Origin of the sequence: Streptomyces sp. YIM 121038 (genome assembly GCF_006088715.1) — a bacterium.
GTDB lineage: Bacteria > Actinomycetota > Actinomycetes > Streptomycetales > Streptomycetaceae > Streptomyces.
Map to the genome: position 1 here is coordinate 8,833,563 of NZ_CP030771.1, position 113,680 is coordinate 8,947,242.

The 113,680-nt window shown below is 74.2% G+C and carries 96 protein-coding genes and 2 riboswitches (2 of these 98 only partly in view); of the genes, 48 read left to right on the top strand and 48 right to left on the bottom strand.

What is annotated here, in order from left to right:
- On the bottom strand, positions 1–19 hold the 5' portion of the coding sequence (locus tag C9F11_RS36795; RefSeq protein ID WP_138963912.1) for an ABC transporter ATP-binding protein. Its footprint begins 2,081 nt before the window's first position; 19 of the gene's 2,100 nt are visible here — the first part of the coding sequence; it begins with the start codon at positions 17–19; the stop codon falls past the left edge of the window.
- Positions 20–267: 248 nt separating this feature from the next.
- Between C9F11_RS36795 and C9F11_RS36800 the strand changes: the two genes are divergently transcribed.
- Positions 268–1,002, top strand: a complete 735-nt coding sequence (locus C9F11_RS36800) for a L,D-transpeptidase family protein (protein ID WP_138963914.1) — start codon at positions 268–270, stop codon at positions 1,000–1,002.
- Positions 1,003–1,039: 37 nt separating this feature from the next.
- Here the strand turns inward: C9F11_RS36800 and C9F11_RS36805 are convergent, their stop codons facing one another.
- From C9F11_RS36805 to C9F11_RS36815, 3 genes are all read right to left on the bottom strand, one after another.
- A complete protein-coding gene (locus C9F11_RS36805; protein WP_138963916.1) occupies positions 1,040–2,494 on the bottom strand; it encodes a Gfo/Idh/MocA family oxidoreductase in 1,455 nt (484 codons plus the stop codon).
- 171 nt (positions 2,495–2,665) lie between these two features.
- Positions 2,666–5,608, bottom strand: coding sequence for an FAD-binding and (Fe-S)-binding domain-containing protein (locus C9F11_RS36810; RefSeq protein WP_138963918.1), 2,943 nt, complete (start codon positions 5,606–5,608; stop codon positions 2,666–2,668).
- Positions 5,609–5,679: 71 nt separating this feature from the next.
- Positions 5,680–6,123 (bottom strand): MarR family transcriptional regulator, encoded by a 444-nt coding sequence (locus tag C9F11_RS36815; RefSeq protein WP_138963920.1) that lies wholly within the window; start codon positions 6,121–6,123, stop codon positions 5,680–5,682.
- Positions 6,124–6,556: 433 nt separating this feature from the next.
- Between C9F11_RS36815 and C9F11_RS36820 the strand changes: the two genes are divergently transcribed.
- From C9F11_RS36820 to C9F11_RS36840, 5 genes are all read left to right on the top strand, one after another.
- Positions 6,557–8,356 (top strand): ABC transporter ATP-binding protein, encoded by a 1,800-nt coding sequence (locus C9F11_RS36820; RefSeq protein WP_138963922.1) that lies wholly within the window; start codon positions 6,557–6,559, stop codon positions 8,354–8,356.
- A 43-nt stretch (positions 8,357–8,399) separates the two neighbouring features.
- Positions 8,400–9,230, top strand: coding sequence for an endolytic transglycosylase MltG (mltG, locus tag C9F11_RS36825; protein WP_138963924.1), 831 nt, complete (start codon positions 8,400–8,402; stop codon positions 9,228–9,230).
- 362 nt (positions 9,231–9,592) lie between these two features.
- The gene (locus C9F11_RS36830; RefSeq protein WP_249402039.1) at positions 9,593–12,253 is read left to right on the top strand and encodes a M4 family metallopeptidase; all 2,661 of its coding nucleotides are present in this window, start codon (positions 9,593–9,595) and stop codon (positions 12,251–12,253) included.
- 109 nt (positions 12,254–12,362) lie between these two features.
- A complete protein-coding gene (locus C9F11_RS36835) occupies positions 12,363–13,607 on the top strand; it encodes a S8 family peptidase (protein ID WP_138963928.1) in 1,245 nt (414 codons plus the stop codon).
- A gap of 156 nt (positions 13,608–13,763) precedes the next feature.
- Positions 13,764–14,720 (top strand): serine hydrolase, encoded by a 957-nt coding sequence (locus C9F11_RS36840; RefSeq protein WP_138963930.1) that lies wholly within the window; start codon positions 13,764–13,766, stop codon positions 14,718–14,720.
- Here the strand turns inward: C9F11_RS36840 and C9F11_RS36845 are convergent.
- The gene (locus tag C9F11_RS36845; RefSeq protein WP_138963932.1) at positions 14,707–15,900 is read right to left on the bottom strand and encodes an FAD-dependent monooxygenase; all 1,194 of its coding nucleotides are present in this window, start codon (positions 15,898–15,900) and stop codon (positions 14,707–14,709) included. The two genes, C9F11_RS36840 and C9F11_RS36845, sit on opposite strands and share 14 nt — an antisense overlap.
- 315 nt (positions 15,901–16,215) lie before the next feature.
- Between C9F11_RS36845 and C9F11_RS36850 the strand changes: the two genes are divergently transcribed.
- Together C9F11_RS36850 and C9F11_RS36855 are read left to right on the top strand one after the other, a co-directional pair.
- Complete coding sequence (locus C9F11_RS36850; protein WP_249402040.1) at positions 16,216–17,745, top strand: MFS transporter; 1,530 nt, start codon at positions 16,216–16,218, stop codon at positions 17,743–17,745.
- A gap of 335 nt (positions 17,746–18,080) precedes the next feature.
- On the top strand, positions 18,081–18,479 hold the full coding sequence (locus C9F11_RS36855) for an STAS domain-containing protein (protein WP_171075960.1): 399 nt from the start codon (positions 18,081–18,083) through the stop codon (positions 18,477–18,479).
- Between the two features lie 39 nt (positions 18,480–18,518).
- On the opposite strand, the gene C9F11_RS36860 is transcribed toward C9F11_RS36855, so the two are convergent.
- Entirely contained in the window at positions 18,519–19,622 is a 1,104-nt protein-coding gene (locus C9F11_RS36860; RefSeq protein WP_171075961.1) for an NAD(P)-binding domain-containing protein, read from the bottom strand.
- A gap of 58 nt (positions 19,623–19,680) precedes the next feature.
- Positions 19,681–20,373 carry an FCD domain-containing protein gene (locus C9F11_RS36865; protein ID WP_138963938.1) on the bottom strand — a complete coding sequence of 231 codons (693 nt, stop codon included), beginning with the start codon at positions 20,371–20,373 and terminating at the stop codon, positions 19,681–19,683.
- Between the two features lie 248 nt (positions 20,374–20,621).
- On the opposite strand from C9F11_RS36865, the gene C9F11_RS36870 reads away from it, so the two are divergent.
- From C9F11_RS36870 to C9F11_RS36880, 3 genes are read left to right on the top strand one after another with little or no spacing between them, the layout of a single operon-like run.
- Complete coding sequence (locus C9F11_RS36870) at positions 20,622–21,779, top strand: mandelate racemase/muconate lactonizing enzyme family protein (protein WP_212767863.1); 1,158 nt, start codon at positions 20,622–20,624, stop codon at positions 21,777–21,779.
- 29 nt (positions 21,780–21,808) lie between these two features.
- A complete protein-coding gene (locus tag C9F11_RS36875; RefSeq protein WP_138963942.1) occupies positions 21,809–23,161 on the top strand; it encodes a cation:dicarboxylase symporter family transporter in 1,353 nt (450 codons plus the stop codon).
- 33 nt (positions 23,162–23,194) lie between these two features.
- On the top strand, positions 23,195–24,367 hold the full coding sequence (locus tag C9F11_RS36880; protein ID WP_275940279.1) for an enolase C-terminal domain-like protein: 1,173 nt from the start codon (positions 23,195–23,197) through the stop codon (positions 24,365–24,367).
- Between the two features lie 13 nt (positions 24,368–24,380).
- Here the strand turns inward: C9F11_RS36880 and C9F11_RS36885 are convergent, their stop codons facing one another.
- Both C9F11_RS36885 and C9F11_RS36890 read right to left on the bottom strand, forming a co-directional pair.
- Positions 24,381–25,589, bottom strand: a complete 1,209-nt coding sequence (locus C9F11_RS36885; RefSeq protein ID WP_138963944.1) for an LLM class flavin-dependent oxidoreductase — start codon at positions 25,587–25,589, stop codon at positions 24,381–24,383.
- A 2-nt stretch (positions 25,590–25,591) separates the two neighbouring features.
- Positions 25,592–26,635 carry an ABC transporter substrate-binding protein gene (locus tag C9F11_RS36890; protein ID WP_138963946.1) on the bottom strand — a complete coding sequence of 348 codons (1,044 nt, stop codon included), beginning with the start codon at positions 26,633–26,635 and terminating at the stop codon, positions 25,592–25,594.
- On the opposite strand from C9F11_RS36890, the gene C9F11_RS49735 reads away from it, so the two are divergent.
- A complete protein-coding gene (locus C9F11_RS49735; protein ID WP_269078110.1) occupies positions 26,634–26,762 on the top strand; it encodes a hypothetical protein in 129 nt (42 codons plus the stop codon). The genes C9F11_RS36890 and C9F11_RS49735 overlap by 2 nt on opposite strands.
- Positions 26,763–26,768: 6 nt before the next feature.
- Here the strand turns inward: C9F11_RS49735 and C9F11_RS36895 are convergent, their stop codons facing one another.
- From C9F11_RS36895 to C9F11_RS49995, 3 genes are all read right to left on the bottom strand, one after another.
- On the bottom strand, positions 26,769–27,521 hold the full coding sequence (locus tag C9F11_RS36895) for an ABC transporter ATP-binding protein (protein ID WP_138963948.1): 753 nt from the start codon (positions 27,519–27,521) through the stop codon (positions 26,769–26,771).
- Positions 27,494–28,387 carry an ABC transporter permease gene (locus C9F11_RS36900; protein WP_138963950.1) on the bottom strand — a complete coding sequence of 298 codons (894 nt, stop codon included), beginning with the start codon at positions 28,385–28,387 and terminating at the stop codon, positions 27,494–27,496. The genes C9F11_RS36895 and C9F11_RS36900 overlap by 28 nt, the downstream gene beginning before the upstream one ends.
- A 197-nt stretch (positions 28,388–28,584) precedes the next feature.
- On the bottom strand, positions 28,585–28,668 hold the full coding sequence (locus C9F11_RS49995) for a putative leader peptide (RefSeq protein ID WP_346347462.1): 84 nt from the start codon (positions 28,666–28,668) through the stop codon (positions 28,585–28,587).
- Positions 28,669–28,801: 133 nt separating this feature from the next.
- On the opposite strand from C9F11_RS49995, the gene C9F11_RS36905 reads away from it, so the two are divergent.
- The gene (locus C9F11_RS36905; protein WP_138963952.1) at positions 28,802–29,224 is read left to right on the top strand and encodes a secondary thiamine-phosphate synthase enzyme YjbQ; all 423 of its coding nucleotides are present in this window, start codon (positions 28,802–28,804) and stop codon (positions 29,222–29,224) included.
- A gap of 19 nt (positions 29,225–29,243) precedes the next feature.
- Here the strand turns inward: C9F11_RS36905 and C9F11_RS36910 are convergent, their stop codons facing one another.
- A complete protein-coding gene (locus C9F11_RS36910; RefSeq protein ID WP_171075962.1) occupies positions 29,244–29,819 on the bottom strand; it encodes a TetR/AcrR family transcriptional regulator in 576 nt (191 codons plus the stop codon).
- A gap of 317 nt (positions 29,820–30,136) precedes the next feature.
- Here C9F11_RS36910 and C9F11_RS36915 point away from each other — a divergent pair, with 317 nt between their 5' ends.
- Genes C9F11_RS36915 through C9F11_RS36930 form a run of 4 tightly spaced genes read left to right on the top strand, consistent with a single transcriptional unit; the run spans position 30,137 to position 35,055 of the window.
- Positions 30,137–30,736, top strand: coding sequence for a 2Fe-2S iron-sulfur cluster-binding protein (locus C9F11_RS36915; RefSeq protein ID WP_138963956.1), 600 nt, complete (start codon positions 30,137–30,139; stop codon positions 30,734–30,736).
- Positions 30,733–31,725 (top strand): xanthine dehydrogenase family protein subunit M, encoded by a 993-nt coding sequence (locus tag C9F11_RS36920; protein WP_138963958.1) that lies wholly within the window; start codon positions 30,733–30,735, stop codon positions 31,723–31,725. Before C9F11_RS36915 ends, C9F11_RS36920 begins: the two co-directional genes overlap by 4 nt.
- Positions 31,722–33,920 (top strand): xanthine dehydrogenase family protein molybdopterin-binding subunit, encoded by a 2,199-nt coding sequence (locus C9F11_RS36925; protein ID WP_138963960.1) that lies wholly within the window; start codon positions 31,722–31,724, stop codon positions 33,918–33,920. Before C9F11_RS36920 ends, C9F11_RS36925 begins: the two co-directional genes overlap by 4 nt.
- The gene (locus C9F11_RS36930; RefSeq protein WP_138963962.1) at positions 33,913–35,055 is read left to right on the top strand and encodes an XdhC/CoxI family protein; all 1,143 of its coding nucleotides are present in this window, start codon (positions 33,913–33,915) and stop codon (positions 35,053–35,055) included. Before C9F11_RS36925 ends, C9F11_RS36930 begins: the two co-directional genes overlap by 8 nt.
- A gap of 48 nt (positions 35,056–35,103) precedes the next feature.
- Here C9F11_RS36930 and C9F11_RS36935 read toward each other — a convergent pair whose 3' ends face one another.
- From C9F11_RS36935 to C9F11_RS36950, 4 genes are all read right to left on the bottom strand, one after another.
- Positions 35,104–36,273 (bottom strand): MFS transporter, encoded by a 1,170-nt coding sequence (locus C9F11_RS36935; RefSeq protein ID WP_212767929.1) that lies wholly within the window; start codon positions 36,271–36,273, stop codon positions 35,104–35,106.
- Positions 36,274–36,459: 186 nt separating this feature from the next.
- Positions 36,460–38,982 (bottom strand): polysaccharide lyase family 8 super-sandwich domain-containing protein, encoded by a 2,523-nt coding sequence (locus C9F11_RS36940; RefSeq protein ID WP_138963966.1) that lies wholly within the window; start codon positions 38,980–38,982, stop codon positions 36,460–36,462.
- 182 nt (positions 38,983–39,164) lie between these two features.
- The gene (locus C9F11_RS36945; RefSeq protein ID WP_138963968.1) at positions 39,165–40,226 is read right to left on the bottom strand and encodes a chitinase; all 1,062 of its coding nucleotides are present in this window, start codon (positions 40,224–40,226) and stop codon (positions 39,165–39,167) included.
- 111 nt (positions 40,227–40,337) lie between these two features.
- The gene (locus C9F11_RS36950; protein ID WP_138963970.1) at positions 40,338–41,216 is read right to left on the bottom strand and encodes an MBL fold metallo-hydrolase; all 879 of its coding nucleotides are present in this window, start codon (positions 41,214–41,216) and stop codon (positions 40,338–40,340) included.
- Positions 41,217–41,429: 213 nt separating this feature from the next.
- Between C9F11_RS36950 and C9F11_RS36955 the strand changes: the two genes are divergently transcribed.
- The 3 genes from C9F11_RS36955 (at position 41,430) to C9F11_RS36965 (ending at position 43,621) form a co-directional block, all read left to right on the top strand.
- Complete coding sequence (locus tag C9F11_RS36955; protein ID WP_138967464.1) at positions 41,430–41,630, top strand: DUF4089 domain-containing protein; 201 nt, start codon at positions 41,430–41,432, stop codon at positions 41,628–41,630.
- Positions 41,617–42,987: an amidase family protein gene (locus tag C9F11_RS36960; RefSeq protein WP_138963972.1), complete on the top strand. Its 1,371-nt coding sequence runs from the start codon at positions 41,617–41,619 to the stop codon at positions 42,985–42,987. Before C9F11_RS36955 ends, C9F11_RS36960 begins: the two co-directional genes overlap by 14 nt.
- Positions 42,988–43,051: 64 nt before the next feature.
- Positions 43,052–43,621, top strand: a complete 570-nt coding sequence (locus C9F11_RS36965; RefSeq protein WP_138963974.1) for a TetR/AcrR family transcriptional regulator — start codon at positions 43,052–43,054, stop codon at positions 43,619–43,621.
- A gap of 46 nt (positions 43,622–43,667) precedes the next feature.
- On the opposite strand, the gene metE is transcribed toward C9F11_RS36965, so the two are convergent.
- Positions 43,668–45,992: a 5-methyltetrahydropteroyltriglutamate--homocysteine S-methyltransferase gene (metE, locus tag C9F11_RS36970; protein WP_138963976.1), complete on the bottom strand. Its 2,325-nt coding sequence runs from the start codon at positions 45,990–45,992 to the stop codon at positions 43,668–43,670.
- A 161-nt stretch (positions 45,993–46,153) separates the two neighbouring features.
- Positions 46,154–46,371, bottom strand: a riboswitch (cobalamin riboswitch).
- Between the two features lie 126 nt (positions 46,372–46,497).
- Between metE and tsaD the strand changes: the two genes are divergently transcribed.
- The 8 genes from tsaD to C9F11_RS37010 all read left to right on the top strand — a co-directional run bounded on the left by tsaD (position 46,498) and on the right by C9F11_RS37010 (position 56,788).
- The gene (gene tsaD, locus C9F11_RS36975; protein ID WP_138963978.1) at positions 46,498–47,562 is read left to right on the top strand and encodes a tRNA (adenosine(37)-N6)-threonylcarbamoyltransferase complex transferase subunit TsaD; all 1,065 of its coding nucleotides are present in this window, start codon (positions 46,498–46,500) and stop codon (positions 47,560–47,562) included.
- On the top strand, positions 47,562–48,134 hold the full coding sequence (locus tag C9F11_RS36980) for a GNAT family N-acetyltransferase (protein WP_138963980.1): 573 nt from the start codon (positions 47,562–47,564) through the stop codon (positions 48,132–48,134). Before tsaD ends, C9F11_RS36980 begins: the two co-directional genes overlap by 1 nt.
- 27 nt (positions 48,135–48,161) lie before the next feature.
- Entirely contained in the window at positions 48,162–50,822 is a 2,661-nt protein-coding gene (gene alaS / locus C9F11_RS36985) for an alanine--tRNA ligase (RefSeq protein ID WP_138963982.1), read from the top strand.
- A 135-nt stretch (positions 50,823–50,957) separates the two neighbouring features.
- Positions 50,958–51,145: riboswitch (cobalamin riboswitch) on the top strand.
- Between the two features lie 173 nt (positions 51,146–51,318).
- Positions 51,319–52,818: a CoA-acylating methylmalonate-semialdehyde dehydrogenase gene (locus C9F11_RS36990; protein WP_138963984.1), complete on the top strand. Its 1,500-nt coding sequence runs from the start codon at positions 51,319–51,321 to the stop codon at positions 52,816–52,818.
- Positions 52,819–52,826: 8 nt separating this feature from the next.
- Positions 52,827–53,984 (top strand): acyl-CoA dehydrogenase family protein, encoded by a 1,158-nt coding sequence (locus C9F11_RS36995; protein WP_138963986.1) that lies wholly within the window; start codon positions 52,827–52,829, stop codon positions 53,982–53,984.
- Complete coding sequence (locus C9F11_RS37000; RefSeq protein WP_138963988.1) at positions 53,981–55,048, top strand: enoyl-CoA hydratase/isomerase family protein; 1,068 nt, start codon at positions 53,981–53,983, stop codon at positions 55,046–55,048. The genes C9F11_RS36995 and C9F11_RS37000 overlap by 4 nt, the downstream gene beginning before the upstream one ends.
- Entirely contained in the window at positions 55,045–55,974 is a 930-nt protein-coding gene (mmsB, locus tag C9F11_RS37005) for a 3-hydroxyisobutyrate dehydrogenase (protein ID WP_269078111.1), read from the top strand. The genes C9F11_RS37000 and mmsB overlap by 4 nt, the downstream gene beginning before the upstream one ends.
- Complete coding sequence (locus C9F11_RS37010; RefSeq protein ID WP_138963990.1) at positions 55,967–56,788, top strand: enoyl-CoA hydratase; 822 nt, start codon at positions 55,967–55,969, stop codon at positions 56,786–56,788. The genes mmsB and C9F11_RS37010 overlap by 8 nt, the downstream gene beginning before the upstream one ends.
- A gap of 117 nt (positions 56,789–56,905) precedes the next feature.
- Here the strand turns inward: C9F11_RS37010 and C9F11_RS37015 are convergent, their stop codons facing one another.
- Together C9F11_RS37015 and C9F11_RS37020 are read right to left on the bottom strand one after the other, a co-directional pair.
- A complete protein-coding gene (locus C9F11_RS37015) occupies positions 56,906–57,589 on the bottom strand; it encodes an HAD family phosphatase (protein WP_138963992.1) in 684 nt (227 codons plus the stop codon).
- A gap of 44 nt (positions 57,590–57,633) precedes the next feature.
- Positions 57,634–58,143, bottom strand: coding sequence for an Lrp/AsnC family transcriptional regulator (locus C9F11_RS37020; protein WP_138963994.1), 510 nt, complete (start codon positions 58,141–58,143; stop codon positions 57,634–57,636).
- Positions 58,144–58,322: 179 nt separating this feature from the next.
- On the opposite strand from C9F11_RS37020, the gene C9F11_RS37025 reads away from it, so the two are divergent.
- Together C9F11_RS37025 and C9F11_RS37030 are read left to right on the top strand one after the other, a co-directional pair.
- Complete coding sequence (locus C9F11_RS37025) at positions 58,323–60,278, top strand: APC family permease (RefSeq protein ID WP_138963996.1); 1,956 nt, start codon at positions 58,323–58,325, stop codon at positions 60,276–60,278.
- 212 nt (positions 60,279–60,490) lie between these two features.
- On the top strand, positions 60,491–61,999 hold the full coding sequence (locus C9F11_RS37030; RefSeq protein ID WP_138963998.1) for an FUSC family protein: 1,509 nt from the start codon (positions 60,491–60,493) through the stop codon (positions 61,997–61,999).
- Positions 62,000–62,034: 35 nt separating this feature from the next.
- Here the strand turns inward: C9F11_RS37030 and C9F11_RS37035 are convergent, their stop codons facing one another.
- Positions 62,035–63,270: a phytase gene (locus C9F11_RS37035; RefSeq protein WP_249402269.1), complete on the bottom strand. Its 1,236-nt coding sequence runs from the start codon at positions 63,268–63,270 to the stop codon at positions 62,035–62,037.
- Positions 63,271–63,397: 127 nt separating this feature from the next.
- The gene (locus C9F11_RS37040; RefSeq protein ID WP_138964000.1) at positions 63,398–64,036 is read right to left on the bottom strand and encodes an HAD family acid phosphatase; all 639 of its coding nucleotides are present in this window, start codon (positions 64,034–64,036) and stop codon (positions 63,398–63,400) included.
- Between the two features lie 284 nt (positions 64,037–64,320).
- On the opposite strand from C9F11_RS37040, the gene C9F11_RS37045 reads away from it, so the two are divergent.
- The gene (locus tag C9F11_RS37045) at positions 64,321–65,403 is read left to right on the top strand and encodes a lactonase family protein (protein ID WP_249402041.1); all 1,083 of its coding nucleotides are present in this window, start codon (positions 64,321–64,323) and stop codon (positions 65,401–65,403) included.
- A gap of 124 nt (positions 65,404–65,527) precedes the next feature.
- Here the strand turns inward: C9F11_RS37045 and C9F11_RS37050 are convergent, their stop codons facing one another.
- The 10 genes from C9F11_RS37050 to C9F11_RS37095 form a co-directional block, all read right to left on the bottom strand.
- Complete coding sequence (locus C9F11_RS37050; protein ID WP_138964002.1) at positions 65,528–66,457, bottom strand: hypothetical protein; 930 nt, start codon at positions 66,455–66,457, stop codon at positions 65,528–65,530.
- Positions 66,458–66,729: 272 nt separating this feature from the next.
- Positions 66,730–67,704 carry a BadF/BadG/BcrA/BcrD ATPase family protein gene (locus C9F11_RS37055; protein WP_249402042.1) on the bottom strand — a complete coding sequence of 325 codons (975 nt, stop codon included), beginning with the start codon at positions 67,702–67,704 and terminating at the stop codon, positions 66,730–66,732.
- On the bottom strand, positions 67,701–68,378 hold the full coding sequence (locus C9F11_RS37060; RefSeq protein WP_138964004.1) for a uracil-DNA glycosylase: 678 nt from the start codon (positions 68,376–68,378) through the stop codon (positions 67,701–67,703). The genes C9F11_RS37055 and C9F11_RS37060 overlap by 4 nt, the downstream gene beginning before the upstream one ends.
- A 104-nt stretch (positions 68,379–68,482) precedes the next feature.
- Positions 68,483–68,974, bottom strand: a complete 492-nt coding sequence (locus C9F11_RS37065) for an isoprenylcysteine carboxylmethyltransferase family protein (protein WP_138964006.1) — start codon at positions 68,972–68,974, stop codon at positions 68,483–68,485.
- A 41-nt stretch (positions 68,975–69,015) separates the two neighbouring features.
- On the bottom strand, positions 69,016–70,101 hold the full coding sequence (locus C9F11_RS37070; RefSeq protein ID WP_138964007.1) for an exo-alpha-sialidase: 1,086 nt from the start codon (positions 70,099–70,101) through the stop codon (positions 69,016–69,018).
- A 137-nt stretch (positions 70,102–70,238) separates the two neighbouring features.
- Positions 70,239–71,201 (bottom strand): homocysteine S-methyltransferase, encoded by a 963-nt coding sequence (mmuM, locus tag C9F11_RS37075; protein ID WP_138964009.1) that lies wholly within the window; start codon positions 71,199–71,201, stop codon positions 70,239–70,241.
- Positions 71,198–73,270, bottom strand: coding sequence for an ABC transporter ATP-binding protein (locus tag C9F11_RS37080; protein ID WP_138964011.1), 2,073 nt, complete (start codon positions 73,268–73,270; stop codon positions 71,198–71,200). The genes mmuM and C9F11_RS37080 overlap by 4 nt, the downstream gene beginning before the upstream one ends.
- 12 nt (positions 73,271–73,282) lie before the next feature.
- Positions 73,283–74,200 carry an ABC transporter permease gene (locus C9F11_RS37085; protein ID WP_138964013.1) on the bottom strand — a complete coding sequence of 306 codons (918 nt, stop codon included), beginning with the start codon at positions 74,198–74,200 and terminating at the stop codon, positions 73,283–73,285.
- Positions 74,197–75,147: an ABC transporter permease gene (locus C9F11_RS37090; protein WP_138964015.1), complete on the bottom strand. Its 951-nt coding sequence runs from the start codon at positions 75,145–75,147 to the stop codon at positions 74,197–74,199. The genes C9F11_RS37085 and C9F11_RS37090 overlap by 4 nt, the downstream gene beginning before the upstream one ends.
- Positions 75,144–76,982, bottom strand: coding sequence for a peptide ABC transporter substrate-binding protein (locus C9F11_RS37095; protein WP_138964017.1), 1,839 nt, complete (start codon positions 76,980–76,982; stop codon positions 75,144–75,146). Before C9F11_RS37095 ends, C9F11_RS37090 begins: the two co-directional genes overlap by 4 nt.
- A 225-nt stretch (positions 76,983–77,207) precedes the next feature.
- Between C9F11_RS37095 and C9F11_RS37100 the strand changes: the two genes are divergently transcribed.
- From C9F11_RS37100 to C9F11_RS37130, 7 genes are all read left to right on the top strand, one after another.
- The gene (locus tag C9F11_RS37100; protein WP_138964019.1) at positions 77,208–78,428 is read left to right on the top strand and encodes an ROK family protein; all 1,221 of its coding nucleotides are present in this window, start codon (positions 77,208–77,210) and stop codon (positions 78,426–78,428) included.
- Positions 78,425–80,017, top strand: coding sequence for a M81 family metallopeptidase (locus C9F11_RS37105; protein ID WP_138964021.1), 1,593 nt, complete (start codon positions 78,425–78,427; stop codon positions 80,015–80,017). The genes C9F11_RS37100 and C9F11_RS37105 overlap by 4 nt, the downstream gene beginning before the upstream one ends.
- A 62-nt stretch (positions 80,018–80,079) precedes the next feature.
- Positions 80,080–80,907: a transporter substrate-binding domain-containing protein gene (locus tag C9F11_RS37110; RefSeq protein WP_138964023.1), complete on the top strand. Its 828-nt coding sequence runs from the start codon at positions 80,080–80,082 to the stop codon at positions 80,905–80,907.
- Positions 80,908–80,971: 64 nt separating this feature from the next.
- Positions 80,972–82,000 (top strand): hypothetical protein, encoded by a 1,029-nt coding sequence (locus C9F11_RS37115; RefSeq protein WP_138964025.1) that lies wholly within the window; start codon positions 80,972–80,974, stop codon positions 81,998–82,000.
- Between the two features lie 157 nt (positions 82,001–82,157).
- Complete coding sequence (locus C9F11_RS37120; protein WP_138964027.1) at positions 82,158–83,675, top strand: hypothetical protein; 1,518 nt, start codon at positions 82,158–82,160, stop codon at positions 83,673–83,675.
- A gap of 37 nt (positions 83,676–83,712) precedes the next feature.
- Positions 83,713–84,780, top strand: coding sequence for a caspase family protein (locus tag C9F11_RS37125; RefSeq protein ID WP_138964029.1), 1,068 nt, complete (start codon positions 83,713–83,715; stop codon positions 84,778–84,780).
- Positions 84,767–86,119, top strand: a complete 1,353-nt coding sequence (locus tag C9F11_RS37130; protein ID WP_138964031.1) for a hypothetical protein — start codon at positions 84,767–84,769, stop codon at positions 86,117–86,119. Before C9F11_RS37125 ends, C9F11_RS37130 begins: the two co-directional genes overlap by 14 nt.
- A 365-nt stretch (positions 86,120–86,484) precedes the next feature.
- Here C9F11_RS37130 and C9F11_RS37135 read toward each other — a convergent pair whose 3' ends face one another.
- From C9F11_RS37135 to C9F11_RS37150, 4 genes are all read right to left on the bottom strand, one after another.
- A complete protein-coding gene (locus tag C9F11_RS37135) occupies positions 86,485–87,279 on the bottom strand; it encodes a BTAD domain-containing putative transcriptional regulator (protein ID WP_138964033.1) in 795 nt (264 codons plus the stop codon).
- A 132-nt stretch (positions 87,280–87,411) separates the two neighbouring features.
- On the bottom strand, positions 87,412–90,264 hold the full coding sequence (locus C9F11_RS37140; RefSeq protein WP_138964035.1) for a LuxR family transcriptional regulator: 2,853 nt from the start codon (positions 90,262–90,264) through the stop codon (positions 87,412–87,414).
- Positions 90,265–90,425: 161 nt separating this feature from the next.
- Positions 90,426–90,623, bottom strand: coding sequence for a hypothetical protein (locus C9F11_RS37145; protein ID WP_138964037.1), 198 nt, complete (start codon positions 90,621–90,623; stop codon positions 90,426–90,428).
- 214 nt (positions 90,624–90,837) lie between these two features.
- Entirely contained in the window at positions 90,838–91,695 is an 858-nt protein-coding gene (locus tag C9F11_RS37150; RefSeq protein ID WP_249402043.1) for an aminoglycoside phosphotransferase family protein, read from the bottom strand.
- Between the two features lie 430 nt (positions 91,696–92,125).
- On the opposite strand from C9F11_RS37150, the gene C9F11_RS37155 reads away from it, so the two are divergent.
- Together C9F11_RS37155 and C9F11_RS37160 are read left to right on the top strand one after the other, a co-directional pair.
- Positions 92,126–95,326: an amidohydrolase family protein gene (locus C9F11_RS37155; RefSeq protein ID WP_249402044.1), complete on the top strand. Its 3,201-nt coding sequence runs from the start codon at positions 92,126–92,128 to the stop codon at positions 95,324–95,326.
- A 151-nt stretch (positions 95,327–95,477) separates the two neighbouring features.
- On the top strand, positions 95,478–96,173 hold the full coding sequence (locus C9F11_RS37160; RefSeq protein WP_138964043.1) for a L,D-transpeptidase: 696 nt from the start codon (positions 95,478–95,480) through the stop codon (positions 96,171–96,173).
- Positions 96,174–96,232: 59 nt separating this feature from the next.
- On the opposite strand, the gene C9F11_RS37165 is transcribed toward C9F11_RS37160, so the two are convergent.
- Positions 96,233–97,318, bottom strand: a complete 1,086-nt coding sequence (locus C9F11_RS37165; RefSeq protein WP_138964045.1) for an NADH:flavin oxidoreductase/NADH oxidase — start codon at positions 97,316–97,318, stop codon at positions 96,233–96,235.
- A gap of 189 nt (positions 97,319–97,507) precedes the next feature.
- Between C9F11_RS37165 and C9F11_RS37170 the strand changes: the two genes are divergently transcribed.
- Positions 97,508–97,864, top strand: a complete 357-nt coding sequence (locus C9F11_RS37170; RefSeq protein ID WP_138964047.1) for a helix-turn-helix transcriptional regulator — start codon at positions 97,508–97,510, stop codon at positions 97,862–97,864.
- Positions 97,865–97,940: 76 nt separating this feature from the next.
- On the opposite strand, the gene C9F11_RS37175 is transcribed toward C9F11_RS37170, so the two are convergent.
- The gene (locus C9F11_RS37175) at positions 97,941–99,386 is read right to left on the bottom strand and encodes an FAD-dependent oxidoreductase (RefSeq protein ID WP_138964049.1); all 1,446 of its coding nucleotides are present in this window, start codon (positions 99,384–99,386) and stop codon (positions 97,941–97,943) included.
- A gap of 172 nt (positions 99,387–99,558) precedes the next feature.
- On the opposite strand from C9F11_RS37175, the gene C9F11_RS37180 reads away from it, so the two are divergent.
- Complete coding sequence (locus C9F11_RS37180; protein WP_346347420.1) at positions 99,559–100,242, top strand: DUF6214 family protein; 684 nt, start codon at positions 99,559–99,561, stop codon at positions 100,240–100,242.
- A gap of 19 nt (positions 100,243–100,261) precedes the next feature.
- On the opposite strand, the gene C9F11_RS37185 is transcribed toward C9F11_RS37180, so the two are convergent.
- Positions 100,262–100,957 carry a DUF305 domain-containing protein gene (locus C9F11_RS37185; protein WP_138964051.1) on the bottom strand — a complete coding sequence of 232 codons (696 nt, stop codon included), beginning with the start codon at positions 100,955–100,957 and terminating at the stop codon, positions 100,262–100,264.
- Between the two features lie 175 nt (positions 100,958–101,132).
- Here C9F11_RS37185 and C9F11_RS37190 point away from each other — a divergent pair, with 175 nt between their 5' ends.
- Positions 101,133–102,641: a hypothetical protein gene (locus C9F11_RS37190; protein ID WP_138964053.1), complete on the top strand. Its 1,509-nt coding sequence runs from the start codon at positions 101,133–101,135 to the stop codon at positions 102,639–102,641.
- A gap of 19 nt (positions 102,642–102,660) precedes the next feature.
- Here the strand turns inward: C9F11_RS37190 and C9F11_RS37195 are convergent, their stop codons facing one another.
- Entirely contained in the window at positions 102,661–103,278 is a 618-nt protein-coding gene (locus C9F11_RS37195; protein WP_138964055.1) for a TetR/AcrR family transcriptional regulator, read from the bottom strand.
- Positions 103,279–103,565: 287 nt separating this feature from the next.
- Between C9F11_RS37195 and C9F11_RS37200 the strand changes: the two genes are divergently transcribed.
- The gene (locus tag C9F11_RS37200; RefSeq protein ID WP_138964057.1) at positions 103,566–103,811 is read left to right on the top strand and encodes a DUF2630 family protein; all 246 of its coding nucleotides are present in this window, start codon (positions 103,566–103,568) and stop codon (positions 103,809–103,811) included.
- 22 nt (positions 103,812–103,833) lie between these two features.
- Here the strand turns inward: C9F11_RS37200 and C9F11_RS37205 are convergent, their stop codons facing one another.
- The 4 genes from C9F11_RS37205 to C9F11_RS37220 form a co-directional block, all read right to left on the bottom strand.
- Positions 103,834–104,538, bottom strand: coding sequence for an HAD family hydrolase (locus C9F11_RS37205; RefSeq protein WP_138964059.1), 705 nt, complete (start codon positions 104,536–104,538; stop codon positions 103,834–103,836).
- A gap of 67 nt (positions 104,539–104,605) precedes the next feature.
- Entirely contained in the window at positions 104,606–105,307 is a 702-nt protein-coding gene (locus tag C9F11_RS37210) for a phosphatase PAP2 family protein (RefSeq protein WP_138964061.1), read from the bottom strand.
- 33 nt (positions 105,308–105,340) lie between these two features.
- Positions 105,341–106,273, bottom strand: coding sequence for a M56 family metallopeptidase (locus tag C9F11_RS37215; protein ID WP_138964063.1), 933 nt, complete (start codon positions 106,271–106,273; stop codon positions 105,341–105,343).
- 130 nt (positions 106,274–106,403) lie between these two features.
- Entirely contained in the window at positions 106,404–106,949 is a 546-nt protein-coding gene (locus tag C9F11_RS37220) for a DUF5134 domain-containing protein (RefSeq protein ID WP_138964065.1), read from the bottom strand.
- A 432-nt stretch (positions 106,950–107,381) separates the two neighbouring features.
- Between C9F11_RS37220 and C9F11_RS37225 the strand changes: the two genes are divergently transcribed.
- Both C9F11_RS37225 and C9F11_RS37230 read left to right on the top strand, forming a co-directional pair.
- Positions 107,382–109,061, top strand: coding sequence for an FUSC family protein (locus tag C9F11_RS37225; protein WP_138964067.1), 1,680 nt, complete (start codon positions 107,382–107,384; stop codon positions 109,059–109,061).
- Positions 109,062–109,097: 36 nt separating this feature from the next.
- Positions 109,098–109,628, top strand: a complete 531-nt coding sequence (locus C9F11_RS37230) for a MarR family winged helix-turn-helix transcriptional regulator (protein ID WP_138964069.1) — start codon at positions 109,098–109,100, stop codon at positions 109,626–109,628.
- Between the two features lie 47 nt (positions 109,629–109,675).
- Here C9F11_RS37230 and C9F11_RS37235 read toward each other — a convergent pair whose 3' ends face one another.
- Positions 109,676–110,062: a VOC family protein gene (locus tag C9F11_RS37235; RefSeq protein WP_138964071.1), complete on the bottom strand. Its 387-nt coding sequence runs from the start codon at positions 110,060–110,062 to the stop codon at positions 109,676–109,678.
- 105 nt (positions 110,063–110,167) lie between these two features.
- Between C9F11_RS37235 and C9F11_RS37240 the strand changes: the two genes are divergently transcribed.
- Entirely contained in the window at positions 110,168–110,722 is a 555-nt protein-coding gene (locus C9F11_RS37240) for a GNAT family N-acetyltransferase (RefSeq protein WP_138964073.1), read from the top strand.
- Positions 110,723–110,795: 73 nt separating this feature from the next.
- Here the strand turns inward: C9F11_RS37240 and C9F11_RS37245 are convergent, their stop codons facing one another.
- The 3 genes from C9F11_RS37245 to C9F11_RS37250 form a co-directional block, all read right to left on the bottom strand.
- Positions 110,796–111,479 carry a glycerophosphodiester phosphodiesterase family protein gene (locus C9F11_RS37245; protein ID WP_138967476.1) on the bottom strand — a complete coding sequence of 228 codons (684 nt, stop codon included), beginning with the start codon at positions 111,477–111,479 and terminating at the stop codon, positions 110,796–110,798.
- A 75-nt stretch (positions 111,480–111,554) separates the two neighbouring features.
- Positions 111,555–111,680 (bottom strand): hypothetical protein, encoded by a 126-nt coding sequence (locus C9F11_RS49740; protein WP_269078112.1) that lies wholly within the window; start codon positions 111,678–111,680, stop codon positions 111,555–111,557.
- 77 nt (positions 111,681–111,757) lie between these two features.
- Positions 111,758–112,504, bottom strand: a complete 747-nt coding sequence (locus C9F11_RS37250; RefSeq protein ID WP_138964075.1) for a lysophospholipid acyltransferase family protein — start codon at positions 112,502–112,504, stop codon at positions 111,758–111,760.
- Between the two features lie 624 nt (positions 112,505–113,128).
- On the opposite strand from C9F11_RS37250, the gene C9F11_RS37255 reads away from it, so the two are divergent.
- On the top strand, positions 113,129–113,680 hold the start of the coding sequence (locus tag C9F11_RS37255) for a DUF6421 family protein (protein ID WP_138964077.1). 852 nt of this gene lie beyond the right edge of the window; only the first 552 of its 1,404 coding nucleotides appear in the window; it begins with the start codon at positions 113,129–113,131; the stop codon falls past the right edge of the window.

A 113,680-nucleotide genomic window follows, 5' to 3' on the forward strand; every position in this document is an offset into this window, starting at 1 on the left:
GAAGATCACGAATGTGCATGGGATCCCAGCTTCGGTGCGATACGCGTGGTGGTGCCGGACGGCGACGCGAGGGACACGGCGGTGAACGGCGTGGCGAACGCGGAATCGAAGGGCGTGACGGACGCGGTAACAAACCGTGCAAGGTTCGCGCCGCACGGTGGCCCGAAGCAAACGATTTTCCGGCGTCCGGCAAAGAGTCGGCCATGCCTGCCGGTGGGACGGGGGCGTCGGCGAGGGGCGGGGGAAGCCGGTGCGAGCATGGAGCGCATGCGTATAGCCGGTGTGGTGCGAACGGCGGCCGCGGCCGCCGCCTGCTCAGTCGTCCTGACCTCCTGCGGCGGCTCGGGCGGCGACGACGGAGGCGGCGCGGCGCACTCCGCGCAGGGCGGCGACCGCGGCGCGGCGCGGACCGACGCCGGCCTCAAGCGCATCCCCGACGTCGGCGACCGGCTCCAGGCCCGCATTCCCAAGAGCGCACGCCAGGTCGTCGCCGTCTACGGAGAGGGCGAGGACTCGGCGAAGGCCACGGTCGTCCTCTACACGAAGGCGGGAGCCGCCTGGAAGAAGACGCGCAGCTGGCCGGCCCACAACGGCAAGAAGGGCTGGACCCCGGACCACCGCGAGGGCGACAAGCGCAGCCCGGTGGGCGTGTTCACGCTCAGCGACGCGGGCGGCGTCCTCGCCGACCCCGGGGCGCGGCTCCCGTACACGCGGACCGCGGCCCTCCAGGCCCCGCACTACTGGCCGAAGACGCACTGGCACGACTTCGACTACGTCGTCGCGATCGACTACAACCGCGTCAAGGGCACCCCGCCGAACGACCCGACGCGCCCGCAGGGCCAGTCCAAGGGCGGCAGCATCTGGCTGCACATGGACCACGGCAGCGGCACCTCGGGCTGTGTGAGCCTGCCGAAGTCCGGCATGGCGTACCTGCTGCGCACGCTCGACCCGAAGCTGCGGCCGGTGGTGGTGATGGGGGACAGGGCGGCCCTCAAGTCCTGAGAGCCGCCCCTGAGGCATCGCCGCGCGGGGACCCCGCTCAGCTCGCCTTCGGCTTCTCCGAGTCCATGCCCGGCCGCGCCTTCCGCCACAGGCCCCGAGTGAAGTCGGGGATCTCCTGCGGCGCGCCCTTCGCCTTGATGGAGGCGTGGCTCAGCGGCACCGGCGCGGTCCACGTCGCCCCGTCGTACACGTCGAAGTCGGGGACGAGTCCGAGCCGTATGCACTGCATCAGGCGGAACACCAGGAGGTAGTCCATGCCGCCGTGCCCGCCCGGCGGATTGGCGTGTTCCTTCCACAGCCAGTGGTCGAACTCCGCCGCGTACTTGGAGAAGTCGCCCCACTGGTCGTCGGTGTGGTCCGGCTCGATGTAGATGCGGGCGGGGTAGTCCTCGAAGAGGCCCTTGGTGCCGCCGAGGCTGTTGACGCGGCTGTAGGGGTGCGGGGTCGACACGTCGTGCTCCAGGCGGATGACCCGCCCCTTGGCGGTCTGCACCAGGCTGACGGTCCGGTCGCTCTCGATGTACGTCTCCTTCCAGCTCGGGTCGCCCGGCGGCATGTGCGCCTTGCGGTACTCGGCGAGGCCGAGGGCGGGCGTGCCGAAGCTGGAGATGTGCGTGGCGCGGTCGCCGCGGTTGACGTCCATGTAGTTGGCGACGGGGCCGAAGCCGTGGTTGGGGTACAGGTCGCCGCGCAGCCGCGTGTGCCACAGGCGGCGCCACGGGGTCGCGTAGTACGTGGGGTCGAACATCAGCTGGCGCAGGTCGTGGTTGTAGGCGCCCGCGCCGTGCAGCAGGTCGCCGAACTTGCCCGCGTGCGCCATGCGCAGCACGCGCATCTCGTTCTTGCCGTAGCAGCAGTTCTCCAGCTGCATGCAGTGTCTGCGGGTGCGTTCGGACAGGTCGACGAGTTCCCACAGGTGGTCGAGGCGGAGGGCGAGCGGACACTCCACGCCGACGTGCTTGCCGTTCAGCATGGCCGTCTTGGCCATCTCGAAGTGCCAGTCCCAGGGCGTCGCCACGTACACGAAGTCGATGTCGCCGCGCGCGCAGAGCTTCTCGAAGTCGTTGTCCCCGTTGGTGTACGTCGCGGGGGCGGGCTGGCCCGCGGCGACGACCTTCTTCGCGGCCGCCGCGGTCTTGTCCTTGGCCGGGTCGCACAGCGCGACGACCCGCACGCCCGACTGCGCGAGGAACAGGTCGATCATGCCGCCGCCGCGGTTGCCGAGGCCGATCATGCCGACGCGGACGGTGGAGCGCGCCTCGAAGGGCACGCCGATCATGGTCTTGCCCTTGCGCGCGGGTGCCGCGCCCGCCGGGCCTTCGGCCGCCCCGGCCGTCCTGGCCGGGTCGGGGGTGTCGGCGCGGGCGGTGCCGCCCGCGAACGTGCCGAGCCCGAGCCCGGCCCCGGCGATTCCGGCCGTGCGCAGGACCGCGCGCCGGGAGTGACCGTCGGTGGATTCGTCAGGGACCGGTGTCGCGTTCTCGTCGTGCATCGGACCTCCGTCGTCACAGTGCCATGTCACTGGGCGGGGCCCACCCTGATGGCGGTGCGCACGGGACGCAAGAGACCGCGGTGGCCGAGGGCTTGGACTTTTCTCTTCCCCGGTGCGGGCGGCCCTCCCCTCCTGCGGGAGGCCCGCCCGCCCGCTCGGGGAGGGCGGTGGTCAGGGCCGCGTGGCCCGTTCGAGGGCGAGCAGCACCGAGCGGTACTCCCGGCCCGTGGCCTGTTCCATGCCCACCTCGCACATGCGGTTGGCCGAGAGGTACGCGTCGTAGGGCCGGGCCGTGACCTCCGCGGCCTCCGCGCGGGTCGCGGCCTCGCTCAGCTCGGGGTGCAGCATCCCCCGGTCCCCGGCGAAGGCGCAGCAGCCCGCGTCGTCCGGTACGACCACCTCGTCCGCGCAGGCCTCGGCGACGGCCCGCAGCTGCGGCTCGTCGCCCAAGTGCCGCATGGAGCAGGTGGGGTGGAGCACGGCGGAGCCCACGGTCCGGCGGACGGTCAGGCGGGGCAGGAGCTCCTCGGCGGCCCACACGACGGAGTCGACGACGGTCAGCTCCTCGTGCAGGGCGCGGTTGTCGGCCGTCAGATACGGCACCACCTCGTGCGCGATGCCGAGCGCGCAGGACGAGGCGTCCACGACGAGCGGCAGCGCGCCGCCCGCCGTCCAGCCCCAGGCGGCCTCGACGACGCGGTTGGCCATCACGCGGTTCCCGGCCTCGTACCCCTTGGAGTGCCAGATCGTCGCGCAGCACGTCCCGGCCACGTCGTCCGGAATCCACACGGGCCTGCCCGCGCGCGCCGACACGGCCACGACGGCCCGCGCCAGGGGCACCTCGCCCGGCCCGGCGAAGATGCGGTTCACACACGCCGGGTAGTACACGGCGGCGGCGCCCACGCGCGTGGTGCGCGGGAGGCGCCGGGCGGCGGCGCCGGGCAGCCGGGGCAGCCACTCGGGCACCAGGTCCGGGCGCACGGCCTTGCGGGCGGCGCGGGTCACGGCGGTCAGGAGCCGGTCGCCGGTCCGCTCCCCGGTCACCGCGCGGAGCGTCGCGGCGGCACCCAGCGCCAGCCGGGCGGAGGCCTCGACCTCCTTGAACCGGCGTGCGGCGAGCGCCGCCACGCGCTCCTCGCGGGGCGAGTGCCGGGCGTGCCGGAAGGACTTCATCAGGGCGCCGGTGTCGATGCCGACGGGGCAGGCCAGCTTGCACGTCGAGTCGCCCGCGCAGGTGTCGACCGCGTCGTAGCCGTACGCCGCGACGAGGCCGTCCTCGACGCCGGAGCCCGGGGCCTGGCGCATCATCTCCCGGCGCAGCACGATGCGTTGGCGCGGCGTGGTCGTCAGGTCCTCGCTCGGGCAGGTCGGTTCGCAGAAGCCGCACTCGATGCACGGGTCGGCGATCGCCTCCACCTTGGGGATCGTCTTCAGGCCCCGCAGATGCGCCTTGGGGTCGCGGTCCAGGACGACGCGCGGCGCGAGCACGCCGTCCGGGTCGATGACCTGCTTGGTGCGCCACATCAGCTCCGTGGCCTTCGGGCCCCATTCGAGCTCCAGGAACGGCGCGATGTTGCGGCCCGTGGCGTGCTCGGCCTTCAGGGAGCCGTCGAAGCGCTCCACGGTGAGGCGGCAGAAGTCGTCCATGAACGCGGCGTACCGCTCCACGTCCGCGGGCTCGGCAGCGTCGAAGGCGAGCAGGAAGTGCAGGTTGCCGTGCGCGGCGTGCCCCGCGACGGCAGCGTCGAAGCCGTGCCGCGTCTGGAGGGCGAGCAGCGCCTCACAGGCCTCCGCGAGCCGGGCGGGCGGGACCGCGAAGTCCTCGGTGATCAGCGTGGTCCCGGCGGGCCGTGAGCCGCCGACGGCCGTCACGAACGCCTTGCGGGCCGTCCAGTAGCCGGCGATCACCCCCGGGTCCCGCGTGAAGGCGTTCGTCACGGACGCGACCGGGGCGACGAGGTCGAGCCCCGCCGTCACCTCGGCGGCCGCCGCCTCGTACGCCTCCTGCCGCGCCTCGTCCGGAGCGCGGAACTCCACCAGGAGCGCCGCCGTGTCCTTGGCCAGACCGGCCCAGTCGGCCGGGACACCGGGCACGCGCACGGACGCGCGCAGGGTGTTGCCGTCCATCAGCTCCACGGCACGGGCCCCGGCGTCGTTGAACAGCGGCACGGCGGCGGCAGCGGCGGGCAGCGTGGGGAAGAACAGCAGCGCGCTCGACACGCACCGGTCGAGGGGCAGCACGTCGAAGACGACCTCGGAGATGAACCCGAAGGTGCCTTCGGAGCCGACCATGAGGCCGCGCAGGATCCGCACGGGCGTCGCGCCGTCGAGGAACGCGTCCAGGCGGTAGCCGTTGGTGTTCTTGATCTCGTACTTGGCCCGGATGCGGGCCGTGAGCTCGGGGTCCGCCTCGATCTCGCGCTTGATGTCGAGCAGGCCCGCGCACAGGGCGGGTTCGGCGTGCGCGAGCAGCGTGTCGGCGTCCGGATCGGCCGTGTCGACGACCGTGCCGGACGGCAGTACGAACGTCAGGGAGGCCACCGTGCGGTACGAGTTGCGGGTGGTGCCCGCCGTCATGCCGGAGGCGTTGTTCGCGACCACGCCGCCGATGGTGCAGGCGATCGCGCTCGCCGGGTCCGGGCCGAGGACGCGCCCGTGGCGCGCGAGCGCGGCGTTCGCGCGCACCACCGTCGTACCGGGGCCGATCCGCGCCCGCTCCCCGCCGCCGAGCACCTCGACGCCGGACCAGTGCCTGCGCACGTCGACGAGGATGTCCTCGCCCTGCGCCTGCCCGTTGAGCGAGGTGCCCGCCGCGCGGAAGACGACCTCGCGGCCCTTGCCGTGGGCGTACGACAGGACGGTCGACACGTCGTCGATGTCCTCGGCGACGACCACGACGCGCGGCACGAAGCGATACGGGCTCGCGTCCGACGCGTACCGGACGAGGTCGGATACGTGCGTGAGGACCTTGTCGGCACCCAGCAGCGCGACGAGGTCGCCGCGCAGCGGCTCGGGGGTGCCGCCCGCCCGCTCCCGCGGGAGCCGGTCGGGCGACGGCGTACGGCCGTCGGGGGCGGGGCGCAGCGCTTCGGGATCGGGCTCCAGCAGGGGCATGGCCTCTCCTCGGCGTCGTCGGCGGCTGCCCACCGCCACGGCGTCTCAGCGGCGGCACACCGTCCCGGTGGTCAGCAGTGGCGGCTCTCCGGCGCCTCGAACAGCGCGTCGAGCAGCCCGCCCAGCTGGGTGCGCTGGGTGGTGTCCAGTGGAGCCAGGATGTCCTCGGCGGCGGCCCGGCGCGCGCCGTGCAGCTCCCGCAGGGCCTCGTGTCCGCCGTCGGTGAGCTCGATGCGGACGACCCGGCGGTTGGTCGGGTCCGGGGCGCGGCGCACGCGGCCGCTCGCCTCCAGGGCGTCGACCAGGCTGGTGACGGCGCGCGGCACGACTTCCAGGCGCTGGGCGAGGTCGGCCATGCGCGGCGGCGTCTCGTAGTGCGCGAGGGTGCGAAGGAGCCGGGACTGTGCGGGCGTGATGCCGATGGGCTCCAGATGGCGCTTCTGGATGCGGTGCAGCCGACGGGTCAGCCGTAGCAGCTGCTCGGCGAGGAGTCCGTCGCTGTCCGATGTGCTCATGCCGGAACAGTACAGGACCTAGTGCATTGTGAGTATAGGTAACAGTGAGCTATGCTCCCAAGGTCGCCCTCGTCGGCGCGCCACCCGCGTCCGGCGCTCCCGCCGAAGCGTCATCCGCGCCCGGCGCTCCCGTCGACGCGCCAGTGGCGTGCGCGCCAGCGGCGTGTGCGCCACCGGCGTCCGCGTCACTGGTGCCCACATCACCGGTGTCCACGGAATCGGTGTCCATGGAATCGGCGTCCGCGTCGCCGCGTTCTCACGGACGCGGCCCGTCCGTGCCGTCCCGTTCGCACGGGCGGGGACACCGGTGACGCGGACGCGGACGCGGGTAGGGGCGCGGGCACGGCCAGTCCGTGCCGCCGCGGCCCCGAGGGCGCGACCCGTCCCCGTCGGCGCACCGCCGCCGACGTCCCACTACGTCCCGTAGGAGCCCATGCCTCACGAAGAACCCTCCCGGACCCCGGTGTCCGGTGAGCCGGAGGAGCCCCGTCAACTGCGCCGCATCCTGCGCCTCTTCCGCCCGTACCGCGCCCGCCTCGCCCTCGTCGGCCTGCTGGTGTGCGCCGCCTCCCTGGTGTCGGTGGTGACCCCCTTCCTCCTGAAGGAGATCCTCGACACCGCGATCCCGCAGGGCCGCACCGGCCTGCTGAGCCTGCTCGCCCTCGGCATGATCCTGAGCGCGGTCGTCACCAGCGTCTTCGGCGTCCTGCAGACGTTGATCTCCACGACCGTCGGCCAGCAGGTCATGCACGACCTGCGCACCGCCGTGTACGGCCGCCTCCAGCGCATGTCCCTCGCCTTCTTCACCCGCACTCGCACCGGCGAGGTCCAGTCCCGCATCGCCAACGACATCGGCGGCATGCAGGCGACCGTCACCTCCACGGCGACCTCCCTCGTCTCGAACCTGACGAGCGTCATCGCGACGGTCGTCGCCATGCTCGCCCTCGACTGGCGCCTGACCCTCGTCTCCCTGCTGCTGCTCCCGCTGTTCGCGTGGATCAGTCGCCGCGTCGGCCGCGAACGCAAGAAGATCGCCACCGAGCGGCAGAAGCAGATGGCCGCGATGGCCGCCACGGTCACCGAATCCCTCTCGGTCAGCGGCATCCTGCTCGGCCGCACGATGGGCCGCGCCGACTCGCTCACGCGCTCCTTCGCCGACGAGTCCGCCGAACTGGTGAGCCTGGAGGTCCGCTCCAACATGGCCGGGCGCTGGCGCATGGCCGTGATCACCATCGTCATGGCCGCGATGCCCGCCGTCCTCTACTGGAGCGCGGGGCTCGCCTTCCAGATGGGCGGGCCCACCGTCTCCATCGGCACGCTCGTCGCCTTCGTCTCGCTCCAGCAGGGCCTGTTCCGGCCGACGGTCAGCCTGCTCTCCACCGGGGTGCAGATCCAGACCTCGCTCGCGCTCTTCCAGCGCATCTTCGAGTACCTCGACCTGCCCATCGACATCACCGAGCGCGACCGGCCCGTGCGCCTGGACCGCGTCAAGGGCGAGGTCCGCTTCGAAGGCGTGGAGTTCCGCTACGACCCCCAGGGCGCGCCCGTCCTCGAAGGCATCGACATCACCGTGCCCGCGGGCGGCAGCCTCGCCGTCGTCGGCCCGACGGGCTCCGGCAAGTCCACGCTCAGCTATCTGGTGCCGCGCCTGTACGACGTGACGGGCGGCCGCGTCACGCTCGACGGCGTGGACGTGCGCGACCTGGACTTCGACACCCTCGCGCGCGCGATCGGCGTCGTCTCCCAGGAGACGTACCTCTTCCACGCCTCGGTCGCGGACAACCTGCGCTTCGCCAAGCCGGACGCCACCGAGGAGGAGCTGCACGAGGCGGCGCGGGCCGCCCAGATCCACGACCACATCGCGGCCCTGCCCGACGGGTACGACACGGTCGTCGGCGAGCGCGGGCACCGCTTCTCCGGCGGCGAGAAGCAGCGCCTGGCCATCGCCCGCACCATCCTGCGCGACCCGCCCGTGCTGATCCTGGACGAGGCCACCAGCGCCCTGGACACCCGCACGGAACACGCCGTGCAGCAGGCCATCGACGCCCTGTCGGCCAGCAGGACGACGCTCACCATCGCCCACCGCCTGTCCACCGTGCGCGGCGCCGACCAGATCGTGGTGCTCGACGGCGGGCGCGCCGTGGAACGCGGCACCCACGCGGAGCTGCTCGCACAGGACGGGCGTTACGCCGCCCTCGTCCGCAGGGACGCCCGGCTGGAGCCGGCGACGTAGAGATATGCCGGAAATATGACAAAAGGCGGGTTACCGTGCCCGCATGCACACCACCACCCCGCCACGGGGCACGAAACGCGGAGCGGTCCGGCTGACGCGCCGGGGCCGGATCGCCCTGATCGCCATCGGAGCCGTCGCGGCGGTCGCCGCCGTGGCGGTCCCGCTGCTGCTCCCGGACGACGACGTAGAGGCCCGGGCCCGGACGCTGACGATCCCCGAGGGCTGGCGCGCCGGCCAGGTGTACGAGGCCGTCGACGCCGCCCTGCACGTCTCCAAGGGCACCACGAGGAAGGCCGTCGACAGCGCGGGCCTCAAGCTGCCCGGCGACGCGGGCGGCAATCCGGAGGGCTATCTCTTCCCGGCCACGTACCCCATCGGTTCCCGGTCGACCCCGGCGTCCGTCCTGACGTACATGGTGGACACCGCGAACAAGAGGTTCAGCGGCGGCCACATCACCGCGGGCGCCGACCGGAACGCGGTCAACGTCTACCAGACCGTCACCATCGCGAGCATGATCGAGGCCGAGGCGGGCTCCAAGGAGGAGATGGGCAAGGTCGCCCGCGTCATCTACAACCGCCTCGACCGGGGCATGCCGCTCCAGATGGACTCCACGATCAACTACGCCCTCAACCGCTCCACGCTCAAGACCACCGCGCGCGACACCAAGCTGAACAGCCCCTACAACACGTACGCCCGCATGGGCCTGCCGCCCACCCCGATCGGCAACCCCGGCGAGGCCGCGGTGCGCGCCGCGACGAACCCGACGCCGGGGGACTGGCTGTACTTCGTGACCGTGAAGCCGGGGGACACGCGGTTCACCGCGAACTACGAGGAGCAGCAGCGCAACGTGGCGGAGTTCAACAGGAATCAATGACGAACCGTCACTAGACCTTGGGGGAAGGTGAGTTCACGTTCACGTAGGCCGGAAGTCGTCCTCGCGGTGCCGTGCCCCATTGATGGCTCGTCGCATCGTCGCTTCCATGGCTCTCCCGGCGGCGCCCACGCCGCAGGTCCGGTCGACGAGGGGGAGGGGAAGGGATGCGCCAGCACCGCGCCCGCGCGACGAGAGCCAGGAGATCCAGAGCACGACGGGGTGGTTTATCCGGTGCGGCGGCGCTGATCAGCGCCGCCGCACTCGTCGTTTCGGCGGGTCCCGCGCAGGCGGAGCCCGGGAAGCGGACGCCGCCCGGTCCCGGTGAGGTGATCCCGGGGCAGCGGACGAGCACGCCCGCCCTGGTGGACGGCATCCGGGAGCAGGCGCCCCGGGCGGACAGCGCGGCGGACGCCGCCCGCGCGTACCTGGAGCGGAAGGAGAGCCGCTACCGGATCGCCGACCCCGGCCGCGACCTGAGGTCCGCGCGGACCGCCAGGGCGGCGGGCGGCCAGGAGACCGTGCGGCTCCAGCAGAAGCACCGGGGCGTCCCCGTCCTGGGCGGCCAGTACGTCGTCCGCATGGAGAACAAGGGCGGCACACGCGTCGTCACCGGCACCTCCGGCAAGTACTTCACCGGGCTCAGGGCGGGCATCACCCCCGAGGTCAGCGCGGAGGTCGCCGTCGAGCGCGCCGTCGACGGCGTGTTCACGGACCTCACCACGGAGAACTTCACCCGCGCCGCCGGGGCCGAGGAAGCCGACGACGGCGAGATGCCCCTCAAGGGCACCGCCCGCGGCCTCGTCGTGCTGCCCAAGGGGCAGGGCCTCCTCACCCACCACGTCACCGTGCGCGGCACCGACCCGGCCACCGGAGAACCCGTGCTGCGCGAGGTCTACGTCGACGCGCGCGCCGGGTATCCCGTCCTCCAGTACAGCGGTATCAAGACGTTCGGCGGCGCGGCGCCGAGCGCCGTGCGCAAGGCGCCCGCGCCGCGCCGGGACGCTTCGGCCGAGCCGCGGGAGAAGGGCTCCGGCGTCACGCTGGACGGCAGGTCCGTCGACCTGGACGTGGAGCGCGACACCTGGCGCCAGCAGTACGTGCTGCGCGACACCACCCGCATCCCGGACGACGAGGGCTGGGGCCGCACCCTGTCCACCTGGGACGCGCGGGACAAGTCCGTCGGCGAGGTCATCCGCCAGTGGCCGCCCGGGATCCAGGAGTTCGGCTCGCCCACCCCGGCCTTCGGCAGCGAGGCGACCGGGGCGGGCGCGGTGGACGCGCACTGGGGCGGCGCCCGGGTCTTCGACTACTTCAAGAACAAGCACGGCCGCCTGAGCCTCGACGGACACGGCATGACCGTCAACTCCCTGGTGGGCGTGACGAACGGCGGACACCCGTACGTCAACGCCTTCTGGGACGGCGAGAAGATGGTGTACGGCAACGGCGACGCCGAGTACCGGCCGCTGTCCGCGGGCCTGGACGTCGTCGGCCACGAGATGACCCACGGCGTCGTGGAGAACACCGCCGCCCTCGTGTACGCGGGCCAGTCCGGCGCCCTGAACGAGGCGATGGCCGACTACTTCGGCAACGCCATCGAGAACGAGGCGTACGGCGTCGCCACCACCGACCCGGACGCGGGCCTGGTCGGCGAGCGGCTGTGCCGCACCAAGTCCCCGCGCGCGTGCGCCTTCCGCGACCTGGGCGACGGCCGGAACACCGCCAAGCACTTCCTCGGCGTCGGCTTCGGCACCGACAACGGCGGCGTGCACCTCAACTCCACCCTCTTCGCGGGCGCGCTCTGGGACGCCCGCGAGGACCTCGGCGACACCCTCACCGACAGAATCGTGTACCGGGCGCTCACCCAGTACCTGACCCCGCTCGACGGCTTCACCGAGGGCCGCGCCGCCGTGCTCGCCGCGGCCGGGGACCTGAACGCCGACGCGGGGCAGCTGAAGGCCCTGCAGCGCGCCTTCAACGCCCACGGCATCGTGCCCGGCTGGGAGCTGGCCCTCGGCGTGGACTCCGACACGCTGCTCGACCGGGTCAACACCAACGACACCCGCCTCGGCTCCGGCGGCGGCTGGTGGACCGCGTCCCGGTCCGACGAGACGGGCTCCGAGGCGTACTCGGTGTGGGCCGGACGCGCCGACGGCAGCGGCCGGCCCCAGCTGATGAGTCCCAACGACGGCCGCTACCACGTCAATCCCGCCACCGACGGCAAGACGGTGGTGTGGCAGGCGCACGGCCCCACCGGCGTGGACATCCTCGCCCGGCCGCTCGCGGGCGGCCCCGTCAAGAAGCTCTGGCACAACAGCCGGGGCGTCGCCGACGCCGTCGACGTCGACGGCGACGTCGTGACCTTCTCCCACTACAACCACGGCGGCCGGCAGGGCGTGACCTATCTGAGCCTGAAGGACCCGGCGAACAAGGTCAGCATCGGCGGCGGCACCTACCACCGCGCCTCCTTCCCGTCGGTGAGCAACGGCAGGATCGCCTACCAGGAGCGGCGCCGGGTGCGCGCCGAGTACGCGTACACCACCCGGCTCATCGACGTCGCCACCGGCGAGAACAAGGTGGTCGAGCAGGTCCCGGGCAGCACGAGTCTCGGCCCGACGGCCGTCACCGGCACGCACGTGTTCTGGCTGCGCGACGCCGTCCGGGGCGAGGGGACGACCTCCCTGCGCCGCGCGGACATCGACGGCTCGCACATCGTCGACCTCAGCCCCGAGTCCGCCCCCGGCGCGCTGAACGCGTACGACCTGACGGCCTCCGACCAGGCGGTGACCGTCGGCGCCCGGCTGCCCGACACGACGTGGCGCAACGAGACGCTGGCCAAGCTCTGGCAGTTCGCGGCGAGCGGCGACCCGAAGGACCCGGCCACGCGCAAGGGCCGCGTCTCCTGCAACCGCGGCGAGCAGCTGTCCGCCGCCGCGGGCCCCGGCGGCCAGGTGGTGTGGATCGACGCGACCACCGGCATCAGCCAGGTCGTGACGCGCGCACGGCCGACCGGTACGTGCTCCTGAGCAAGACGGTCCGGTGGCCCGCCGCCCGGGCGGGCCACCGCTCCCGAGCCCCTCTCCCGTTCTGCCCCATGAAAGTACTGCCCCCCACGAAAGGTTCAGGTGCACGCTCATGAGGAGAACCACGCGCCGCCGTGCGGCGGCCTTCCTGTCCGCCGCGACGCTCGCCACGGGCCTCCAGCTCGGCGCCGCCCCCGCCGCCGGGGCCGCCGCGCCGAAGGACCCGGGCGCGCTGCGCCTCGCCGGTGCCGGGGAGACGGCCGTGCCGGACGGCTGGATCGTGGTCCTGAAGGACACCCGGGCGGGCGCCGTGCCCGGCGTGGCGCATGACCTCGTCGGGCGGTCCGGCGGGGCGCGGCTCGGCCATGTGTACCGGGCCGCGCTGCACGGCTTCTCCGCGACGATGAGCCGGGCACGGGCCGCGCGCGTGGCCGCCGACCCGCGCGTCGCGTACGTCCGTCAGGACACCCGGGTGCGCCTCGACGCCGGGGTCCTCGACGAGACGCAGCCGGACGCCCCGTGGGGCCTGGACCGCATCGACCAGCGCACCCTGCCCCTGTCCGGCACGTACACCTACCGCACCACCGCTCCCGACGTCAGCGTGTACGTCATCGACACCGGCCTGCGCACCACGCACCAGGAGTTCGGCGGGCGGGCCTCGGTCGGCGTCGACACCGTGGGCGACGGCCAGAACGGCAACGACTGCAACGGCCACGGCACCCACGTCGGCGGCATCGCCGCCGGACGGACCTACGGCGTCGCCAAGCGGGCGAAGGTGGTGGCCGTGCGGGTCCTGAACTGCCAGGGCTCGGCCACCACGGCGGGCGTCGTCGCGGGCGTCGACTGGGTGACGGCTCAGAAGGCGAGGCCCGCCGTGGCCAACATGAGCCTGGGCGGCCAGGCCAGCGACGTCCTCGACAACGCCGTGCGCGCCTCCGTCCGCTCCGGCGTCACGTACGCGGTGGCGGCGGGCAGCGCGGGCTCGTCCACGGGGGCCTGCTCCACCTCGCCCGCGCGGCTGCCCGAGGTGATCACCGTCGGCGCGAGCGACCGCGCGGACCGCCGTGCCTCCTCGTCCAACCACGGCGCGTGCGTGTCCCTCTTCGCGCCCGGCGTGCAGATCCCGTCGGCCTGGAAGGACAGCGACACCTCGGCCAACACCATCAGCGGGACGTCGATGGCGACCGCCCACGTGGCGGGAGCGGCGGCCCTGCACCTCGCCTTCCGCCCCGCGGACACCCCGGCCCAGGTGAAGCGCGGCCTGGTCGACAACGCGACCACGGGCGTGCTCCAGGGCACCCCGCCCGTGGTGCCGAACAAGCTGCTCTACACGCTCTACCTTCCGACCAGCCACTAAGGGGCACATACGGGCAGAAGGTGTGAGTTTTGCTCATGTCTGATCTGTCCGGTTAAAGTGCTCCCTTTGTGTACGGGCCCCGGTGCCCGGTGCGGGGGTCAGTGAGGCCGTTCCCGCGTGCCCCGCCCGACCCCCGAACCAGGAGCCCCCGCCGCCATGCCCGCACCCCAGCACGCCCCCGGCCAGCGACGTCACCGCCATCGGCGGCTGTACGTGTCCGCCGGGGCCGCCGGTGCCGCGGCCGTCCTCGCCTGGGCGGGCTGGGGCGCCGTCAGCCCCGGCACGGCCGCTTCCGCCGACACGGCCGACGCCCCGGTGTCCGCGGAGCCCGTGCGTCCCTCCGCGCGGACCGTCCTGCGGGACGCCGTCACCTCCGCGTACGCCGCCGCGCTGCCCCGGCCCGAGGGGCAGGTCGCCATCGGCGTCCGGGACGTGGCCACCGGCGCCGTCGCCACCGTCGGCGACACCGGCTTCCGCTTCCACACCGCGAGCGTCGTCAAGTCGCACATCCTGGCCGCGCTCCTGCTGAAGGCCCAGGACGAGCGGCGGCCCCTGACCGAGCGCGAGACCGCCCTGGTCACCCCGATGATCCGGCAGAGCGAGAACGAGCCCGCCACCGCGCTGTGGCCGCTGGTCGGCGCCGACCCCGGCATGGCGGCGGTCTACCGGCGGCTCGGCATGAAGGACACCACGCCCGGCGTGGACGGCCTGTGGGGCCTCACCACCACGACGGTCGGCGACCAGCTGCGCTTCCTCGACGTCCTGCACGCCTCCGACTCACCCCTGTCCCGGGCTTCGCGGGCGTACCAGCTGCACCTGATGAGCACCCTCGACAAGGAGCAGATCGACGGCGGTGTGCACACCATCGCCGACCCCGGCACCACCTACCCCGCCAAGGACGGCTGGCTGCCGCGCAGCCGCACCGGTCTGTGGATCATCAACAGCATCGGCCGCGTCCGGGTCGAGGGCCGTCTCCTCGACGTCGTCGCGCTCTCCCAGGACCAGCTCTCGCAGACCGCGGGCGTCGAGCAGGTGCAGAAGGCGCTGCGCCGCGTGGCGCCGGCGGCGGCACGGGCGCTCGACGCGCGCGAGAAGGACGTCAGCCGCCGGTAGCCGTGCGGAAGGCCGAGGTGATGGCGTCGATGGCGCTCTCGCCGGAGTGCGGGGACGCGTGCATGCGCCGACTGGCCTCCACGATCCGGGCCGTGGCCGCACGGCGCTCCGCCTCGTACGAGGCGAGGGCCGTGCGCGGGTCGTCAGCGGCGGCCAGGCGGTCGGCGAGGACACCGGCGTCGATGATGGCCTGCGTCGCGCCGTTGGCGCCCACGGGGTACATGGGGTGCGCGGCGTCCCCGAGGAGCGTCACCCGGCCCTCGCCCCAGTGCGGCAGCGGGTCGCGGTCCACCATGGGGTAGCGCAGGATCACCTCGCTCCCGGTGACCAGGTCGCGGACGTCGCGGCCGCCGATCCGCCAGCCCTCGAAGTGGGGCAGGACGTCCTCGGCGCGCGCCGGGGCGTTCCAGTCGGCCGCCGCGGGGTCCAGCGGCCCCGGCTCGGCCACGGTCACCAGGGCCACCCAGTTGAGCAGGGACCTGCCGCGGTCGTCGAGGGGGCGGGAGATCGGATAGGCCAGGAACTGCGGGCCCTGACTCCCGTCGGGGCGCGGGTCGTCCGAGGCGATGACCGCCGAGCGGCCCGTGACGAAGCGCTCGGTCTCCAGGACGCCCCGCCACATCGACACCCCCGACCACAGCATCGGGCCCTGCTCGGGGTGGAGCGCGGCCCGCACCGTCGAGTGCAGGCCGTCCGCGCCGACCAGCAGCCCGGCGCTCAGGACCGAGGCGCCGCCCGTGGCCCGGTCGGTGACCCGGACGCGGACTTCCTCTTCGCTCTGGACAGAGCGTTCTACTCGGACGCCGGTTCGTACGGCGCCCGCGCCGAGCCGGTCGCGTACGGTGTCGAGCAGGAGCATCTGCAACTCGCCGCGGTGGACGGAGTACTGCGGCCAGCGGTATCCCCGGGCGAGCCCTCGGGAGTCCGTGAAGACCAACTCGCCCCGCAGATCGGCGTACCGGTGCTCGGCGGTCTGGATCCCGAGGGCGGCGAGGGCGTCCCCCAGGCCCAGTTCGGTGAGGACACCCACGGCCGGCGGCTGGATGTTGATGCCGACGCCGAGCGGCCGTATCTCGCGGACGCTGTCGACGACGGTGACGTCGATCCCCGCGGCGTGCAGGGTCAGGGCGGCGGTGAGGCCGCCGATGCCCGCGCCCGCGATGAGGACTTGACTGTTCATGGGCTCGACTCCCGTGCAGTGAGGGGCCGCTGACGCTGTGTGCGGCTGACGTGGTGCTTCCACGGTCGGCGGTGCCGGTGCGGAAGTCCAACAGCTGGATCTGCTGCGAGCCAGCACGTCTGCTTATGGCATCCGCTTCTCATGGCGTCGGGATCCGCTGCCGATGGCATCCAGGTCGAACCTCGCATCCACCCCACATGTGCGACTTTCGGGTGAATGGTTCATACTCGGCTACGAGCGCCACACCGGGCGCTCGGACGACCTCCGCCCCGACCGCGTCGTGCGCGCCGGGGCCCCGAAGGGATGAGATATCCCGTGGCTCGTGACCTGAACTCCTCAGGCCCCGCCGCGGAAAGCCGCCCGACGCCCGCTCCGGGACGTTGGGCCGCCCTCGCTGTGCTGTGCTCCAGCCTGCTCCTGGTGGCCATGGACGCCACCATCCTCAACGTGGCGCTGCCGTCACTGATCGACGACATGCGGCCGACCGCCGTGCAACAGCTGTGGATCATCGACATCTACGGCCTGGTCCTCGGCGGACTGCTCGTGACCTCCGGCGCGGTCGGCGACCGGCTCGGCCGCAAACGCCTCTTCCTGATCGGCCTCGTGCTGTTCGGGCTCGCCTCCGTCGTCGCCGCGACCGCCGCCACCCCCGCGCAGCTCATCGCCGGGCGGGTGCTGCTCGGCATCGGCGGCGCCATGGTCATGCCGTCGACGCTGTCGCTGATCCGCGGCGTCTTCACCGACCCGCGCGAACGGACCCTCGCGATCGGCATCTGGGCCGCCGTCGCGGGCGCCGGAGCTGCCGTCGGCCCGCTCGTCGGCGGGCTGCTGGTGGAGACGCACGGCTGGTCGGCGGCGTTCTGGGTGAACGTGCCCGTCGTCGTGGTGACCGTGCTCGCGGGCGTCAAGCTCCTCCCCGAGTTCCGCAGCGCGGGCAACGGCCCGCTCGACTGGCCCGGCGCCGCCCTCTCCGTCGTCGGCGTGATCGCCCTCGCCTGGGGCATCAAACACGTCGCCAAGGGCGGCCTCGCGGCCGGCGACCTGGCCGTCCTGGCCCTCGGCGTGGTCCTCCTCGCCGTGTTCACCCGGCGCCAACTGACGCTCGCCGACCCGCTCCTCGACGTCCGCCTGTTCACGCGGCGCGCGTTCACGGCCGCGGCGCTCGCCATCTTCCTGGCCATGCTCGCGATCGGCGCCGCGCTGTTCCTGATGTCGCTCTGGCTCCAGTACGTCCACGGGTACTCGCCGTTCGGCGCGGGGCTGCGGACGCTGCCCGCGGCCGGTGCGATGCTCGCGGGCTCGCTGGTCACGCCGTGGCTCATGGAGCGCTGCGGCGTGCGGACGGTGCTCGCGCTCGGCCTCGGCGGCCTCGTCGCCGGGTTCCTGGTGCTCGCCCTGTCGCCGGAACCCACGCCGTACGGCGTGGTGGCCGTCGTCTTCGTCGCGCTGGGGCTCGGCGACGGACTCGCCGTCACGGCGTCCGCCGCCGTCCTGGTGTCCGCCGTCCCCGCCGAACGCGCCGGTCAGGCCGGTGCCGTCTCGGAGACCGCGTACGAACTGGGCATCGGGCTCGGCGTCGCGCTCCTCGGGTCGCTGCACGCCACCGTCTACGCCGGGCACATGGACGGCCGTCCCACCGCCGCCCGGGAGTCCATCGGCGGCGCCGTCGAGTCGGCCCGGACGCTGGGCGGCGCGGCGGGCACCCGCCTGCTGGACACGGCCCGCGCGGCGTTCGAGACCGCCCTGACGACCACGGCGTACGTCAGCGTAGGCATCGTGACGGCGGTCGCCCTGCTCGTCGTCTGCCTGGTGCCGCGCGGGTTCCGGGCGAGCGGCGGGCACTGACCCGAGGGCACCCGACGGGCCCTGACCTGGTGGCGCGCGCCCGCCCCAGGGCGGACCCCAGGCTTCCGTCGAGCCCCGGCGCGGACGTCCGCGCCGGGGCTCGACCGTAAGGACCAACCCAGGTTTAATGCAGGGGAGTTGCATTATCCTGCGCCTGTCGGGTATGCCATAGGCACCACCGCGTCGCCCGTGCCCTCGGTGGCACCAGCTCACCGCACAGACCGCAATCGATGTGGCTGGTCCTCGCTCCAGGCCGGTTCGTTCCGTTCCGTGGTCCGGAGGCCGAGGGTCACCACGCCCCGGATCCGCGCTCAAGGGCGCCACGAGGGGGAACGATGCACGACGACAGCCTTCCCTTCGGCCTCCGCTCCCACGTGCGGCGGGAGCGGCTGGTCATCGCGCTCTGGGGAGAGCTGGACATCTACGCCACCGAGCGGCTCACCGGCCGTCTCGCCGAGCTGACCCTCACCTGCTGCCACGACGTGATCCTGGACCTGAGCGGCGTGACGTTCCTGGACTGCGGCGGCCTGTCGCTGCTCTGCCAGGCGCGGGCCGCGACACGGCGCAGGGAGCTGCGGCTCACCGTCGTTCTGGAAGACCCCTTCCATCGCAAGGTGCTGCGCCTGGCGGGCGTGGCCGAATCGTTCGACGTCGCCCGCTCGCTGAGCGCCGCGCTCGCCGTCCCGCCGGGCGATACGCACGGGCACCGGCCGCCGGCCCCCTCGCACGCCTGAGCGCGGCCCCGACGGGCGCCGCGCCGACCGGAGTCGACGTCAGGTCAGCGCCGGAACCGGCTCCTGTGCCAGCAGCCGCACGATGTCCCGCACCGCCGCGCGCCCCGCGCGGTTCGCGCCGATGGTGCTGGCCGACGGGCCGTACCCGACGAGGTGCACGCGCGGGTCGGCCGCCGCCCGCGTGCCGTCCATGCGGATGCCGCCGCCGGGCTCCCGCAGCCGGAGCGGCGCCAGGTGGTCGACGGCCGCGCGGAAGCCCGTCGCCCACAGGATCACGTCGGCCTCCACATCGCGCCCGTCGTCCCACGCCACCCCCGTCGGCGTGATCCGGTCGAACATCGGAAGCCGGTCGAGCACCCCGTTCGCGCGCGCCTCGCGCACCGCGTCCGTGACGGCGAGCCCGGTCACCGACACCACGCTCAGCGGCGGCAGGCCCCGGCGGACCCGCTCCTCGACCATGGCGACGGCGGCGCGGCCGCGCCCCTCGTCGAAGGGGCCCTCGGCGAAGACGGGCGGCCGCCGCGTCACCCACCAGGTCCGGGCGGCGTACGGGGCGATCTCCATCAGGTGCTGGGTGCCGGACGCGCCCCCGCCCACGACGACGACGCGCTGCCCGCGGAACGCCTCGGGGCCCGGGTAGACGGCGGTGTGCAACTGCCGCCCGAGGAAGGTCTCCTGCCCCGGGTAGCGCGGCCAGAAGGGCTTGTCCCAGGTGCCGGTGGCGTTGATGAGCGCACGCGTCGACCAGGTCCCGGCCGAGGTCTCGACGAGGAGCCGCCCGCCCTCGCCCTCGCTGACGCGGCGCACGTCGACAGGGCGCCGCACCCGCAGGTCGAAGCGGTCCTCGTACGCGGTGAAGTACGCGCCGATGACCTCCGACGACGGGCGCGCGGGGTCCGCGCCGGTCAGCTCCATGCCGGGCAGCGCGTGCATCCCGTGCACCTTGCCGTACGTCAGCGACGGCCACCGGAACTGCCAGGCGCCGCCCGGGTGCGGCGCGTGGTCGAGCACCACGAAGTCCCGCTCCGGCTCGAAGCCCCTGTGCCGCAGGTGGTAGGCGCTGGACAGGCCCGCCTGCCCCGCGCCCACGACCACCACGTCGACGTCCGTCACGGCCGCGTCTCGCACCCCGATGTCGTTCACGCTTCTACTAACTATGGCCGGGGCCGGGATCTTCCCGCGCCGCCCGGGCCGCCGCGTCTCAGTCCTGGGCCCGGCCGTGCTTGGCCAGCATGCGGTTCTTCCCGGCGACGATGTGTGCCTCCATCAGCCGGGCCGCCTCCTCGCCGTTGCCCGCCTCCAGGTGGTCGATGATGCGCCGGTGCTGGTCGTTGGAGGTGTGCCGGGCGGCGTCCGACTCCAGGCCGTGGCGGCGGAACAGATGCAGTTCCTTGGAGACGGCGTCGTACAGCTCGACGAGGCGCGCGTTGCCCGACAGGGCGACCAGGTGGCGGTGCAGATCGACGTTGCGCGGATAGTAGTCGTCGGTGGTGTCGGCCGCGTCGAGCTCGCGGGCCTCGGCCCGCAGCGCCTCGGCCTCGACCGTGCCGACCCGGGCCGCGGCGAGCCGCCCGGCGAGGCCGAACAGACTGGCCCGGATGTCGTAGAGCTGGGCGGCCTCGTCGACGGAGACCTCCCGGACGAACATGCCGCGATTGGCCCGGAACTCCACCAGGCGGCTCCGCTCCAGATGGCGGCACGCCTCCCGGACGGGGCCGCGGCTGACGCCGAGGCGCAGGGCGAGCGCGGACTCGTTGATCCGGTCGCCGCCGCTCAGCACGCCGTTGATGATCATCCGTTCCAGTTCCTCGACGATCATGTGGGGCAGCGAGCTCGACTGGTGCTCGGCCACCCGGCGCCGCAGCGCCGTCATCGCATCGGAGTTCTCCCGCACGGTCGGACCGGCCTCCTCGTGGCCGAGGTGTGGACTGCTGGGGTGGAGCTGCGGGCGTGCCGCGGTTCCTGTTCGCGCTCGGCCTCGCGCGTGGAAACTGTCGACAATTTACCAGCGGGTCGTCTGCCCCCGCCTTACGCCGATTTCCTGCGATTCCGAGGGTGTCGGCATCGCGCGCGTGGGCGCGATTACGCCTGGATCGAGCAGAAGGCAAATCGTTGACAGTTGGCGATTCGCGCGCTCAGACTGTGACCCACGCCATAGCCGCCGAGACCCCCTGGGGGCGCGGAATGAGGATCAAGGACATCCGGGCGAGCGTGCACACCACCTCGATCGAGGTGCCGCTGCTGAGCGGGAAGGTCGCCGGATACGGGCGCGAGGAGCAGCGGGAGTTCGTCTTCTGCGAGGTGGAGACGGACGAGGGCCTCACCGGCACCGCGCTCACCGGGCACTTCCTGGCCAGGGCGGTGGTCACCGCGCTCGAACGGCACTTCCTGCCCGCGGTCAGGGACCTCGACCCCCGCGCCACCGAGGCCGTGCACCAGCGGGTCTGGCGCACGCTGAACCCACGGGCCATGACCGGCGTCGCGTCGAGCGCCCTGTCCCTCCTCGACATCGCGCTGTGGGACATCGCGGGGCGGCACGCCGGTCGGACGGTGGCCGCCCTGCTCGGCGGCGCGCGGACGGAGCTGCCGACGTATGCGACCTTCGGCTTCCCGCAGTACGACCGCGAGCAGCTCGCCGCGGCGGCGCTCCTCCAACTGGAGCGCGGCTTCCGCGCGTTGAAGCTGGTCGTCGGCGTGGACGAGGGCGGCTGGCGGGAGGACGCCGCCCGGGTGCGCGCGGTGCGCGAGGCCGTGGGCGACGACGTCGACCTCATGATCGACGCCAACTACCTGTTCAACCCCACCGACGCGAAGCTGCTGTGCCGGGCCGTCGAGGACTGCGGCCTCACCTGGTTCGAGGAACCCCTGCACCAGAACGACGCCCGGGCCCTGGCGGACCTGCGCGCGCACACCCGGATCCCGCTCGCCGCCGGGCAGATGGAAGGCCACCGCTGGCGCCTGCGCGAGCTGGTCGAACACCGCGCCGTCGACGTCCTGCAGCCCAACGCCTGCTACTGCGGCGGCTTCACCGAGGCCCGCAAGGCCGCCCACCTCGCCCAGGCCCACAACCTGCCGGTGGCGCACGGCGGCGGCTGGCCGCTGGTCAACATGCACACGCTGGCCGGCCTGATGAACGGCTGGATCCTGGAGTGGCACCTGGGCATGGCCCAGGTCGGCGAGCTGCTGTTCCCGGACGCGCCACGGCCGAGGGACGGCCGGCTCACGCTGCCGGACGCGCCGGGCCTCGGCGTGAGCGTCGACAGGGACGCGCTGCGCGACACCCTCCTGCCGGACCTGTGATCCGGTGACCGGGAGGGTGGCCGAAGCCCATGAGCAGCCGGACGGAAAACGGCGCAGCGGCCGCCGCCGACACCCCGCAACAGCGACCGCGGTGGCGGCGGGCGGTGGGCAACACCGGGTTACAGGTCCTCGCGGCGGCGGTGGCGGCCGCGGTGTTCGGCGTCCTCGCACCGGACGCCGGAGCGGAGCTGAAGCCGCTCGCGGACGCCTTCATCGCGCTCGTCCGCCTCACCATCCCGCCGATCGTGTTCCTGGTCGTGGTCACCGGGATCGTCTCGGTCGGCGGGATGAAGGCGGCGGGCCGGATCGCGCTGAAGGCCGTCGTCTACTTCGAGGTCGTCACCACCATCGGCACGCTCCTCGGCATGGCGGCGATCAACCTCGTGCGGCCCGGCGAGGGCGTGGCCCCGCCCGCGGGCGCCTCCGACGACCTCGACACCTACGTCGAGGGCGCGAAGGACGAGTCGGTCGGTGAGTTCCTGCTGGGCCTCGTGCCGCACAACGTGGTGGGCGCCTTCGCGGCCGGTGACGTCATCCAGGTCCTCGTCTTCGCGGTCCTGTTCGCCGTCGCGCTGCTCCAACTGCCCCGGCGCACCCGTGAGCCGGTGCTGCGCGGCTGCGGCGTCCTCGCGGACGTGTTCTTCCGCATCATCGCGCTGGTGATCCGCCTCGCGCCGGCCGGCGTCTTCGGCGCGGTGGCGTACACCGTCGGCGCGTACGGACCGCAGGCCCTGACCGCGCTGATGAAGTACGTCGGGCTCGCCCTCGCCACGCTGCTCGTCTTCCTGACGCTGGTCCTCGGCACGGTCACCCGCCTCACCGGGGTGTCGCTGCCGAGGCTGATCCGGGGGCTGCGGCCCGAGCTGGTCGTGGTCCTCGGCACGTCCTCGTCGGAGGCGGTCATGCCGCACCTCATGGCGCGCCTGGAGCAGTTCGGCTGCAAACGCGACATCGTCGGCCTCGTGGTGCCGACGGGCTACTCGTTCAACCTGGACGGCGTCGCCGTGACGGTGCCCATGTCGGCCGTGTTCATCGCCCAGGTGTACGGCGTCGATCTGGACCTGGGGGATCAGCTCACGCTGTTCCTGGTGTTCCTCCTCCTGTCCAAGGGCACCGCGGGCGTCACCGGCTCCGCGTTCGTCACGCTCGCGAACCTGATCGCCGCCGTCCACGTCATCCCCGTCGCCGGGCTCGCGCTCATCCTGTCCGTCGAACGCTTCCTGTCCCTGATGCGGGCCGTGACCAACGTGCTCGGCAACGCCGTCGCCGCCGTCGCCGTCGCGCGCTGGGAACCCGGCGGACTCGACGCCGAACGCTTCGCCCGCACGATCGGGCGCCGCCCCGCCCACCGCAAGCCGTCCCAGCCCCACCCCCAGCCCTGACCCGAGCCAGCCGGAAGACGCAGGAGGCCAGCCGTGCCGCGGATCGTCGCCATCCACGAGGGCACCGTGCCGATCAGCTCGCCCATGAGCAACGCCCGCATCAGCTTCCGGCACATGGACTGCTCCGTCGTCGCCGTCGTGTCCGACGTCGTGCGCGACGGCGCCCCGGTCGTCGGCTACGGATTCAGCTCCAACGGCCGCTACAGCGTCGGCGAGATCCTGCGCCGCCGCGTGGTGCCGAGGCTGCTCGCCGCCCCGCCCGACGACCTGCTGGCCGAGGACGGTGACAGCGTCGACCCGGAGCGGGCCTGGGAGGTGATGACGCGCGACGAGAAGCCGGGCGGCCACGGCGAACGCCCGGTCGCCGTCGGCGTGGTCGACATGGCCCTGCACGACCTGGCCGCCAAGCTCGCCGGTCTGCCCCTGCACCACTGGCTGGCCCGCCGCTACGGCCTGGGCGAGCCGGACCCGGACGTGTTCGTCTACGCGGCGGGCGGCTACTACGCACCCGGCAAGGGGGTGAGCGGACTCAAGGACGAGATCCGCGGCTTCCTCGACCTCGGCTACCGCGTGGTGAAGATCAAGATCGGTGGCGCGGCCCTCGCCGACGACCTGCGCCGGATCGAGGCCGCGCTCACCGTGCTCGACGGCGCGGGCCACCGCCTGGCCGTCGACGCCAACGGCCGCTTCGACCTGGACACGGCGCTGCGCTACGGCGAGGCCATCGCGCCGTACGGCCTGTTCTGGTACGAGGAGCCGGGCGACCCCCTGGACTTCGCCCTGCACGCGGCGCTCGCCGAGCGGCACCGCGGCCCGCTCGCCACCGGCGAGAACATCTTCTCCCTGGCCGACGCCCGCAACCTGCTGCGCTACGCGGGCCTGCGCCCCGACCGCGACACCCTGCAGATCGACCCGGTGCTCGCCTACGGCCTCGTCGAGTACCGCCGCGTCCTCGACCTGCTCGACCGGCACGGCTGGTCGCCGCGGCGCTGCGTCCCGCACGGCGGCCACCAGTTCGCGCTGCACATCGCCGCCGCCTTCAAGCTCGGCGGCAGCGAGTCCTACCCGGGCGAGTTCCGGCCCACCGGCGGCTTCGCCGACGCCGCCGCCGTGCGGGACGGCCGCGTCGGCCTCACCGACGTACCCGGCATCGGCTTCGAGGCCAAGGCGGGGCTCCACCGGGTCCTGCGCGCCCTGCACGCGTGACCCGGCGGCGACGTCAGCGGCCCCCGGCCACCAGGAGCGGGGCGCCGCCCGGAGCCGACGCCGGGCGGCCGTTCACCGCCGGGACGCCGGTCAGGGGCGACGCGGGGATGCGCGCGAGCAGCCCGCGGGCCGCCAGATCGGGGATGACGCCCTCGCCGAACCAGTACGCCTCCTCCAGATGCGGATAGCCGGAGAAGACGAAGTGCTCGACGCCGAGCGCGTGGTACTCCTCGACGCGGTCGGCGACCTCCGCGTGGCTGCCCACGAGCGCGGTGCCCGCGCCGCCGCGCACCAGTCCCACACCGGCCCACAGGTTGGGCGAGACCACCAGGCCGTCGCGGGAGCCCCCGTGCAGCGCGAGCATGCGCTGCTGGCCCACGGACTCGCTGCGGCCGAGGGCCTCCTGGGCGGCGGCGACGGTGTCCGCGTCGAGGTCCTCCAGGAGGCGATGCGCGGTGGCCCACGCCTCCTTGGACGAGTCCCGGGAGATGGTGTGCAGACGGATGCCGAAGCGGACCGTGCGCCCCTCCGCCTCCGCAAGGCCACGGATCCAGTCGATCTTCTTCTTCACCTGCTCGGGCGGCTCGCCCCAGGTCAGATAGACATCGGTGTGACGCGCCGCGACCGGGCCCGCGGCGGCCGACGAGCCGCCGAAGAAGATCTCCGGCAGCGGGTCCGGCGGCAGCGCGGTGAGCCCGCCCTCGACCTGGTAGTGCGTACCGTCGAAGTCGTACGGCACACCGCTCCACACCCCGCGCACCACCGAGAGGAACTCGTCGGTGCGGGCGTAGCGGCGGTCGTGGTCCAAGTGGTCGCCGAAGCGCCGCTGTTCGGTCGAGTCGCCGCCGGTCACCACGTTCAGGAGCAGCCGCCCGCGCGTGATGCGCTGGTACGTCGCCGCCATCTGCGCGGCGAGCACGGGGGAGAGGACCCCCGGCCGGAACGCCACCAGGAACTTCAGGCGCTCGGTGTGCTGCGCGAGCGCGACCGTGGTCAGCCAGGCGTCCTCGCACCAGGTGCCGGTCGGCGTGAGCACCGCCTCGAAGCCGAGCTGCTCGGCGGCCTTGGCGATCTGGGCCAGGTACTCGATGTCGGGGGCCCGCACACCGCTCACCGGGGTGACGCGGGAACGCGTGATGCCGCCGTCGGTGTAGGCGTGCCGGTCGACGAGGGTGCGGCCGTCGCCGCCGGTCGGCAGGAACCAGTGGAGGTGGACGGTCATGGTCAGGACTCCTTGTACGTGCGGGGCTCGGTGGTGGAGGGCGGCAGCGAGCCGTTGAACCGGGTGTCGGTGAAGTCGCGGAAGTCGACGCGGCGCGGGATGAGCTTCAGCTCGGCGAAGGTGTCGGCGATGGCCTGCTCGGACGCGACGACGTGCCGGTCGACGGCGACCGGGACGCGCGTGCCCTGCGAGCGCTTCACCGAGTCCAGGGCGACCTCGTAGGGCAGGCCCGTGTCCTTCGCCCAGACCTTCGCCCATGCCTCGGGGTGGGCGAAGACCCAGTCCTGTGCCTTGCGCAGCCGCTTGAGGTAGTCGGCGACGGCGGCGGCCTTCTTCTTGTCCTTGAGCGCGCCGGGCGCGGCCACCTGGAAGCTGAGGCCGTTGACCAGCCCGTCGCCGTCGGTGAGGATCCGCCCCTTGCCGCCGCGCAGGACCTGCGAGGTGTAGGGGTCCCACACCGCCCAGGCGTCCACCTTGCCGCCGGTGAAGGCGGCAAGGGCGTCGGCGGGCTGGAGGTACTTGACCCGGACGTCGCTCAGGGAGAGCCCGGCCTTCTTGAGGGAGGCGATCAACTGGTAGTGCGCGGACGACCCTTGGGCCACCGCCACGGACCTGCCCTTCAGATCGGCCGTGCGCTTCAGGCCGGAGTCCTTCGGCACGACGACGGCCTCGCCGTGCGCCGTGCCGTGGCTCGCGGCCACCACGGTGATCTTCGAGCCCGCGCCCGCCGCGAACACCGGCGGCGTGTTGCCGACCGCGCCGAGGTCCACGGCCTTGGCGTTCACGGCTTCGAGGAGCGGCGGCCCCGAGGTGAACGTCGACCACTTGATCTTGTACGTGAGGTCGTCGAGCTCTCCGGCCGCGCGCAGGACGGCCTCCGAACCGCCCCTCTGGTCCCCGACGTTGAGGGTCAGCGACCCCTTGCCGTCGGTGTTGCTCCCGCCGAGGCCACCGGTCGACGAGCTTGCGGACGACGAACCGGAGCAGGCGGCGAGGGCCAGCGCCAGGGGCAGGAGTAGGACGGGGGCGAGACGTCGGCGTCGCATGGGCGGGAGTCCGTTCTACGAGTTCTACGAGTTCTACGAGTTCTACGAGTTCTACGAGGACGTCACGGGGAGGCGCCGGGGCGGCGCGGGGGAGGGGAGGAAGGGGACGGTGCGGCGGACGGGGTGAGGGGGGTCAGGCGGCGGCCGCGGCACGGGCGTCGACGCCGAGGCGCTCCAGGAGGGAGGTGCGCAGCGCGGCGAACCGGGGGTCGGCGATGTCCCGCGGCCGGTCGAGCCCGATGGGCTGCTCGTGCGCGATGACGCCCCCGTCCATGACGAGGACCCGGTCGGCGAGCAGCACCGCCTCCTCCACGTCGTGGGTGACGAGCAGCACGGCGCAGCCCCGGCGCTGCCACACCTCGCCGACCAGGCGCTGGGCCGTGACCCGGGTCAGCGCGTCCAGGGCGCCGAACGGCTCGTCGAGGAGCAGCAGGTCGGGCTCGCGCACCAGCGCGCGGGCCAGCGAGGCGCGCTGGGCCTCGCCGCCGGAGAGCGTCTTGGGCCAGGCGTGTGCGCGGTGGCCGAGCCCGACCTCGGCCAGGGCGTGCTCGGCGACGGCCCGGTCGGGCCTGCCGGGCAGGCCGAGCAGCACGTTGCGCCACACCCGCTTCCAGGGCATGAGGCGCGGCGCCTGGAACGCCACGGCCTTGCGGCGCGGCACGAGGACGGTGCCCTCGATGTCCCGGTCGAGTCCGGCGAGGACGCGCAGGAGCGTGGACTTGCCGCAGCCGCTGCGGCCGAGCAGGGCCACGAACTCGCCGGGCCGCACGTCCAGGCGCAGTCCGTCGATGACGGGGCGGCCGTCGAAGGTGCGGGTGAGGCCCTCGACGCGCACGGCCGAGGGCGCGGGGCCGGGGGTCACCGGCCGGTGAACGTCGGTCGCCATTGCAGCAGCAGCCTTTCGAGTGTGCGGACCACGAAGTCGGCGAGGAGGCCGAGGAAGGCGTAGACGATCAGGCAGACGACGATCACGTCGGTCCGCAGGAAGTCCCGGGCCTGGACCATGAGGAAGCCGATGCCCGCGTCGGCGTTGATCTGCTCGGCGAAGACCAGCGCGAGCCAGGCGATGCCGAGGGAGTAGCGCAGCCCGGTCATGGCGCCGGGCAGCGCGCCCGGCAGGATCACGTGCCGCACGAGCCCCCACCGGGACAGCCCCAACGACTCGCCGGCCTCGATGAGCTGGGCGTCGACACCCCGGATGCCCGCGTACACGTTCAGGTACAGCGGGAAGGACACCCCGAGCGTGATGATGGCGATCTTCGGGGTCTCGCCGATGCCGAACCAGATGATGAACAGCGGGATCAGGCCGACGAACGGCACGGTGCGCAGCATCTGCACGCTCGCGTCCACGAGGTCCTCGCCGATCCGGAAGAGCCCCGAGAGCAGCGCGAGCCCGGTGCCGGCCACCGTGCCGAGCAGCAGGCCGATCGCGACCCGCTGGAGGGAGACGCCCATGGCCGAGGGCAGCGACCCGTCCTCGACGAGGTCGCCCGCGACCCGGGCGATGGTGCCCGGCGGGGCGAGGGTGTCGGGGCTCAACGTCCCCGTCGCGCTGAGCAGTTGCCACAGGACGAGCAGCAGCACGGGGCCGGTGGTGCGGCGCAGCCAGCGGGGGACGCGGGTGCGGCGGGCCGAGGCCGGGACGAGGGTGACCAGGTCGGGCGCGGCCCCCGATTCCGAAGCCCCGGCCTCGCGCGGAGGCGTTCCGGATATGTCGGGTGGCGGGGGCGGCGGGGCGTGACTGATGCTCATGGCGCTCCAGGGCGGGGAGGGGCGGGGCGCGGTGACGCGGCGCACCTCGGCGACTCGGCCCGGCGCGTTGCGGGGCGGCGGCGGGAGCGAGGGCGGGGCGCGTCAGGGCACGGCGGGGGCGCGACGCGCGGTCACGCGGCCGGGGGAACCCGGCGACGGCGGACGGAGCGTGCGCGGAGAAGCGAGGTGAGAAGGCGTCAGCAGCCGCGGCGACACGCGGAGGAGGCCACCCGCAGCAGGTCGATGTGACCGCGCGAAGTGAGGAGAGCTGAACGCACCATGCGGCTGAACGTAGCGATCTCGTCCGGGCACGGTCAATGGCGTCTCGCGGACCGGACGTGCCGTATCGCCTGGCGGAAAGTCCGGCGGGTGTCCAGCTGAGCCGGGGCCCGGAGCTGGTGCAGGATGGGAGGCATGTCCGACGCCTTCACCACCCGCATCCTGCACGTCGCGACCGGCTCGGACGAGACGGTCGTCGACCTCACCCACGAGTGCGCGGGTTTCCTGCGCGAGGCGGCCCGCGGTCGCGACGGCCTCCTGAACGTCTTCGTCCCGCACGCCACTGCCGGCATCGCCGTTCTGGAGACCGGCGCGGGCAGCGACAGGGACCTGCTCACAGCGCTGCACACCCTGCTGCCCGCCGACGACCGCTGGCAGCACCGCCACGGCAGCCCCGGCCACGGCCGCGACCACGTCCTGCCCGCCCTGGTGGCCCCGCACGCCACGCTCCCGGTGATCGGCGGCAGCCTGGAGCTCGGCACCTGGCAGTCCGTGTGCCTGGTCGACACGAACAAGGACAACCCCGACCGTCAGGTGCGGCTGAGCTTCCTGGGGTGAGCGGGCGGGGTCCGCCGGGTCAGCGGCCCGGTGCCCCCGCGCGCAGGCCGTCCATGACGATGTCGAGGAGCTGGTCCACACGCGCCTGCCAGTCGCTGTCCGGATCGATGTGCCACAGCCCCGCGATGGCGAGCATGAAGTCGTCGGGGCTCAGGCCCGGGCGGATGGTGCCCGCCGCGTCGTTGGCGTCGAGGAGCAGGGTGATGGCGCAGGTCAGCGGGCCGTGGCCGAGCGCGGCGAAGCTGCCGTACGCGGTGGCCTTGCCCATCGCCTGGGCCAGGCCCGCCTTGGTCATGGAGTACTGGGCGAGGCGGGTCATCCACTCCCGCAGGGCCTGGTCGGGCGGCCGGGTCTCCAGCAACTGGGCGGCGGTGTCGGCGACTTGCTCCACCTCGTAGCGGTACACCTCCAGGACGAGCGCCTCGCGGCTCGGGAAGTTGCGGTAGAAGGTGCCCTGTCCGACGCCCGCCTTCTTCGCGATCGCGCTGAGCGGGGTGTCCGCCGCCCGCGTCAGCTCCGTGAGGGCCACCTCCAGGATGCGTGCGCGATTGCGCTGCGCGTCCGAGCGCAGCGGCGCGTTCTTCCTCTCGTGCACCCCTCGTCCTTCCGGGATCGCGGCCGTTGGGCCGTGTCGAGCGGACAGCCCTTGATAAGCGGACAGCTGTCCGTTAGGTTCGAAGGCAACGGACAGTTGTCCGCTTGTGCTCACGATAGCGGCAGAGTGGCTGAATGTGTGCCCTCCTGTCGTCCGCTGCCCGTGTCCGCCCTCTCGCTCGACCGGGCCGAGGACCGGCCCGGCGCCCCGTACCACCTTTCCCGCAGGCCCCATCAGTTCAAGCACGTCCCGTCGGTCCGGGCACGTCCCGGCCGCGAGCGCGCGCCATCACCGCGTCCGCGAAAGAAGGCTTGACCATGGCTCCACCCCCCTCGGAACCCGCCGCGACGGGCAGCGTCATCACGCTCACCGTCAACGGAGAGAAGCACACGCTGCCCGTCGACCACCGCGCGACGCTGCTCGACGTGCTGCGCGAGCGCCTGGATCTGACCGGCACCAAGAAGGGCTGCGACCAGGGCCAGTGCGGCGCCTGCACCGTGCTGGTCGAGGGCCGCCGCACCGTTTCCTGTCTCCAGCTGGCGGTGGCCGCCGAAGGGCGCGAGATCACCACCGTCGAAGGCGTGGCCCGGGGCGGCCAACTGCACCCGGTGCAGCAGGCGTTCCTCGACCTCGACGGCTTCCAGTGCGGGTACTGCACGCCGGGGCAGATCTGTTCGGCCCTCGCCGTGCTCGACGAGCACGCGGCGGGCTGGCCGAGCGCCGTGACCGCCGACGTACGGCCCGAAGCGGCCGTGCCGCCGCTGACCGCCGAGGAGATCCGGGAGCGGATGAGCGGCAACCTGTGCCGGTGCGGCGCCTATGTGTCCATCGTGCGCGCCGTCGAGCGCGCGGCCCTGGCGACCCCGGCCGATCCGGCCGAGGGAACCGTCGAGGCGGGCAAGGAGGCCGTGGCATGAGGGAGTTCGGCTATCTGCGCGCTCCGGACGTCCCCGGCGCCGTCGCCCTGCACGGCGCCGACGGCGGTACGCGCTTCCTCGCGGGCGGCACCAACCTCGTCGACCTCATGAAGGCGGGCGTGGAGCGCCCCGAGCGGCTCGTGGACGTCACCGGGCTGCCCCTGGGCGCCATCGAGCCGACCGCCGACGGCGGCCTGCGGATCGGCGCCACCGTCAGCAACAGCGACCTCGCCGCTCACCCCCAAGTACGCCGCCAGTACCCGGTGTTGAGCCAGGCCGTCCTCGCCGGCGCGTCCGGCCAACTGCGGAACATGGCCACGGTCGGCGGCAACCTCCTGCAGCGCACCCGCTGCGCCTACTTCACCGACCTGGCGCGGCCGTGCAACAAGCGGACGCCCGGCAGCGGCTGCTCCGCCGTCACGGGGGAGCACCGCAACCACGCGATCCTCGGCGCCACCGAGCACTGCGTCGCGGTGCACCCCTCGGACATGGGCGTCGCGCTCGCCGCCCTCGACGCCGTCGTCTCGTACGAGACCCTGGACGGGCCCGGCGCGGTGCCGCTCGCGGACTTCTACCTGCCGGTGGCCGACACGCCGCACGAGGAGACCGCCCTGCCGCCCGGCGCCCTGATCACGGGCGTCACCCTGCCGCCCGCCCCGGTCGCCGCGCGCTCCCGCTACCGCAAGGTGCGCGAACGCGCCTCGTACGCCTTCGCGATCGGCTCGCTCGCCGCCGCCCTCGACGTGCGGGACGGCCTGGTCCACGAGGTGCGCCTCGCCTTCGGCGCCGTCGCGTCGCGGCCCTGGCGGGCGCACGCCGCCGAGCGGGCGCTGACCGGCGGCCCGGCGAGCGCCGAGGCCTTCGCCGCCGCCGCGGACGCCGAGCTCGCGGCCGCCGCGCCCCTGCCCCACAACGGATACAAGGTCACTTTGATGCGTAACCTCGTCGTCGCCGTCCTGACCGAACTCGCCGAGGAGGCGGGCCGATGACCACCGCCACCCGCACGTCGGCCGGGACGGGCGCCGTCGGCACCGGGCACACCCGGATCGAGGGCCGCGACAAGGTCACCGGAGCCGCCCGCTACGCCGGTGAGCTGCCCTTCGAGGAACTCGCCCACGGCTGGCTCGTCCTGTCGACCGTCGCCAAGGGGCGCGTCCTCGGCGTGGACGCCGAGGACGTCCTCCGGCTGCCCGGCGTGCTCGCGGTCCTGCACCACGGCAACGCCCCGCGCGTCGACGCCGGGTACGTGGGCACCATCGGACCGCCCGACCCCGTCGTCGGGCTCTTCCAGCACGACCGCGTGCCGTACGCGGGCTGGCCGGTCGCCCTCGTCGTCGCCGAGACCTCCGAGCAGGCGCGTGAGGCCGCCCAGACGCTCCGGGTGCGCTACGCCGAGGAGCCGCACGACGTCGGCTTCCACCCGGACCACGCGGACGCCTACACGCCGCAGAGCGTGCTCGGCGCGCCCAACGAGGCCACCAAGGGCGACATCGAGGCGGAACTCGCCGCCTCCGCCGTGGTGGTGGACGAGCGGTACACCACCCCCGAAGAGCACCACAACCCGATGGAGCCGCACGCGGCGGCCGCCCGCTGGGAGGGCGGCAGGCTCGAAGTCGTCGACTCCAACCAGGGCAGCCACTGGATCGCCGACGAGCTGGCCCGGCTGTTCTCGCTCGACCCGGACGCCGTGCGGGTCCGCTCCGAGCACGTCGGCGGCGCCTTCGGCTGCAAGGGCCTGCGGCCGCACCAGGTGGCCGCCGCGATGGCGGCGACGGCCCTCGACCGGCCCGTGCGCGTCGTCCTGACCCGGCGGCAGATGTTCTCGGTGGTCGGCTACCGCAGCGCGACGATCCAGCACGTGCGGCTCGGCGCCGACCCCGACGGGCGGCTGCGGGCGCTCGGCCACGAGGGGCACAACGTGACGTCGACGCTCTTCGAGTTCGTCGAGCCCAGCGCCTCGTTCGGGCGCAACCTGTACGCGGCCGACGCCCACCACTCCGTCAACCGCGTGGTGCCCCTGGACGTGCCCACACCGACGTTCATGCGCGCGCCCGGTGAGGCGCCCGGCTCGTTCGCCCTGGAGAGCGCCATGGACGAGCTGGCCGAGAAGTGCGGCGTGGACCCGATCGCGCTGCGCGCGCGCAACGAACCCGCCGTCGGGCCCGTCTCCGGCCTTCCCTTCGGCAGCCGCAACCTCCTCGCCTGCTTCCGCGAGGGGGCCCGGCGCTTCGGCTGGGCGGAGCGCGACCCGCGTCCGGGCACGCGCCGCGACGGGCGCTGGCTGATCGGCACCGGCACGGCCGCGGCCACGTTCTTCGTCGGGGCGTCCCCGTCCACGGCGGCCGTGACCGCGGAGCCCGACGGCACCTTCACCGTGCGGATCACCGCGTCCGACGTGGGCACCGGCGCCCGCACCGCGCTCACCCAGATCGCCGCGGACGCCCTGGAGGTGGCGCCGGACCGGGTGCGGGTGCGCATCGCGGACAGCGACTTCGGCCTGGCGTGGCTCGCGGGCGGCTCCATGGGCACGCGCTCCTGGGGCTGGGCCGTGTCCCTGGCCGCGCGCGAGCTGCGGGAGCGCCTGGCCCTCGGCGGCGCCGTGCCACCGGAGGGCATCACGGCACGGTCCGACACCAGCGAGGTGCTCGCGGCCCTCGCCAGGAAGGAACGCCACTCCTACGGCGCGCAGTTCGCCGAGGTCGCCGTGGACGTCACCACCGGTGAGGTACGGGTCCGCAGGATGCTCGGCATGTTCGCCGCGGGCCGGATCGTCAACCCGCTGACCGCGCGCAGCCAGCTGGTCGGCGGGATGACGTGGGGCCTGTCGATGGCCCTGCACGAGGAGGCGGCCAGGGACGCGGCGTCCGGCACCCACGTGGGCGCCGACCTCGCGGGCTACCACTACGCCGCGCACGCCGACGTCCCCGCCATCGAGGCCGACTGGGTCGAGGACGTGGACGAGGACGACCCCGTCGGCATCAAGGGCATCGGCGAGATCGGGGTCGTGGGCGTGGCGGCGGCCGTCGCCAACGCCGTGTGGCACGCGACCGGGGTGCGCCACCGGGACCTGCCGATCCGGCCGGACCGGGTGCTCCTCGCGGGCACCGGAGCCGCGGCGGCACCCGGGGCTCCGGCGCCCGCCGCGGACGGGGACAAGGACGGGGACAGGGGCGGCCATGCTTGACATCGCCGACGAGCTGCGGCGCCTGACCGACGCGGGCCGCGCCTTCGCCGTCGCCACCGTGGTGGCCGTCGGCGGCAGCGCCCCGCGCGGCCCCGGCGCCGCGCTCGCCGTCGACAGCGAGGGCACGGCCGTCGGTTCGGTCTCCGGCGGCTGCGTCGAGGGCGCGGTGTACGACCTGTGCCTGCGCGCGCTCCAGGAGGGCACGGCGGTGGTGGAGGAGTTCGGCTACAGCGACGAGGACGCCTTCGCCGTCGGCCTCACCTGCGGCGGCACCCTCCGGATCCTGGTCACGCCGTACGGCGTGGACTCCCCGGACCGCGCGGTGGTGGGGCAGGCGCTCGGCCGGGTCGGTGACGGCGAGCCGACGGCCCTGGTCCGGGTGGCCCGGGGCCCGGCGGACCTGCTCGGCCGCGCCCTGCTCGTCCGCGCCGACGGCACCTCCGCGGGCGGCTTCGGCGGCGCCGCGGCCCTGGACCGCACGGCCGCGGCGGAGGCCCTCGCCCTGCTCGACGCCGGGCGCACCGGCACCGTCGAGGTGTCCGAGGACGGTGCGCGCTGCCCGGGCGGGGTGACACTGCTCGTGGAAGTGAGCGTGCCGCCGCCGCGCATGATCGTGTTCGGGGCGGTGGACTTCGCCGCGGCCCTCGTCCGCACCGGCAAACTGCTCGGCTACCGCGTGACGGTGTGCGACGCCCGGCCCGTCTTCGCCACCCCGGCGCGCTTCCCCGAGGCCGACGAGGTGGTCGTGGACTGGCCGCACCGCTATCTGCGGAGCACCGGCACGGACGCCCGCACGGTGGTGTGCGTGCTCACGCACGAGGCCAAGTTCGACGTGCCCGTCCTGGAGGTGGCCCTGCGCCTGCCGGTCGCGTTCGTCGGCGCGATGGGCTCGCGCCGCACCCACGACGACCGCATGCGCAGGCTGCGCGCGGCGGGCCTCACGGAGGGCGAACTGGCGCTGCTCCACTCGCCGATCGGCCTGGACCTCGGCGCGCGCACCCCGGAGGAGACGGCGCTGTCCATCGCCGCCGAGATCGTGGCGACCCGGCGCGGCGGCACGGGCGTGTCGCTCACCGGCACGCGGGTGCCGATCCACCGGGACGGCCGGGAGCGCCGGGTACCGGCGGGAGCCTGACCACGGCACGGGGCCCGGCGGCGCACACCGCGTCCGGGCCCCGGCCTGTCAGGGCCGCGTGCGCGCGTCCGCACGGGCCGCCGCCCCCTTCGGCGCGGCGGTGAGCCGCTTCCCGCGGAGCGGGAGGTGCTCCTCCAGGAGCAGCGCGAGCGCGGCCAGCGTCATCAGGCCGCCGACGAGGAACGTGCCCCGGACGCCGACGACGGGCAGCAGCAGGCCGCCCGCGAGGGCACCCGCGGCCACCCCCGCGTTGAACGCGGCGCTGTTCGCCGCGACGGCCGTCTCGGTGCGGCCCGGGGCGACGTACATGACCTGGTTCTGCGTGGCCATGAAGACGGGGCCGAGCGAGGCGCCGAGGAACACCATCATCGCGGTGGCGACCACCCGCGAGCCGCCCGCCGCGTACAGGCCGAGCAGCGCCACCGCCTGGGTGGCCACCGGCACCGCGAGCGTCGCGCGCGGGAACCGGTCGAGGAGGCGCCCGTACACCGCGACGCCGACGATGCCGGTGATGCCGAGGACGAGCAGCAGCGTGCTGACGGCGGACTCCGAGAACCCGCTCTCGTCGACGAGGAACTCGGAGATGTACGTGTACCCGGCGAACACCCCCGTGACCGTGAGGGCCGTGACGCTCAGGACGACCGCGAAGCGCCGCCTGTCGGGCCGCACCCCCCGGGCGGCGTGGCTCTCCTCCGGGCGCGCGTCGGGCAGGACGGCGGCGATGACGACGAACGAGGGGACGGCGAGCGCGCCCACCACCAGGAACGGCACCTGCCAGCCGGTGTGCTGCCCCAGCCAGGTGCCACCGGGCACGCCCAGGACCAGCGCGGCCGAACCGCCCACCGAGAGCGCCCCGATGACCCGGCCCCGCACGTGCGGCGGGAACAGCCCCACCGCGACCGGCCCCATCACCGCCCAGAACAGCGCCTGGGCCACCGCCGTCACCAGACGGCTGGCCAACAGGACCTCGTACGACGGGACCAGCGCGGCCACGACGCTCGCCAGGAGCAGCGCGGCGAGCAGGGCGCACAGGACGAGACGGCGCGGCACGGACCGGGTCGCGCGGGCGATCGGCACCGAGACGAGGGCCACGGTCAGGCCGTACCCGGACACCAGGAGTCCGACGGCGGACAGCGACCGGTCCAGGTCGTCCGCCATCAGCTTGAGGACGCCGATCGGTAGGTTCTCGGTGGTGTTGAAGGCGAAGGCGCCCAGCATCAGGGCGGCGACGACGGCCACGCCGCGCCGGTTCGTCGACTTGTCCGTCTCATCCGTCTCTTCCGTCTTGTGCGTCGCCATGCGTCCTCCAGACCACGGGCGCCCCGTCGCTGGTGCGCACCCGGGATGTGCGGGTGTACACGACGGTGCGGCTGTACACGACGGTGCGGCCGTGCCGGGGATTTCTCAAGAGCGCAGGGCGACCGTGAGGCTGCGGCCGTACGCGTGGCGCGTGGTGACGTCGATCCTGGTGCCGCCGGGGACGGCCCGTACGCGCACCCCGTCGTCGGCGTCGACGACGCGCAGCGGACGGCCGCGCAGCAGGACCCCGACGGCGTCCCTGCCCATGGTCGGGTCCGACACGGCGACCTCGACGGACGGGGTGCCTGGCCCGCGCCGCACGAGGACCGACGCGGGCCCGTCCACGCACAGCCGCCCCACCTCCTGGCGGCCGTCCGTAAAGGAGTTGAGGGCCGTCAGGCCGAGGCCGGTGTGTGTGACCGCCTGGAGGCGCGGGGAGTTGGCGAGCACCTCGACCTCCGCGTACGACCGCAGCCGCGCCTCGCTCGCGTGCGGCAGCAGCGCGTAGGCCAGGCGCGCGGGGGCGGCACCGGCCTCCTGCTCGACCCGCACGGCGAACACCCCGCGGGTCACGGGAGTGTCCGGATTCGCCGTCCTGACGGCGCGGAGGCTGCGCGTCACGTCGTCCAGGGCGACGCGCACCGGGGGCGTGTCCAGGAAGACGTAGCCGACCGCGCCGCCCCGCGCGGTATCGGCCCAGCGCAGCCAGGCGAGGCGGCCGGTCCCGGTGCCGCTCCAGGGCCGTCCGTCGCGCAGCGCCCCGGTGAGGGTCACACGGTCGCCGGGCGCGGAGATCCGGGTGTCGAGGGTCGTGGCCACCGCGCGCCCGGCGGCGTCCCCGACGCCCGCCGCGAGCACGACGACCTCCTCGTCGAACAGGAACCACGACTTGGTGGCGGAGGCGTTGCGGTACGTCACGAAGTCGTCCGGCAGCAGGGCGCGGTCGCGGTCGGCGACATCGCTCGACTGCACCATCGCGGCGGCGCCGTACGCGCCCAGGACGGCACCGCCCGAGAACCGGTTGGTGCCGCGCGGGAAGTAGACGTACGTGTTCTGCGACTCCGAGGACGACGTGAAGCGCAGCGGGTGGGAGGGGTTGTCGTAGTAGGGCTTGCCGTAGAGCTCGGGCACGGAGCGGCGCGCCTCCACCGGGGCCGTGACCCCGGCGAGTCCGTAGGGCGAAACGGCGGTGAAGTGGTCGACCCCGAACGCCTCCGTCTGGTCCTGCCCCGACAGATACAGATAGTGGGCGCCGTCCCCCTGGAACCAGGGCAGCAGGTTCTCCCCGTTCATGTACTCGTACTTGCTGATCCGGTCCGAGCTGCGGGCGAGCGCGAACGCGTAGCCCGGTCTGCGGTGCACGGTCCTGTCCATGGCGTTGAACGCGACGCACCGCGCGGCGGGATTGAGGTCGGCGGCCGGGACGGACGCGTCGCCGAGGATGTCGGCGTACCGCACGACGCTGACGGGGGAGACGAACCGGTTCGGGTCGGGGGCGACGCGGGACGTCTGCCGCACGTGCTTCACATAGCCGCGCAGGGCGCGCGCGTCGTCGCCGCGCGCGAGCGACGCCAGGTCGACGACGGCCTCGACGACCACGCCCACGTCGGCGTATCCGGTGTCGGTGCGGGAGACCGCCCGGCCCTTGACGATCTCCATCATCCAGCCCTCGAAGATCACCGGGGCGAACCCGTCCCGCACCCACCGCAGCACGACCGGCACCAGCTCCTCGCCGTGCGCGAACCCCGTCCCGTCCAGGAACTTCAGGGTCTGCACCACCCGGGTGAGGAGCCCCTTCCCGTACGAGCCCGTGTAGGCGACGGAGGAGTGCTGGAGGAACGATCCGTCGGCGTAGTACCCGTCCGTCACGCCGTGCTTGAGGTCGTAGGGGTCGATGGTGGCGAACACCGTGAGCTGGTCGGTGAGCGCCTTGCGCACCCGCGCGTCGTCGGCGAGCAGGACGCCCTGGAGGACGCGGTTGGTGGTGATGTCCGCGAGGTTGGCCCCGGTGTGGAACCGGGAGTCCAGGTTCACGTCCCCGCCGACGCCGTTGCGCAGATACGCGTCCATGGAGGCGACGTACGTGCGGATCAGCTCGGGACGGTACGCGCGGACCGCGTCGGCAAGGAGCACCAGCGTCTTGCTGATGTGCTGGGAGATGCCGATCTCCCAGTGGAACCAGTTGCCGTAGTAGCCCTTGGCCTGGTCGCCGTAGTACCGCTCGTGCAGCCAGGTGAGGCCGTCGACGACGCGGCGCTGCACGGCGGTGTTCCCGTACAGGTCGGGGGCGGGGAGCCCGGGCGTGCGGGTGGCGAGCGCGATCTCGTACAGCTTGCGGAAGGCGGTGTTGAGGCCGGCCTCGTCACTGCCGAGCACGAGGCCGTCGAACAGCTCGTCCGGTCCCGCGTCGTCGAGCGCCCTCAGGTCCGCCCGCGCGGTGCGCTCGACGGCGGCGAGCTTGGCGCGGGTCTCGGGCCTGGCGTTGGACTCCGGGGTCCCGGCGAACACGGCCACCACGTTGGCGACGAGGCGGTCCCGGTCGGCCGCGCTCGCCTGCCGCCGGGGGACGACGCTCAGCAGCCCGGCGGCGGCGAGCGCGGAGAGCAGACGTCTGCGGGTGAGGTCCATGGGGTCCTCCGCGAGTGGGGGTGGCCTGTCGGCGGCGGAGTCAAGCAGAGGGGAGGGGGCCGGGCAAGGGGACGGGCCCGGCACGGAGCGATCCGGCCGGGCCCGGCACGCCGACGTCCCCCGCCCGGCGGTGGCTGCCGCCGGGCGGGGGACGTCGGTGGAGGGCCGTCCCAGGCCGTGTCTCAACGCCCCTGGAGGCGCTTGACGTTGTCGCCGAACGTCCAGTTCCGCGAGCCGTCCCAGTTGATCGACCAGGTCATCAGGCCCTTGAGGGCGCCGTTGTAGTTGTTCCAGGCCTGCGAGACCAGGCTCGGCGACATGTGGCCGCCGCCCGCGCCGGGCTGCGCGGGAAGGCCCGGCACCTGCTTGTCGTAGGGGACCTTGATGGTGGTGCCCTGGATGTTCAGGCCCTTGTTGAGACAGTCGGTCTGGGCGACGAAGCCCTGCACGGTGCCCGCGGAGTAGGAGTCGCCGGCGCAGCCGTACATGCTGCCGTTGTAGTACTGCATGTTCAGCCACCACAGGCGGCCGTTGTCCGCGTACTTCTTGACGATCGGCAGGTACGCGCCCCAGATCGAGCCGTACACCACGCTGCCGCCGGTGACGTACGCCGTCTCCGGGGCCATCGTCAGGCCGAAGTTGGGCGGCATCTGGGCGAGCACGCCGTCGATGATGCGGATGAGGTTGGACTGGGACGGCGAGAGCTGGTTGATGCTGCCGCCGCCGACGAGGCCGGTCTCGATGTCGATGTCGATCCCGTCGAAGTTGTACTTCTTGAGGATCGGCACGATCGTCTGCACGAAGCGGTCGGCCACCGCGCTCGAATTGAGGTCGATCCCTGCCGCCGCGCCGCCGATCGACATGAGGATCGTGGCGCCGTTGGCCTTGGCCTGGCACATCTCCGACGGGGTCGCCACCTTCACGGTGGCGTCCATGCCGTCCTCCCACAGGACCGTGCCGTCGGAGCGGATCACGGGGAAGGCGGCATTGATGACGTTGTAGCCGTGGGCGCCGATGCGGGCGTCGGTGATGGGGGTCCAGCCGAACGGCGGGTGGACCCCGTTCGACGCGCCGTCCCAGTTCTCCCAGTAGCCCTGGAGGACCTTGCCCGCGGGTTTGGACTTGACCGGACAGGTCTCGTCCTGCGCTGCCGCCGGCGCGTCCGGCGCCGCCGCGGCGGGCAACTGTGCCGCGAAGGCCAGCGCCAGGGCCGCTCCCAACAGACGTACCGTCCGACCGATCATGGCGTGCTCCCTCGGGGAGGCCTTGCTACGGATGGGATGTGATGCGGCCGACGGTAAGTAGGTATAGACCTGTCGTCAATAGGTCTGGTCCAATCTGAAACTGTCGGTGTGTCAGGAGCCGAGCCGCCAGCCTTCGCCCTCCGGTACGACGCGGCCCCCCGTCGGCGGGGCGAAGTGGGTGCCGAGCAGGAGCGCTCCGGTGTCCGCGGCGGCGCCGAGCAGGGCGCGGCGGGTCCTGCGGGCCAGGGCGGGGTCGATGTCCACGCAGCTGTTGATCTCCGGGTGCGCCAGCTGGACGGGGTGGTGGACGGCGTCCCCGGTGATCAGCGCGGTGGCGTCCCCGTCGCCCAGCTCCACGGCGACCTGGCCGGGGGTGTGGCCGGGGGCCGGGAGGAGCCGCAGGCCCGGGGCGAGTGTGACGGGGCCCTCCGTGATGTCCGCGAAGTCGAGCAGGCCCGCTTCGTGGACCGGATGCACGGAGTCCAGGAACATCTGGCGCCGGGACTCCTCCATCTCCGCGGTCGCCCAGTGGTCCCACTCCGTGCGGGTGGTGAGGTAGCGGGCGTTGGGGAAGGTCGGCACCCAGCTCCCGCCGTCCAGGCGGGTGTTCCAGCCGACGTGGTCGGCGTGCAGATGGGTGAGGATCACCAGGTCCACGGACTCGGGCGGGAAGCCCGCGGCGGTGAGCCGGTCGAGGTAGTCGGTGTCCAGGTCGTTCCAGGCGGGCAGCGCGCGCTGCTTGCCGTTGCCGATGCCCGTGTCGACGAGGATCCGCCGGCCGTCGACGGTGAACGCGAAGCTGTGGCTGGACGCGCGCAGCACGCCGTCGGCGTCGGCGAAGTCCGGGGTGAGCCACGGCGTTCGGGCGACGGTGTCCGGGGTGGCGTCGGGCAGCAGCCAGGCGCCCGTCTCGGGCGGGAAGTCGATCTCGTCGACGCGGTGCACGGCGAGGTTTCCCACGGTCCAAGTGGGGGCGGGGTGGTGGTTCATGCGGGGCTCCGTGACTCGATCGAGGGCCGCCCCCGGCGTTCCGGCGGGCTTAAAGCAATGCCTTTGCGTTAGTGGAGGCTAGCCCCTAAGGTGACCTAAGGCAAACCCTTAGCTTTTGTGGGCCTCTGCCTCCCCCCGGCCTCCCCGCACCCCCTCGCCGACCGTCCCGCCCCTTCTGGAAGGACCCACCCCATGCCCCCTGCCGGACTCGACATGCCCCCTGCCGAACTCGACCGCCACGACGCGGCCCGCTGGGCCCACCGCGCGGGGCTCCCGCTGGCCGATGAGCGGCTGGACGCCGTGGCCGCCACCGCCGCGCACATCCACGCCGTCGTCGCGACCCTGCGCGAGCTCGACCTCACCGACGTGGCGCCCGCGCCCGTCGGGGCGGAGGTGCGCGATGCGGCCGTATGAGCTGACCCTCGCCGCCGCGGCCGCCGCGATCGCCGCGCGCGAGCTGTCCCCGGTCGAACTCACCGCGTCGGTCCTGGAGCGCGTCGCGGAGGTGGAGCCGCACCTCAACGCCTATGTGGAGGTGCGGGCCGAAGCCGCCCGCCGGGCCGCCGGGCAGGCGGAGCGCGACCTCGCCGCCGGGCGTGCGCGCGGCCCCCTGCACGGCGTCCCGTTCGCCCTGAAGGACCTCATCGACGTCAAGGGGCAGCCCACGAGCGCCAGTTCCCGCGTGCGCGACGGCCATGTGGCGCCCGCCGACAGCACCGTCGCCGCCCGGCTCGCGGCGGCGGGCGCCGTCCGGCTCGGCAAGGCCCACACGCACGAGTTCGCCTACGGCCTGACCACGCCGCAGACCCGCAACGCCTGGAGCGCCGACCGGGTCGCGGGCGGGTCGAGCGGCGGCTCGGCCGTCGCCGTGGCGGCCGGAGCCGCGCTCTTCTCGATCGGCACCGACACCGGCGGCTCCGTCCGGGTCCCCGCCGCGCTCAACGGCGTGGTCGGCCTGAAGCCCACCTACGGCCTGGTCCCCACGCGCGGCGTGACCTCCTTGTCCTGGTCGCTCGACCACGTCGGCCCCCTCACGCGCACGGTCCAGGACGCCGCACTCGTGCTGCCCGCCCTCACCGGAGACGCCCATCTGCCGTACGAGGAAGGGGATCTGACCGGCCTGCGCGTCGGCGTCCCCGCCACCTACTACTTCGACCGCGTCACCCCTGACGTCGAAGCCGCCGTACGGGCCGCCGTCGAGCGCCTGCGCGAGCTGGGCGCCGACCTCGTCGACGTGCGCATCCCGATGACCCGCTACGTCCAGGCGGTCCAGTGGGGCCTGATGGTCCCCGAGGCCAGCGCGAACCACGAGCGGACGCTGCGCACGACGCCCGAGCTGTACGGGGCCGACGTCCGCGCCCTGCTTGAGGCGGGCGAGCTGTTCCACGCGGGCGACTACCTGCGGGCCCAGCGCGCCCGCACCCTGATGCGGCAGGAGTGGGCGCGGCTCCTGGAGGAGGTCGACGTCATCGCCGCGCCCGCCGTGCCGCTGACCGCGGCCCGCGCCGGGCAGCAGTCCGTGCGGTGGCCCGACGGCACGGCGGAGAGCGTTCCGGACGCCTACGTACGCCTGTCCGCGCCCGCCAACATCACCGGGCTGCCCGCCCTGACCCTGCCCGTCGGCCGCGACGGCGCGGGCCTTCCCCTGGGCATGCAGCTCATCGGGCGTCCACGCGGGGAGGCGACGCTGCTGCGCGCGGGGCAGGCGTACGAACGGACGCGGCCGGACACGGGCGCACTGGCTCCGGCACCGGTCGCCGCGCCGGTCTGAGCGGCCCGCAGGGGCCGGACTCCCCGCCCCGTAGAAGCTAGGAATGCGCGTTAAGGTGAACGGCATGAGTCCCAGGCCCATGGCCCGACCCGGCGGGCGCAGCGCCCGGGTGCAGGCGTCCGTGCACGCCGCCGTGCGCGAGCTGGAAGCCGAGCAGGGCCGCGCGGCGCTGACCGTCCCGCTGGTCGCGGCGCGGGCCGGGGTCACGCCGTCCACGGTCTACCGCCGCTGGGGCGACCTCCAGGAACTCCTGTCGGACGTCGCGGTCGAGCGGCTGCGGCCCGAGGCGGACCCCGCGGACCACGGCGGCTTCCGCGCCGACCTGACGGCGTGGGCCGAGCACTTCCTGGAGGAGATGTCGTCGGCGCCGGGCCGCGCCTATCTGCGCGACGCGCTCCTCGGCGACCCCGAGAGCGGCAACGCGAGCCGCTGCTCGGACTACTCCGCCGAGCACGTCGACCTGCTTCTGGCCCGCGCCGCCGAGCGGGGCGAGCGGGGGCTGCCGGAGCGCGAGGCCGTCATGGACCACGTGGTCGCGCCGCTCGTCTTCCGGATCCTGTTCCGGCCGGACGGCCTGTCACCGGAGCACGCGCGCGCCCTCGTGGCCGAGGTCGTCGGGGCGAGCGCGCGCTGAGCACGGCCGGTGACCGGGGGAGGCCCCGGCCACCGGCCGCCGTCCGTCAGGACTCCCGCGCCGTCAGCTCCGCCCGGACCTGCCGCGCGGCGGCGACCAGGTTCTCCAGGGACGCCCGGGTCTCCGGCCAGCCGCGCGTCTTCAGGCCGCAGTCCGGGTTGACCCACAGCCGCCCGGCCGGGATGGCCTCAAGTCCCTTGCGCAGCAGGGCGGCCGCCTCGTCGGCGCCCGGCACCCGCGGCGAGTGGATGTCGTACACGCCGGGGCCCACCTCGCGCGGATAGCCCGCGGCGGCCAGCTCGTCCGCGACCTGCATGTGCGAGCGGGCCGCCTCCAGGCTGATGACGTCCGCGTCGAGGTCGTCGATGGCCTGGAGGACGTCGCCGAACTCCGCGTAGCACATGTGGGTGTGGATCTGCGTCTCGGGCCGCACGCCGCTCGTGGTGAGCCGGAAGGACTCCGTCGCCCACCGCAGGTACGCGGCCCGGTCCGCGGCGCGCAGCGGCAGGGTCTCGCGCAGCGCGGGCTCGTCGACCTGGATCACCGACGTGCCCGCCGCCTCCAGGTCGTTCACCTCGTCGCGCAGGGCGAGCGCCACCTGGCGCGCGGTGTCGCCGAGCGGCTGGTCGTCACGGACGAACGACCACGCGAGCATCGTCACCGGGCCGGTCAGCATGCCCTTGACGGGCCGGTCGGTGAGCGCGTTCGCGTACGCGGTCCAGCGCACCGTCATCGGCTCCGGGCGCGAGATGTCACCGGCGAGCACCGGCGGCCGCACATAGCGCGTGCCGTACGACTGGACCCAGCCGTGCCGGGTCGCCAGATAGCCGGTGAGCTGCTCGGCGAAGTACTGGACCATGTCGTTGCGCTCGGGCTCGCCGTGCACCAGGACGTCGATGCCCGCCTTCTCCTGGAAGGAGAGCACCGCCTGGATCTCGGACTCGATGCGCTCCTCGTACCGGGCCGCGTCGATGCGGCCCGCGCGCAGATCGGCGCGGGCCGCCCGCAACTCGGTGGTCTGCGGGAACGAGCCGATGGTGGTCGTCGGGAGCAGCGGCAGGCCCAGGCTCGCGCGCTGGGCGGCGGCCCGCTCGGGGTAGGGCTGCGCGCGCCGGGCGTCGGCGGCGGTCGCGGCGGCGGCGCGGGCCCGCACCGCCGGGTCGTGGGTGAGCGCGGAGCCCGCGCGCGACGCCAGGTCGGCGCGGTTCGCGGCGAGTTCGGCGGCGATGGTGTCCGGGCCCTGGGACAGACCGCGGGCCAGGGTGACCAGCTCGGTCGTCTTCTGCCGGGCGAAGGCGAGCCAGCGGGCGACCTGCGGGTCGATGTCGCGCTCGACGGCGGCGTCCAGCGGCACGTGCAGCAGGGAGCAGGAGGCGGCGACGTCCACGCGGTCGGCGAGCCCGAGCAGGGTGCCGAGGGTGCTGAGGGACTTCTCCAGGTTGTTGATCCAGATGTTGCGCCCGTCGACGACACCCGCGACCAGGCGCTTGCCGGGTAGGCCGCCCGCCCGCGCGAGGTCGTCCAGGTTGGCGGCGGCGGGCCCCGTGAAGTCGACGGCCAGTCCGTCCACGGGCGCCTTGGCGAGCACCGGGAGCGCCTCGCCGAGCCGGTCGAAGTAGGAGGCGACGAGCAGCTTCGGGCGGTCGTCGAGCGCGCCCAGGTCGCGGTAGGCGCGGGCCGCCGCGTTCAGGTCGGCGGGCGTGCGGTCCTGCACGAGCGCGGGTTCGTCCAGCTGCACCCAGGCGGCGCCCGCCGCCCGCAGGTCGGCGAGGACCTCCGCGTACACGGGAAGCAGCCGGTCCAGGAGGGTCAGCGGCTCGAATCCCGGGTCGACGTCCGGCGCGGGCTTGGCGAGCAGCAGATAGGTGACCGGGCCGACGAGCACGGGGCGCGCGGCGAGGCCGAGCGCGAGCGCCTCCTTCACCTCGGCGACCTGCTTCGTCGCGTCCGCCGCGAAGACGGTGTCCGGGCCCAGCTCCGGCACCAGGTAGTGGTAGTTGGTGTCGAACCACTTGGTCATTTCCAGGGGCGCCACCTCCGCGGTGCCCCGGGCCATAGCGAAGTAGCCGGCCAGCGGGTCCGCCGCGACGGCGGCGCGGTGCCGGGCGGGGATCGCCCCGACCATCACGCTGGTGTCCAGGACGTGGTCGTAGTACGAGAAGTCGCCGGTCGGGACCTCGTGGACACCGGCGTCCGCGAGCTGCTCCCAGTTCGTGCGGCGCAGCAGGGCCGCCGTCTCCCGCAGGCCCGCAGCGCTGACGCGGCCCTTCCAGTAGCCCTCGACGGCCTTCTTCAACTCCCGGTCTGCGCCCTGACGGGGGTAGCCGTACACGGTGGCCCGTGCCGCCGCGGCTGCGGACTTGTCTGTCACAGAACTCTCCTTCGCGAGCAATGTCGTGTGGGTCCCGGGACGATCGGGAGCGCGAAGGAGGAACAGACCGGCCGACCGGCCACGGCCGTCGATGGCCGCGCGCCTGTGCCCGATGTGTACGCCGACCCGCCCACGAGGTCACCGGTGAGCCGCGCACGCCGGGGCGCGCACGGGCAACGGGCAGGTCTTCGGACTCGCGGGCGAGACCTCCGAGGAGGTCACCTACTGGCCGTCGCTTCCCGGGTCCGTGCCGGACCCAGTGCGTATGACGGCGGTCGTTCCCACTCACCGCTGCGGGGCAGTCCCGGATTTCCACCGGGTTCCCTCTTACGACGCCACTGCCTGGCGGGCAGGACGAACCAGTCGCGCCGCAAGCGTATGTGATGAACCCCTGTCCGGGGGAGGGGGGAAGACGGTGGGCGCGGCTTACTGCACATTGCTTGCAATTACTATGGTGATGCAGTAGCCGGGCCGGTCGGCACGCGGAAGAAGCGGGAGTACACGCATGGCACCCCCTCGGATCGTTCTGGGGATCGAGTCTTCGTGCGACGAGACCGGGGCAGGTCTCGTGCGGGACGGGCGGCTGCTCGGGCACGCCGTCGCGTCCAGCATGGACGAGCACGCCCGCTTCGGCGGCGTCGTCCCCGAGATCGCCGCCCGCGCCCACGTGCACGCGCTGAACCCGGTGGTCCGCCGCGCCCTCGACCGGGCGGGGCTGCGGCTCGGCGACATCGGCGCCGTGGCCGTGACGACCGGGCCGGGGCTCTCCGGCGCCCTCCAGGTCGGCCTCGCCGGGGCGAAGGGCCTCGCGTACGCGCTCGACGTACCGCTGTACGGCGTGCACCACCTGGCCGGGCACGTCGCCGCCGACACCCTGGAGCACGGGCCGCTGCCCGACCCGTGCGTGGTCCTCATCGTCTCCGGCGGCCACACCTCGCTGCTGCTCGTGCGCGACCTCGCCCGGGACCCCATCACCCACCTGGGCGACACCCTGGACGACGCCGCGGGGGAGTGCTTCGACAAGGTGGCCCGCGTCTTCGGGCTGCCCTACCCGGGCGGTCCCGCCGTCGACCGCGCGGCCCGCGCGGGCTCGCCGGACGCGGTGGCCTTCCCGCGCCCCCTGACCGGGCCGCGCGACGACCCGTACGCCTTCTCGTTCTCCGGTCTGAAGACCGCCGCGGCCCGCTGGGCCGAGAGCCACCGGGGCCGCGAACTGCCGGTCGCCGACGGGGCCGCCGCGCTCCAGGAGGCCATCGCCGACGTCCTGACCCGCAAGGCCGTCGCGGCCTGCGCCGCGCACGGCGTGGGCACCCTCGTGGTCGTCGGCGGCGTCGCCGCCAACTCCCGGGTGCGGGCCCTCGCCGAGGAGCGCTGCCGGGCCGCGGGGATCACCCTGCGCGTCCCGCCGCTGGGCCTGTGCACCGACAACGGCGCGATGATCGCCGCCGTGGGCGACCTCCTGGTGCGCGCGGGCGCCGAGCCCGCGCCCCTCGGCGTGTCCATCGACCCCTCGGCGCCGCTGGAGTACGCCGCGCTGCACCCCGTCGCCCGGGTCGCGAGGGCCGCCTGATGGCCGCCGTCGTGCACCGCCTCGCGGGCCCCGACTTGCTCGCCCACCGCGAGGGCATCCGCACGGTCTACGCCGCCGCCTTCGCCGAGCCGCCCTGGCACGCGGAGCCCGCCGCGGCCGACGCCTATCTGACGCGCCTCGCGGCCGACACCGCCCGGCCCGGCTTCGCGGGCGCCGTCGCCCTCGACGGCGAGCGGGTGCTCGGCTTCGCCACGGCCTGGACGTCGAGCACCCCGCTGCCCGACGCCCGCTCCTACCCGCGCGTCACCGCCGCGCTCGGCGCCGAGCGCACCGCCGCCTGGCTGTGCGGCGGCCTGGAGGTCGACGAACTCGCCGTCACACCCGGCGCGCACGGGCGCGGACTCGGCCGTACGCTCCTCGAAGCGGTCACGCGCGACGCGCCCGACGCCCGCTGCTGGCTGCTCACGTCCGTGCGGGCCGACGCCACCGTCCGCTTCTACGGGCGGCTCGGCTGGCGGCAGGTCACCCACCCCGCCCCCGACGGCCACGGCATCGCCGTCTTCCTCGGCCCCGACCACCCGGCGCGCACCGCCGCCGCACCGCCCCTGTAACCCCCGAGCCCCCGCCCGGAGCACGCCTTGCGCACCGCCGACATCCGCACCCGCTTCCTCGACTTCTTCGCCGAGCGCGGCCACACCGTGGTGCCCAGCGCCCCGCTGCCCACGCCCGACCCGACGCTCCTGTTCGTCAACGCGGGCATGGTGCCGTTCAAGCCGTATCTGACCGGTGCGGCCGCGCCGCCGTGGCCGCGCGCCACCAGCGTGCAGAAGTGCGTGCGCACCCTCGACATCGAGGAGGTGGGCAAGACCACCCGGCACGGCTCGTTCTTCCAGATGAACGGCAACTTCTCCTTCGGCGACTACTTCAAGGAGGAGGCCATCACCTTCGCCTGGGAGCTGAGCACCCGCTCCGTCGCCGACGGCGGCTACGGCCTCGACCCGGCGCGGATCTGGGTGACCGTGCACCACTCCGACACCGAGTCGCGCGGGCTGTGGCGGCGCGTCGCGGACCTGCCCGACGAGCGGATCGTGGTCCGCGGCGACGAGGACAACTTCTGGTCCATGGGCGTGCCGGGACCGTGCGGCCCCTGCTCGGAGCTGTACTACGACCGGGGCCCCGCGCTCGGCCGCGCGGGTGGCCCCGCCGTCGACGAGGACCGGTACATGGAGTTCTGGAACCTCGTCTTCATGCAGTACGAGCGCGGCGAGGGCACCGGCAAGACCGGCTACCCCGTCCTCGGCGAACTCCCGCGCCGCGCCATCGACACCGGCATGGGCCTGGAGCGCATGGCCACCCTGCTCCAGGGCGTGGACAACCTCTACGAGATCGACGAGACCCGCCCCGTCCTCGACCGCGCCGCCGAGCTCACCGGGGTCCGCTACGGCGCCGACGCCACCGACGACGTCCGCCTGCGCGTCGTCGCCGACCACGTCCGCACCGCCCTGATGCTGCTCGCCGACGGCACCGCGCCCGGCAACGAGGGCCGCGGCTACGTGCTGCGCCGCATCCTGCGCCGCGCCGTGCGCTCCCTGCGCCAGCTCGGGTACGGCGACCCGGCCCTCGCCGACCTCCTCGCCGTCGCCCGCGACCGGATGGCACCGAGCCACCCCGAGGTCGCCGACTCCTTCGCGCGCGTCGCCGACCAGGCCCAGGGCGAGGAGGACGCCTTCCGCGCCACCCTCAAGCAGGGCACCACCGTCCTGGACACCGCGGTCACCCGGGTCAAGGCCGACGGCGGGCGCCAACTGCCCGGCGCCCAGGCCTTCCTGCTGCACGACACCTACGGCTTCCCCATCGACCTCACCCTGGAGATGGCCGCGGAGCAGGGCGTCGAGGTCGACCGCGACGGCTTCACGGCGCTCATGAGCGAGCAGCGCGAGCGGGCCCGCGCCGACGCCCGCGCCCGCAAGTCCGGCTCCGCCCCCGACACCTCGGCCCTGCGCGCCGCCCTCGACGCGCACGGGCCCACCGACTGGCGCGCCTGGGACACCCTGGCGACGGACTCCCGCGTCCTCGCGCTGCTGGGCCCCGCGGGCCCCGTACCGGTCGCCCGGGACGGCGAGATCGTCACCGCCGTCCTCGACCGCACCCCGTTCTACGCCGAGTCCGGTGGCCAGGACAGCGACGCCGGACGGCTCACCGGGGCCTCACTGGAGGCCGAGGTGCTCGACGTGCAGCGGCCGCTGCCCGGCCTGGTGGCCCATCAGATCCGCGTCATGGCGGGGGAGGTGGCCGTCGGCGACGCCGTGCACGCGGCCGTCGACCCCGAGTGGCGCCTCGGTGCGCGCCAGGCCCACTCGGGCACCCACGTGCTGCACGCCGCCCTGCGCGAGGTCCTCGGCCCGACCGCCCTGCAGTCCGGCTCCTCCAACCGCCCGGGCCAGCTGCGCCTGGACTTCCCCTGGCGCGGCGGCCTCTCCGCCACCGTCCGCAGCGAGGTCGAGGAGGCCGCCAACCGCGCGCTCCGCCGCGACCTGCCCGTCGGCGTGCGCTGGATGACGCTGCCCGAGGCCAAGGAGCTCGGCGCGCTCGCCCTGTTCGACGAGACGTACGGCGAGCAGGTCCGGGTGGTCGAGATCGGCGGCGCCTGGTCGCGCGAGCTGTGCGGCGGCACCCACGTCGAGCACGCCGCGCAGATCGGCGTCATCGCGCTGACCGCCGAGTCGTCGGTGGGCGCGGGCCTGCGGCGCCTGGAGGCCGCGGTCGGCATCGAGGGCTTCGGCTACCTCGCGCGCGAGCGCGACCTCGTCGCCGAGATCGCCGAGCAGCTCCAGGCGCCGCGCGCCGAACTCCCCGACCGCGTCGCCGCGTTGCTCGGCCGGCTCAAGGCCGCCGACCGGGAGAACGAGCGCCTGCGGCAGGCGGCCCGTGCCGCGCGCGCCGCCGAACTCGCCGGGCGGGCCGTCGAGGTGGCGGGCGCGTACGTGGCCACCGCGACGGCGGAGGGTGACGCGGGCGCCGCGCGGGCCCTGGCCCTCGAAGTGCGCGGACGGCTGCGCCCCGAGCGGCCGGGCGTGGCCGCCGTGACCCTCTCCGGCGACAAGCCGGTGCTCGCCGTCGCGGTGAACGAGGCGGCGCGGGCGGCGGGCCTGTCCGCGTCCGCCCTGGTCAAGCGGCTGCTCGGCGGTCGCGGTGGCGGCTCCGACGAGGTGGCGCAGGGCGGTGGGACGGACCGGGGCGCGCTCGCGGCCGCGGTGGCCGGACTCCCCGGCGTCGTGCGCGAGGAGCTCGGCGCCTGAGCGCGGCGCGACCAGCCGCGGCGGCCGTCGTTCGTCCGAGGCCCGTGGTGGCTGGTCGCGCAGGTCCCCGCGCCCCTTCGGGGGCGTGAGGGGTGCGGTAGGGGTGGGCCTCCATGGACTTACTAGGACGTCCAAGTATATCGTCGTGACCAAGGCCCGCGGTGCAGGGAAGCCGGTGTGAATCCGGCACGGTCCCGCCACTGTGACCGGGGAGCGCGTCCCCATGAAGGACCAACGCCACTGACGGAGAAGTCCGCCGGGAAGGCGAGGAGGCGCGTGCTGATCCGGGAGTCAGGATACCGGCCGCGGGGTGTTCCGTGTTGTCCACGAGGATGGAGCAGACACGCATGGCCCCGGTGCGCACCCGCGACCCTGGAGATCCGGACCTGCGAGCGGTGATCCCCGCTGCCTGAAGGCTGTTCGGCGTGCCCTGTGGCGGTACGCGGCCCAGCCCTGCCATCCCCGGACCGCACCTGACGAGAGAAGCAGGTCCCCCATGGTCCGTGAACTGACCCATTTCATCGGCGGCGAGCACACCCCGGGAACATCGGGAACGCACGCCGACGTGTACGACCCCAACACCGGTGCCGTCCAGGCACGCGTACCGCTCGCGCACCGCGCCGACACCGAGGCGGCGATCGCGAACGCCGCGAAGGCGCAGCCCGCCTGGGGCGAGTGGAACCCGCAGCGCCGCGCCCGCGTCCTGCTGCGGTTCCTCCAGCTCGTCGAGGACGAACGCGACGCCCTCGCACGCCTGTTGTCGTCCGAGCACGGCAAGACCGTCGCCGACGCGCACGGCGACCTCCAGCGCGGCCTGGAGGTCGTGGAGTTCGCCGCGGGCATCCCGCACCTGCTCAAGGGCGAGTTCACCGACAACGCCGGGACCGGCATCGACGTGCACTCGCTGCGCCGCCCCCTCGGCGTCGTCGCCGGGATCACGCCCTTCAACTTCCCCGCGATGATCCCGCTCTGGAAGGCCGCGCCCGCGCTCGCCTGCGGCAACGCCTTCGTCCTCAAGCCGTCCGAGCGCGCCCCGTCCGTCCCGCTGCGCCTGGCCGAGCTGTTCCTCGAAGCGGGCCTGCCGCCGGGCGTCCTGAACGTCGTCAACGGCGGCAAGGAGTCCGTCGACACGCTCCTGGAGGACCCGCGCGTCAAAGCGCTCGGCTTCGTCGGCTCCACGCCGATCGCCGCGCACGTGTACGCCACCGCCGCCGCGCACGGCAAGCGCGCCCAGTGCTTCGGCGGCGCCAAGAACCACATGATCGTGATGCCGGACGCCGACCTCGACAGGGCCGTCGACGCGCTCGTCGGCGCGGGCTACGGCTCCGCGGGCGAGCGCTGCATGGCGATCTCCGTGGCCGTCCCGGTCGGCGAGGCCACCGCCGACGCCCTGGTGGCCCGCCTCAAGGAGCGCGTCGGGGCCCTGCGCGTCGGCCGTTCCGACGACCCCGAGGCCGACTTCGGCCCCCTGGTCGCCCGTGACGCCGTCGAGCGCGTGCGCTCCTACGTCGACCTCGGCGTCCAGGAGGGCGCCGAACTCGTCGTCGACGGCCGTGACTTCACCCTGCCCGGCCACGAGGGCGGCTTCTTCGCGGGCGCCTCGCTCTTCGACCGCGTCACCCCGGACATGCGGATCTACCAGGAGGAGATCTTCGGCCCCGTCCTGTCCGTCGTCCGGGCCGCCGACTACGAAGAGGCGCTGCGGCTGCCCACCGAGCACCCCTACGGCAACGGCGTCGCGCTCTTCACCCGCGACGGCGACACCGCCCGCGACTTCACCCGGCGCGTGGACACCGGCATGGTCGGCGTCAACGTCCCCATCCCGGTCCCCGTCGCCTACCACACCTTCGGCGGCTGGAAGCGCTCCGGATTCGGCGACCTCAACCAGCACGGCCCCGACGCCATCCGCTTCTACACCCGCACCAAGACCGTCACCTCGCGCTGGCCCTCCGGGGCGAAGGAAGGCGCGAGCTTCACGATCCCGACGATGGCGTGAGCGCCCCGATGACCGCCACGACCACCACCCTGCTCGGCGAGGACCAGCTCGCCCTCGTCGAGACCACCCTCGACTTCGCCGAGGAACATCTCGCCCCGCACGCCCTCGCCTGGGACCAGGACAAGCACTTCCCGGTCGACGTGCTGCGCAAGGCCGCGGACCTCGGGCTCGGCGGCGTCTACGTCGACGAGGCCGCGGGCGGCTCCGGCCTGACCCGCTCCGACGGCGTCCTCGTCTTCGAGGCCCTCGCCTCCGGCTGCCCCTCCGTCGCGGGCTATCTGTCCATCCACAACATGGTCGCCTGGATGATCGACCACTACGGCGACCGCGCCCAGCGCGCCCGCTGGCTGGGGCCGCTCACCTCCATGGACCGGCTCGGCAGCTACTGCCTCACCGAGCCGGGGGCCGGTTCGGACGCCGCCGCGCTGAGCACCCGCGCCGAGCGCGACGGCGACGCGTACGTCCTCACCGGCGTCAAGCAGTTCATCTCCGGCGCGGGCGCCGCGCACGTGTACGTGGTGATGGCCCGCACCGGCGGCGGCGGACCCGACGGCGTGTCCGCGTTCGTCGTCGAACGCGACGACCCCGGCCTGTCCTTCGGCGCGAACGAGAAGAAGATGGGCTGGAACGCGCAGCCCACCCGGCAGGTCCTCCTCGACGGCGTGCGCGTCCCCGCCGACCGGCTGCTCGGCGGCGAGGGCAACGGCTTCCGCATCGCCATGAACGCCCTGAACGGCGGCCGCCTCGGCATCGCCGCCTGCTCCCTCGGCGGCGCCCGCAGCGCCCTCGACCGCAGCCTCGTCCACCTCGCGGACCGGGAGGCGTTCGGCGCCCCGCTGCTCGACGCCCAGGCGCTGCGCTTCGAGCTCGCCGACATGGCGACCGAGCTGGCGGCGGCCCGCGCCCTGGTCCGGCAGGCCGCGCAGGCCCTCGACCAGGGCGACCCGCAGGCACCGCAGCTGTGCGCCATGGCCAAGCGGTTCGCCACCGACACCGGCCACTCCGTCGCCGACCGCGCCCTCCAACTCCACGGCGGCTACGGCTATCTGACGGAGTACGGCATCGAGAAGCTGGTCCGCGACCTGCGCGTGCACCGCATCCTGGAAGGAACCAACGAGATCATGCGTCTGATCGTGGCCCGCGGCCTCACGGGGGCGCTGCGATGACCGACGACCCCGTCCTGATCCGCACCGAGGGACGCGCCGGCCACCTCACCCTCAACCGGCCGCGCGCCCTGAACGCCCTGACCCACGCCATGGTCCGCGCCGTCGACGCGGCGCTGACCGCCTGGGCGGCGGACCCGGCCGTCCAGACCGTCGTCCTCACCGGCGCGGGCGACCGCGGCCTGTGCGCGGGCGGCGACATCCGGCAGATCCACGAGGACGCGCGCACCGGCGGCGGGGCGTCCGCGGACTTCTGGCGCGACGAGTACCGCCTGAACGCCCGCATCGCCCGCTACCCCAAGCCCTACGTCGCCGTGATGGACGGCATCGTGATGGGCGGCGGCGTCGGCATCGCCGCCCACGGCAGCGTCCGCGTCGTCACCGAGCGCTCCCGGATCGCGATGCCGGAGACCGGCATCGGCTTCGTGCCCGACGTCGGCGGCACCTATCTGCTCGGCCTCGCGCCCGGCGAACTCGGCACCCACCTGGCCCTCACCGGCGAGCCCGTGGGCGCGCGGGACGCCCTCCTGTGCGGCCTCGCCGACCACTTCGTCCCTTCGGCCGACCTGCCGCGGCTCGTCGCGGACCTCGCCACCCAGCCGGTGCGCGACGTCCTCGCCCGGTACGTGACCGAGGCACCGGCCGGGACGCTCGCCGGGCACCGGGAGTGGATCGACGCCTGCTACCCGGCCGCCACGGTCGAGGAGATCGTCGACCGGCTCCAGGCCCACGGCGCACCCGCCGCGAAGGAGGCCGCCGAGACCCTGCTCGGCAAGTCGCCCACCGCCCTCAAGGTCACCCTCAGGGCGCTGCGCCGCGCCCGCGGGCTCGGCCCCCTCGAACGGGTCCTGGAGCAGGAGTACCGCGTGTCGTGCGCGGCCCTCGGCTCCGCCGACCTCGTCGAGGGCATCCGCGCCCAGGTCATCGACAAGGACCGGGCCCCGCGCTGGTCCCCGGCCACGCTCGCCGAGGTCACCGGCGCCGACGTGGACCGCTACTTCCTGCCGCTCGGCGCGCGCGACCTCGTGCTCGGCGGCGGCGAACCCGCACAGGAGGAGCCGTGGTGAACTCCGCAGCACAGGACCGGGCGGGCGGCGCCGTCGCCTTCGTGGGCCTCGGCCACATGGGCGGTCCCATGGCCGCCAACCTCGTCCGGGCCGGACACCGCGTCGTGGGCCACGACCTGGCGCCCCAGGCACTCGCCGCCGCCGTGGCCGCGGGGGTCGAGGCCGCCCCTTCGGCGGTGGCCGCCGTGGCCGGGGCGGACGTCGTCCTCACCATGCTCCCCGCGGGCCGGCACGTCCTCTCCCTCTACGAGGACGAGGGCCTGCTCGGCGCGGCCCGGCCCGGCACGCTGTTCGTGGACTGCTCCACGATCGACGTCGCCGACGCCCGCGCCGCCCACGCGGCGGCCGCCGCCGCGGGGCACGCCGCCGTCGACGCCCCGGTCTCCGGCGGCGTCGTGGGCGCGGAGGCGGGCACGCTCACCTTCATGGTCGGCGGTACCGAGGCGGACGTGGCCCGCGCCGAGCCGCTCCTCGCCGTGATGGGCAAGAAGGCCGTGCACTGCGGGGCCGCGGGCGCCGGGCAGGCCGCGAAGATCTGCAACAACATGATCCTCGGCATCTCGATGATCGCCGTGAGCGAGGCCTTCGTCCTCGGGGAGAGCCTCGGCCTGTCCCACCAGGCCCTGTACGACGTGGCGTCCACGGCGTCCGGCCAGTGCTGGGCGCTCACCACCAACTGCCCCGTGCCGGGCCCGGTTCCCGGCTCGCCCGCCAACCGCGACTACCGCCCCGGCTTCGCCGCCCCCCTGATGGCCAAGGACCTGGGCCTGGCCGCCGCCGCGATCAGCGCGGGCGGGGTGCGCGCCGAACTGGGCCTGCGCGCGGCGGCGATGTACCGGGACTTCGCCCAAGGGCCCGGAGCCGAGCGGGACTTCTCCGGGATCGTCGAGACCGTCAGGAATCCGGAAGGACAGACGCATGAGTGAACCCGTGGACACCCCCGCCACGGCGGGAGCCACCAGGGCTTACGACACCATCCTCGTCGACCCGGCGGCGGGCCCGCGCACGGCCCTGCTCACCCTCGACCGGCCCGAGGCGCTCAACGCCCTCAACCTCCAGCTCATGCGGGAGGTCGTCGCGGCGGCCGAGGAGCTCGACCGGTCCCCGGACGTCGGCTGCATCGTCCTGACCGGGTCCGCGAAGGCGTTCGCCGCGGGCGCCGACATCAAGGAGATGCGGCCGCGCGGCTACCTGGACATGTACCTCAGCGACTGGTTCACCGCCTGGGACCGGCTCGCCCGGCTGCGCACGCCGACGGTCGCGGCCGTGTCCGGCTACGCCCTCGGCGGCGGCTGTGAACTCGCCATGCTCTGCGACGTCCTGCTCGCCTCCGACACCGCGGTGTTCGGACAGCCCGAGATCAAGCTCGGGGTGATCCCCGGCATCGGCGGCTCCCAGCGCCTCACCCGCGCCGTCGGCAAGGCCAAGGCCATGGAGCTGTGTCTGACCGGCCGCACCATGGACGCCGCCGAGGCCGAACGCGCGGGGCTCGTCTCCCGGGTCGTGCCCGCCGCCGACCTGCTCGCCGAGGCCCTGGCGGTCGCCGAGACCGTGGCGGGCATGTCGCTGCCCGTCGCGATGATGGCCAAGGAAGCGGTGAACCGCGCCTTCGAGACCACCCTCACGGAAGGCGTCCGCTTCGAACGCAGGCTGTTCCACGCGGTGTTCGCCGTCGCGGACCAGAAGGAAGGGATGGACGCGTTCGTGGAGAAGCGGGCGCCGGTGTTCCGGCATCGGTAGGGCTTCACCAAGGTGGCCGCGACGGGCCCGTCGGTTGTCCGCGGGTCCGTCGCGGCTGGGCGCGCCCGCGCGGCGGAGCCGCCTGGGAACACACGGTCCCGCGCCCCCTTCGGGGCGCTAGCGCCCCGCCAGCCAGTCCACCACCGCCGCGGCCGAGAACTCCGCCTGCCCGCCCCGCACCAGGAACTCCGCCGCGGCGAACGCCGGATCGTCCGCCTGCGCGGGAACGTAGGGGATCGCGACGCAGCGCATGCCCGCGGCCCGGGCGGCCAGAGCGCCCGGCACCGCGTCCTCCAGGACCACGCAGCGCGCGGGCTCGGCGCCGAGCAGCTCCGCGGCGGCCAGGAAGACGTCCGGCGCGGGCTTGCCGTGCGCGACCTCGTCGGCCGACACGTACGTCTTGAGCCACGCGTCGAGACCCGTGCCCTCCAGGATCGCCCCGATCGCGGCGCGCGAGGAACCGGAGGCCACCGCCATCGGCACCCCCGCCTCGTGCAGCAGCTCCACGAACGCCGCCATCTGCGGGTACACGCGCGTGGCCGTGCGGGCCAGCTCCAGATAGCGCCGGTTCTTGTCCGCGAGCAGCTCGGGGAGCGGGGTGCTCAGGCCGTACGTGTCCTTCCAGTCGGCCAGGGTCTCCTGTGTGGAGATGCCCACGTACCGCTCGTGGTCCTGCCAGGTGAAGTCCGTGACCCCCTGCTCGGCGAGCAGCTGCCGTCCCGCTTCGAAGTAGTTGGGCTCGCTGTCCACGAGGGTGCCGTCGAGATCGAAGATGACCGAGATGTCGTTCAGGGCGCTCATGCCCTCAGCATGCCAACAACGCGATCAAGCCGAAGTGGCCGCCGTCACCTCTCCCGGGGCTCGTGGGTTTCCCTCGGCTCCTTGACCGCAGCCCTGCCCACCGACTCGACGAGCGGCAGGAGCCGGTGCGGCACGCGTTCGCGCAGCGCCATCTCCGTACGGGTGCGCACCACGCCCGGCAGCTGGATCAGCCGCTGGATGACGTCCTCCAGGTGCCCGTTGTCGCGGGCGGCCACCCGGGTCAGCAGATCGCCGCCGCCGGTGATGGAGAAGGCCTCGATGATCTCCGGCACGGCGGCCAGGGCGTCCCCGACCTCGTCCAGATGTCCCTGCGTGACCTCGATGTGCACGAAGGCGAGCACCGGGTGGCCCAGGGCGGCGGGGGACAGGAAGGGCCCCGTGCCCGTGATCACCCCGTCGCGCTCCATGCGGTCGAGGCGCGCCTGGAGCGTCCCGCGCGCGATGCCGAGCACACGCGCGTACTCCCGCACGCTCGTCCGCGGCTGCTCCAGGAGCAGCCGCAGGATACGGGTGTCCAGCTCGTCGACCGCCATGGGCCCTTGGCCTCCTCGGTACGCGGAGTGATCGCGGCCGACTGTACCAATGGCCCAGTGCCTTGGCCCCACCGAGCACCAGGGCTGCCCCCGGCCGCCGCTTGCGGACCGGTACGCCGATCGGCTCTTGGCCGGGGTGGCCCCTCGGCTTCCGCGCCGGGCACCGGTGTCATGGAGCCATGGCCACGACCGACCGCCCCGCGGGCGTCCCGGAACCCGTCCCGTACCGCCTGAAGCGGATGCTCCTTGGTCCGCCTCTGGTCACCGCGCGCATCCGCAAGGAGAAGCTCGACAACCGCACCGCGCTCGGGGTGCTCGCCTCGGACTGCGTGAGCTCGTCGGCGTACGGCAGCGAGGAGATACTGCGCGTCCTCGTCCCCGTCGTCGGTGCGGCCGCCTTCACCCTGCTGATGCCGGTGACCGGGGCGATCCTGCTGATCCTCGTGCTCCTGACGCTGTGCTACTGCGACGTCGTCATGATCTACACGCGGGCGGGCGGTTCGTACGTCGTGGCCCGGGAGAACTTCGGGCCCGACGTGGCGCAGATCGCGGCGGTCGCGCTGCTCGTCGACTACGTCGTCACGGTCGCCGTACAGGTGTCGGCGGGCACCAACGCGCTCATCTCGCTGGCGCACCTGGTCGGCAACGGCTGGACCGGCCTTGACCACTTCCAGGTGCCGTTCAGCGTCGGCGTGATCCTGCTGCTCGCGTACGGCAATCTGCGCGGGCTCAAGGAGGCCGGACGGGTCTTCGCCGTGCCCGCGTACCTGTTCATGGCGGCGGTCGGCCTGATGCTCCTGGTCGGGATGGTCCGCTGGGCGCTCGGGGAACTGCCGCACGCCGACGTGCGCGCGGCGGGCGCGGTGCCGCTGGGCGAGGCGGGCGACGGCTGGCTGTACGGAGCCTCGCTGTTCATGGTGTCGCGCGCGTTCGCCAACGGCGGCTCCTCGCTCACCGGGCTCGAAGCGATCTCCAACGGCATCTCCGTGTTCCGCGAGCCCCAGGGCGTCAACGCCCGCCGCACCCTCATCGCGATGAGCTGTGCGCTCGGCGTCCTCGTGCTCGGGATCTCCTGGCTCGCCCACCTCACCCACGCGCTGCCCTACACCGACGGCACCCCCACGGTGATCGCGCAGGAGGCCCATCTCGTCTTCGGCGGCGGCTGGGCGGGGACGGCGGGCCTGGTCTTCGTCCAGCTGGCCACCGCCCTGATCCTCTACACCGGGGCGAACACGCCGTTCACCGGCTTCCCCCATCTGGCGAGCTTCGTCGCCGAGGACCGCTTCCTGCCACGCCAGCTCACCCGCCGCGGCCACCGGCTGGTCTTCTCCAACGGCATCATCAGCCTGGCGACGGTCTCCCTGGCCCTGCTGCTCGTGACCAACGCCAACGTGGACAAGCTGGTCGCGCTCTACGCGATCGGCGTGTTCACCGCCTTCACCATGGCGGGAGCCGGGCTGACCGCCTACCACCTGCGGCGACGCGAGCCCGGCCGCCTCTGGAAGATCGCTGTCAACGCGAGCGCCGCCGTGGTGTCGGCGGCCGTCGTGCTCATCTTCGCCGTCACCAAGTTCACCGAGGGCGCCTGGCTGGTCGTCGTGGTCTTCCCGCTCGGCGTGTGGGTGCTCATCCGCATCAACCGCGAGTACCGGGCCGAGGCGGAGGCCCTGGAGGCGCTGCCGCCCGCGGAGGAGAGCGACCGGCCGCGCTGGCGACGGCACGTGGTGCAGATCCTGGTCGACGCCTTCGACCCGGCCGTCTTCCAGGCGCTGCGGTACGCCCACGAGATCCGCCCGGACGAGGTGCGGGCCGTGCACGTCGCCGTCGACGGGCCGCGCGCGCAACGGCTCGCGGCGCGCTGGACGCAGAGCGAGGCCACGGACGTGCCGCTGGAGGTCGTCGACTGCCAGGACCGCCGTCTGGAGCGGGCCCTGATCGACCACGCGGCTGCCACGACGGCGGACGGCGACACGGCGCTGACCCTGCTCATCCCGCACCGGGCCTACCGCACCACCCTCGGCAGGCTGCTGCACCACGGCGGCGGCGAACACCTCGCCCACGCCCTGGAGGGCCTGCCGTCGGTGGCCGTCACGGTGCTGCCGTACGCCGTCCCGGTGCGGGGCAAGCGCCGCTGACCTGCGGACATGATGGCCCGATGGCCCGTTCGCGGCGGAATATGAGGACGTCAAAGTATGCCAATGGCCCAGTGGATCACGGTCAGGTTGAGCCAACGGGCCTGTTGATGATGTGATGTACCCGTCGATGGCGCTGCGGATTCCGCGGCGCCTTTTTCATGCGGGCGTATCTGCGCGGATCCGGGCAGGTGCGGGAAGGAGTACACACGCTGGTGCTGAAGAGAGCGTTCGTCGCGCCCGACCCGGGGCTGCTGCGCCTGCGCAGCGCGAGCCGGGCCGTGCTCGGCATCGGAGCGGCCGTGGCCCTGTGCGGCCTGGTCGGGCACTCACTCGTCGCGGCCATCATCGGCGGTCTCGCCGCGCTGCTCGCGCTCTTCACGGTCCTGGACCCGACGGTGCGCGGCCAGGCGGGGACCACGGCGCTGCTGCCCGTCGTCGGCCTCCCCGTGCTCGCTCTCGCGGCCACGCTGCACGACTACCCGCTGGTGCGGGACGTGGCGTTCCTCGCCGTCACGGGCCTCGGCGTGTACGCGCGCCGGTGGGGGCCCCGCGGGCACTCGCTCGGCGTGTTCGCGTTCATGATGTTCTTCGCGGCGCAGTTCCTGCACGCGCGCACCGGCCAGCTCCCCGAGCTGTTCGCGGCCATCCTGCTGTCCGTGTGCGCGGCCGCCGCCGTCCGGTTCGGCGTGTGGTGCTACGAACGCGGCCTGCCGCCCGCGACGGTGCCCGCGCCCCTGGCGGCCACCGGGCTCGCCCGGACCACCACCCGACAGGCGGTCCAGGCCACCGCGGGCGCGGCCTTCGCGCTCGCCCTGGGGCAGATGCTGTCCCAGGAGCGCTGGTACTGGGCGGTCGGCGCCACCTGGTGGGTGTTCGTGAACACCACCTCGCGCGGCGAGACGCTGGTGCGCGGCTTCCGCCGGTTCCTGGGGACCGCGCTCGGGATCGCGCTCGGCTTCGTCCTGGCCGTGCCGCTGCACACGGAGCCGGTCGCCGCCGCCGTGATCGTCGCGGTCTGCGTCTTCGGGATCTTCTACACCGCCGCCGTCTCGTACACGTGGATGATGCTCGCGGTCACCGTGATGGCGAGCATGCTCTACGGCCTCCTCGGCGTGCTCGACCCGGCGCTGCTCGCCCTGCGGGTCGGCGAGACCGCCGTCGGTGCCCTCGGCGCCGCGCTCGCGGTCCTGCTGGTGCTGCCCGTCACCACCCACGCCGTCACCGACGGCTGGATCCAGCGGGCGCTGCGCTGCGTCCACGCCTGCACCGCTGAGGCCGCGGCGCGGCTGCGCGGCACGGCGGATGCCGACCCGGCCCCGCACGTCGCCGAGTTGGAGGCGCTCCTCGGCCGGGTGCGGCTCTCGCTCGCGCCGCTGCTGCACCCGCTCAACCCGCTGCTCGCCCGCAAGGAGCGGGCGCGCCGGGTCCTGGCCCTCCTGGACGACTGCGCGCGCGAGGTCCGCGGCCTGGCGGCCATCGCCGCCGACGCGGAGGCCTCGCACGACGACCGCCTCACCGCCGCGTGCTGGCGCGTGGAGGCCGCCGTGGAGGCGCTGACCGCGCCCGGGGCCGCGACGGGGCGCGGGGCCGACGCCGCGGCCCCGGCCCACACCGGGGTCGTGGAAGGCGCGCTCGCCCACGTGCACGGCCTGGAGCAGGCCCTGGCGCAGCTCGCCGAGCCGCTGCAGGCCCCGGGGCGGGCGCGGCTGAGCGGCGGCTGAGCCCGCCCGTCCCGGGGCCGGGCCCCGGCGCCCGGTCAGGAGTCGAGCGCGTCCCGGACGTCGCGGAGGTCGACGAACTTGAAACCGGTGGCGTCGCGCCCGCCGTCCTCGGGGGTGGCCTGGCCGTCCTGGACGACCAGCAGGCCGCGGGGGTACGCGCGGCCCAGCGGCGCGTTGAGCACGGCCGCCCCGTCGCACTCCTCGGAGCCGTCGCGGCCGCCGGGCCCCGCCGTCACCCGGAAGCCGCCCTCGTACGCGTGGCGGCCGGACGCCTCGCGGTCGAAGGCGGCGAAGGTGTCGTCGCCCTGGCTCGACGCCAGCAGATGGCCGTCGCCGTCCCGCTCGGTGAGCAGGGTGAGGCCCTCGACGTCCGCCGCGAGGCGCTTGCCGCCGTAGCCGGGGTCGGCCCCCGCCACGCACTCCTCGGTCCGCTCGTCGTACGTGCCGGGGACGCCGTACTCGCGCACCTTCTCCTGGAGCCGGGGCGTGCCGGTCAGATCGGCGCGCAGCCGCCAGATGCCGACGTCCTCCTGGCCCGCGAAGAGGGTGCCGTTCGCGGGGTCGACCACCATGCCCTCGACCTGCGGCCCCTCGCCCGGCTCGGCGCACGGGGACCAGGACGAGCCGTCCGGCAGCCGGAAGGAGGCGGGCAGCGAGAGGGTGCGGACCGTGCGGTAGCCCACCTTGCCGCCCGGCGCCGCGGTCAGTTCGAGCAGCGCGAGGGCGGTGCGCTCGCGCCGGCTGACCACGGCGTACGAGCGGCCCGTGGCGTGGTCGGTCCAGGTCGCGAGGCCGTACGCGGTGCGCTGTTCGTTGGCCTCGGCCTGGGACGCGGAGAACACGCGGGGCGCGGCCGGGTCGGTGACGTCGGTGAGCGGACCGCCGGGGCGGTCGCGGTCGACGCGGTAGATCCGCAGCCGGTCGCTGCCGCGGTCACTGACCACCGCGACGTCGGCACGGCCCGACGGGAGGCCGAGCCCGTGCACCAGGTCGACGTTGTTGAAGCGGCCGGGCGCGTCGCCGGGGCCCGGCGCGGCGGGCGCGGGGACCGACTGCACCTCGCGGGCGTCCAGGTCGTAGACCCGCAGGCCGCCCTCCTTGGCGGTGGCGATCACGAGGCTGCGCGCCGGGTCGGCCGGGTTGCGCCAGATGGCCGGGTCGTCGGCGTCGGCGTTGCCGCCCGCCTCGTCGTCGTACAGGGCGGGGGTCTCGGCGCGCGGGATGATCCCGGGCAGCGCGGCGCGGGCTTCCGCGGCGGGCGCCGCGGTCAGCGTGGTGAGGGCGGCGAGGGTCAGGGCCAGACCGGCGGACGCGACGCGCGTTCTGCTGGAGATGTCCACGAGGGGTTCCTCGGGTTCCTTCGGGTCGGGGGCGGCGGGACGGGGCGCGGTACGGGCGTCAGGACAGCTTCCCGTCGTAGTCGGGGAGCTTGAACGTCCGCTCCGCGTGGCCGCCCACCAGGTCGGACTCGCGGTTGCCGACGTTCGCGATGATCGTGTAGCCCTTGGCCTCGATGTCGGCGCGGCTGCGCGTCTTGTAGGCGCTGACCTCGTCGAAGAGGTCGGGCAGCGCGCGCACGTAGAGGCCGTTGACGGGGTAGCCCCGCGTCGTCAGGTTGGCCTGGGTGACGCTCTTGATGATGCCGGGCCGCGCGGTCACGAAGAACACGGAGACACCGCGCGACGCGGCGTAGCCGGCGAGTTCGAGGGACGGCTTCACGGCCGGGGTGGGCAGCTGCCACCAGGGGTGGAAGTCCGTCTCCAGGGTGGTGTTGTCGATGTCGAAGACGACCGCGAGCTTCTGCCCCGCGGCGTCCGCGGTGCGCTGCTTCACATACGGCAGGGCCCGGTCGACGACGGCGCGCACGTCCCGCTGCCAGGTCGCGTAGTCGACGTCGGCCGTCCGGGCCGCCACCGCTCCGACGGGAGCGCTCGGCGCCGCGTGCGCCGAGGCGGCGGTCGTCGCCGTCGCCCCCAGGCCCACCGCCACGACCACCGCTGCCGTACCGATCCGCTGACGCACACCGCGTCGTCCCATTCCGGTTTCCCCTCTGCTGTTGTTCTCTGGTGCTCGACATGTCCGTGGTGCTCGGCGCGGCGCCGTGCGCCGCGGATGTCATGGTCACGGTGGGGGATGGAGGGCAGGCGGACATCTGGTTACCGGCTGGTAGAGGATTCCTGGCGGCCGGGGTGCCGTCCGCCCTCTACTGGTCCAGACCAGCTGCTACCGTCGGCCCCACGCGTGCCACTCGGCACGCGACGGCTTGGGGAACGCGTCCCGGTGGGCACGAGGTGCGACGCCGGCGCGGAGAGGGGCGAGCAGTGGGCGACAGGCAGGTACGGCGGGCGTACGTCGGGTCCTTCACGGCGGCGGGCGGGCCCGGTGTCGTCAGTGCGGCGGTCGACCCCGACAGCGGGGCGCTGACCGTGCTCGCGGCCACGGACGCGGTGCCCGACCCCTCCTACCTCGCTCTCGCGCCCGGCGCGGACACCCTGTACGCGGTGAGCGAGACCTCCGACGGCGCCCTCGCCGCCTTCCGTGTCCCCGGTGGCGGATCGGCCGGATCCGGCGGCTCGGGGGAGCCCGGGGACCGCCCCGAACTGCTCGCCAGGCCCGTGCCCGTGCAGGGTGACGCGCCCACGCACCTCACGCTGCACGACGGCCACCTCATCGCCGCCAACTACGGTTCCGGCAGTCTCACCGCCGTCCCCGTCCACGCCGACGGAAGCCTCGCCCCCGCCCCGGCGGCCGTCCTGCGCCACGAGGGCTCGGGGCCCCATCCGCAGCGCCAGCAGGCCCCGCACGCCCACCAGGTCCTCGCCGACCCGAGCGGCCGCTGGGTGGTGAGCGTCGACCTCGGCACCGACTCCGTGCGCGTGTGCGCCCTGGGCGGCGACGGGCGGCTCACCCTGCACCGGGAGATCGCGCTCCGGCCCGGCTCAGGACCGCGCCACCTGGCCTTCCACCCGCGCGGCGAGCGCGCGTACGTCCTCAACGAACTCGCGCCGACCCTCACCGTCTGCGCCTGGGACGCCGCCGACGGCAACCTGAAGCCGCTGGGCGAGACGCCGGTCCTCACCGGGGCGCCGGACGGCGATGCCTACCCCTCCGCGATCGTCGTCGCGCCCGACGGCCGCTTCCTGTGGACGGCCACGCGCGGTGAGGACGTCCTGTCCGTCTTCGCCCTCGACCCGCGGGGTGACACCGCGCGGCTCACCGCCACCGTCCCGTGCGACGGCCACTGGCCCCGCGACCTGGCCCTCGACCCCTCCGGGCGCTTCCTGTACGCGGCCAACGAGCGCTCCGGCGACGTCACCTGGTTCACCGTCGACCCGGCCACCGGGCTGCCGCGGCGCGCGGGCGCGGTGGCCGTTCCCGCGGCCTCCTGCGTGGTCTTCGGCTGAGTCCGCCCGCGGCCGCGCCACTGCGTCCGCCCGTGGCCGCGCAGTGCCTTGCCGCAGTACGCCGATGGGTCCGCCACCCCAGTCCCGGGGTGCGGGCCCATCGGCATCACGGAGCGAGCGCCGGTCAGCGCACCGGCGCGCCCGACGGCCGCGGGGCGATGCCCAGCGCCGTGGTGTACTGCGACAGGGCCAGCTTGCCGATCGCCGGGTAGGCGCCGAGCGCCCCGGCCACGGCGCAGCCCGCGTCCTGCGCCGCCGCGTCGAGCAGGCGCGCGTCGACCTCGGGGCCGATCAGGTACGGGGCGAGCGCGAGCTGAGCCGAACCCGCGCCGCGCAGCTGCTGGGCGGTCGCCGCCACGGAGCCCTCCACGTCCAGGGCCGCGGCCATCACCGGCACCGCGAGGCGCGCCGCGAGCAGCATGCCGGTGATCCCGGCGGCCTGCACGGCCTCCTCGCCGCCGACCGTGGCCAGGACGATGCCGTCCGCCGCGGTGGCCACCGTGAAGAGGCGGGCGCGGTCGGCGCGGGCCAGACCGGCCTCGGACAGGCGCACGTGCAGGGCCTCGGCGAGCAGCGGGTGCGGGCCGAGCACATCGGTCAGCTCGGCGGCGGCGCGGCTGTCCGCCACGGCCTGCCGGAGGCGGTGCGTCAGCGCGCCGTCGGGGCCCGCGAGCAGCGGCACGACGACGGCGTCGGCGCCCTCGGGCTCCTTGGCCTCGACCCCGGCGGCCAGCGCCTGCTCGTAGCGGGCGACACGCTGGGCGGCGGTGTGCGCGAGGACGGCCCGGAGCGTGGGGAACTCGGCGGAGCCGGAGTCCTCCCCGTCGACGTAGCCGATCCGCACGTCCAGGCCGGGCAGCTCGGAGCGCGCGATGCTGGCGACCTCTTCGGCGAGGCCGCGCGCGGTGGTGCTGGGGACGCCGGGGACGGCGAGGACGAGCGCGGGCGCGCCCTCGGGAGCCGCGACGGGCTCCGGGCGTCGGTGCCGGCCCGGCTGGCGGGGGCGCGGCATTCGTACAGGCAGGCCGGATGCGGGCCCAGTGGGGGAGCTCATGGCGCCGCATGCTACTGGCTCGTGGGGCTTCCCTGTTCGGGGAGGGTGCAGGTCAGAGGCATTAGTCCGCTTTGTCGTACGGATATGTCGGAGAGTGCGGACGTCACCCTTCCGGTAGTTCGGAAGTCATCATTCCGGTTGACGCGCGTCCGGGGCCGCGGCCGCGGGCCCGTTGCCGGGCACGCACCAGCCGTGCTCGCCGCCCAGCACGCGTCGTCACGTGCCCGCCGTCACGGAAGCGTTGTCACGTACGTGCTGTCACGAACGCCCTGTCACGGAAGCGTCGTCACCCGCAACAGCTGAGGATCGTGCGGCAGCTTGAGGGTGTCACGGGCGAGGTCGGCGGCGATGCGGACGGCGCCGTCGAGGGGGTCGCCCGCGGCGGGGACGCGTCGGGCGTGCGGAAGACGCGTCGTCAGTTCCGCCTCCAGAGGGACCAGGAGGGTGTCGCCGAGCTTCAGCAGGCCGCCCGTGAGGGCGACTTCGCAGTCCCCGGAGGCCGGGCACGCCGCGGCCGCGGCGTCGGCGATGTGCCCGGCCGCCGCGCGCAGCACACCGACGGCCACGGGATCTCCCTCCGCCGCGCACCGGCCCACGTCGGGGGCGAACGAGGCGAGCACCGCGGGCCGGTCCGGCCGCGGATACAACAGCCCCGGCAGCCCGGAGAGGGGTGCGCCGAACCGCGCCTCGGCGCACGCCCGCAGCGCGGCCGAACCGCCGCGCCGCCCGTCGAAGGACCGCAGGGCCGCCTCCAGGCCCGCCCGCCCGATCCATGCCCCGCCGCCGCAGTCGCCGAGCAGATGGCCCCAGCCGTCCGCGCGCCGCCAGGCCGTCAGGTCCGTGCCCGTCGCGATGAGGCCGGTGCCCGCGGCGACGACCGCGCCGGGCCGCTGGCCCAGCGCACCCGCGTACGCGGTGACGGCGTCCGCGGCGAGCGCCACCCGGCGCACCCCGAACAGCTCCGCGAGCGCGGCCGGCAGCCGGTCGCGCAGCTCGTCGCCGAGCGACGCCATTCCGGCCGCGCCCACCGCGACGGCTGCCGGCCGCGCCCCGTCGCCCGCCTCGGCGAGCAACTCCCGGGCCATCGGCTCCAGTTGGGCGATGAGGTGCGCGGCGTCGATGCCGCGCGGCCCCGTCCGTACCGGCTCCTTGGAACTCCTCGGTGCCGGGCGGCGGGCCCCGTCCGCGACGCCGAGCGCCGCGCGCAGGCCGGAGCCGCCCGAGTCCACACCGAGGACGACCGTCACGGCAGCCGCCAGTCCACCGGCTGCGCGCCCTGCCGCACCAGCAGGTCGTTGGCCCGGCTGAACGGCCGCGAGCCGAAGAAGCCCCGGTCCGCCGACATCGGCGACGGGTGCGAGGACTCCACCGAGGGCAACTGGCCGAGCAGCGGCCGCAGATTGCGCGCGTCCCGCCCCCACAGGATCGACACCAGCGGACGGCCACGCGCCGCGAGGGCCCGGATGGCCTGCTCGGTGACGTCCTCCCAGCCCTTGCCGCGGTGCGCACCCGGCTTGCGCGGAGCCGTCGTGAGGGCCCTGTTGAGCAGCAGCACGCCCTGCTGGGTCCACGGCGTCAGATCACCGTTGGACGGCTGGGGCAGCCCCAGGTCGGTGTTCAGCTCCCGGTAGATGTTGATCAGACTGCCGGGCAGCGGTCTGACATCAGGCGCCACCGAGAACGACAGCCCCACCGCGTGCCCGGGGGTGGGATAGGGATCCTGGCCGACGATCAGGACACGCACCTCGTCGAACGGCTGCTGGAAGGCGCGCAGCACGTTCGCCCCGGAGGGCAGATAGGTGCGTCCCGCGCCGATCTCGGCGCGGAGGAAGTCACCCATGGAGGCGATCTGTTCGGCCACCGGCTCCAGGGCCTTCGCCCAGCCGGCTTCGACGATTTCATGCAAGGGTCGTGGTGCCACGGAGCGTCACTCTACTGCCGTACACGCGGGCCCGTTCACCCGGCGGCCCGCGCTCCCCGCCGGGGCCGGAGGCCGGGGCGCCGGGCCCGGCAGGGCTGTCGCGGTCAGCCGCGCCAGGGCCGGGGGCGGGGGAGCCAGCCGGGGACGGCCCCGCGGTAGCGCTCGTACTCCGCGCCGTGGGCGCGCAGCAGCGCGGGCTCCTCGTACCAGCGGGCGAAGGCGCCCATGACCGCGGCCGCGACCAGCGCGTAGCCCAGCAGGACCGGCCGGGCGAGCAGCAGGCCCTGCCCGGCGATGGTGGTCACCACCGCGGCGTACATGGGGTTGCGCACGTGCCGGTACAGGCCGCCCACGACCAGGTGCTCGGTCGGTGCGACCGGTGCCGGGGTGCCGAGGCCCTCGGTCACGAACCGCGCGAAGGCGTGGACGAGCACTACCGCCCCGGCCGCGAGCGCGACCCCGCCGAGCACCCGCACCGGCAGCCACCAGTGACCGGCCTGCCAGCGCGTCAGCCACCACGGCACGAGGACGGCCACCGTGCCCGGGGCGAGCGCCATGAACACCGAACTGCCCATCGCCGCAGCGGACTTGCGCATGCCGCCAGTATGCGCGCCTCACCGGCCGGGGGGAGCCCCCGTCACGCGAGCACGGCGGCGCGCACACAGAGCACGTCCGGGAGGTGGGTGATGAGCTCCTGCCAGGTGTCGCCGTCGTCCGCCGACGCGTACACCTCGCCGTTGCGGTTGCCGAAGTACAGGCCCGCCGGGTCCGCGCCGTCGGTGCACAGGGCGTCGCGCAGCACCGTGCCGTAGTGGTCGCCGCGGGGCAGGCCCTCGCTCAGCGGCTCCCAGCTCTTGCCCGCGTCCTGGGTGCGGTAGACGCGACAGCGGTGGTCCGCCGGGACGCGGTCCGCGTCGGCGGTGATCGGGAAGACGTACGCGGTGTCGGCGCGGTGCGGGTGCGCGACCGTCGCGAAGCCGAAGTCCGACGGCAGGCCCTCGCCGATGTCGGTCCAGTGGGTGCCCGCGTCATCGCTGCGGTACACCCCCCAGTGGTTCTGCAGATAGAGCCGGTCGGGGTCGACGGCGTCCTTCGTCACCTTGTGGACGCACTGGCCGAACTGCGGGTGCGGGTCCGGCAGGAACACCGCGGAGACGCCCGAGTTCGCCGGATCCCAGCTCGCGCCGCCGTCCCGGGTGCGGAAGACGCCCGCCGCCGACACCGCGACCGTCACCGCGTCCTTGTCACGGGCGTCCGTCAGGATGGTGTGCAGGCCCTCGCCGCCGCCCCCCGGCTGCCACTGCGAGCGCGTCGGATGCTCCCACAGCGGGCGGACCAGGGAGAAGCTCTCGCCGCGGTCCTCCGAGCGGTACAGCGCGGCGGGCTCCGTGCCCGCGTACACCACGTCGGGCTCCGCCTCGGCGGGGTGCAGCTGCCACACCCGCTCCAGGGAGGCGCCGGTGTCCTGCGGGAACTTCACCGCGGGCCGCGACGGTTCGGTCCAGGTGCGGCCCAGGTCGTCGGAGTGGAACACCGACGGGCCCCAGTGGGAGCTGTCGCCGCCCACCAGGAGGCGGGGCGTGGCGGTGCGGGTGTCGATGGCGATCGAATAGATCGCCTGGGCGTTGAAGTACGGCGCCTCGTCGAACCGCCACGCGCCGGCGGACCGGCGGGCGATGAAGAGGCCTTTGCGGGTGCCGATGGTGAGCAGGACGTCAGCCATGCCTCGCACCTTTCCGGACGTCGTTGTCTCAGGTACGGCTCAGTCTGCACCCGGGCACTGACAATCTCCCCTGGACGGCGTGTCCGCGCAGGTCAGGGCGGTTCCGCCCGGTTCCGGGGCGCGTCGTGCGCCCGGCCTCAGGCGCCGGCTCGGCCGCCGGTTCCGCGCAGCTTCCCGGCCACCTCCGCGATCGCCTCCGGGCCCACCCGGCAGCAGCCGCCGATCAGCCGCGCCCCCGCCTCCCGCCACCGCGACACCTGGGCGGCGGTGAAGCGGGACGGGCCCCGCCAGGAGCGGGTGCGGGCGTCCCAGGTCTCGCCGGAGTTGGGGTAGACCACCACCGGTTTGCCGGTGACGCGGGCGGCCAGGGACACGGCCGCGTCCGCGTCGCGCGGGTCGCAGCAGTTGACGCCCACGGCCAGGACCTCGTCGGCGTCCGCGGCCAGGGCGAAGGCCTCGGCCAGGGGCTGGCCCGCGCGCGTGCGGGTGCCGACGACGCTGTACGAGAGCCAGGCGGGCACGCCGAGGCCGCGGGCCGCGCGGAGCAGCGCGCGGGCCTCGTCGGTGTCCGGGACCGTCTCCAGGGCCAGGACGTCCGGCGCGGCGCCGGAGAGCACCTCCAGGCGGGGCCGGTGGAAGCGCTCCAGGTCGGCCACGCTCAGGCCGTAGCCGCCGCGGTACTCCGAGCCGTCGGCGAGCATCGCCCCGTAGGGCCCCGCCGACGCGGCGACCCACAGCGGGCGGCGCGCGCCGGTGCGGGCCGCGGCCTCGCGGGCCAGCGTCACGCTCAGGCGGAGCAGCTCGGCCGTGCTGACGGCGTCGATGCCGTGCCGCGCGAAGCCCTCGAAGGTGGCCTGGTAGCTCGCCGTGATCACGACGTCGGCGCCCGCCTCGTAGTACGCGCGGTGCGCCGCCCGCACCGCGTCCGGACGCTCGGCGAGCAGCCGCGCCGACCACAGGTCGTCGGACAGCTCGTGCCCGGCGGCGGCCAGCTGGTTGGACAGGCCGCCGTCGAGCACCAGCGGGCCGCGCGCGAGGGCCGCCGCCAGGCTCGTCGGTCCGCCTCCCGCACCCGCCCCCGTACTCACTGCCTCGTTCATACGGTCGACGCTAGCCGAGGAGCGGTAAGAGGGAAGTGACAGGCGACCTGATGGCCCGCGCCGTTCGGCGTGGTGACCGGTGGTTCCACGGTGGCGCACACGTCCTGGGCGAGCGGGCAGCGGGTGCGGAAGCGGCAGCCGGACGGGGGCTGCGCCGCCGACGGGGTCTCGCCGGTCAGCGGGGAGCGCGCGGCCGTGGCGGCCTGCGGGTCGGGGACGTTCACCGTGTCGAGCAGGCCGCTCGTGTAGGGGTGCAGGGGGTGCGCGTACACGCGCTCCGCGGGTCCCGACTCCACCAGCTTGCCCAGGTACATGACGCCGACGGTGTCGGCGAGGTGGCGGATCACCGCCAGGTCGTGGGAGATGAACAGGTACGTCAGGCCGCGCTCGCGCTGTAGGTCCCGCATCAGGTTGAGGATCTGCGCCTGCACGGAGACGTCGAGGGCCGAGACCGGCTCGTCGGCGACGACCAGGTCGGGGGAGAGGGTGAGCGCGCGGGCCAGGCCGAGGCGCTGGCGCTGGCCGCCGGAGAACTCGTGCGGGTAGCGGTGCACGGCGCCGCGCGGCAGGCCGACCGCGTCGAGGAGCGCGCCCACCAGCTCCTCCTGGTCGGCGCGGCCGCCGACGCGCTGGATGACGAGCGGCTCGCGCAGGATCTCGCCGACGCGCATGCGCGGGTCCATCGCGGCCGTGGAGTCCTGGAACATCAGCTGGACGCGGCGCCGGTGCGCGCGCCGCTCGGCGCGGGACAGGGCGGCGAGGTCCCGGCCGTCGAAGCGGACCGTGCCCGCCGTCGGCTCCTCCAGGCCCGCGACGATCCGGCCGAGCGTCGTCTTGCCGCACCCGGACTCGCCGACCACGCCGTACGTCTCGCCCCTGCGGACGGTCAGACAGACGCCGCCGACCGCGCTGACCGTGCCCCGGCGCCGGGCGAACGGGCCGCCGGGAAGGGGGAAGTCCTTGGTGAGCGCGTCGAGTTCGAGCAGGGCGCCGCCCGGCTCCGCGGCCACCGCCGGGGCAGGAGCGAGCAGTTCCGCGGCGGGTGCCTCCTCGTCGTGCGGTACGGGGTGGAAGCAGGCGAACCGGTGCTCGGGACCCTGGAGTTCGTCGTCCACCGGCTCCGGTGCGCGCGTGTGGCACAGGTCCGTCGCGAAGGCGCAGCGCGGCGCGAACCGGCAGCCCCGCGGCCGGGTCGTCAGGCTCGGTGGCAGGCCGGGGATGGTGTGCAGTTCCGTGCCGCTGCCCGCGGCGCGCTCGGGCAGGGCGGCGAACAGCGCCTCGGTGTAGCGGTGGCGCGGGCGCGCGAACAGGCCCCGTACGTCGGACTGTTCGGCGACCTTGCCCGCGTACATCACCGCGACGCGGTCCACGCGGCTCGCGATGACGCCCAGGTCGTGGGTGACGAGGATCATCGCCATGCCGAGCGTGCGGCGCAGGTCGTCCACCAGCTCCAGGATCTGGGCCTGCGTGGTCACGTCGAGCGCCGTCGTCGGCTCGTCGGCGATCAGCAGTCTGGGCTCGCACACCAGGGCCATGGCGATCGCCACGCGCTGGCGCATGCCGCCGGACAGCTGGTGGGGATAGGCCTTCATGCGCTCGGCAGGCTGGGGCATGCCGACGAGGCGCAGCATCTCCTCGGCGCGCGTCCACGCCTCCTTGCGGCCGGTGCCGGGGCGGTGCAGGAGCAGCGGCTCGGCGACCTGCGCGCCGATCGTCATCGTGGGGTTGAGCGAGGTCAGCGGGTCCTGGAAGATCATCCCGATGGTGTTGCCGCGTACGTCCTGGAGCACCGGCGCGGGCGCGGCGGCCAGGTCCCGGCCCGCGAACAGGACGCGGCCGCCGGTGATGCGGCCGCCGGGCGGCAGCAGCCCGAGGACGCTCAGCGCGGTCATGGTCTTCCCGCAGCCCGACTCCCCGACGATGCCGAGGGATTCGCCGGGCGCGAGATCGAGCGAGACGCCGTCGAGGGCGTGCACGGTGCGGTCGCGCGCCTCGATGTCGACGCACAGGTCCTCGATGCGCAGCAGCGGCTCGGCCGTGGACCGAGGCGTGGAGGTGTCGTGAGCCATGTCGCTTCGTCCCTACTTCCGCAGCCGTACGTCGAAGGCGTCCCGCAGTCCGTCACCGATGAAGTTGAACGCGGCGACGACCAGCACGATCGCGATGCCCGGCGGGAAGATCAGCCACCAGTAGCCGTTCTGCGTGTACGTGATCCCGGCGGACAGCATCGAGCCCCAGTCGGCCGACGGCGGCGGGATGCTCAGACCGAGGAACGCCAGATAGCTGACGTAGAGGATGGCGTCGGCGATCTGGAACGTGCAGTTGACGATGACGGTGCCGATCGCGTTCGGCACGATGTGCTTGAAGACCGCCCGCGCGCCCCCGCCGCCCATCATCCGCATGGCCTGGACGTACTCCCGGTCACGCAGCGACAGCGCCTCGCCGCGCACCAGACGGGCCGGGGACAGCCAGGCGACGGCGGCGATGACGAGGACGAGCACGCCCTTGCTCGGCGTGATGATCGCGGCGACCACGACGAGCAGGAACATCGCGGGGATGGCGAGCGCCGCGTCCGTGATCCGCATCAGGGCGGCGTCCACCCAGCCGCCGAAGTAGCCGGACACCGCGCCGTACACGGTCCCGAAGAGCGTCGCGAGGAGCCCCGCCGCCAGGCCGATCTCCAGCGAGGTCTGCCCGGCCACCATCAGCCGGCCCACCATGTCGTAGCCCAGGTCGGTGGTGCCGAGCAGGTGTCCGTCGGTGCCGGGGGAGAGGTTGGCCCGTGACAGGTCGGTGTGGGTCTGCTCGGTGTCGTACAGGAGCGGGCCGAGGTAGCTGAACGCGAGGAGCAGGGCAAGCAGGACCACACCCGTCAGGGCGAGCTTGTTGCCGGTGAAGACGCGCAGGGTGCGGCGGGCGAGCGAGGGCGTCGCGAGCGCGGCCTCCTCGTTGCCCGGAGCGGTCCCGGGAGCCGGGACGGGGGCCGTCGTGGTGGTCATGCCACGCTCCGAATCCGGGGGTCGAGTACGGCGTACAGGACGTCGGTGAGCAGGGAGCCGACGACGGTGGCGATGCCGACGACGAGCGTCACGCCGAGCAGCACGGGGAAGTCCGAGCCCTGGGCGGCGTTCCAGAACAGCAGCCCCATGCCCGGGTAGTTGAACATCGACTCGACCACGAGGGCGCCGCTGAACAGGGTCGGCAGATACAGGCCGAGGAGGGTGGCCAGGGGGATCAGCGCGTTGCGCAGCACGTGCCGGACGAGCACGCGGCGGCTCGACTGCCCCTTGGCCATGGCCGTGCGGACGTAGTCCTCGGTGAGGTTGTCCAGGACCGCCGAGCGCATGTAGCGGCTGAACATCGCCACGATGCCGAACGCCATCGTCACCACCGGGAGCACGAGCCCGGTGAAGTCCCCGAGCAGGTCGCCGATCGACTCGCCCTGCGGCGCCTCCGCCGGGAAGACCGGCAGGACCTGCGCGAACACGATGATCATGACGAGGCCGAGGAAGAACACGGGCGTGGCGTACAGCAGGAACGCCAGACCGGTGAGCGCGTAGTCGGACGCCTTGCCGCGCCGCACCGCCTGGAGCAGGCCCAGCGGGATCGCGATGACGACGGCGAGCGCGGTGGACAGGACCGTCAGGAGCAGCGTCTTGGGCAGCCGCTGCTTCAGCAGGTCGAGGACGGGTGAGTTGAGCTTGTAGGAGTCGCCCAGGTCGCCGGTGAACAGGCGCTTGAGGTACATGCCGTACTGCGTGGGCAGCGAACGGTCGTAGCCCTGCTGGTGGTTGAAGTCCTGGATCTGCTGGGGGGTGCCCTTGGGGCCCAGGATGGCGCGTGCGGGGCCGCCGGGCAGCTGGTGAAGGAGGACGAACACGATGATCGACACCAGGAAGAGCACGACGAGCGCCTGGAGGAGGCGCTTGACCAGAAAGCCGGTCACTTGTCGGCTCCCTTCTTCTTGACGTAGTACCAGTCCTGCGGGGCGAAGGTGACCGTGGGGTTCTGCTCGATGCCCCGCAGGTCGTTGCGGATCACCGACACCTGGTACGCGGGGTTGGGCATCCACATGACGGGGAGCTGCTCGGCGAGGTACTCGCCGTAGGCGTGCACGGCCTTCATGTCCGGCGCGTACTGCACGGCGCGGATGACGCGGTCGGCCCGCTCGTCGCTGTAGTTGCCGAAGTTGGCGGACGCCCCCGTGGAGAACAGCTGCTCGCCGCTGGGGTTGAGCGGGTAGTACCAGCTGCCCGCCGTGCCGAAGAACGACATGTCCCAGTCGCAGCCGGGGTCCTTGGCCGTGCACGGCACGGAGTTGCCGAGGACGGAGTTGAGCGGCTGCTGGCGCACCGTCAGCTCGATGCCCGCCTTGGACAGGGACGACTTGAGCTCCTGCATCATGTTCGTCGTCTCCGTGGAGCCGGACTGGGACAGGAGCGTCAGCTTCAGAGGCGTGTCCTTCGCGATGCCCGGGCCGCACTCGTCGGGGCCCGTGCCGGGGCGGGCGCAGCGCGCGGTGCCGCCGTCGTCGCGCCAGCCGTGGGCCCGCAGGAGCGAAACGGCCTTGGCCACCGAGAACGGGTACCGGTCGCGCTCCATCGCGGGTGACAGGTACTGGCTCTTCGGGGTGACCGGCACCGGGCCGAGCGTCGGCGTGGCGCTGCCCTGCCAGATGACCTCGCTCATCGCCTTCTGGTCGACGAGGTGCTGCATGGCCTGGCGCACGTACAGCCGGCGCAGGAGCGGTCCCGCGTGCGTGGAGTTGAAGTTGTAGACGATGTACGTGGCCGCCCAGCCCTCCCAGGGGTCGACGCGGTAGCCCCGGTCCTCGAACTTCTCCTTCTGCGCCATCACCGAGGGCGGGATGTAGCCGTAGTCGACGCCCCCGGAGCGCAGCACGTTGTACTCGGAGTCGGCGGTGGTGAAGGGTTTGAAGACGACTTTGTCCAGGTGCGGGCGCTGGGACCGCGGGCCGCTGAACTTCTCGTTGGGCACGATGGTGACCTGGCCGTTGTCGCGCCAGCCCGCGAGCCTCCAGGGCCCGTTGACGGTCTTCCACAGCGGGTCGCTGCCGTACGAACCGAGGCTCTTGGCGTGCCGGGTGAGCCGGGCGAAGACCGCCTTGGCGCCCTTCGCCGTCCGGTCGAAGTCGCCGGTCCTGCCGCCGTCGGTGGTGGCGCTCCAGGCGTGCTGGGGCAGTGCCCGCATCAGCGTGAGCTGGTTGGCCGTGAACCAGTCCGGGTTGTAGGCGCGGCTCAGGCGCAGCCGCACGGTGTGCGCGTCGAGCGTCTCGAACCGCTTGACGTTGTCGGGCATCGTGCCGACCGAGTAGTTGCCCCAGGAGGCCTTGTTGGCCTTGACGAGGTTGAACCAGAACTCCAGGTCGCGTGCTGTCACCGGCCTGCCGTCGGACCACTTCACGCCCTTGCGCAGCGGCACGGTGACGGTCCTGTTGCCGTCGCTGTACGTCGGCTCCAGGCCCAGGGTGCTCGGCCCGTGCGTGGTCAGCTCGCCCTTGTGCCGGTCCTGCACGGCGTCGTACACCGGCATGAAGAGCAGGCTCTGGATGCCGTAGTTGTACGAGCCGCCGTAGCCGGGCGCGCCGATCGGGAAGATCCAGTTGGGCGTCGCGGCCGGGGGCAGGGCCATCGTCGCGGTACCGCCCTCGACCGGGGTGCCGCCGGTCGGGCCCATGTCGACGCGGGCGCCGTCGCGGGTGCAGCCGGTGAGGGCCGCGAGCACGAGGCCCGCGGCCACGGCCGCCTTGAGTGCACGCATGGTTCGGGGCCTCCAGGAGCTGCCGGGACCGGATCCGCACGTTTGAGCGGTGGGAGGGCCGCACGCTAGGCCTGAGGAGAAAAGCAAGTCAAGAGCTTCGTTCGGCAAAGACCGCGAAAAGCCGGACAGGGCTGGCTGTTTCTTCGAAGGGCTGGTCAACTTCCTTTGTCGCGCCCTAGTGTTCGGTCGGCATGCGAAACAACTCGTCGAACGTACGGGGGCGATATGGCAAGCGGCGCACACGGCGAGCCCGGATCGGCGCAGCACATCGTGCATCTGGTGTCGTCGGGCGCGGCCACGTCACGGGCCGCTCTCGTACGGGAGCTGGGCCTCGCGCCGTCCACGGTCTCGCTGCGCGTCCAGGAGCTGGTGACCGCCGGGGTGCTCACCGAGTCCGGCGAGGGGGCCTCCCGGGGCGGGCGCCGCCCGAGGCTCCTGCGGGTGCGCACCCAGGGCGGGGTGGCGCTCGCCGCCGACCTCGGCAGCCACCACGCCCGGCTCGGCGCCGTCGACCTCGGCGGCCGCGTCCTCGGCCCCCTGGACCTGCCGCACGACATCACGGCCGGGCCCGAGCCGGTCGTCGACTGGCTGTGCGAGCGCGTGGCCGACCTCGCCGCCCGCGAGCGCGCGGTGGGCCGAGCCGTGCGCGCCCTCGGCGTCGCCTTCCCCGGCCCCGTCCGGCCGGGCGAGGGCTGTGTGCTCAGCCCCTCGCGGATGCCCGGCTGGCACCGCTTCCCGCTGCGCGAGGTGCTCACCGAACGCCTCGGTCTGCCCGTGACCGTCGAGAACGACGCCACGATGATGGCCGTCGGCGAGCACCGCACGGCCCGGCCCGAACTCGACCACCTCGTCGTGGTCAAGGCGGGCCGGGGCATCGGCAGCGGCGTCATCGCGGCGGGCCGCCCGCACGACGGCGCGGGCGGCGTGGCCGGGGACATCAGCCACGTCCGCATCGAGGCGGCGGGCGAGCGCCCGTGCAGCTGCGGCAACATCGGCTGCCTGGAGACCGTCGCGAGCGGCGCCGCGCTGATCCGCGAACTCGCCGCGCAGGGCGTCGAGGTGGCGTCCACGAGCGAACTCCTGAGGCTCGTCGCCGACGGCGACCCCCGGGCCACCACCCTGGTGCGCACCGCGGGTCGCCACATCGGCACGGTCCTGTCCGTCGTCGTGAACTTCTTCAACCCGCAGGCCGTGGCGCTCGGCGGCGTGCTCGCCACCGCCGAGCCGCTGGTCGCCGCCGTGCGCGGGGTCCTCTACGAACGCTGCCTGCCGCTCGCCACGGCGGACCTGGAGATCACCACCACGGTGACGGGACCGGACGCGGGGCTGCTCGGCGCGGGCCTCACCGCCCTGCGCGAGGAGCTGCCGACCGCACCCGCCCAGGAGCCGGGCGCGGCCCCGCGCGAGCAGTCCGCCCCCCGTCAGGAAGAGAGCGCCCGCACATGACCAGCACCGAGCCCGTCACCGGCCGCCCGCTGCGCATCGGCATCGGCGGCATCGGCATCGAGTCCTCCACGTTCTGCCCGCACCGCTCCACCACCGACGACTTCCGCCAGAGCCGTGGCCAGGAGCTGCTCGACCGCTACGCCTGGACCCGCCCGGACAGCGACCTCGCCCGCCTCGGCGGCCCCGTCGAGTGGGTGCCGCTCCTGCACGCCACGTCCCTGCCCGGCGGCCCCGTGGAAGCCGAGTCGTATCTGACCCTCAAGGACGAACTCGTCACCCGCGTCCGGCGGGCGGGCCCGCTCGACGGGCTCGTGTACGACATCCACGGCGCCATGAGCGTCGTCGGCCTCACCGACGCCGAGGCCGACCTCACGGAGGCGGTGCGCGCGGCCCTGGACTCCGCGGGCACCCCGGACGGCGGGAGCCGCCCCATGATCTCCGCGGCCATGGACCTGCACGGCAACGTCTCGCGGCGCTTCGCCGAGCCCGTCGACCTGCTCACCGCGCACCGCCTGGCCCCGCACGAGGACGCCTGGGAGACCCGCGAGCGCGCCGCCCGCAACCTGGTGCGCTGTCTGCGCGAGGGCAGGCGGCCGCACCGGGCGTGGGTGCAGGTGCCGGTGCTGCTCCCCGGCGAGAAGACCAGCACGCGCCTGGAGCCCGCCACGTCCCTGTACGCCTCGCTCGCCGGCATCGAGGAGCTGCCCGGCATCCTCGACGCGGCCCTGTGGGTGGGCTACGCCTGGGCCGACGAGCCGCGCTGCCGGGCCGCCGTCGTGGTCACCGGCGACGACGCGGGGCGGGCCGCCGCCGAGGCCGAGGGGCTCGCGCGCCGCTACTGGGCGGCGCGCCGCGACTTCGCCTTCGTCGGGCCGACCGGCAGCGCCGACGAGTGCATCGAGAAGGCGGTGGCGTCCGACCGGCGGCCCTTCCTCATCAGCGACTCCGGCGACAACCCCACCGCGGGCGGCGCGGGCGACCTCGCGTACATGCTGGCCCGGCTCCTGGCCAACGACACCGTCCGCTCCGGGCGCGTCACCGCCGTGCACCCCGGCATCACCGACCCCGTCGCCGTCGCCCAGTGCTTCGCGGCGGGCGTCGGCGCCGAGGTGACGCTGTCGGTGGGCGGCAAGGTCGACACGGGCCACGGCGGGCCGTACGAACTCACCGGCACCGTCGAGGCGTTGCAGCGCGCCACCGACCGGCAGGACCGGGCCGAGGGCGGCGCCTACGACCGGGGCGTCGGCATGGCGGCGGTCCGCGTCGGCGGGCTCACGCTGATCCTCGTCGCGCGCCGCAAGCCCTTCCACACCCTCGCCGACTTCCTCGGCCCCGCCGAAGGAGGCCTCGGGATCGACCCGAGGACGTACGACCTGGTCGTCGTGAAGATCGGCTATCTGGAGCCGGAGCTGTACGACATGGCCGCCGACTGGCTCCTCGCCCTCACCCCGGGCGGCGTCGACCAGGACCTCCACCGGCTCGGCCACCACCGGGTGGAGCGGCCCCTGTACCCCTTCGACGAGGACGCGTACGAGGACGGCGCGGGCCCCGACCTGACGGCGACCGCCCTGGCGCCGCTCGCCCCCTGAGATCCTGAGCCCCTCCGCAAGCGCCTCGGTCAGTGTCGCCCGTACGAGAGGAACCGTCCGCCATGAAGCGTGCCGCCACCCTGTCCGCCCTGGTCTGTCTGCTCGCCGTGACGGCGGCCGCGCCCGCCGCGCCCGGCGGCCACGGCACCGGGCACGGCACGGGCCGGGACAAGGGCCGGGACAAGGGCAGCCTCCTCGACTCCGTGCCGAAGCGGGGCGTGCTGCGTGTGTGCACCACCGGCGACTACCGCCCCTTCACGCACCGCGAGAGCGACGGCGGCTACCGGGGCATCGACATCGACATGGCCCGCGGCCTGGCCAAGTCCCTGGACGCGAAGCCGAAGTTCGTCGCCACCACCTGGAAGGAGATCGTCGACGGCGTGGCCGACCGCCGCTGCGACATCGCCATGGGCGGCATCTCCCTCACCCTGCCGCGCGCCCGCAAGGCGTACTTCAGCGAGCCGACCCGCGAGGACGGCAAGACCCCGATCGCGCGCTGCGCGGACAAGGACAAGTACGCCACGCTCGAACAGATCGACCGGCCCGGCACCCGGGTCGTCGTCAACCCCGGCGGTACGAACGAGCAGTTCGCCCGCGCCCACATCAAGCGGGCCACCCTCACCGTCCACCCGGACAACACCACGATCTTCCAGGAGATCGTCGACGGCCGCGCGGACGTGATGATGACCGACGCGAGCGAGACCCGCTACCAGGCCGAGCTCCACCCCGAACTGTGCTCGCTCCACCCGGACGAGCCGTTCACCTTCGCCGAGAAGGCCTACGCGCTCCCGCGCGGGGACGAGGAGTTCAAGGAGTACGTCGACCAGTTCGTGCACCTGGCGACCCACGACGGGACGTACGCGGCGTACGAGGCGGAGTGGATGAAGTAACGGTCGGGGACCGGCCCGGTACCGAACCCTGACAGTGTCTGCATGCACGCGCCAAACTGTGCGCATGTCCTTAGCAGAGCTGGCGAGCATGGCCGTCACCGCCATGACGACGGGGGTCGCCTCCGGTGCGGGAACCGCGGTGGTCGACGAGGTCAGAGAGCTGGTCCGGGGCCGCCTTGAGCGGTCCGAGGAGGGGCGCGGCGCCCTGCGCAGGCTGGACGCCGAACCGGCGCCGGACGGCGCGGCCGACGACGTCACCGCCCGGCTGACCGCGCTGCTCGAGGAGGACCCGGAGCTCGCCCGCAGGCTCCGGGCCGCCCTCGCGCCGGACGTGCCGCCCCCGCCCGCCGCCCCGCCGACCGTCCACCAGCAGATCACCATCGGCGGCAACGCCCACCGCAGCACCGTCGTCATCGGCCCCGTCGAACTGCCGCGCACACGCGGCATGTTGATCGCACTGACCAGCATCGGCGTCGTCCTGGCCGTGCTGCTCGTCCTCGGCTTCCGCAGCGTTCTGGACAGCCTCACGGACGACGACGGCGACGAGGACGGCGGGGGCTCCGGGAGCGGCCGGGTGACCGCGCTGCGACAGGAACCCGACGTCAGGGCGGTCCTGCCGGACTCCGCGGGCGTCGCACAGGGCTGGCAGACCACCCAGGCCGCCGACGTCCGCAAGGGCGCCCCGGAGTGCGGGAACGGCTGCGCGGGGGCCCTGTACACCGCCACCGTGCGGCACGAGAAGGAGAGCCCGCTCGCGGGGGTCTTCTTCCACGTCGAGGCGTACGACACCGCGGACCACGCGGCCGCGCGCTTCAAGGACCTGCGGGCGGACAAGGACCGGAACACCGACGTGCTCGACCCCCTGACGATCCAGCGGCTGGGCGACGAGAGCGTCGCGTACCGCAAGAACATCGTCAACGCGGCGAGCGCCGAGGCGGGCGCGCGCGTGGGCACGGTCGTCACCTGGACCACCTACCGCACCGGCGACGACTCCCTGGACCCCGCGACCCTCACCGCCCTCGCCCGCATGATCGTGGACCGCGCCCAACAGGCCCAGGACGGGCGGGAACCCACCGCCCGGGCCGGCCTCTGAGCACCGGGCACGGGCGGCGCCCGCGCACCCCGGGGTAATCCCTGGGCCCGTCCCCGATGCCGGGGCGCCCGGCGGCGGCCTACGGTGGCAGCCGCCGGAAGCTGAGGGGCGCCGCAGACGGCTGCGGTGAGCTTCGGGCGGGCCGGAGGTTTGCGCGATGCACCCATCCCGCAGGAACTGCGTCCACAGCGGGACGAGCGGGCGGCTCGCCTCGACCACCACCGACGACATCGACGCGCTCGTCGCCCGCCTGAAGGACCGCGAGCGCGTCGTCCTGCACTTCCACGGCGGACTCGTCGACGACACGCTGGGCTTCGTGACGGCCGAACGGCTCGCCCCGGTGTACGAGGCCGCGGGCGCCGAGCCGGTGTTCTTCGTGTGGAGCAGCGGCCTCCTCGAGGTGCTGCGCGGCAACCTGCCGCAGATCCTCAGCGAGGGCGTCTTCCAGACCCTCCTGAACCGGGTCGTGCGCTTCGCCTCCGGCGTCCTCTTCCAGCAGTCCGGCCGGCGCGCCCCCGGCGGCCTCGTCGTGCCGTCGACCCGGGCCGTGGCCCGTGAACTCGCCCTGCTGCGCACGGGACAGGAGCCGTACGCGCGCCTCACGCCGCCCGCCGAGGTCCCCGCGCTGGGCGAGGCCGAGCGCGTGCGCATCACCGCCGACCTCGCGGCGGACACCGAACTCGCCGAGCGCAACCGGGAGATCGTGGGCTCCGTCCTGCGCTCGGCTCCCGCGACGACCGCCGCGCGCGACATCGACGGGGGGCGCGCGGCGGTCGCCACCCTCATGTCCCCGGAGACCGTGGCCGAGCTCGCGGCGGAGACCGCCGACGCGGAGAACCGCAGGGCCGTGGTGACCTCCGCGCTCCTGGTGCGCAAGACGGTGCGCGTCGTCTCCGCCGTCGTCGCCCGCTTCCGGCACCACACCGACCACGGCCTGTACCCGACCGTCGTCGAGGAGATACTCCGCGAGTTCTACCTCGCCAACGTCGGCGCGGCCGTCTGGGACGCGATGAAGCGGCAGACCGCGGACACCTTCGCGGACGGCGCCCCGGACGCCGCGGGCGACACCCGCGCCGGACGTTACTTCCTCGACCGCTTCGGCCAGCTGCTCGCCTCGGGGAGCAGGCCCCGGGTGACCCTGGTCGGGCACAGCGCGGGCGCCGTCTTCATCGGCAACCTCCTCGGCGAGCTCGCCCGCAGGCGCGCCGACGCCGACGACCCGCTGCCGGAGGACTTCCGCGTCCACGACGTCGTCCTCCTCGCGCCCGCCTGCACCGTCGGTCAACTGGCCGACGTGGTGCGCCGCAGGGCCGAACTCTTCGACCGGCTGCGGATGTTCACCCTGACCGACGCGGCCGAACGCGCCGACCAGCTGGTGCCCTTCCTGTATCCGCGCTCCCTGCTGTACTTCGTCTCCGGCGTCCTGGAGCGCGGGCCCGAGGGGGAGAGCGCCGTGTCGCCGCTCGCGGGCCTGCAGCGCTGGTTCACAGCCGAGGGCGACACCGGCGGCGCGGACGCACGGGACCTGCGGACCTTCCTGCGCGCGGACGTCACCCGCACCGTGTGGTCGCCGGTGGACGGCGGCCCGGGACTCACCTCCGGCGCCCGCAGCCACGCCGGATTCGACGACGACCCGGAGGTCCTGGCCAGCCTGGCCCGGATGCTCGCCGACTGACGGCCGGGGGGACGGCTCCATCCAGGGGGAAAACTCGATGAACGACCTGCACTACGCCGTGGTCGTCGGAATCAACCGCTATCCGGCGATCAGCGACCTGCGCGGCGCCCGTGGCGACGCGGGCCGGTTCCGCGACTGGCTGGTGGACCCGGCCGGCGGCAACGTACCGGAGGACAACGTCGCCCTGGTCACGGCCACCGAGCGCGACGAGCGCGAGGCCGACGTGATGACCGCGGTGCCGACCCGCGAGGGTGTCAACCGGGCCCTGTACCTGGCCCACCGCGCGGTCCGGAAGGCCGTCGACGAGGGCGGCAACTGGGCCGACACGCGCCTGTACCTGTTCCTCGCCGGGCACGGCATCGCCCCGTTCGGCGGCGACGCCGCGCTGCTCATGGCCAACGCCGCGATCGACCTGCTCGGCAACCACATCGCCGTACGTCCCTACCTGTCCTGGTACGAGTCGGCGTCGCCGTTCCACGAGATCGTCTTCTTCGCCGACTGCTGCCGCACCCGCTTCGGCGGCGTCGCCGCCTTCGGCCCGCCGTTCACCGACACCACCGAGGCGCCCGACAAGGTCGAGTGCCTCGTCGGCTACGCGACCTCGCTCGGCGACCCGGCCTACGAACAGCAGGCGCCCGACCCGAACCAGTCCCGCGGGCACTTCACCAGCGCGCTGATCGAGGGCCTCCGCGGCGCGGGCGGCGGCACGGTCACGTCCGAGGGCAAGGTCACCTCCGACAGCCTCAGCGACTACGTGCGCCGCCACGTGGCGGACCGCACCGCGCGGCAACTCGTCCCGCAGGAGGCCCGGTTCCTGCGGGAGACCAGCACGCCCATCGTCTTCGCGGAAGGCCTGCGGGGCATCGGCTCCTACCCGGTGACGCTGCGCTTCCCCGCGGGCTTCCACGGCTGGGTGGAGCTGCGCGGCCGCGACGTCTCGCCGCCGCGCAGGCTGTACGTCGACGGGAGCGGCGGCGCCGACCACGTCGAGCCGCTCGTGCCGGGCCTGTACAAGGTCGTCCCGGAGAGCCCGGCCGCGCCGGACTTCCGGGACGGCGGATTCTTCGAGGTCGTCACCGGAGGTGGCCGCGGTGTCCAGTTCTGAACAGGCCCGCCCCGAGGTGCCGTTCGTCGTCATCCCCGACACCCCGTCCGTCCTGGTCACCGTCACCGACGAGGCACTGCGCGAGGTCGCCTCCGGCATCGGCACCATCGAGACGACCGTGACGCCCGGCATCTACCGCATCGAGCAGCGCTTCGCGGGCGCCGTCGCCACCCGGTTCGTCGAGGTCGGCGACGAGGCGTTCACGGAGCGCCTGCCGCTGCCCCGGGTCCCGGCCCCGGCGCCCGTGCGGCGGACCGCCACCACCCACGACGAGCACGGGGCCGCTGCGCTGCGCTGGAGCCGGGAGTCCACGCACGGCACGGGCGCGCCCAGCCTGATGGTGCTGCTGCGCAATCTGCGCCCCGCCCTGCGGCTCGACCCGTACGCCCTGCAGATCGCCGCGGAGAGCGGCGCGGCCGTGGACGGCGGCGAGGTCGGCTGGCGCGTCGACGAGCAGCAGGGCTGGTCGGCGTGGAGCGCCCCGCTGGCGCCCGGCGGCTACCGGCTCCGGCTGCGCAGGCCGTCCGGTGAGGGCCTGCCGCTGGCCCAGGCGCTGTGGGTGTCCGAGGGCTGGACCACGCTCGTCTTCGTCAGCAACAGCACGCGCGGTGCCCAGCCCCAGCACGCCTCCGTGGAGATGGCGCCGCTCGGCAGCGGCTGGAGCCCCGTCGACGAGGAGCTGGGCCTCGCCCGCGAGGCGGCGCTCTCCGGGCTGCGCCAGGGCATCGACCTCATCTCGGACCAGCAGCTCCTGCCGATGCTGGACTCGCGGCGCGCCGACCCGTTCCTCGGCGTCGTGGGCGCGCACGCGATGCTGCTCGACCACAGGCCCGATCTGCGGCGGCTCGACGAGGTGGTGCGGCGGCTCACCCCGCACCTGCCCGGACACCCGGACGTCGCCGCCCTGCGCACCCTGACCGACGGGCCGCCCGCGCGGATCGCGTCGCCGCCCATGCTGGCGGCCTCCTGCCGCCTGCTCATCGCGGCGGACGCGGCCGACCCAGGAGTGATCGAGGACGACTCCGTGGCGGAGGGCGTCGCCGAGCGCCTGGTGGGGCGCGGGGTGTGGACGACCTGGCTGGAGCAGGAGCGCTGGCCCGGCGCCGTCGCGGCCCGCGGCGGACCCGTGCCGCGCGGCGCGGGCGGCGCCCGGCCGCTGGCGGCCGACGCGGTCAGCCGCGTCCAGGCCTACGTCCAGGAGATCGCGGACCTGGAGGGCCGGGCCGTGGCCGATGTGCTGCACACCGTGTCGCGGGACGAGCTGTGCCGCAGGACGGGCCTGCCGCACCGGCCCGTGGAGCGGGCGATCGAGGGGCTGCGGGGGACCGGGGACGGGTGAGGGACGTGCCCGCCGGTGCGGCGGGCGCCGGGGGAGCGGGGCTGAGCCACGCGGGGGGTGGTTCAGCCCCTCCGCGTGTCCTCCGTACGTCCTTCGCGCGTCCGGAGCCGCTGCGCATGTCCGCAGGGTGCCCGAGGGATGCCCGGCCGGTGCTCGGCCCGGACCGGCCTGTGCCCTGGGCATGCCCGGCCGGTGCCCGGTGGGGGCCCGACGGGTGCCCGGGCGGGTGAAAGCCCCGTCCAGGGCGTGAGCGGACCAAAGCGGCGGCCTGTCGGCCGACGCGTCGCTCAACCAGGGGAGTTCCCCCTTCTCCCCGCATCCTGGACGAGGCAGGTCCATCCTGACGCGCGGGCGTCACCGCCGCGTCACACCGTCGCGTGCCGCAGCATTTCCGAGAACTGCCCGGACGGTTCGACGCCGAGCTCCCCGCGCAGCAGCCCGCGGAACCTCTCGTACTGCCGCACGGCCTCGGTCAGGTTGTGCTCCGCGAGGTGGACGGAGACCACCGCGCGATGGGCGCTCTCCCGCAGCGGGTCGATGCGGGTGCTCTCCAGGGCCGCCTCCAGGGCGGGGCCGTAGGCGCGCATCGCCACGAGCCGCGCCGACAGGTCCTCCAGGGCGTGCAGCCGCAGCTGGTGCAGCCGCTCCCGCTCGAAGGCCACCCAGTCCTGCTGCCAGCCGGGCAGCAACTCGCCCCCGCAGAGCAGGACTTCGTACGCCGAGCGCAGCCGCACCGGAGCCCCCGCGAGGACCTGGCGCGCGGCCGCCGTGAAGTCCTGGACGTCGACGCGCACCTTGCGGCTGAGCGCCAGGGCGCCGCCGCGCGCGTCCGACAGGGCCGAACCCGCCCCGTTCAGGCGCCACATGGCGGTCCGCAGACTGGCGCGGGCCCGTGCCTCGGTGGCGTCCGGCCACAGCATCCCCGCGAGCGCCGAGCGCGTGGCCGTGCCGCACAGCGCGAGCCGGGCGAGGACCTGCTGCCCGCTGGCGGGCACCTCCACCGGGTCGCCGCCCCAGCCGCAACAGCACGCGCAGTCGCTGTCGGTCCCGCGGAGCTCACCGCTCGCCGGGCCCTCACGGGTGAGGAGAAAACCGCCGAGCAGTCGCAGTCGCAGCGCGGGCCGTTCGTCACCGGCCGTCGCGCACGTGAACGAAGCCATCGAGCCACCTCCAGGGGTCCCGCTGACGCCCTGCCGTCCGGCACGAACGTACGGGCCGGGGCGGCCGTGCGCCTCCGGGAGCGTGCCGGGGTTTACCCCGGTGTGCCCGTGAGCGGGCCGTGGCGCCGCCCGTCACCCCGCCGAGGGCGACGACCGGTCCTGGGGGCCGAGCCGCTGGACCAGGCCGATCCGCGAGGTGATGCCGAGCTTGGCGTACGTATGGCCCAGGTGGTACTCGATGGTCTTGACGCTCAGGGCGAGGGCGGTGGCGATCTGCCGGTTGGTGAGGCCCTGCGCGGCCAGGCGCGCCACCGCGAGCTCCTGCGGGGTGAGCGCCCCGTCGAGGTCGTCGCCGACGCCGTCCTGCCCCCGCCCGTCGGCCGCGAGCGGCGGTGCCGCCCGCCCGCAGGCGCTGAGTTCCCGCACGCACCGGGCCCGGTAGGGCAGCGCCCCGAGCCCCGTCATCGCCGTGTGCGCCGCCTGGAGCTGGGCGATGGCCAGGGACCTGCGGCCGATGCGGCGCAGGAACGCGCCGTGGTCGAGCGCCACCCGGGCCCGCAGATACGGCAGCGGGGCCTGTGCCGCGTGGTCCTGCGCGCGGGCGTACGCCGCCTGGGCGCGCTGGGGTTCGCGGCGGGCGGCCAGCAGATTGCCGCGGATCCGCGCGGCCGAGGCGAGCGCCGAGTGCAGCCCGCGCGCCCGCGCGAGCTCCTCGTAGGGACCGAGGACCGCCTCCGCCTCGTCGAGCTCCCCGAGCTGGACGAGGGCGTCGACGAGCAGCGGCTGCCAGTCCACGACGCCGGGTTCGTTGACGCCGTCCTGCGCGGCGAAGCCGAGCAGCGGACGCAGGGCCTCCACGACGGCCCGCGGTTCGCCGCGCGCGTCCGCGCAGTGCCCCTGGGCGCACACGCCGTACGCGTACGCCACGGGTGTCTCCGCGCCGCCGGGCCCCTCGCCCGCCGTGCGCAGGTGCTCCGCCGCCCGGTCGAAGGCGCCGCGGGCGGCGAGGATCTGCGCGGCGACGCCGTGCGTGACCGGCTTGAGCCACCACTGGTCGGCGTCGTCGGCGATGGACGCCGCGGACTCGGCGTGGATCAGCGCCTCGTCCCACTCGCCGAGCCGGTACAGGGTCTGGGCGAGCGCCGAGGTGGAGAGCAGCCGCAGCGGGACCGTCGTCGCCCGGCAGTTGGCGACGGCGCCGCGCAGGTCGTGGCGCGCCCCGTGCAGGTCGTCCGACCACAGCCGCAGCTCGCCCCGCGCGAGCAGCAGGTCGATGCTCTTGAGCGGCACGATCATCGGGTCCGGCAGGTCCGCGGCGAGCGCGATGCCCTCCTTCGCGCGGCCGCTCAGGCCGAGCGCGATGAGGTGGTTGAAGCGCAGCATCCGGCTCGGCCCCTGCGCGGTGGACAGGCGCTGGGCGCGCTCGGCCCACCGCGCGGCCGACGCGGCCTGGCCGCACATGACGGCGGCGTAGCTGAGCTGCTCGGCCGCGCGCGCCGCGAGCGCGGGCTCGCGCTCCTGGTCACACTGCTCCCAGGCGTCGACGAGCAGCGTCCACGCCGCCTGGGTGCGGCCCTGGACGCGGGCCACATAGCCGCGGACGTAGCCGCGCAGCGCCGGATCCGCGCACTCGGACAGGCCGGTGGCCAGCTCCGCGGCCTCCTGGACACGGCCGTCCAGCAGCAGCGCCTCGACGGACTCCACGGCGAGCCGGTCCCGCTCCCGGGGGCTCGTCGCCACCCGCGACGCGTGCCGCAGATGGGTTCCGGCGACGGCCCACTGGCCGGTGGCCGCCTCGCGGCGCGCGCAGGCGGCGAGCGCCGCGGCGAGCTGCTCGTCGGGCCCGGTGGCGGCAAGCACCCGGTGGCGCAGCGTCGAGTACTCGTCGGTGACCAGGGCGGCGGCCCGGGTGTGCAGGGCCGCGCGCTGGGCGGGGCCGATGTCCTGGTAGACCGCCGCGTGCACCAGGGGGTGCGGGAAGGAGATCTCCGGCGCGCCGGGCCCGCCGTGCGCCTCGCGGAGCAGCCCGGCCTTGACGGCCCGCTCCAGGGCGGGCAGCGGCTGGGCGACCTTGGCGAGCCGCGCGGCGACCTGTAATCGGCAGGAGAGCCCGAGCACGCTGACCGCCTGCACCAGGCGCTGGGCCTGCGTCCCGCACCCGGCGAGGTTGGCGAGCACCAGCATGGCGTACGAGCGCGGCGCGGGCAGCGGGGTCGTGACGTCGAGCAGCACGGCGGACGGCACCTGGTCGAGCAGCGCGCGGGCGTGCAGCGGATTGCCGTGGGTGTGGGTGTGCAGCCTCAAGGACGCCGAGTGCGGCATCCGGGCCACGCCCAACCGGTCGCTGAGCGCGGCCAGTTCGTCCGGACTGAGGCCGTCGAGGGCGAGCCGTCGCGTGCGCGCGTCGGTGAGGAGCCTGCGCAGCCCCTCGGGCAGCGCGGGGACGTGCGGGTCGCGCAGCGCGACGACGGCGAGGACCCGGTCGTGGCGCAGGCGGCGCAGCGCGAACGTGAGCGCGTTCAGGGACTCGGGGTCGGCCCAGTGCGCGTCGTCGACGACGAGGACGACGGGTCCCTTGCCCTGCACCTCGCTGAGCAGGTCGATGAGTCCGAAGCCGGCGGAGAGCGCCGGGAGGTTCGCGTGCAGCGACTGCGGGGTGCGCACGAGTCCCGCCAGGGTCTCCGGCACCGGCAGCGGGCTCTGCCCGACGAGCTGGGCGAGGACGCCGCACGGCAGCGCGCTCTCGTTCTCCTCGCCGCTCGCGTGCAGCACGCACGTGTCGTCGTCCACGGTGTCGAGGAAGCGGCGCACGAGGGCCGTCTTGCCGATGCCGCCGGGGCCCTCCAGCAGGACGAGGCGCGGTGTGCCCGCGACGGCGGCCTCGAAGTCGGCGCGCAGCGCGGCGAGTTCGGGCGCGCGCCCGCAGAAGGCGTCGTCGGGTACGGCGGGGTGGTGGAGGTCGTGCGCCGCGTCCTCGAGTGTCATCGCCGCCCCCGCGCACCGGCAGCGGCCACGGGGGGCCTGTGGGAGAGGGCGACCCGTGCCGAACACATGGCCATGGACCCCACGATGGTGGCCAACGCACCCTGTGCACAAGCCAATTGCCCGGATCCGTGGCCATGTGGGGTGCCCGGCGGGGCGGTGGACTACGGCGTGTCGTCGGGGGCCGGGTCCCCCAGGGCGAAGGCCTCAGGAAGCGGCGGTTCGAGGAGCGAGAGCAGTTCCAGCCAGCCGTGGAACGGCCGCGGCGGGCTCTTGGGGTGCTCGGAGTTCTCCGTGTTCTCGCACACGACGTTCCCGCACACCCCCTCATGCGACCGGTACACCTCGATGACGTAGCGCACAACGCCTCCCGGGGCCGCTGCGGGGCGTGAGCCGTGACGCGTGACGACGGCGAAGGACGTGACGCGTGACGGCCGTGACGCATGGCAAGGGCGACCAGGATAGGAGCCCGCGCGCGGCCGCCGCGTCGGTGCGGCACCTAGGGAAGTCCCTAGGGTGGAAAGGGAGGTGCGTCCGGGGCGGGTGGGTCGCGCGTGAGTCCCAGGGGCGCCGGGCTCAGCGCTCCCAGGCGCGCGCCAGCTGGGCCCGCAGCAGCGGCACGGGGCTGTCGTCGTCCCCGTACAGGCGGTCGGCCAGCCGCAGGGCGGTGTCGTAGCGGGCCAGGAGCAGCCCGCGCTCGGCCACCGCCGGGGCGTGCCCGGCCGCGGCGGCCACCCGCGCGGCCGCCGCGGCGCCGAGGGACAGGGCGAGCCCGGCGACGTCCTCGGCGGGGTCGCCCACGACGGCGTCCGCCCAGTCGAGCACGCCGCTGACCCGGCCCGAGGAACTCACCAGCAGGTGCTCGCCCTTGAGGTCGTTGTGCAACACCACCGGGGCGATGGCGGGCGCGGGGTGGGCCGTGGCGTCGACGGTGAGGCCGCCGGGGACCTCGCCGTCGGCGGCGAGCCGGGCCAGGGCGCGTCCGGCCGCCGCGCCGAGCGCGTCCAGGGAGCGTGACGGCCGCGCGGGCAGCGCGGGAGCGGCCGCCGTGCGCAGCGCCCCGAGCAGCCGGGCCAGGTCCCGCTCGCCTTCCGGCCCGACCGGGCGGCGCTCGGCGGAGACTCCCGGCAGCCGTACGTCGACGGTGTAGGTGAGCCCCGGCGCCCACGAGCCGGACGCGACGCTCGCGGGCACGGCCACCGGCAGCAGGGAACGCAGCGCGTCCCGCAGGGCCAGTTCGCGCCGCTGCCTGCCCGTCGTGTCCGTGTCCAGGGCGATGCGCAGCACGTACCGGTCTCCCACCCACCAGGTGGAGTGCTCACCCCCCTCGGCCACGGGCGCGACGGGCAGGCCCTGTTCCTGCGGCAGCGCCTCGCGGACGAGGGCGCGGGCGTCGGCGGGCGCGGGCTGACGGGGGGTGGAGCCGGAGTGCATGCCGCCGATCATGGCAGGGGTGACTCGTCCGGGTGAACCGAATTCCGGGGCACGCCACCCGAGCCTCACCCGCACGCCGTGAGGCACGTGCGCCGGGCCCGGGTTGGCGGGCGTGTGCCAGGCCCGGGTTGGCAGGGTGTGCCGGGCCCCGGGGCGGCGGGCGTGGGCTGGGCCCGGGGCGGCAGGGCGTGCTGGGTCCGGGTCGGCAGGGGTGCGCCGGGCCCGGGGCGGCAGGGCACGCCGGGCCGGGTCGGCAGGGCACGCCGGGCCCGGGTGGACGGGCCACGGCGGGCCCGGGGCGGTGGGGGCGGGCCGAGCCGGGGTGACGTCTATGCGCCGAGTCGGGTGACGGTGCGCAAGGCGGTGTTGCCCGGCCCTCTGGGGTGCGCGAGTGTGCTGTGTCATGGACCGTGACAGCAACACTGACTCGTTGTCTTCGTCTTCCACTCCTCTCCTCCCGGTCTCCCTGACACGCCGTCAACTCCTGGTCGTCGCAGGCGCCGCGGGCGTCGCCGCCACGAGTGCGGCGGGTGTCGTGGCCCCCGCGCCCGCCGCGGCCCGCCCCGCCGCCGGGGTGCCCCTGTCCTTCACCCGCGCCACCAACGGCTCGGCGACCCTCTCGCCCGCCGGTGACCGGCTGATCGCCGAGGTGCAGCACGTCCTGTGGTCCGCCCCGCGCACCGGCGGAGAGGCCGTGCGGCTCACCCCCGCCGGGCTCGAACCCAACCGGCCGGTGTACGCGCCGGACGGCGAGCACATCGCGTTCTGCGCCTACCGCGACGGCGGCTTCCACCTCTGGACCCTGCGGGCCGACGGCACCGACCTGCGCCGCCGCACCGACGGCCCGTGGGACGACCGGGGCCCGGCCTGGTCGCCCGACGGCACCAGGATCGCCTTCGCCTCCGAGCGGGGCGGCGACCCGGTGGCGGGCAGCGCGTACCGCATCCACGTCCTCGACCTGCGCACCGGGGAGCTGACCCGGGTCACCGGCGTGCCGGGCCAGGACGGCCCCCTCCAGGACGGCCGCTGGGAGGACTTCGACCCCGCGTGGACCCCGGACGGCGCCCGCATCCTCTTCGTCCGGGCCAAGGCCGTCACCGGCCCCACGGGCGTCACGCTCGAAGCGCGCACGATCGCGGCCGTACCCGCCCGGGGCACGGGCCCCGTGGCCGTCGAGCACACCGAGACCGCCAGCGCCCAGGTGATGACCCCGGCGCCGGACCCGGACGGCCGCCGCCTCGCCCATCTGCGGACCACGGCGGCCCCGAACGGCTCCTGCGTGCTCGTCGTCGACGGCAAGCCCGTCGACGTCAGCGGCGACATCGCGCCCGTGCCGCCGCGCTGGACGAAGGACGGCGAACTGCTCCTGACCGTGGACGGCCGCTTCACCCTCGTGCGCCCCGAGACCCCGGGCACCCCGCGGCCCCTCCCCTTCGAGGGCGTCCTGCCCGTGGACCGGCCCCGCTACCGGGTCAAGGAGTACGACCTGGGCGAGGACCGGGCGCGCCCGGTGCGGGGCATCCATCTGCCCGCGCTCTCCCCGGACGGCCGGCACATCGCGTTCGCGGCCCTGAACTCGCTGTGGCTCGCGGGCACGTCGGGCGGCAAGGCGCCGCGCCGACTGCGCCGGGCGAAGCCCACCGGCTATCTGCTCGGCCCGTCGTGGGCGCGCGACGGCCGCTCCCTGGTGTACGCCGACGACCGTGACGGACTGCTCGGCGTCTACCGCCACGACCTGGACAGCGGCGCCGAGACCACGCTCGCCACCGGCGGCCGGGTGCACCCGGCGCTCTCGCCCGACGGCAAGCGGCTGGCCTGCCTCGACATGACCGGGCGGCTCGTCGTGCGCGACCTCGGCGCGGGGACCGAGCGGATCCTCGCGGAGCCCCTGGGCGGCGGCGGGCTGCCCGGCCGCCCCAGCTGGTCGCCGGACGGCCGTCACCTCGCGTTCTGCGACCGCAACCGGCTCAACCTGCGCTTCCGCGAGGGCTACAACCTCATCCGCGTCGTCGACACCACCACCGGCACCGACCGCCTCCACCCCGTCGCGCCGCACACCTCCATCGCCGACCGCTACGACTCCGGGCCCGTCTGGTCACCGGACGGCCGCTGGCTCGCCGTGATCGTCGAGTCCGCCCTGTGTCTGCTGCCCGTCGCGGCCGACGGCACCCCGCGCGGCAGGCTCCGCACCCTCACCACCGAGCCCGCCGACCACCCCACCTGGTCCGGTGACTCCGCGACCCTGCTCTATCTGTCGGGCACCCGTCTGCGCCTGATCGGCGTCGACGGCGGGCGCGCCCGCACCGTCCGCGTGCCCCTCGACCAGCGCCGCCCCACCCCGCCCGACACCGTGGTGCACGCCGGGCGGCTGTGGGACGGCACCGGCGCCGCCGTGCGCGAGGACGTCGACATCGTCGTACGCCGGGGCCGCGTCGCCGAGGTCGCGCCGCACCGCGGCGCACGGCCGGCCCGGCGCAGGATCGACGCCTCCGACCGCACGGTGCTCCCCGGCCTGTGGGACACGCACACCCACCCCTGGCAGAGCACCTACGGCGGCCGCCAGACGGTGGGCCAGCTCACGTACGGCATCACCACCGCGGTGTCCCTCGGCGGCTTCGCCCACGAGCAGGCCCGCATCCGCGAGGCGGTGGCCACCGGCCAGCTCGCCGGTCCGCGCCTGCTGACCACGGGTGAGCTCCTCGACGGCGGCCGCGTCGCCTACAGCATGGGCCGCGCCCACCGCACCCGGGCCGGGCTCAGACGCTCCCTGGAGCGGGCCGAGCACCTCGACTGGGACTTCGTCAAGACATACGTACGGGCGCCGACCTGGGTCATGGAGGAGGCGGCGCGCTTCGCCCACGAGCGGCTCGGCGTGCGCAGCGGCAGCCACTTCCTGTCCCCGGGCATCCAGACGGGCCAGGATCTGACGACCCATCTCCAGGCCACCCAGCGGGCCGAGTTCGGGCACGCCATCACCGCGTCGGGCCGGGCCTACGACGACGTCACGGAGATCTACACCGCGCGCGGCGCCCGCTTCGCGCTCATCGCGACGCCGTTCACGTCCGTGCCGCTGATCGGCGCCGATCCCGCGCTGGCCGACGACCCCCGGGTCACGGCCGTCATGCCACCGTGGGACGTCGAGTCCGTCCGCAAGTCGGCCGCGGCGCCGCCGACGGCCGCCCAGCTCGCCACGCTGCGCACGGAGACCGACGTCTACCGGCGGATCCTCGCCGCGGGCGGCCTCGTGGCCCTCGGTACGGACCAGCCCCTCGTGCCCGTCGGCCTGGCCCTGCACATGGGCCTGCGCGCGCTGCACCAGGGCGGGCTCTCCCCGGCCGAGGCGCTGCGCACCGCGACGGTCCTGCCCGCCCGCGTGTTCGGCGTGGAGAAGGACCTCGGCACCGTCGAGCGGGACCGGATCGCCGATCTGACGATCGTCGACGGCGACCCGTTCACCGACTTCGCCACGCTGGTGCGCACGGTCGGGGTGCTGCGCGGCGGCACCCCGTACGAGACCGAGGACCTGGTGGGCGCCTTCGCGTCGGCGGCCCGGCGCACCCCGCGCGACACCGACTGGCTCGCCGTGGGCCGGCTCATGCGCAGGGACGGCTGCTGCGACCCGGGGGTGTGAGGCGGGGCGGCGGGCCCGGTCCGTACGGCCGGGCCCGCCGCCACCCCGGTCGCTGTTACAGACCTGTGTCAATTCCCCCTACAACGAACCTGGCTCGCGCGCTGTCTACCAGGGGGAATTCGCCATACGTACGAAGAAGGAGCGCGCAGCCGTGGGGGAGACAGTCAGACGAGGAGCCGTCGCACTGGGGATAGCCGGACTGGTGGCCCCGCTCGCGATCGCGATGGGGACCGGCACCGCACAGGCAGCGTCGTGCTCGACGCAGACCGGGCCGTACCAGAAGCAGGTCGAGAAGTTCCTCGGCCGCCCGGTCGACGGCAAGCAGTCGGCCGCCGACTGCCAGGCCGTCAAGGCCTTCCAGACCAAGCACCAGATCACCCCGAACGCGGGGTACGCGGGCGCCGTCACCTGGGGCGTGATGGACCTGATGAACAAGCAGAAGAAGGTGGGGAACAACCCGAACAAGGCGGGCAAGTGCCCGACCAACAAGGGCCGCATCGCCTGCGTCGACCTGACGCTCCAGCTCAGCTGGATCCAGGACGGCAAGCAGCTCAAGTACGGACCGGTCCCGGTGCGCACCGGCCGCAACGGCCACGAGACCCGCACCGGCCTGAAGAAGGTCTACTGGCGGGACATCGACCACGTGTCGAGCCTGTACCACGTGCCGATGCCGTACAGCCAGTTCTTCGACGGCGGCCAGGCCTTCCACTCGGTGGGCATCAGCGTCTGGGCCCCGCCGGGCTCGCACGGCTGCGTCAACATGACGAAGAAGGACGCCGTGAAGTACTGGAGCATGCTGCGCAAGGGCGACGAGGTGTTCGTCTACGGCCGCAAGCCGGGCACCTGACCGGTCCGGAAACCGCCGAGCGCCGCCGGGAGGGACTCCTCCCGGCGGCGCTCGTGTGTTCAGACGGAACGCAGGTACTGGTTCGGCACGTGCACGTCGGCGCCCAGCTCCCGGGCGGCCCGGCGGGCGAACGACGGGTCGCGCAGCAGCTCCCGGCCCAGCAGGACCGCGTCGGCCTCGCCGTTGGCGAGGACCTTCTCGGCCTGCGCGGCCTCGGTGATCAGACCGACGGCCGCTACGGGCAGCTCCGTCTCCGTCTTCACCCGGGTGGCGAAGGGGACCTGGTAGTTGGGCCCGGCGGGGATGCGCACGCCCGCGGCGTTGCCGCCGGTGGAGACGTCGAGGAGGTCCACGCCGTGCTCCTTGAGCAGCGGCGCGAGCCGGACGGTGTCGTCGGCGGTCCAGCCCGGCTCGCCCTCCGCCAGCCAGTCCGTGGCCGAGATGCGGAAGAACAGCGGCTTGTCCTCGGGCCACACCGCGCGCACGGCGTCGACGACCTCCAGGGCGAAGCGGGTGCGGCCCGCGAAGTCGCCGCCGTAGGAGTCGGTGCGCCGGTTGCTGTGCGGGGACAGGAACTCGCCGATCAGATAGCCGTGGGCGCCGTGGATCTCGGCGACGTCGAAGCCCGCGTCCAGGGCGCGCCGCGCCGCGTCCGCGAACTCGCCGACGACCCGCCGGATGCCGGCCGCCGTCAGCTCGGTGGGAACGGGGTGGCCCTCGGCGAAGGCCACCGCGCTCGGGCCCAGCGGCTGCCAGCCGCCCGCGTCCGGGGCGAGCGGCGCGCCGCCGCGCCAGGTGGCGTCCGTGGAGGCCTTGCGGCCCGCGTGCGCGAGCTGGATGCCGGGCACCGAGCCCTGGCCCCTGACGAAGTCGGTGATCCTGCGCAGCGCCGCGACCTGGGTGTCGTTCCAGATGCCGAGGTCCCAGGGGCTGATGCGGCCCTCGGCGCTGACGGCGGTGGCCTCGGTGAGGATCAGGCCGGTGCCGCCCGTGGCCCGCGCCGCGTAGTGGGCCAGGTGCCAGTCCGTGGCGACCCCCGCGTCGGGCCCGGTGGCCTCGGCGGAGTACTGGCACATCGGCGCCATCCAGACGCGGTTGGGGATGGTCAGGTTCCGCAGGGTGTAGGGCTCGAACAGCGCGCTCACGGCGTGCTCCCTTCGGGGGCGGCGAGTGGAACGGGGCAGGGGGCGCCACAGGCCGCTCCGGACGCCCCCTGCCGCTCGTACGATAGGCACCGTAGTACGGAACCTGTCAAACTACGATGCTCCTCGTACAATGGAAACGTTCCGTACACACACCGGTGCCGCGCACGCCCTCGTCCCAGTGGAGCCGCCATGACGACCGCCACCCCGAGCTCGCGCGTGCTCGCGCACCCGGCGCGTGACGAGATCCGCCTCGAAGGCGTGCTGCACGCCCTCTCCGACCCGCTGCGCCTGCTGGTCGTGTGCGAACTGGCCGGGGACGACGCCGGTCTCACCTGCTCGGACTTCGCGCTGCCGGTCACCAAGTCGACCAGCACGCACCACTTCCGCGTGCTGCGCGAGGCGGGCGTGATCCAGCAGATCTACCGCGGCACCGCCAAGCTCAACGCCCTGCGCCGCGCCGATCTGGACGCCCTGTTCCCCGGCCTGCTGGACAGCGTCCTGGCCGCGGCGGCCCGCCAGGCGGACCGACTGGCGGACGAGGTCTGACCCTCCTGGGGTCCTTCTGTGACCCGTCCGGGCCCCGGACGGGCCGGTCGGGGGCGAAGGCGAGGCCACGGGCCGGTCAGGGCCGCGGCTGCGGGTGTTCGCCGCCGCGGGCCGCCGCCTCGCGAAGGCCCGCCCAGTCCGGGATCTTCACCGGCCCGGCGCGCCCGAGCAGCCGCCCCCGCTGCGCCTCGGCCCGCTCGATCGCGAGCCACCCGGGCCACTCCACGGGATCGGCGCCCGCCGCCCGCAGCGCGGCGAGCGGCTCGTCCGGCACCGCCCGGCGCGCCAGGGCGGGCGCGTCGTCGAGCAGGGAGAGCGCCGTCTCCTTCGCGCACGGCCGGTTCGTGCCGATCACGCCCGTGGGCCCGCGCTTGATCCAGCCCGCGACGTACTCGCCCGGCGACACCGCGCCCTCGCGCAGCACCCGGCCCGCCGTGTGCGGCACCGTGCCGCCCGCCCCGTCGAACGGCAGCCCCTCGATCGGCACCCCGCGGTAGCCCACCGACCGCAGCACGAGCTGCGCCCCGATCTCCTCGTGCGTGCCGGAGCCGGTCACGCCGCCGTGCCCGTCCGGCAGCGTCCGCTCGAACCGCACGCCGCCCACCCGGCCCGCCGCCTCGGTCAGCGCCACCGGCCGCAGGAAGAACCGCAGCCGGATCCGGCGCGCGAGCCCGCGCTCGGGCCGCTCGGCCCAGCCGCGCAGGACCTCCACGTTGCGGCGGTTCGCCGCGGGCAGGTCCGAAGGGTCGGCGTAGGCGGGGTCGAGGGCCAGCTCCTCGGGGTCCACGAGCACCTCGGTGTCCGGGAGCGAGCCCAGCTCCCGCAGCTCCTTCGTGGTGAAGCGCGCCTGCGAAGGGCCGCGCCGCCCCACCATGTGGACCTCGCGCACCCGGCTGGCGGCGAGGACGCCGAGCGCCTCGTGCGGCATGTCGGTGGGCGCGAGCTCCGCGACGCCGCGCGCCAGCATCCGCGCCACGTCCACCGCGACGTTCCCGACGCCGATGACGACGGCCGCGTCCACGTCCCGCACGAAGCGGTCCTGCGGCCCCGAGCCGTTCACCGCCACGTCCGGGTGGGCGCTGTACCAGGACACGAACTCCGTCGCCGAGTGGCTGCCCGGCAGGTCCTCGCCCGGCACCCCGAGCCTGCGGTCGGTGGCGGCGCCCACGCAGTACACCACCGCGTGGTAGCAGTCGAGGAGCCGGGCCGGGGGCAGCGCGCCGGGGCCGATCTCCACGCCGCCGAGGAACCGCACGCGCTCGTGCTCCAGGATCGTGCGCAGCGTCTTCTGCAGGGACTTGATCTTCTCGTGGTCGGGCGCCACGCCGTAGCGCACCAGGCCGTACGGGCACGGGAGCCGGTCGAGCACGTCGACCCGTACGCCAGGCACCCGGTCCTGCTGGACCAGGCTCTGCGCGGTGTAGACCCCACTCGGACCCGATCCCACGACGGCGACGTGCACGGCGGAGCTCCTTCCGCGAGGTGTCCCCGGGACGCCCTGATGCCTGTCCTGCTTCAGCATCGCACCGGTGTGCCCAAAGGGGGAGGGGACGAACGGGTCGCGGGACCCGTGGCGCGGGCCGCTTCAGGGGCGCCCGCCGGACGCGTCCGCGCGTGCCGCTGACAGGGTGCCCTGTCGCCCGCCGCGTGCGTGCCGCCCTGGCGGAGTGTGACTGTAGGGCTACCGTGCGGCTGTGCTGGAAAGCTCATTTTTCGACGAGAGTGATCATTACCCACGGACGGCCGAAGGGCCGGGGTGGTCCGGCGCGGATCCGCTGGAGGAGTGGCCCCCGGCCCCGCAGGAGCCGCTGGACCCCGCGGCGTACGACGAGGCGCCGCGCTGGGCGGCGGACCCCTCGGCCGCCACGCTCCAGCTGTTCACGAGCGCGGACGGCCACCTGGACGTCCGCAGGCCGGGCGGCGGGCCCGCGTCCCTGCTGCACGTGCGCCTCGACCTCGACGGCGCCCACGTCGACGTGCTCGCCGCCGTCTGCGAGGGCCGCGTCGCCATCGAGGACCTGCGGGCGGAGCCCCCGCTGCCGCTGCCCGAGCTCGTCGCCCTCGCCGACCGCATCGAGGGCCCGCTGGCGGACGTCTGCCGGGGCGTCACCCAGCAGTACGGTCCGGCCGACACCTCCTGTCGCGGCGCCCTCGGGGGCGAGGCGGCGGCTGCCGCGCGCCCGGCCCGGCCCTCCGGGCAGCGCGGCGACACCGTCCGCCAGACCGCCGTCGAGGCGTACCGCACGGCGCGTGACGAGGGCCGTGACCCGGTGCTCGCGGTGATGTGCGCGACGGGGCACAGCCGCCGCAAGTCCCTGCGCCTCATCGCGGGGGCGCGTGACGCGGGCCATCTGTCGCCCCGGCACCGCCGCCGCTAGCCGCGGTGGCCGGGGGGGCTCAGCTCATCCCGCGCATCCGGTTGATCTCGGCCGTCTGCTGCGCCACGACGTCGTTGGCCATCTCCTCGACCAGGAGGTTGTTGCCCTCCGAGAGCGCGTCCGTGGCCATGGTGACGGCCCCCGAGTGATGCGTGATCATCAGCTTCAGGAACAGCTCGTCGAAGGCCTCGCCCCTGGCCGCCCGCAACTGCTCGAGCTGTGCGGGCGTGGCCATCCCCGGCATCCCCGCGTGGTCGTGGTGCGCGCCGTGCCCGCGCTTCCGAGCCTTCTTGCCCTGGCTCTTCAGCCACCGCTCCATGGCGCCGATCTCCGGCTTCTGGGCGGCCGTGATGCGGTCGGCGAGCCGCTTCACCCGCGTCGACTTCGCCCGCTTCGGCACGAGCCGGGTCATCTCCAGGGCCTGGGCGTGGTGCGGGATCATCTTCTCGACGTAGTCGAAGTCCGCCGAGTTCGGGCTGTCGTCGTCGGTTCTCTGCTTCGCGGCCTCCTCGGCCGAGAGCGTCGCCGCCTTCTCCCCGGGCTTGCCCGGAGCGATCACCGAAGGGCCGGTCGAGGAGCCGGACTTGGCCTTCGCGTCCGCGTCCGACGCGGAGTCGCAGGCGCCGAGCGCGAGGGCGGCGGCCGCGACGAGCGCGGTCACGGCGGAGGCGCGGACAACGGACGTACGGGCGGCGGGCGTACGGCGGTGGGGCACGGCAACCTCCTGGGACGCGCGGGGTAGTTGGGTCCGTCCTAGCACGCCGATGAGCGTCAGTGATCGGATGCGTTCATTACGGCCGTGTTTCCATCTGTTGATTTGTACATGAGGAGCACGATACTGCGGGTGTCCGTGCACCGTTCGCCTTCGAACGGCCACAAGGGAGGAAGCAGTGACTCTGCTGAACGAACCCCGAACCCGGCGCAGACGCCTGGGAGTAACCACGGCGGCCGCCGGGCTCCTCGCCGCGCTGCTCACCGCCGTCCCCGCGGCGGCGACGCCCGACCCCGGCGACACCCCCGCGGCACCGAAGAAGGTGTCGAAGTCGGATGCCGCCGACACCCGGCGGGCCATACGGGACGGGAAGATCCCCGCGCCCGACGAGATAGTCCACTCCGACAACATCGAGCACCTGGGCAACATCCCCAAGGACGCGCTGCCGGGCACCAACTCCGACCTCGCCTTCCAGGGGAAGTACGCCTTCGCCGGGAACTACGACGGCTTCCGCATCTTCGACATCAGCAACCCGAAGAAGCCCGAGACCGTCGCGCAGGTGCTCTGCCCGGGATCCCAGAACGACGTCTCGGTCTCCGGCGACCTGCTGTTCCTGTCGACCGACTCCTCGCGCAGCGACAGCTCCTGCGCCAGCACCACGCAGCCCGCCACGGAGAAGTCCTCCTGGGAGGGCATGAAGGTGTTCGACATCAGCGACAAGCGCAACCCGCGCTACGTCGCCGCCGTCGAGACCGCCTGTGGTTCGCACACCCACACGCTGGTGCCCGAGCGCCGCAACGTCTACATCTACGTCTCCTCGTACGCGCCGAGCGCGGCGTTCCCCGACTGCCAGCCGCCGCACGACGGCATCTCCGTGATCAAGGTGCCGCGCAAGGCGCCGCAGAAGGCGGCGGTCGTCGGCTTCCCCGTGCTGTTCCCGGGCGAGGGCCCGGACGGCGGCGGGAACCCGGGTTCGCCCACCAACCCGGGCGTCTCCAAGACCACCGGCTGCCACGACATCACCGTGCTGCCCTCGGAGGACCTCGCCGCGGGCGCCTGCATGGGTGACGGGATCCTGTTCTCCATCGAGGACCCCGAACGTCCGAAGGTCATCGACCGCGTCCAGGACAACGTGAACTTCGCGTTCTGGCACTCGGCGACCTTCAACCAGGACGCCGACAAGGTCGTGTTCACCGACGAGCTCGGCGGGGGCGGCGGCGCCACCTGCAACGCCGAGATCGGCCCGAACCGCGGCGCCGACGGCATCTACGAGATCAAGGGCCGGGGCGACAAGCGCCAGCTCGTCTTCAAGAGCTACTACAAGATCCCGCGCTACCAGGCGGACACCGAGAACTGCGTGGCCCACAACGGCTCGCTGATCCCGGTCAAGGGCAGGGACCTCATGGTGCAGGCCTGGTACCAGGGCGGCGTCTCCGTGTGGGACTTCACCAATTCGGCCAAGCCCAAGGAGATCGCCTACTTCGAGCGCGGCCCGCTCTCCGCGGACCAGCTCGTCGGCGGCGGCTCGTGGTCGGCGTACTACTACAACGGCCACATCTACTCGAACGACATGGTCAAGGGCTTCGACGTGCTGAAGCTCAACGACAAGCGCACGGACCCGGCCAAGCGCGTGCGGCTGCGCGAGCTCAACGTGCAGACGCAGCCGGAGTACTTCAACGGGCACTGAGCCCCTGCTCCGGTGAGGTCTAGAACGTCCCGTCGGGCGGTTCGTCGCCCGGCGGGACGCCGAGCTTCCAGTCGAGTCCGTAGCGCTGGAACAGCTCCGCGCGCAGCCGCTCGTAGGGCATCGGCGCGCCCGGGATGAGCAGCGCGAACACCGCGCCCATCAGCAGGGCGCGCAGCATCGGGTAGTCCGTCTCCACGTCCGGCGAGCCGTGCCGGACCATGGTGTCGCGCAGCAGGAACGCCAGCCGCTGCTGCTCGGGGCACTGCACGAACCCGTCGGCCTGGAGGATCCCCGCCATGTGCGTGCGCATCAGGACCGGCCGGTCCCGGGCGAGGCCGAGGATCGCGTCGACGGCGCGGGCCAGGAGCTCGTCCCCGTCCTCGGTGCGCGGCTCGCGCTCCAGGCCCTCCTGGAGGGTGAGGTGCATCAGACGGTGCACGGCCGACTGCAGGAGCTGGCGCTTTCCCGGGAAGTAGTACGACACGAGGCCGCGTGCGGAGCCGGCGCGGTCGGCGATGTCCGCGAGCGTCGTCGCCTCGTAGCCGCGCTCGCCCACCAGGTCCACCGTGGCTTGCAGAAGCCGCTCGCGGGAACGCCGTCGCAACTCTTCATTGACCGATGGGCTACGCGGGGACATCCTGTAACTCCTGCGTTGACTGGCTCACAGCCAATATACTCAGGACGTCCCGGACCGGGCCGACATGGGCCGGGGCTGCTCGGGGCAGGCAACACCGCGGGGGAGTGTTGCCTGCCTCCAGGCATGTCCGGAGTGCGGCCGACGCGGCCGCCCCATTGCTCCGCATGTCTACTACATCCCCCCTGTTGTCCCCCGTCACCCCGTTCTCCCCGTTCTTCCCTTCTCTCCTCGCCGATCCGGCTTTGTCTCCTTACAGTGGGGCCGGGGGTCTGAGGAGGCGTGTGGACATGGACCAACAGCAGATTCTGGCGCGGATCACGGAGATGGTCGACGCCGAGAAGACCCTCCGCGAATCGCTGGCTTCCGGAGCGATCGACGAGGCCACGGAGCGGGCCCGCCTGGGCGATCTGGAGCGGGAGCTCGACCAGTGCTGGGACCTGCTGCGCAGACGGCGGGCCAAGGAGGAGTTCGGCGGCGACCCGGACGCGGTCCGGGCGCGCCCCGTCGCGCAGGTCGAGAACTACGAGTCGTAGGCGCGTCCCGCGGGCACGGCGGTCAGCCCGCGCCGCCCACCAGGGTCAGGACCGTGCGCAGCGCGTCGGGGCGCTGGAGCACCGGCAGATGGGCCACGAAGTGCACGGCGCAGCCGAGGGCGGCCGCGCCGCCGTCCGCACGGCGGTCGTCGCCGACCATCAGCGTGTCCGCGGGGGCGACGGCCAGCGCGTCGCAGCCGTGCGCGAAGAGGCGCGGGTCGGGCTTCTGGACGCCGTGCTCGTACGACAGCACGTACGCGTCCACGTACGGGTCGAGGCCGTGCGTGCGGAAGACGGGGCGCGGATCCCAGCCGATGTTGCTCACGACCCCGACGCGCACCCCGCGCGCCCGCAGGCCGCGCAGGACGTCGAGGGCGTCGGGGTAGGCCTGCCAGGCCTCCGGCGCCATGTGCCGGTCGTAGAGGGCGTCGTACAGGCCCGGATCGGGCAGCGGCACGGTCCGGGCGAGGCCGGTGTACGCGGCGCGGTGCAGCTCCGCGCTCTCGTCGCGGCGCGCGACCAGGCCGGCGAGGTGCCCGGGCGCCTTCGGGGTCGGCGCGCCGCCGGGCAGCGCGCCCGCGCGGTCGAGCGCCGCCGCGAGCCGCGCCTCCTCGTCCGGCGGCAGGGCGAGCCCGCGCGCGGTGAGCGCGGCCCGCAGCCAGGACGCGGTGGACTCGACGCGGAACAGCGTCCCGGAGAAGTCGAACAGCACGCCCTTGATCGCCATGCCGCGATCCTCCGGGACCTCCCGGCGCGGGGTCAAGCACCGCCCGACGCGCCCCACGGGATCGCGGTCACCGACGGCTGTGCGCCCGTCCCGTCGCCGCCGGGGGCCGTACGGGCGGTGCGTAGCGGTCGTACAGGGCGATCGCCGCGGCGACGACCAGGGCGCCGATCAGCCAGCCCGCCACGACGTCCGAGGCCCAGTGGACCCCCAGCCACACACGGGTGAGGCCGACGCCGACGACGGACACCACCGCCACGGCGACGGCGGTGCGCCACACGCGGGGGCCCACGGCGCGGCGGCGGAGCAGCCACAGGAGCAGCCCGCACACGACGGTGGCGGTCAGTGCGTGCCCGGACGGGAAGGCCGCGTAGCGCGCGGAGTCCACCGGGTCCGGCCAGACCGGACGCTCCCGGCCGACCGCCGCCTTCATGGCCTGTTGCAGCAGCGTGCCCACCAGGCAGGTCGCCGCGAGCCACAGGGCGAGCCACCACGCCCGCTGCGCGGCGAGCCACAGCACGACGGCCGTGCACAGGGCGCGCATCGTCCACGGGTCCCACACCCAGTCCGTGAGGACGCGGGCGGCGTGGGTGAGGTCCCGGTGGGCCACCGCCCAGCGGTGCGTGGTCCGCGCGATGTCGCCGTCCAGCGTGAGCAGCGGCTGCCACTCGGCGGAGACCAGGACGAGCAGCAGCAGCGAGGGGAGCGCGAGCAGCGCCGCCACGCGGGCGGCGCGGGACGGCGGGGGAGGCGGGGGAGGCGCGGAGTCCATGTCCCGATCCTGACCGATGCCCCGCGGCGACGCCTAACCGAGCGCGCGCAGCGCCGGGACGAACGCGACCAGGAGCGGTACGACCGGCACGAGCGCGGCCGCGGCGGTCAGCCGCAGACGGCGCCCCGCGGTGAGCCGGGGGCGGGCGGCGAGCAGCCGGTGCACCCGGGCGGGGACGTGTGCCTGCGGGGTCGGGCAGGGCCCGAACACGCCCCGGTCCTCGTTGAGTTCGACGAGGGCGAGCGCGATGGTCAGGCGCCCGAAGCGGCGCGAGGCCACGTCGTCGGCGGCCAGCTCCACGAGCCGGTGCATCTCGTCGCGGAACGCGGCGAACACCGGCACCTGCGGGAAGCCCGCGGCGAGCGCGCCGGAGCAGTGCAGGAGCCAGTCGTGCCGGGCCTGCGCGTGCCCCTGCTCGTGGGCGAGCACCGCATCGAGCTGGCGGCCCTTCAGGCGGCGCAACGCGGCGGTGGTGATGACCAGTTGGGGCGCGGTGCCGGGCAGCCACCAGGCGTCGGGGCGCTCGCCCTCCAGGACGACGAGCCGGTCGGCGCCGGGCTCCTCGCCGGGCAACAGCGGGGCGCGCACGACCAGTTCGGCCCGCCGCCTGGCGCGCCGGGTGCGGGCGCGGGCGATCTCGCGCGTGAGCATCACGGCCGTCCAGACGCCGCCGCAGGCGAGGGCCACCGCCGTCACCGTGGCCCAGGGCGTCGGGCCGAGCGCGTACGCCTCGACGACGCCGTGCGGCGCGGGCGCGAAGAGCTGGCCCCGCACGGCCTGCCAGGCGGCGGCCGCGCTGAAGGTCATCGACAGGGCGCAGCAGAGCAGCACGCCCGCCACCACGCACTGCCAGGCCCACAGTGCCACCACCGGTTCGCGCTCCGGCCAGTCCGCTCGCGCGAGCATCCGGGGCGCGACGACGGCGGTCAGCCCGGCAAGGAGCAGCAGCGCGACGGGGACCATCATGGGTCAACCCTATGAGGGGCATGCCTCATGAGGGTATGGACCTTCGCCGTGAAGTGACGCACGCCACGACGGGGGCCGGGGGTTCAGGGCCGTCGGCGCGGGGCGGGAGGGGTGCTCGCGGGCAGGGGGCTCACAGGGTCAGGAGCATCGCGATCATGGCCATGCTCATCGCGAGGCGGCACACCAGGGCCAGCTCCGGCCGGTCCGCCCAGCGGACGACACCGGCCTCCGGGGTGACCACCGCGCCCACCGGGGCGAGCCGCGCGCCCGAGGCGAGCACGTGCGCGGTGAAGTACAGGAGCAGGGCGCCGGTCAGCGCGGGGACGCCCGCGTCGCCGTGGCCGCCGCCGGGGGCGGAGAGCATCGCCGCCGACATGTAGACCATCGCGGCGGCGCCCACCAGGTGGTGGACGTGGTGGACGGAGCGCCGCGTCGTCCAGGCCGCGTGCAGGGCGATGGCGGTGAACACCGTCGCGTACGCGAGCCACGCGCCCCGGGGCGGGGAGAGTGCGGCGGCGGGCACGGCCATCATCGCCATGCCGAAGCCCATGAGCGCCTCGCCGCCCGCCGTGCGGCGCTGCTCCGCGACGCGGCTGCGCATCCGCAGCACGCAGTAGGCGCCGCTCGCCGCGCAGAGCGCCACGAGCAGCCAGCTCGCCGAACCGGGTCCGTGCACCGGGCACCTCCTCGATCGACGGACGACGCCGATGACGAGTCGATGCCCGGCGCGGGGGCGGCGTACGGGAGCGCACGGGTGTACGGCGGGAGCGCGACGGGGGAGCGGAAGGGGTGCGGCGCTGGTCGCGGGACCCCTCGTTCCGGGGCGGGTCTCGGCTGCGCCTGCTCCGTCCGGTCGTCGGTGCAGCCGTGCGCGGGCCGGTGGGTCTCGGTCGTGCCCGCTCCGGCTGGTCGCGAGCGCAATCGTGCGCGGGCCGGTGGGTCTCGGTCGTGCCCGCTCCGGCCGGTCGTCGGCGCAGCCGTGCGCGGACCGGCGGTCCCGGCTGTGCCCGTTCGGGTCGGTCGCCAGCTCGACAACAACCGCGCGCGGGCGCGGAGCCGGTCGTGCGCCTATTTAGTTTTCAGGTAAAACACTTGCTAATCTTCTTGCATGAGCAGCACCCCACCTCCCGCCCACGCCTCGCCCCCGTCCAGGCCTTCGCCGCGCGCGCACCCGCGCCGTCTGCCGCTCGCCGGTGTGCTCCGCCTCGGCAAGCCGTCGGACATCTGGTTCAAGCCCGCGACGAGCGTCTTCGTCGCCATGGCGATCCCCCATCTGACGCTGCTCGCCCTCGGCCGCCTCGACCTCGTGATGTACACGATGGCCGGGTCGCTCTGCGCCCTGTACGCACACCAACTGCCGTACGCCGCACGGGCCCGCGCCCTCGCCCGGGTCGTCGCCGGGATGGTCGCGAGCGTGGCGGTCGCCCTGACCACCGCCGCGCTCGCGCCCGGCGCGGCGGTGCTCGTGGCGGTGGGCGCGCTCCTCGCCGCCGCCCAGAAGGCGCTCTGCGACGCCACCCGCATCGGCCCGCCCGGCCATCTGATCTTCACCTTCGTCAGCTCCGCGAGCCTGTTCGCGCCGCAGCGCCTCGGCCAGGTGCCCGGCCATCTCGCCCTGACGCTCGGCGCGGGGGCCGTGGCCTGGCTCGTCGGCATGGCACCCGCGCCGCTGCGCCCGCACGGCCCCGAGCGGCGCGCCACCGGCCGGGCCCTGCGTGCCGCCGCCGCGTACGCCGACGCCGTGGCGGCCGACGCGAGCGGGCCCGGCGCCGCGCGGGCCCGTGCCGCCGCCACCGACGCCGCGCACGCCGCCTGGCAGTCCCTGCACGCGACCCGCGCCGACGCGACCCGCACCGCGCTGCACCACCTCGTGGCGAGTGCCGAGGAAGCCCTCGCCGCGCCCGCCGCGGGAGACCCCGTGCGGCTGCGCGCCCTGGCCGCGGGGCTGCGCGGCACCGGGGCCGTCCCGGACACCGGCGCCACGGCCCCGCACCCGCCGCTGGAGCGGGCCGAGGAGGCCGAGGCCGCGCTGCCGCTGTGGCGGCGGCTCGCGCCCGGGTCGCCGCTGCTGCCCATCGCGCTGCGCACCGGTGTCGGCTGCGCCCTCGCCGGATACGCGGCGCTCGCGCTCGGCGTCGGGCGCCCCTACTGGGCCCTGGTCACCGCCGCGTCCCTGTACCAGGCCAACGTCACCCTGACCTGGAGCCGCGGCGTACAGCGCGTCGTCGGCAACGTCGTGGGCGTGGTCGCCTTCGCCGCGCTCGTGCCGCTCGCGCACCACGACCACGCCGCGCTGATCGTGTGCGGGCTGCTCTGTGCCTTCGGCGCGGAGGCCCTCATCACCCGCAACTACTGGCTGGGCTGCGTGTGCGTGACGCCGATGGCGCTGCTCGTCACCGAGTTCGGACGCTTCCAGGACCCCGGCGCGCTGATCGCCGACCGCGTCGTGGACACCCTGCTCGGCGCGCTGCTCGGCCTCGTCGCCGCCGTGGCCGTCACCAACCGGCGGGCCGCCGACCACATCGAGCACGCCCTCGCCGCCACGGACCGCGCCCGCGCCCACGCCGAAAGCGCCCTGCGGGGGCCCGCCCGCGACCTGCACCGGGCCCGGCGCCGTCTGACCGCGAGCCTCGTCGCCCTGCGCGCCGCCCACGACACGGCCGCGGGCGAGTGGTGGCAGCGCGAGCTCCCCGCGCGCCGGGTGGCGGACGCCGAGCGCGCCGGGCACCGTACGCTCGCGGCTACGGTACGTGGTGGACCGCAGGCCGCGGAGGGCGCGCGGCCGTGACACCGGCGGAATGAGCACGAGGAGCGGGGCGCGGGGATGACGAGTGGGTACGGCCGGGCGGGTGCGGGCGACACGGTGGCCGCGGTGGTCCGCCAGTGGCAGCAGGTGCATCCGGGCGTGGACACGGCGCCGATGGAGATCATCGGCCGCATCAACCGCTGCGCGGCCCTGCTCCAGCAGGCGGAGGACGCCCCGCTGCGCCGGGCGGGCCTGACCCGCCCGGAGTTCGACCTGCTCGGCGCCCTGCGCCGCACCGGCCACGAGTTGACCCCCGGCGAGCTGGCCCGCGAGACCTTCTCCTCGGGCGCGGCGGTCACCAAGCGCCTCAAGCTGCTCCAGGAGCGCGCCCTGATCGACCGCCGCCCGGACACGCGTGACCGCCGTGTCGCGCACGTCCGCCTGACCGACGCGGGCCGCGACCTCGTCGACGCGGTCCTGCCCGACCAGCTGGCGTACGAGACGACGGTGCTCGCGGGCCTGGCGGGCGACGGCCAGGAGCGCCTCGGGGCCCTCCTGGGCGAGCTGCTCAGCCAGCTGGAGGGCCGCCTCGGCGTCCCGCGCGGGTGACCCGGGGCCCGTCCGGCGGGCCGACACGGCGTCGTACCGGACCGTCCCTAGGGGCGGTACCGCAGCGGATGGTCCTCCGGCACCTCCACCACCGCGATGCGCACGCCGTCCGGGTCGGCGATCCACATCTCGACGAGGCCCCACGGCTCCTTGACCGGCGGCCGCAGGATCTCCACGCCGCGCGCGGCCAGGTCCGCGTGCGCGGCGGCCGCGTCCGCGACCTGGAGCCACAACTGCACGGCGGGCGAAGGGGGCTCCGCCGAGCGGCCGGAGACCTCCAGGAAGCCGCCGCCGAGGAAGTACACCGTGCCGCGCTCGGGCCCCGTGCCGAACTCGCGGTGGACGGCGAGGCCGAGGTCCGTGCCGTAGAAGGTCCGGGAGCGCTCCGGGTCGGTGGGGCGCAGGAGGATTCTGCTGCTGAGTACGTGCACCATGCGGCCGCACCTTAGTCCCGGGTTACGCTCGGCGGTGCGTGCCGGGGCTCAGGAGTCCGGACGCGCGACGGCACCGCAGCACCAGCAGATCGGAGACCCGCCCCCATGGCCACCGCCCCGCACCCGAGCACGCACGGCGACCTCACCTTCCGCGACGCCACCGAAGCCGACGCCGAGGCGCTGGTCGGGCTGATCGAGTCGGCGTACCGGGGCGACGACAGCCGTGCCGGGTGGACCACCGAGGCGGACATCCTCGAGGGCCGGCGCACCGATGCGCAGGGCGTCGTCGACGTCATCACCGCGCCCGCCGGCAAGCTGCTCGCGGTCGAGCGCGATGGCCGGATCGTGGCCTGCTGCCAGCTCGAACACCGCGGGGACCACGTGTACTTCGGGATGTTCGCCGTCAGCCCGGCGCTCCAGGGCGCGGGCCTGGGCAAGGTGATCATGGCGGAGGCGGAGCGGACCGCGCGGGACACCTGGGGCGCCCGGGAGATGCACATGACCGTGATCTCCGTACGCGAGGAGCTCATCGCCTGGTACGAGCGGCGCGGCTACCGCCGTACGGGAAAGATGAGCCCCTTCCCGTACGGCGACGAGCGCTTCGGCGTCCCGCAGCGCGACGACCTGGAGTTCGAGCTCCTGGTGAAGCAGATCGGCTGAGTCGGGCCCGCCCCGCCCCGCCCCGGCGCGGCGGCGGCCCGGCCGGGACCCGGTGCGGGCCCCGCGAGACGGCTCAGGCGGTGAAACGTCCCGTCCGTTTGATGTCCGGGTAGTCCGTCGTCGCGCCGTCGAGCTGGAGCGCGCGCACCAGGCGCAGATCGTCCTGGGTGTTCACGACCCAGCCGATGATCCGCAGACCGGCCTTGCGCGCGTGCTCGACGACCTCCAGGGTCAGCCGGCGGATGTTCAGCACCAGCGTGGCGGCGCCGACCGCGGTGGCGCGCTCCACCACGTCCACGCCGTAGCGGCTGGCGACGAGCGCGGTACGCACGCCGGGGACGAGCCGGGCGATCTCGGCGATCGCCTCGTCGTGGAAGGAGAGCACCTCCACCCGGCCGACCAGGTCCCGCGCGTGCATGACGTCGGCGAGGGCGCGCGCCGCCGCCACGTCCTTGATCTCGGCCTGCAGCGGCGCCCGGACGGCGTCCAGGACCTCCTCGAAGACCGGGACGCGCTCGCCCAGACCCGCGTCGAGCTCGCGCAGCTCGGCGAGGGTCTTCTCGGCGATGGGACCGCTGCCGTCGGTGGTGCGGCGCACGTCGGCGTCGTGCATGACGACGAGGGCGCCGTCCTTGCTCAGGTGCAGGTCCAGTTCGATGACGTCCAGGCCCGCGGCTTGCGCGGCGACGAAGGATCGCAGGGTGTTCTCGGGTTCGGTGCCCATGACACCGCGATGCCCGATGGTGAGGAAGTTCAAGGTCACTCGCTTCCGTCGACGGCGGCTCGGCTCCGCGCGGTGCGGAGGCAGGGGACCGCGCGGCACGGCCGCAGCCTAATCGCCCGCCTCCACGATCGGATCGTTCCTGCGGGGCGAAGCGGAATCATCCGGTCTGGTGCCCACGATGCCCAGGATGAGTCCGGTGATGACGGCGGCGACCAGAACGGCGCGGGTGCTCAACGGTTCGGCGCTCCCTGCGGTGGGGACGGCTGACCCGGCCCGTCCTACCGCCGCGGGCACCGTGATCGCGAGCGGTCTCACCCGTGGGTGGGCGCGTCGGCCGGGGGTTGACCCGCGCGCCTGCGGGTGCGCCGCGCCAGCTCCTGGGCCTGCGCCGCGGCCTTGGCCTCGACGGCGTACGTGTCGACGTACTCCTGGCCCGAGAGTTCCAGGATCGCGTACATGATCTCGTCCGTGGCGGCCCGCAGCGCGGCGCGCTGGTCCTCCATGCCCGCGTACTTGGAGAAGTCGAGCGGCCTGCCGAAGCGCAGGGTGATCGGCACGATGCTCGGCACCCGGCGGCCCGCGGGCTGGGCCTCGAACGTGCCGATCATGGCGCAGGGGACCACGGGTGCGCCGGACCGCAGCGCCATCGCGGCCACGCCCACCCGGCCCTTGTACAGGCGCCCGTCGTGCGAGCGGGTGCCCTCCGGGAAGATGCCGAGCAGGCCGCCCCGGTCGAGCACGGCGAGCCCGGCCTCGACGGCGGCCTGCCCGGCGCCGTTGCCCGACCGGTCCACGGGGATCGCGCCGATGCCCCGGAAGAACGCGGCGGCGAGGCGTCCGCGCAGGCCCCTGCCCGTGAAGTACTCCTGTTTGGCAAGGAAGTTGATGCGTCGGCGCAGCGTCACGCCCAGCAGGAACTGGTCGCAGAACGACTGGTGGTTCCCCGCCACGATGGCCGCGCCCCGGGCCGGCACGTTGGCCAGCCCCTCGATCCGCGGCCGGAACAGCCACCGCAGCAGCGGTATCAGGACGACACACCTGAACACGGCATAGAACATTCCTCTGACCCCTCCTCGACTGCCCCCGCGCCCGGGCACGCTAGCCGCCTTTCGGGGCGGGAGGGAGAACGCGAATCGAGCCAGCGGAAGCGGCGTGGGGAACGCGGCTGAAAAGCGCGGGATCCATGGTGCGCTGAACAATTGGAGGGATGAAAGGTTGGGAGCCGTAGCGCCTGTATACGAGCGAGGATGTGGCCGCTGAGCTGGAGTGATGCCGGTGGGCGTAGTGCTCGGTGAGGCGCTCTTCGTGCCGCCGCGGTGAACTTCTTCGCGGTGTGCCGATCCGCCCGCATCCGCTTTTCGGTTGGCATTCCCGGCGCGTTTTCCGGGGCGCGGGCCTTTTGCGTGTGGCCGTACTCGTGGACTTTGCCTTCGGGGCGATGGCGTGGTCTTGCGCGGGCGGCGGCCGCACCTCGTGGCGCGCGGGTCGCCCCGGGGTGAGGGGTGTCCGCCCGCCCGGAGCGGGAAACAGTGGGGGGAGGCGGCCGCACCGGCACCGGGCGACAGGAAAAACAGCGGCCCAGTGGAGGGCGAGCAGGATAATTTCCCGGATCCCCCCTTGTAACGGAGAAGCTCGCACACATACGCTGCTCATACGCGAGGTTCTCCCGTGGAGGATGGGACATGACGGAAATTCTTGTGCAGACGGCGGCGGACAGCCCCGGGGCTTCCCGTGACGGGCGAGTGGTGGACCACCCGGCCTGGCCGGTGCTCAAGGGTGCCGTCGAGGAGATCAGGCCCTGGCAGTCCAAGGACGGCTCGATCGACTTCGAGCGCGAGGGCGCGCCGTCCAGGGCCGCGGCCGGACAGGCGGTCGACCGCCTCATAGCCTCGGTCGGGGAGCTGGCCCCGCTGCTCGCCCACGACGCCGCGTACCTCACGGCCCTGGTGGCCGATCTGCGCAAGTGGGTCGAAGGCGGCTTCCAGGTGCCGGACTTCCTCGACTCGCTGCTCGCCTTCCACCCGGCGGCCCGCCGTGAGGACGGCCTCCAGCACCTCGTGCTCTTCCCCATGTACACGCAGAACGGCAATCCGGACCGCAACTTCGAAGCGGTCGTGCTGCGCATGGTGTGGCCCGAGTGGCTCGCCGAGCTGGAGCGCACGCGCTACGACAACCCGCTGTTCTGCGGCATCACCTTCGAGGACTTCACGGCCGGTTACGACACCAACTCGGCG

Bases quoted from the DNA above. Each gene is read 5' to 3' on its own strand.
- C9F11_RS36895 (WP_138963948.1), bottom strand. From the start codon at position 27,521: ATGGCGACCGACGTTCACCGGCCGGTGACCCCCGGCCCCGCGCCCTCG.
- C9F11_RS36855 (WP_171075960.1), top strand. From the start codon at position 18,081: ATGCACGACGACAGCCTTCCCTTCGGCCTCCGCTCCCACGTGCGGCGG.
- C9F11_RS36845 (WP_138963932.1), bottom strand. From the start codon at position 15,900: ATGAACAGTCAAGTCCTCATCGCGGGCGCGGGCATCGGCGGCCTCACC.
- C9F11_RS37085 (WP_138964013.1), bottom strand. From the start codon at position 74,200: ATGACCACCACGACGGCCCCCGTCCCGGCTCCCGGGACCGCTCCGGGC.
- C9F11_RS37175 (WP_138964049.1), bottom strand. From the start codon at position 99,386: ATGCTGAAGCAGGACAGGCATCAGGGCGTCCCGGGGACACCTCGCGGA.
- C9F11_RS37025 (WP_138963996.1), top strand. From the start codon at position 58,323: ATGGCCACGACCGACCGCCCCGCGGGCGTCCCGGAACCCGTCCCGTAC.
- C9F11_RS36955 (WP_138967464.1), top strand. From the start codon at position 41,430: ATGCCCCCTGCCGAACTCGACCGCCACGACGCGGCCCGCTGGGCCCAC.
- C9F11_RS36930 (WP_138963962.1), top strand. From the start codon at position 33,913: ATGCTTGACATCGCCGACGAGCTGCGGCGCCTGACCGACGCGGGCCGC.
- C9F11_RS37230 (WP_138964069.1), top strand. From the start codon at position 109,098: ATGACGAGTGGGTACGGCCGGGCGGGTGCGGGCGACACGGTGGCCGCG.
- C9F11_RS37125 (WP_138964029.1), top strand. From the start codon at position 83,713: ATGAACGACCTGCACTACGCCGTGGTCGTCGGAATCAACCGCTATCCG.
- C9F11_RS37150 (WP_249402043.1), bottom strand. From the start codon at position 91,695: ATGCACTCCGGCTCCACCCCCCGTCAGCCCGCGCCCGCCGACGCCCGC.
- C9F11_RS36800 (WP_138963914.1), top strand. From the start codon at position 268: ATGCGTATAGCCGGTGTGGTGCGAACGGCGGCCGCGGCCGCCGCCTGC.
- C9F11_RS49735 (WP_269078110.1), top strand. From the start codon at position 26,634: ATGGGCGGGAGTCCGTTCTACGAGTTCTACGAGTTCTACGAGTTCTAC.
- C9F11_RS37235 (WP_138964071.1), bottom strand. From the start codon at position 110,062: ATGGTGCACGTACTCAGCAGCAGAATCCTCCTGCGCCCCACCGACCCG.
- C9F11_RS36950 (WP_138963970.1), bottom strand. From the start codon at position 41,216: ATGAACCACCACCCCGCCCCCACTTGGACCGTGGGAAACCTCGCCGTG.
- C9F11_RS37065 (WP_138964006.1), bottom strand. From the start codon at position 68,974: ATGCGCAAGTCCGCTGCGGCGATGGGCAGTTCGGTGTTCATGGCGCTC.
- C9F11_RS37020 (WP_138963994.1), bottom strand. From the start codon at position 58,143: ATGGCGGTCGACGAGCTGGACACCCGTATCCTGCGGCTGCTCCTGGAG.
- C9F11_RS36835 (WP_138963928.1), top strand. From the start codon at position 12,363: ATGAGGAGAACCACGCGCCGCCGTGCGGCGGCCTTCCTGTCCGCCGCG.
- mmuM (WP_138964009.1), bottom strand. From the start codon at position 71,201: ATGAACGAGGCAGTGAGTACGGGGGCGGGTGCGGGAGGCGGACCGACG.
- C9F11_RS37000 (WP_138963988.1), top strand. From the start codon at position 53,981: ATGACCGACGACCCCGTCCTGATCCGCACCGAGGGACGCGCCGGCCAC.
- C9F11_RS37015 (WP_138963992.1), bottom strand. From the start codon at position 57,589: ATGAGCGCCCTGAACGACATCTCGGTCATCTTCGATCTCGACGGCACC.
- C9F11_RS37115 (WP_138964025.1), top strand. From the start codon at position 80,972: ATGTCCTTAGCAGAGCTGGCGAGCATGGCCGTCACCGCCATGACGACG.
- C9F11_RS36980 (WP_138963980.1), top strand. From the start codon at position 47,562: ATGGCCGCCGTCGTGCACCGCCTCGCGGGCCCCGACTTGCTCGCCCAC.
- C9F11_RS37010 (WP_138963990.1), top strand. From the start codon at position 55,967: ATGAGTGAACCCGTGGACACCCCCGCCACGGCGGGAGCCACCAGGGCT.
- C9F11_RS36890 (WP_138963946.1), bottom strand. From the start codon at position 26,635: ATGCGACGCCGACGTCTCGCCCCCGTCCTACTCCTGCCCCTGGCGCTG.
- C9F11_RS37205 (WP_138964059.1), bottom strand. From the start codon at position 104,538: ATGGCGATCAAGGGCGTGCTGTTCGACTTCTCCGGGACGCTGTTCCGC.
- C9F11_RS37200 (WP_138964057.1), top strand. From the start codon at position 103,566: ATGGACCAACAGCAGATTCTGGCGCGGATCACGGAGATGGTCGACGCC.
- C9F11_RS36840 (WP_138963930.1), top strand. From the start codon at position 13,764: ATGCCCGCACCCCAGCACGCCCCCGGCCAGCGACGTCACCGCCATCGG.
- C9F11_RS37135 (WP_138964033.1), bottom strand. From the start codon at position 87,279: ATGGCTTCGTTCACGTGCGCGACGGCCGGTGACGAACGGCCCGCGCTG.
- C9F11_RS37215 (WP_138964063.1), bottom strand. From the start codon at position 106,273: ATGATGGTCCCCGTCGCGCTGCTGCTCCTTGCCGGGCTGACCGCCGTC.
- C9F11_RS36960 (WP_138963972.1), top strand. From the start codon at position 41,617: ATGCGGCCGTATGAGCTGACCCTCGCCGCCGCGGCCGCCGCGATCGCC.
- C9F11_RS36885 (WP_138963944.1), bottom strand. From the start codon at position 25,589: ATGACCGTCCACCTCCACTGGTTCCTGCCGACCGGCGGCGACGGCCGC.
- C9F11_RS37240 (WP_138964073.1), top strand. From the start codon at position 110,168: ATGGCCACCGCCCCGCACCCGAGCACGCACGGCGACCTCACCTTCCGC.
- C9F11_RS36920 (WP_138963958.1), top strand. From the start codon at position 30,733: ATGAGGGAGTTCGGCTATCTGCGCGCTCCGGACGTCCCCGGCGCCGTC.
- C9F11_RS49995 (WP_346347462.1), bottom strand. From the start codon at position 28,668: ATGGTGCGTTCAGCTCTCCTCACTTCGCGCGGTCACATCGACCTGCTG.
- C9F11_RS36935 (WP_212767929.1), bottom strand. From the start codon at position 36,273: ATGCTGGGCGCCTTCGCCTTCAACACCACCGAGAACCTACCGATCGGC.
- C9F11_RS36925 (WP_138963960.1), top strand. From the start codon at position 31,722: ATGACCACCGCCACCCGCACGTCGGCCGGGACGGGCGCCGTCGGCACC.
- C9F11_RS36940 (WP_138963966.1), bottom strand. From the start codon at position 38,982: ATGGACCTCACCCGCAGACGTCTGCTCTCCGCGCTCGCCGCCGCCGGG.
- C9F11_RS36915 (WP_138963956.1), top strand. From the start codon at position 30,137: ATGGCTCCACCCCCCTCGGAACCCGCCGCGACGGGCAGCGTCATCACG.
- C9F11_RS37140 (WP_138964035.1), bottom strand. From the start codon at position 90,264: ATGACACTCGAGGACGCGGCGCACGACCTCCACCACCCCGCCGTACCC.
- C9F11_RS37040 (WP_138964000.1), bottom strand. From the start codon at position 64,036: ATGGGACGACGCGGTGTGCGTCAGCGGATCGGTACGGCAGCGGTGGTC.
- C9F11_RS37250 (WP_138964075.1), bottom strand. From the start codon at position 112,504: ATGTTCTATGCCGTGTTCAGGTGTGTCGTCCTGATACCGCTGCTGCGG.
- C9F11_RS36805 (WP_138963916.1), bottom strand. From the start codon at position 2,494: ATGCACGACGAGAACGCGACACCGGTCCCTGACGAATCCACCGACGGT.
- C9F11_RS36900 (WP_138963950.1), bottom strand. From the start codon at position 28,387: ATGAGCATCAGTCACGCCCCGCCGCCCCCGCCACCCGACATATCCGGA.
- C9F11_RS37225 (WP_138964067.1), top strand. From the start codon at position 107,382: ATGAGCAGCACCCCACCTCCCGCCCACGCCTCGCCCCCGTCCAGGCCT.
- C9F11_RS37070 (WP_138964007.1), bottom strand. From the start codon at position 70,101: ATGGCTGACGTCCTGCTCACCATCGGCACCCGCAAAGGCCTCTTCATC.
- C9F11_RS36990 (WP_138963984.1), top strand. From the start codon at position 51,319: ATGGTCCGTGAACTGACCCATTTCATCGGCGGCGAGCACACCCCGGGA.
- C9F11_RS36810 (WP_138963918.1), bottom strand. From the start codon at position 5,608: ATGCCCCTGCTGGAGCCCGATCCCGAAGCGCTGCGCCCCGCCCCCGAC.
- C9F11_RS36965 (WP_138963974.1), top strand. From the start codon at position 43,052: ATGAGTCCCAGGCCCATGGCCCGACCCGGCGGGCGCAGCGCCCGGGTG.
- C9F11_RS37210 (WP_138964061.1), bottom strand. From the start codon at position 105,307: ATGGACTCCGCGCCTCCCCCGCCTCCCCCGCCGTCCCGCGCCGCCCGC.
- C9F11_RS36995 (WP_138963986.1), top strand. From the start codon at position 52,827: ATGACCGCCACGACCACCACCCTGCTCGGCGAGGACCAGCTCGCCCTC.
- C9F11_RS36820 (WP_138963922.1), top strand. From the start codon at position 6,557: ATGCCTCACGAAGAACCCTCCCGGACCCCGGTGTCCGGTGAGCCGGAG.
- C9F11_RS37050 (WP_138964002.1), bottom strand. From the start codon at position 66,457: ATGAGCTCCCCCACTGGGCCCGCATCCGGCCTGCCTGTACGAATGCCG.
- C9F11_RS37170 (WP_138964047.1), top strand. From the start codon at position 97,508: ATGACGACCGCCACCCCGAGCTCGCGCGTGCTCGCGCACCCGGCGCGT.
- C9F11_RS37105 (WP_138964021.1), top strand. From the start codon at position 78,425: ATGACCAGCACCGAGCCCGTCACCGGCCGCCCGCTGCGCATCGGCATC.
- C9F11_RS36815 (WP_138963920.1), bottom strand. From the start codon at position 6,123: ATGAGCACATCGGACAGCGACGGACTCCTCGCCGAGCAGCTGCTACGG.
- tsaD (WP_138963978.1), top strand. From the start codon at position 46,498: ATGGCACCCCCTCGGATCGTTCTGGGGATCGAGTCTTCGTGCGACGAG.
- C9F11_RS37120 (WP_138964027.1), top strand. From the start codon at position 82,158: ATGCACCCATCCCGCAGGAACTGCGTCCACAGCGGGACGAGCGGGCGG.
- C9F11_RS37080 (WP_138964011.1), bottom strand. From the start codon at position 73,270: ATGGCTCACGACACCTCCACGCCTCGGTCCACGGCCGAGCCGCTGCTG.
- C9F11_RS37110 (WP_138964023.1), top strand. From the start codon at position 80,080: ATGAAGCGTGCCGCCACCCTGTCCGCCCTGGTCTGTCTGCTCGCCGTG.
- mltG (WP_138963924.1), top strand. From the start codon at position 8,400: ATGCACACCACCACCCCGCCACGGGGCACGAAACGCGGAGCGGTCCGG.
- C9F11_RS36875 (WP_138963942.1), top strand. From the start codon at position 21,809: ATGAGCAGCCGGACGGAAAACGGCGCAGCGGCCGCCGCCGACACCCCG.
- C9F11_RS36945 (WP_138963968.1), bottom strand. From the start codon at position 40,226: ATGATCGGTCGGACGGTACGTCTGTTGGGAGCGGCCCTGGCGCTGGCC.
- C9F11_RS37100 (WP_138964019.1), top strand. From the start codon at position 77,208: ATGGCAAGCGGCGCACACGGCGAGCCCGGATCGGCGCAGCACATCGTG.
- C9F11_RS37195 (WP_138964055.1), bottom strand. From the start codon at position 103,278: ATGTCCCCGCGTAGCCCATCGGTCAATGAAGAGTTGCGACGGCGTTCC.
- C9F11_RS37095 (WP_138964017.1), bottom strand. From the start codon at position 76,982: ATGCGTGCACTCAAGGCGGCCGTGGCCGCGGGCCTCGTGCTCGCGGCC.
- C9F11_RS36905 (WP_138963952.1), top strand. From the start codon at position 28,802: ATGTCCGACGCCTTCACCACCCGCATCCTGCACGTCGCGACCGGCTCG.